Annotated in this window: 111 protein-coding genes and 1 tRNA gene (1 of these 112 running past the window's edge); 103 read left to right on the top strand and 9 right to left on the bottom strand. The window is 53.8% G+C overall.

All coding sequences use genetic code 11. The features are described from left to right. The 15 genes from E0E37_RS03080 to E0E37_RS03010 form a co-directional block, all read left to right on the top strand. Positions 1–440 carry the end of an ABC transporter substrate-binding protein gene (locus E0E37_RS03080; RefSeq protein WP_165445175.1) on the top strand. The gene continues 478 nt to the left of window position 1, outside the view, so only the last 440 of its 918 coding nucleotides appear in the window; its start codon lies beyond the left edge, outside the window; it ends in the stop codon at positions 438–440. An 87-nt stretch (positions 441–527) separates the two neighbouring features. Further along, positions 528–1,556, top strand: a complete 1,029-nt coding sequence (locus E0E37_RS03075; RefSeq protein WP_130861508.1) for a FecCD family ABC transporter permease — start codon at positions 528–530, stop codon at positions 1,554–1,556. A gap of 1 nt (position 1,557) precedes the next feature. After that, positions 1,558–2,832: a heme ABC transporter ATP-binding protein gene (locus E0E37_RS03070; RefSeq protein WP_130861634.1), complete on the top strand. Its 1,275-nt coding sequence runs from the start codon at positions 1,558–1,560 to the stop codon at positions 2,830–2,832. 98 nt (positions 2,833–2,930) lie between these two features. Then, complete coding sequence (locus E0E37_RS03065; protein WP_130861507.1) at positions 2,931–4,313, top strand: Sapep family Mn(2+)-dependent dipeptidase; 1,383 nt, start codon at positions 2,931–2,933, stop codon at positions 4,311–4,313. 35 nt (positions 4,314–4,348) lie between these two features. After that, positions 4,349–5,725, top strand: coding sequence for a Na+/H+ antiporter NhaC family protein (locus tag E0E37_RS03060; RefSeq protein ID WP_165445174.1), 1,377 nt, complete (start codon positions 4,349–4,351; stop codon positions 5,723–5,725). A 256-nt stretch (positions 5,726–5,981) separates the two neighbouring features. Then, positions 5,982–8,780, top strand: coding sequence for a PD-(D/E)XK nuclease family protein (locus E0E37_RS03055; protein WP_130861505.1), 2,799 nt, complete (start codon positions 5,982–5,984; stop codon positions 8,778–8,780). Between the two features lies 1 nt (position 8,781). Beyond that, entirely contained in the window at positions 8,782–12,372 is a 3,591-nt protein-coding gene (locus E0E37_RS03050) for a UvrD-helicase domain-containing protein (protein WP_165445173.1), read from the top strand. A gap of 208 nt (positions 12,373–12,580) precedes the next feature. Continuing rightward, complete coding sequence (locus E0E37_RS03045; protein WP_130861503.1) at positions 12,581–14,059, top strand: hypothetical protein; 1,479 nt, start codon at positions 12,581–12,583, stop codon at positions 14,057–14,059. Continuing rightward, complete coding sequence (locus tag E0E37_RS03040) at positions 14,049–15,566, top strand: ankyrin repeat domain-containing protein (RefSeq protein ID WP_130861502.1); 1,518 nt, start codon at positions 14,049–14,051, stop codon at positions 15,564–15,566. The genes E0E37_RS03045 and E0E37_RS03040 overlap by 11 nt, the downstream gene beginning before the upstream one ends. Further along, positions 15,550–16,440, top strand: a complete 891-nt coding sequence (locus tag E0E37_RS03035) for an ankyrin repeat domain-containing protein (protein WP_130861501.1) — start codon at positions 15,550–15,552, stop codon at positions 16,438–16,440. The genes E0E37_RS03040 and E0E37_RS03035 overlap by 17 nt, the downstream gene beginning before the upstream one ends. An 88-nt stretch (positions 16,441–16,528) precedes the next feature. Then, on the top strand, positions 16,529–18,088 hold the full coding sequence (locus E0E37_RS03030; RefSeq protein ID WP_130861500.1) for an AAA family ATPase: 1,560 nt from the start codon (positions 16,529–16,531) through the stop codon (positions 18,086–18,088). Between the two features lie 66 nt (positions 18,089–18,154). After that, complete coding sequence (locus E0E37_RS03025; protein WP_130861499.1) at positions 18,155–20,104, top strand: AAA family ATPase; 1,950 nt, start codon at positions 18,155–18,157, stop codon at positions 20,102–20,104. Positions 20,105–20,204: 100 nt separating this feature from the next. Next, positions 20,205–20,828, top strand: coding sequence for a ClpP family protease (locus E0E37_RS03020; protein WP_130861498.1), 624 nt, complete (start codon positions 20,205–20,207; stop codon positions 20,826–20,828). Beyond that, on the top strand, positions 20,819–21,049 hold the full coding sequence (locus E0E37_RS03015) for a hypothetical protein (protein ID WP_130861497.1): 231 nt from the start codon (positions 20,819–20,821) through the stop codon (positions 21,047–21,049). The genes E0E37_RS03020 and E0E37_RS03015 overlap by 10 nt, the downstream gene beginning before the upstream one ends. Next, complete coding sequence (locus tag E0E37_RS03010) at positions 21,042–22,391, top strand: vWA domain-containing protein (protein WP_130861496.1); 1,350 nt, start codon at positions 21,042–21,044, stop codon at positions 22,389–22,391. The genes E0E37_RS03015 and E0E37_RS03010 overlap by 8 nt, the downstream gene beginning before the upstream one ends. 6 nt (positions 22,392–22,397) lie before the next feature. On the opposite strand, the gene E0E37_RS03005 is transcribed toward E0E37_RS03010, so the two are convergent. Then, entirely contained in the window at positions 22,398–23,705 is a 1,308-nt protein-coding gene (locus E0E37_RS03005) for a helix-turn-helix transcriptional regulator (protein WP_130861495.1), read from the bottom strand. 211 nt (positions 23,706–23,916) lie between these two features. Between E0E37_RS03005 and E0E37_RS03000 the strand changes: the two genes are divergently transcribed. The 3 genes from E0E37_RS03000 to E0E37_RS02990 are packed head-to-tail and all read left to right on the top strand — an operon-like array spanning position 23,917 to position 29,621. Then, positions 23,917–24,528: a hypothetical protein gene (locus E0E37_RS03000; RefSeq protein ID WP_130861494.1), complete on the top strand. Its 612-nt coding sequence runs from the start codon at positions 23,917–23,919 to the stop codon at positions 24,526–24,528. Then, positions 24,518–26,692: a phospholipase D-like domain-containing protein gene (locus E0E37_RS02995; protein ID WP_130861493.1), complete on the top strand. Its 2,175-nt coding sequence runs from the start codon at positions 24,518–24,520 to the stop codon at positions 26,690–26,692. The genes E0E37_RS03000 and E0E37_RS02995 overlap by 11 nt, the downstream gene beginning before the upstream one ends. Next, positions 26,664–29,621: a hypothetical protein gene (locus tag E0E37_RS02990; RefSeq protein WP_130861492.1), complete on the top strand. Its 2,958-nt coding sequence runs from the start codon at positions 26,664–26,666 to the stop codon at positions 29,619–29,621. Before E0E37_RS02995 ends, E0E37_RS02990 begins: the two co-directional genes overlap by 29 nt. Positions 29,622–29,829: 208 nt before the next feature. On the opposite strand, the gene E0E37_RS02985 is transcribed toward E0E37_RS02990, so the two are convergent. Beyond that, a complete protein-coding gene (locus E0E37_RS02985) occupies positions 29,830–32,643 on the bottom strand; it encodes a cation-translocating P-type ATPase (RefSeq protein WP_165445172.1) in 2,814 nt (937 codons plus the stop codon). Positions 32,644–32,950: 307 nt separating this feature from the next. Here E0E37_RS02985 and E0E37_RS02980 point away from each other — a divergent pair, with 307 nt between their 5' ends. From E0E37_RS02980 to E0E37_RS02955, 6 genes are all read left to right on the top strand, one after another. Continuing rightward, the gene (locus E0E37_RS02980; protein WP_130861490.1) at positions 32,951–37,018 is read left to right on the top strand and encodes a nicotinate-nicotinamide nucleotide adenylyltransferase; all 4,068 of its coding nucleotides are present in this window, start codon (positions 32,951–32,953) and stop codon (positions 37,016–37,018) included. Then, complete coding sequence (locus E0E37_RS02975; RefSeq protein ID WP_130861489.1) at positions 37,015–38,088, top strand: hypothetical protein; 1,074 nt, start codon at positions 37,015–37,017, stop codon at positions 38,086–38,088. The genes E0E37_RS02980 and E0E37_RS02975 overlap by 4 nt, the downstream gene beginning before the upstream one ends. Beyond that, positions 38,081–39,436, top strand: coding sequence for a Rossmann-fold NAD(P)-binding domain-containing protein (locus tag E0E37_RS02970; protein ID WP_207302912.1), 1,356 nt, complete (start codon positions 38,081–38,083; stop codon positions 39,434–39,436). The genes E0E37_RS02975 and E0E37_RS02970 overlap by 8 nt, the downstream gene beginning before the upstream one ends. Before the next feature lie 421 nt (positions 39,437–39,857). Then, a complete protein-coding gene (locus E0E37_RS02965; protein WP_130861488.1) occupies positions 39,858–40,928 on the top strand; it encodes a flavodoxin family protein in 1,071 nt (356 codons plus the stop codon). Between the two features lie 75 nt (positions 40,929–41,003). After that, positions 41,004–42,371: an A/G-specific adenine glycosylase gene (gene mutY / locus E0E37_RS02960; protein ID WP_130861487.1), complete on the top strand. Its 1,368-nt coding sequence runs from the start codon at positions 41,004–41,006 to the stop codon at positions 42,369–42,371. Positions 42,372–42,407: 36 nt separating this feature from the next. After that, a complete protein-coding gene (locus E0E37_RS02955; protein ID WP_246019622.1) occupies positions 42,408–43,823 on the top strand; it encodes an aldehyde dehydrogenase in 1,416 nt (471 codons plus the stop codon). A 1,171-nt stretch (positions 43,824–44,994) separates the two neighbouring features. Here the strand turns inward: E0E37_RS02955 and E0E37_RS02950 are convergent. Next, complete coding sequence (locus E0E37_RS02950; protein ID WP_130861486.1) at positions 44,995–45,906, bottom strand: LysR family transcriptional regulator; 912 nt, start codon at positions 45,904–45,906, stop codon at positions 44,995–44,997. A 497-nt stretch (positions 45,907–46,403) separates the two neighbouring features. Between E0E37_RS02950 and E0E37_RS02945 the strand changes: the two genes are divergently transcribed. From E0E37_RS02945 to nagB, 9 genes are all read left to right on the top strand, one after another. Continuing rightward, on the top strand, positions 46,404–48,047 hold the full coding sequence (locus E0E37_RS02945; RefSeq protein WP_130861485.1) for an ABC transporter substrate-binding protein: 1,644 nt from the start codon (positions 46,404–46,406) through the stop codon (positions 48,045–48,047). Between the two features lie 111 nt (positions 48,048–48,158). Then, on the top strand, positions 48,159–49,133 hold the full coding sequence (locus E0E37_RS02940; protein WP_130861484.1) for an ABC transporter permease: 975 nt from the start codon (positions 48,159–48,161) through the stop codon (positions 49,131–49,133). Beyond that, positions 49,130–49,999 (top strand): ABC transporter permease, encoded by an 870-nt coding sequence (locus tag E0E37_RS02935; protein ID WP_130861483.1) that lies wholly within the window; start codon positions 49,130–49,132, stop codon positions 49,997–49,999. The genes E0E37_RS02940 and E0E37_RS02935 overlap by 4 nt, the downstream gene beginning before the upstream one ends. 95 nt (positions 50,000–50,094) lie before the next feature. After that, the gene (locus E0E37_RS02930) at positions 50,095–51,069 is read left to right on the top strand and encodes an ABC transporter ATP-binding protein (protein ID WP_246019621.1); all 975 of its coding nucleotides are present in this window, start codon (positions 50,095–50,097) and stop codon (positions 51,067–51,069) included. Further along, on the top strand, positions 51,066–52,160 hold the full coding sequence (locus tag E0E37_RS02925; RefSeq protein WP_165445171.1) for an ABC transporter ATP-binding protein: 1,095 nt from the start codon (positions 51,066–51,068) through the stop codon (positions 52,158–52,160). The genes E0E37_RS02930 and E0E37_RS02925 overlap by 4 nt, the downstream gene beginning before the upstream one ends. Next, a complete protein-coding gene (locus tag E0E37_RS02920) occupies positions 52,153–53,307 on the top strand; it encodes a M20 family metallopeptidase (protein WP_130861480.1) in 1,155 nt (384 codons plus the stop codon). Before E0E37_RS02925 ends, E0E37_RS02920 begins: the two co-directional genes overlap by 8 nt. After that, positions 53,304–55,304: a xylulokinase gene (locus E0E37_RS02915; protein WP_165445170.1), complete on the top strand. Its 2,001-nt coding sequence runs from the start codon at positions 53,304–53,306 to the stop codon at positions 55,302–55,304. The genes E0E37_RS02920 and E0E37_RS02915 overlap by 4 nt, the downstream gene beginning before the upstream one ends. A 5-nt stretch (positions 55,305–55,309) precedes the next feature. Beyond that, complete coding sequence (locus tag E0E37_RS02910; RefSeq protein ID WP_130861478.1) at positions 55,310–56,674, top strand: aspartate aminotransferase family protein; 1,365 nt, start codon at positions 55,310–55,312, stop codon at positions 56,672–56,674. 253 nt (positions 56,675–56,927) lie between these two features. Further along, positions 56,928–57,659 carry a glucosamine-6-phosphate deaminase gene (gene nagB, locus E0E37_RS02905; protein ID WP_130861477.1) on the top strand — a complete coding sequence of 244 codons (732 nt, stop codon included), beginning with the start codon at positions 56,928–56,930 and terminating at the stop codon, positions 57,657–57,659. Positions 57,660–58,526: 867 nt separating this feature from the next. On the opposite strand, the gene feoB is transcribed toward nagB, so the two are convergent. From feoB to E0E37_RS02890, 3 genes are all read right to left on the bottom strand, one after another. Next, the gene (gene feoB, locus E0E37_RS02900; RefSeq protein ID WP_130861476.1) at positions 58,527–60,566 is read right to left on the bottom strand and encodes a ferrous iron transport protein B; all 2,040 of its coding nucleotides are present in this window, start codon (positions 60,564–60,566) and stop codon (positions 58,527–58,529) included. After that, positions 60,551–60,796, bottom strand: a complete 246-nt coding sequence (locus E0E37_RS02895) for a FeoA family protein (protein ID WP_330548526.1) — start codon at positions 60,794–60,796, stop codon at positions 60,551–60,553. The genes feoB and E0E37_RS02895 overlap by 16 nt, the downstream gene beginning before the upstream one ends. 454 nt (positions 60,797–61,250) lie before the next feature. After that, a complete protein-coding gene (locus tag E0E37_RS02890; protein WP_130861475.1) occupies positions 61,251–61,856 on the bottom strand; it encodes a sugar O-acetyltransferase in 606 nt (201 codons plus the stop codon). Between the two features lie 139 nt (positions 61,857–61,995). On the opposite strand from E0E37_RS02890, the gene E0E37_RS02885 reads away from it, so the two are divergent. The 9 genes from E0E37_RS02885 to E0E37_RS18490 all read left to right on the top strand — a co-directional run bounded on the left by E0E37_RS02885 (position 61,996) and on the right by E0E37_RS18490 (position 71,485). Continuing rightward, positions 61,996–63,360, top strand: a complete 1,365-nt coding sequence (locus E0E37_RS02885) for an aminotransferase-like domain-containing protein (RefSeq protein WP_207302911.1) — start codon at positions 61,996–61,998, stop codon at positions 63,358–63,360. A gap of 281 nt (positions 63,361–63,641) precedes the next feature. Then, complete coding sequence (locus E0E37_RS02880) at positions 63,642–64,193, top strand: DUF3795 domain-containing protein (protein WP_130861474.1); 552 nt, start codon at positions 63,642–63,644, stop codon at positions 64,191–64,193. Between the two features lie 87 nt (positions 64,194–64,280). Then, positions 64,281–64,487, top strand: coding sequence for a hypothetical protein (locus E0E37_RS02875; protein WP_130861473.1), 207 nt, complete (start codon positions 64,281–64,283; stop codon positions 64,485–64,487). Positions 64,488–64,522: 35 nt separating this feature from the next. Further along, a complete protein-coding gene (locus tag E0E37_RS02870; RefSeq protein ID WP_130861472.1) occupies positions 64,523–65,116 on the top strand; it encodes a DNA-3-methyladenine glycosylase I in 594 nt (197 codons plus the stop codon). Between the two features lie 1,190 nt (positions 65,117–66,306). Next, the gene (locus E0E37_RS02865) at positions 66,307–66,702 is read left to right on the top strand and encodes an ArsR/SmtB family transcription factor (RefSeq protein WP_130861471.1); all 396 of its coding nucleotides are present in this window, start codon (positions 66,307–66,309) and stop codon (positions 66,700–66,702) included. 288 nt (positions 66,703–66,990) lie between these two features. Further along, a complete protein-coding gene (locus E0E37_RS02860) occupies positions 66,991–67,209 on the top strand; it encodes a cation transporter (protein WP_130861631.1) in 219 nt (72 codons plus the stop codon). A 114-nt stretch (positions 67,210–67,323) separates the two neighbouring features. Beyond that, positions 67,324–69,375, top strand: coding sequence for a heavy metal translocating P-type ATPase (locus E0E37_RS02855; protein ID WP_130861470.1), 2,052 nt, complete (start codon positions 67,324–67,326; stop codon positions 69,373–69,375). 433 nt (positions 69,376–69,808) lie between these two features. Next, positions 69,809–71,203 carry an L-seryl-tRNA(Sec) selenium transferase gene (gene selA / locus E0E37_RS02850; RefSeq protein ID WP_130861469.1) on the top strand — a complete coding sequence of 465 codons (1,395 nt, stop codon included), beginning with the start codon at positions 69,809–69,811 and terminating at the stop codon, positions 71,201–71,203. Positions 71,204–71,388: 185 nt separating this feature from the next. Continuing rightward, a tRNA-Sec gene (locus E0E37_RS18490) sits at positions 71,389–71,485 on the top strand. 176 nt (positions 71,486–71,661) lie between these two features. On the opposite strand, the gene E0E37_RS02845 is transcribed toward E0E37_RS18490, so the two are convergent. Both E0E37_RS02845 and E0E37_RS02840 read right to left on the bottom strand, forming a co-directional pair. After that, positions 71,662–72,726 (bottom strand): tyrosine-type recombinase/integrase, encoded by a 1,065-nt coding sequence (locus E0E37_RS02845; RefSeq protein ID WP_130861468.1) that lies wholly within the window; start codon positions 72,724–72,726, stop codon positions 71,662–71,664. A 149-nt stretch (positions 72,727–72,875) separates the two neighbouring features. Next, on the bottom strand, positions 72,876–73,421 hold the full coding sequence (locus E0E37_RS02840; protein WP_130861467.1) for a LexA family protein: 546 nt from the start codon (positions 73,419–73,421) through the stop codon (positions 72,876–72,878). Between the two features lie 148 nt (positions 73,422–73,569). Here E0E37_RS02840 and E0E37_RS02835 point away from each other — a divergent pair, with 148 nt between their 5' ends. From E0E37_RS02835 to E0E37_RS02600, 50 genes are all read left to right on the top strand, one after another. Beyond that, on the top strand, positions 73,570–73,779 hold the full coding sequence (locus E0E37_RS02835) for a toxin-antitoxin system, antitoxin component, Xre family protein (RefSeq protein ID WP_130861466.1): 210 nt from the start codon (positions 73,570–73,572) through the stop codon (positions 73,777–73,779). A gap of 34 nt (positions 73,780–73,813) precedes the next feature. After that, positions 73,814–74,053, top strand: a complete 240-nt coding sequence (locus E0E37_RS02830; protein ID WP_130861465.1) for a helix-turn-helix domain-containing protein — start codon at positions 73,814–73,816, stop codon at positions 74,051–74,053. Positions 74,054–74,104: 51 nt separating this feature from the next. Next, positions 74,105–74,308, top strand: coding sequence for a hypothetical protein (locus E0E37_RS02825; RefSeq protein ID WP_130861464.1), 204 nt, complete (start codon positions 74,105–74,107; stop codon positions 74,306–74,308). Positions 74,309–74,321: 13 nt separating this feature from the next. Continuing rightward, positions 74,322–74,543, top strand: coding sequence for a hypothetical protein (locus E0E37_RS02820; protein WP_130861463.1), 222 nt, complete (start codon positions 74,322–74,324; stop codon positions 74,541–74,543). A 14-nt stretch (positions 74,544–74,557) separates the two neighbouring features. Further along, positions 74,558–74,818: a hypothetical protein gene (locus tag E0E37_RS02815; RefSeq protein WP_130861462.1), complete on the top strand. Its 261-nt coding sequence runs from the start codon at positions 74,558–74,560 to the stop codon at positions 74,816–74,818. Beyond that, the gene (locus E0E37_RS02810; protein WP_130861461.1) at positions 74,809–75,399 is read left to right on the top strand and encodes a cell wall hydrolase; all 591 of its coding nucleotides are present in this window, start codon (positions 74,809–74,811) and stop codon (positions 75,397–75,399) included. Before E0E37_RS02815 ends, E0E37_RS02810 begins: the two co-directional genes overlap by 10 nt. A gap of 10 nt (positions 75,400–75,409) precedes the next feature. Next, positions 75,410–75,661 carry a hypothetical protein gene (locus E0E37_RS02805; RefSeq protein WP_130861460.1) on the top strand — a complete coding sequence of 84 codons (252 nt, stop codon included), beginning with the start codon at positions 75,410–75,412 and terminating at the stop codon, positions 75,659–75,661. Positions 75,662–75,675: 14 nt separating this feature from the next. Continuing rightward, complete coding sequence (locus E0E37_RS18485; RefSeq protein ID WP_165445169.1) at positions 75,676–75,822, top strand: hypothetical protein; 147 nt, start codon at positions 75,676–75,678, stop codon at positions 75,820–75,822. Beyond that, positions 75,819–76,061: a hypothetical protein gene (locus tag E0E37_RS02800; RefSeq protein ID WP_130861459.1), complete on the top strand. Its 243-nt coding sequence runs from the start codon at positions 75,819–75,821 to the stop codon at positions 76,059–76,061. The genes E0E37_RS18485 and E0E37_RS02800 overlap by 4 nt, the downstream gene beginning before the upstream one ends. Before the next feature lie 174 nt (positions 76,062–76,235). Then, positions 76,236–76,526, top strand: a complete 291-nt coding sequence (locus E0E37_RS02795) for a hypothetical protein (protein WP_130861458.1) — start codon at positions 76,236–76,238, stop codon at positions 76,524–76,526. After that, a complete protein-coding gene (locus E0E37_RS02790) occupies positions 76,519–76,983 on the top strand; it encodes a siphovirus Gp157 family protein (protein WP_130861457.1) in 465 nt (154 codons plus the stop codon). The genes E0E37_RS02795 and E0E37_RS02790 overlap by 8 nt, the downstream gene beginning before the upstream one ends. 7 nt (positions 76,984–76,990) lie before the next feature. Further along, positions 76,991–77,170: a hypothetical protein gene (locus tag E0E37_RS02785; protein ID WP_130861456.1), complete on the top strand. Its 180-nt coding sequence runs from the start codon at positions 76,991–76,993 to the stop codon at positions 77,168–77,170. After that, positions 77,170–77,814, top strand: a complete 645-nt coding sequence (locus tag E0E37_RS02780; protein ID WP_130861455.1) for an AAA family ATPase — start codon at positions 77,170–77,172, stop codon at positions 77,812–77,814. The genes E0E37_RS02785 and E0E37_RS02780 overlap by 1 nt, the downstream gene beginning before the upstream one ends. Continuing rightward, positions 77,814–78,395, top strand: a complete 582-nt coding sequence (locus E0E37_RS02775; RefSeq protein WP_130861454.1) for a hypothetical protein — start codon at positions 77,814–77,816, stop codon at positions 78,393–78,395. The genes E0E37_RS02780 and E0E37_RS02775 overlap by 1 nt, the downstream gene beginning before the upstream one ends. A 9-nt stretch (positions 78,396–78,404) precedes the next feature. After that, complete coding sequence (locus E0E37_RS02770) at positions 78,405–78,944, top strand: ERCC4 domain-containing protein (RefSeq protein ID WP_130861453.1); 540 nt, start codon at positions 78,405–78,407, stop codon at positions 78,942–78,944. Then, the gene (locus tag E0E37_RS02765) at positions 78,934–79,434 is read left to right on the top strand and encodes a CHC2 zinc finger domain-containing protein (RefSeq protein ID WP_130861452.1); all 501 of its coding nucleotides are present in this window, start codon (positions 78,934–78,936) and stop codon (positions 79,432–79,434) included. The genes E0E37_RS02770 and E0E37_RS02765 overlap by 11 nt, the downstream gene beginning before the upstream one ends. Continuing rightward, positions 79,431–81,275 (top strand): DUF927 domain-containing protein, encoded by a 1,845-nt coding sequence (locus tag E0E37_RS02760; protein WP_130861451.1) that lies wholly within the window; start codon positions 79,431–79,433, stop codon positions 81,273–81,275. Before E0E37_RS02765 ends, E0E37_RS02760 begins: the two co-directional genes overlap by 4 nt. A gap of 288 nt (positions 81,276–81,563) precedes the next feature. Beyond that, positions 81,564–81,989, top strand: coding sequence for a hypothetical protein (locus tag E0E37_RS02755; protein WP_130861450.1), 426 nt, complete (start codon positions 81,564–81,566; stop codon positions 81,987–81,989). After that, positions 81,961–82,197 carry a DUF4406 domain-containing protein gene (locus E0E37_RS02750; protein WP_130861449.1) on the top strand — a complete coding sequence of 79 codons (237 nt, stop codon included), beginning with the start codon at positions 81,961–81,963 and terminating at the stop codon, positions 82,195–82,197. The genes E0E37_RS02755 and E0E37_RS02750 overlap by 29 nt, the downstream gene beginning before the upstream one ends. Before the next feature lie 164 nt (positions 82,198–82,361). Next, positions 82,362–82,769 (top strand): hypothetical protein, encoded by a 408-nt coding sequence (locus tag E0E37_RS02745; RefSeq protein ID WP_130861448.1) that lies wholly within the window; start codon positions 82,362–82,364, stop codon positions 82,767–82,769. A gap of 324 nt (positions 82,770–83,093) precedes the next feature. Beyond that, positions 83,094–83,360: a hypothetical protein gene (locus tag E0E37_RS02740; RefSeq protein ID WP_130861447.1), complete on the top strand. Its 267-nt coding sequence runs from the start codon at positions 83,094–83,096 to the stop codon at positions 83,358–83,360. Between the two features lie 30 nt (positions 83,361–83,390). Then, complete coding sequence (locus tag E0E37_RS02735; RefSeq protein ID WP_130861446.1) at positions 83,391–83,924, top strand: terminase small subunit; 534 nt, start codon at positions 83,391–83,393, stop codon at positions 83,922–83,924. Further along, positions 83,917–85,335, top strand: a complete 1,419-nt coding sequence (gene terL, locus E0E37_RS02730) for a phage terminase large subunit (RefSeq protein WP_130861445.1) — start codon at positions 83,917–83,919, stop codon at positions 85,333–85,335. The genes E0E37_RS02735 and terL overlap by 8 nt, the downstream gene beginning before the upstream one ends. An 8-nt stretch (positions 85,336–85,343) precedes the next feature. Continuing rightward, positions 85,344–86,717, top strand: coding sequence for a phage portal protein (locus E0E37_RS02725; RefSeq protein WP_246019620.1), 1,374 nt, complete (start codon positions 85,344–85,346; stop codon positions 86,715–86,717). Beyond that, the gene (locus E0E37_RS02720; RefSeq protein ID WP_130861443.1) at positions 86,707–88,242 is read left to right on the top strand and encodes a minor capsid protein; all 1,536 of its coding nucleotides are present in this window, start codon (positions 86,707–86,709) and stop codon (positions 88,240–88,242) included. Before E0E37_RS02725 ends, E0E37_RS02720 begins: the two co-directional genes overlap by 11 nt. Then, complete coding sequence (locus tag E0E37_RS02715) at positions 88,235–88,441, top strand: hypothetical protein (RefSeq protein ID WP_130861442.1); 207 nt, start codon at positions 88,235–88,237, stop codon at positions 88,439–88,441. The genes E0E37_RS02720 and E0E37_RS02715 overlap by 8 nt, the downstream gene beginning before the upstream one ends. Positions 88,442–88,592: 151 nt before the next feature. After that, positions 88,593–89,327, top strand: a complete 735-nt coding sequence (locus tag E0E37_RS02710) for a hypothetical protein (protein WP_130861441.1) — start codon at positions 88,593–88,595, stop codon at positions 89,325–89,327. Positions 89,328–89,338: 11 nt separating this feature from the next. Beyond that, on the top strand, positions 89,339–89,719 hold the full coding sequence (locus E0E37_RS02705; protein WP_130861440.1) for a hypothetical protein: 381 nt from the start codon (positions 89,339–89,341) through the stop codon (positions 89,717–89,719). A gap of 12 nt (positions 89,720–89,731) precedes the next feature. Next, positions 89,732–90,748, top strand: coding sequence for a major capsid protein (locus E0E37_RS02700; RefSeq protein ID WP_246019619.1), 1,017 nt, complete (start codon positions 89,732–89,734; stop codon positions 90,746–90,748). After that, on the top strand, positions 90,748–91,137 hold the full coding sequence (locus tag E0E37_RS02695; protein ID WP_130861438.1) for a hypothetical protein: 390 nt from the start codon (positions 90,748–90,750) through the stop codon (positions 91,135–91,137). Before E0E37_RS02700 ends, E0E37_RS02695 begins: the two co-directional genes overlap by 1 nt. Beyond that, positions 91,134–91,511: a hypothetical protein gene (locus E0E37_RS02690; RefSeq protein WP_130861437.1), complete on the top strand. Its 378-nt coding sequence runs from the start codon at positions 91,134–91,136 to the stop codon at positions 91,509–91,511. Before E0E37_RS02695 ends, E0E37_RS02690 begins: the two co-directional genes overlap by 4 nt. Then, the gene (locus E0E37_RS02685; protein WP_130861436.1) at positions 91,511–92,068 is read left to right on the top strand and encodes an HK97 gp10 family phage protein; all 558 of its coding nucleotides are present in this window, start codon (positions 91,511–91,513) and stop codon (positions 92,066–92,068) included. The genes E0E37_RS02690 and E0E37_RS02685 overlap by 1 nt, the downstream gene beginning before the upstream one ends. Next, positions 92,052–92,483 (top strand): phage tail terminator family protein, encoded by a 432-nt coding sequence (locus E0E37_RS02680; protein WP_246019618.1) that lies wholly within the window; start codon positions 92,052–92,054, stop codon positions 92,481–92,483. The genes E0E37_RS02685 and E0E37_RS02680 overlap by 17 nt, the downstream gene beginning before the upstream one ends. Positions 92,484–92,486: 3 nt before the next feature. Then, positions 92,487–92,696, top strand: coding sequence for a hypothetical protein (locus E0E37_RS02675; protein ID WP_130861435.1), 210 nt, complete (start codon positions 92,487–92,489; stop codon positions 92,694–92,696). Continuing rightward, positions 92,697–94,007 (top strand): phage tail sheath family protein, encoded by a 1,311-nt coding sequence (locus E0E37_RS02670; protein WP_130861434.1) that lies wholly within the window; start codon positions 92,697–92,699, stop codon positions 94,005–94,007. It abuts the gene before it with no gap. Between the two features lie 13 nt (positions 94,008–94,020). Next, on the top strand, positions 94,021–94,494 hold the full coding sequence (locus tag E0E37_RS02665; RefSeq protein WP_130861433.1) for a phage tail tube protein: 474 nt from the start codon (positions 94,021–94,023) through the stop codon (positions 94,492–94,494). An 8-nt stretch (positions 94,495–94,502) separates the two neighbouring features. Then, positions 94,503–94,688: a hypothetical protein gene (locus tag E0E37_RS02660; protein WP_130861432.1), complete on the top strand. Its 186-nt coding sequence runs from the start codon at positions 94,503–94,505 to the stop codon at positions 94,686–94,688. A gap of 34 nt (positions 94,689–94,722) precedes the next feature. Beyond that, positions 94,723–95,148: a phage tail assembly chaperone gene (locus tag E0E37_RS02655; protein WP_130861431.1), complete on the top strand. Its 426-nt coding sequence runs from the start codon at positions 94,723–94,725 to the stop codon at positions 95,146–95,148. Positions 95,149–95,174: 26 nt separating this feature from the next. Beyond that, positions 95,175–95,324, top strand: coding sequence for a hypothetical protein (locus E0E37_RS18480; protein WP_165445168.1), 150 nt, complete (start codon positions 95,175–95,177; stop codon positions 95,322–95,324). Positions 95,325–95,397: 73 nt separating this feature from the next. Next, positions 95,398–96,150: a DUF4428 domain-containing protein gene (locus E0E37_RS02650; RefSeq protein ID WP_130861430.1), complete on the top strand. Its 753-nt coding sequence runs from the start codon at positions 95,398–95,400 to the stop codon at positions 96,148–96,150. Between the two features lie 138 nt (positions 96,151–96,288). After that, positions 96,289–98,388 carry a tape measure protein gene (locus E0E37_RS02645; RefSeq protein ID WP_165445167.1) on the top strand — a complete coding sequence of 700 codons (2,100 nt, stop codon included), beginning with the start codon at positions 96,289–96,291 and terminating at the stop codon, positions 98,386–98,388. Between the two features lie 3 nt (positions 98,389–98,391). After that, complete coding sequence (locus E0E37_RS02640) at positions 98,392–99,045, top strand: LysM peptidoglycan-binding domain-containing protein (RefSeq protein ID WP_130861428.1); 654 nt, start codon at positions 98,392–98,394, stop codon at positions 99,043–99,045. A gap of 67 nt (positions 99,046–99,112) precedes the next feature. Next, positions 99,113–100,006, top strand: coding sequence for an XkdQ/YqbQ family protein (locus E0E37_RS02635; RefSeq protein ID WP_246019616.1), 894 nt, complete (start codon positions 99,113–99,115; stop codon positions 100,004–100,006). A gap of 1 nt (position 100,007) precedes the next feature. Further along, positions 100,008–100,358: a DUF2577 domain-containing protein gene (locus E0E37_RS02630; protein WP_246019625.1), complete on the top strand. Its 351-nt coding sequence runs from the start codon at positions 100,008–100,010 to the stop codon at positions 100,356–100,358. After that, the gene (locus E0E37_RS02625) at positions 100,355–100,759 is read left to right on the top strand and encodes a DUF2634 domain-containing protein (protein ID WP_130861425.1); all 405 of its coding nucleotides are present in this window, start codon (positions 100,355–100,357) and stop codon (positions 100,757–100,759) included. The genes E0E37_RS02630 and E0E37_RS02625 overlap by 4 nt, the downstream gene beginning before the upstream one ends. Beyond that, a complete protein-coding gene (locus E0E37_RS02620; protein WP_130861424.1) occupies positions 100,752–101,807 on the top strand; it encodes a baseplate J/gp47 family protein in 1,056 nt (351 codons plus the stop codon). Before E0E37_RS02625 ends, E0E37_RS02620 begins: the two co-directional genes overlap by 8 nt. After that, positions 101,800–102,348: a putative phage tail protein gene (locus E0E37_RS02615; protein ID WP_130861423.1), complete on the top strand. Its 549-nt coding sequence runs from the start codon at positions 101,800–101,802 to the stop codon at positions 102,346–102,348. Before E0E37_RS02620 ends, E0E37_RS02615 begins: the two co-directional genes overlap by 8 nt. Further along, positions 102,349–105,054, top strand: a complete 2,706-nt coding sequence (locus E0E37_RS02610) for a discoidin domain-containing protein (RefSeq protein WP_130861422.1) — start codon at positions 102,349–102,351, stop codon at positions 105,052–105,054. Continuing rightward, positions 105,054–105,305 carry a hypothetical protein gene (locus E0E37_RS02605; RefSeq protein WP_130861421.1) on the top strand — a complete coding sequence of 84 codons (252 nt, stop codon included), beginning with the start codon at positions 105,054–105,056 and terminating at the stop codon, positions 105,303–105,305. Before E0E37_RS02610 ends, E0E37_RS02605 begins: the two co-directional genes overlap by 1 nt. After that, positions 105,302–105,526, top strand: a complete 225-nt coding sequence (locus E0E37_RS02600) for a hypothetical protein (RefSeq protein ID WP_130861420.1) — start codon at positions 105,302–105,304, stop codon at positions 105,524–105,526. The genes E0E37_RS02605 and E0E37_RS02600 overlap by 4 nt, the downstream gene beginning before the upstream one ends. Positions 105,527–105,758: 232 nt before the next feature. On the opposite strand, the gene E0E37_RS02595 is transcribed toward E0E37_RS02600, so the two are convergent. Beyond that, complete coding sequence (locus E0E37_RS02595; RefSeq protein WP_130861419.1) at positions 105,759–106,493, bottom strand: DUF4393 domain-containing protein; 735 nt, start codon at positions 106,491–106,493, stop codon at positions 105,759–105,761. Between the two features lie 269 nt (positions 106,494–106,762). On the opposite strand from E0E37_RS02595, the gene E0E37_RS02590 reads away from it, so the two are divergent. The 11 genes from E0E37_RS02590 to E0E37_RS02545 form a co-directional block, all read left to right on the top strand. Next, the gene (locus E0E37_RS02590) at positions 106,763–107,032 is read left to right on the top strand and encodes a hypothetical protein (RefSeq protein ID WP_130861418.1); all 270 of its coding nucleotides are present in this window, start codon (positions 106,763–106,765) and stop codon (positions 107,030–107,032) included. A gap of 46 nt (positions 107,033–107,078) precedes the next feature. After that, positions 107,079–107,735, top strand: coding sequence for a peptidoglycan recognition protein family protein (locus E0E37_RS02585; RefSeq protein ID WP_130861417.1), 657 nt, complete (start codon positions 107,079–107,081; stop codon positions 107,733–107,735). 1 nt (position 107,736) lies between these two features. Continuing rightward, positions 107,737–107,997: a phage holin family protein gene (locus tag E0E37_RS02580; protein WP_130861416.1), complete on the top strand. Its 261-nt coding sequence runs from the start codon at positions 107,737–107,739 to the stop codon at positions 107,995–107,997. Positions 107,998–108,007: 10 nt separating this feature from the next. Next, positions 108,008–108,298, top strand: coding sequence for a CTP synthase (locus tag E0E37_RS02575; RefSeq protein WP_246019615.1), 291 nt, complete (start codon positions 108,008–108,010; stop codon positions 108,296–108,298). Positions 108,299–109,370: 1,072 nt separating this feature from the next. Then, positions 109,371–110,087, top strand: a complete 717-nt coding sequence (locus E0E37_RS02570; RefSeq protein ID WP_246019614.1) for a TlpA family protein disulfide reductase — start codon at positions 109,371–109,373, stop codon at positions 110,085–110,087. Beyond that, complete coding sequence (locus E0E37_RS18475) at positions 110,084–110,245, top strand: CD1871A family CXXC motif-containing protein (protein WP_165445166.1); 162 nt, start codon at positions 110,084–110,086, stop codon at positions 110,243–110,245. The genes E0E37_RS02570 and E0E37_RS18475 overlap by 4 nt, the downstream gene beginning before the upstream one ends. Positions 110,246–110,308: 63 nt before the next feature. Beyond that, positions 110,309–111,298 carry a 4Fe-4S binding protein gene (locus E0E37_RS02565; RefSeq protein ID WP_130861627.1) on the top strand — a complete coding sequence of 330 codons (990 nt, stop codon included), beginning with the start codon at positions 110,309–110,311 and terminating at the stop codon, positions 111,296–111,298. Positions 111,299–111,675: 377 nt separating this feature from the next. Beyond that, on the top strand, positions 111,676–112,719 hold the full coding sequence (locus E0E37_RS18815; RefSeq protein ID WP_246019612.1) for a rhodanese-like domain-containing protein: 1,044 nt from the start codon (positions 111,676–111,678) through the stop codon (positions 112,717–112,719). 63 nt (positions 112,720–112,782) lie between these two features. After that, positions 112,783–114,162, top strand: a complete 1,380-nt coding sequence (locus E0E37_RS02555) for an FAD-dependent oxidoreductase (RefSeq protein ID WP_130861415.1) — start codon at positions 112,783–112,785, stop codon at positions 114,160–114,162. A 119-nt stretch (positions 114,163–114,281) separates the two neighbouring features. Further along, the gene (locus E0E37_RS02550) at positions 114,282–114,692 is read left to right on the top strand and encodes an RrF2 family transcriptional regulator (RefSeq protein WP_130861414.1); all 411 of its coding nucleotides are present in this window, start codon (positions 114,282–114,284) and stop codon (positions 114,690–114,692) included. 457 nt (positions 114,693–115,149) lie between these two features. Next, positions 115,150–115,343 (top strand): HTH domain-containing protein (locus E0E37_RS02545; protein ID WP_330548525.1); only part of this gene is annotated, 194 nt, incomplete at its 3' end.

Below are 115,343 nucleotides of genomic sequence, written 5' to 3'. Positions count from 1 at the left end.
TATGGGCCATGGAGGAAAAGCGCGCCGCCGTGTCGGCGAAGGTAAAGGCGGCGCTGAAGGAAGCTGCGTCAGAGGGGGAGCGGTCCGTTTTCATCGATATCGGCAATTTCTACAGCGCGGGAGAAGGGTCCCTTCTGGGGTCTCTGCTCTCGGAACTCGGGCTGAAAAATATCGCCGCCGATACGGGCATGCAGTGGCCCCAGCTGCCGGCGGAGTCCATCATCGCCGCAGACCCCGACGTTTACGTCTCTTTTTATACCCGGCCGGAGGAGATCAGAAAGCTGCCGGGCTTTGATACAGTCAACGCAGTAAAGAACAACAGGATCGTGTACTATGAAATGCTTTCTCCGGAAAGCGATCTGGTCCAGCGTCCCGGTCCCCGGATCGCGGACGGTCTGGAACAGCTGGCAAAGGATATCGTACCGGAAGCTTTTCAATGACGGCGCCGTCCATTCAACGGCTGAATGACGGGAGAGAAGGCCTACGGATGAAAGAAAAGAAGAGTAAAGGAACAGACAGGAGTCCGGATGAGTAAAGAAGGAAGAAAAAAAGGGATCGTGGCGCTGGCTGCGGCGGGCTGCCTTATATTGATCTATATCTGCACGATCACCGGCATCACTTCAATACCGGTTGGGGAGATCAACAGGATCCTGGCCTCAAAGCTGCTGGGCGCGGGGGCGGGCGCCGTGGATGCGGGAAGCGAAGCGATCATCTGGAAAGTGAGAATGCCCCGCGTGATCCTGGGATTTCTCGCGGGCGGAGGACTCTCCGTCTGCGGGGCGGCCTATCAGGGCATCTTCAGAAATCCCATGGCGGATCCGTACATACTGGGGGTCTCCTCCGGAGCGGCGCTGGGGGCGAGCCTGGGTATCATCATGCACGGATCCGGCGGGTTTGCGGGACTTTCCCTCACGGCGCTGCTGGCCTTCGCGGGGGCTTTCGCCACGGTCTTTGTGGTCTACCATATCTCTCGCAGAGGAAGGACCGTTCCCGTCGCCTCTCTGCTGCTCTCGGGGATCGCTGTGGGGCAGTCGCTGACCGCCCTCATGTCGCTGGTGATGATCTTCAACGTGCAGAGCATGAATCAGATCATGTTCTGGACGCTGGGAAGTCTGAACGGAAAGGGCTGGCCCCAGGTGATGCTGGCGGCGCCATGGCTGGCGGCAGGCGCCGCCGTGCTGCTTTCCATGAGACGTGAGCTGGATATTATGCTCATGGGGGAAGAGACGGCCACACAGCTGGGGGTCGATACGGAACGGCTGAAGAAAAAGGTGCTGATCTCCTCGTCGGTGATCACGGCGGTACTGGTCTCTGTGACGGGGATCATTGGATTCGTGGGTCTGGTGGTGCCCCACGTGGTGCGGTTGGCAGTGGGGCCGAAGCACAGGATCCTCCTGCCCTTTTCACTGCTCTTCGGAGGGACGTTCCTGGTGATCTGCGACACGCTGGCCAGAAGTCTGAGTCCTTCGGAGATCCCGGTGGGGATCATCACGGCGGCTTTTGGAGGACCGTTTTTTCTGTATTTGCTGAGACGGTCGGGAAAGGCGGGTGGCTGATATGGGAGGCAGGCTGGAGTTTTGCGGCGTCAGCGCGTCCTACGGGGAAACGCAGGTGCTCTCCGACTTTTCCATGACGCTGGAGCCGGGTGATCTTACAGGGCTGATCGGGGCCAACGGAGCCGGAAAATCCACGCTGATCCGCTGCGTATCAGGACTGCTGCCGCTGACTTCAGGAAGGATCCTGTTGGACGGGGAGGACAACGCGGGGTTCAGACCGGCGGCCCGGGCCAGAAAGGTGGCCGTGGTGCCGCAGAATTTTAATGTGGAATTCGATTTTACCGCGGAGGATATCGTGACTATGGGGCGGAACCCCTACGCGGGAGAAAAGGGGAAAAGCGCGTCGAGGGAGCGGCGGATCGTGAGAGAGGCCATGGAGCGCACCGGTACGGCCGGATTTGCAGGGCGGCTCTTTTCCCAGCTTTCCGGCGGAGAGAAGCAGCGGGTGATCATCGCCCGGGCGATCGCGCAGGAACCGGAGATCATTCTGCTGGACGAGCCCACCTCCGCGCTGGATCTGTCCCATCAGATCGAGGTGATGGAGCTGGTGCGGCAGCTGTCCGCAGAGGAAGGGCTGACGGTCATGGCGGTGCTTCACGACGTCAATCTGGCGGCGCGCTACTGCCGGAGACTGGTCATGATGAAGGGCGGAAAACGGATCGCCGAGGGAAGCCCCCGGGAGGTAGTGACCAGGAAAAACCTGAATCAGATCTACAATATGAAGGTGATAGTGAGGGAACATCCCGTTTTTGACTGTCCGGAGATCCTGCCGATCCGCGTACTCTCCGGAGCGGCCACGGACCGCCCGCTGCGGATCCACGTGATCTGCGGCGGAGCGGGAGCGGGCCGCGTGCTGGAGGAACTGGACGAGATGGGACACGACGTCAGCGCCGGCGTACTCAATCAGGGAAGCGACGACTGGGCGGTGTGCAGGGCCCTTGGCATTCCCATGTCGGAGGAAAGGCCCTTTACCATGATATCGGAGGAAAAACAGCGGGAGAATCTTGAGATGATGAAAGACGCCGACGTCATTCTGGTGGCGGACATTCCCTTCGGAGCAGCCAATATCAATAATCTGCAGGGGCTTGAAGAGCTGGGCGTCCCTGTGGTGTTCCACTCCCACTGCCAGGATTTTACCGGAGGGGGACTGGCGGAGCGGATCTCGGCCATACGGCGGGCCGGGCTGCTGGCGGAGATCGGGGATCACGACGAGTTTCTCGCCATGGTACGGGGAGACGGGCCTGAGATCCGAAAAAAAGATGGAAAAAGTGAATAGACAAAAAAATCTGAAAAAAATCTTGACCTCGGACCTGCTCCGGGGTCTATTCTTTTTTGTAAGAAAAGACCGGAGTCAGGAAAGGAGGATGATGGAGTATGGAGGAAAAACAGGTGAAGAGCTGGCTGGGGGAAAACCGCAGCCGAATGCTGGACGACCTCTGCCGTTTTGTGGAGATCCCCAGCGTGTCCAACGATCGGGAAAACGTGCGCAGAGCTCTGGACTTTATTCTGGAGCTGGGGGCGTCCATGGGATTTCACGCCGAAGCGCTGCTGGACGGACAGGCAGGCGTTATCGAAGCCGGCGGCGGCGACGAGGTCCTGGGGATCCTGGCCCACGTGGATGTGGTGGACGCCGGAGACCGGTCGGTGTGGAGGACAGAGCCCTTTCAGGCCGTCGTCCGGGACGGCTCCGTGTACGGCAGAGGAACGCTGGACGATAAGGGAGCCATCATCGCTTCGCTCTATGCCATGAAAGCGGCGGCGGAGTGCGGCGGGCCTTTCCGCAAAAAGGTCCAGCTGATCCTTGGGACGCAGGAGGAGGTGGACTGGACAGACATGCGGGCTTATGTAAAAAAGTACCCGCTGCCGGATTACGGCTTTACGCCGGACGGCGAATTCCCGATCTGCAATATTGAAAAGGGCGGCGTGGACGTGGATCTGATGTTTCCGCTGGGGGAAGAGGACGCGGCGTGCGAACAGACCGGACGGGGGTTCCGGCTGATCTCGCTGGAAGCCGGCACGGCTCAGAACATCGTACCGGGGAGCTGCACCGCGGTGCTGGAAGAAATGGAAACGAAGATTCGCCGGGAGGTCCGGACCGTTGGGAAAGCGGTCCATTCCTGCCAGCCGGAAAAAGGAGAGAACGCCATCTTTCTCATGGCGCGTGAGCTGCGAAAAAGGGAGCGGGACGGCCTGGCGCCGGAGGACAGCCAGCTGCTGCGGCTGCTGTACATGGTGGATGAAAAATTCGGAGATCTGTACGGAAAAGCCCTGGGCATGGAGAGCGGCAGCGAGTACTACAACGGTGAGTTCGTCCACAGAAATGTCTTTTCTCCCACCATATTCCGCACGGAAGGAGGGGAAGCGCGGGTGCACATCAACGTTAGATTCCCCTACGGAACAGACCCCAGGGAGATACTGGAGGGGCTGCGGCGGACAGCGGAGAGCTGCGGAGGGCGGCTGGAAAACCAGTCGGTCCTGCCTGCTGTCTATGTGAGCAGGGAGAGGCCTTTTCTCAAGGCCTGCGCTCAGGCGTACGAGGAAGTCACCGGCACAGAAAACGAATTCGTGCTGGCCTATGGCGGCTCCTACGCCAAGGCCATGCCCAACGTGGTGTCCTGGGGACCCATCTTTCCCGGCGAGGAGGACACCTGTCACCAGGAAAACGAGTATATTTCCATTGAGAGCCTGATGGCCAACGCCCAGATATTCGCTTTGACCATTGAGAAGATCGCCTGTTCGGAAGAGTCGTTCCGATAAAAAATATCTGAGAAGTATGATAAAGGAGGATGATCATGGATACATTCGGAGTTTTTAGTCTTATTCCTGTTCTCGTAATTATCGTGTTCGCCGTCATCACCAGAGATACGTTCATATCGCTGGTGGTAGGCGTGGCCGTGGGCTTTCTCATGGTGAGCTCCGGCAATCCCGTCGACGCGTTCAACGGACTGCTGGACGGCCTTTACACTGTCATGGCGGAGAGCAATACGGCCTGGGTGCTGATGCTGTGCGGACTGTTCGGCTCGCTGATCATGCTCATGCGGGAGTCCGGCGGCGTGCTTGGATTCTCCCGTCTGGCGCAGAAGTATCTGAAGACGCGGAAATCATCTGTGGTGGGAGCGTGGATACTGGGGATCATCGTGTTTGTGGACGATTACCTGAACTGCCTGGCCGTGGGCGCCGCCGTCCGCGACATTACGGACAAGCACCGCGTTTCCAGAGAAATGCTGGCTTACATTATCAATTCAACAGGCGTGACCGTCTGCGCCATCATTCCCTTTTCCACCTGGTCCGCCTTCATGGGAGCGCAGATGGAGACGGCGGACATGACCGGGGGGCTGTCCGTGACGTCGGCCTATATCCACACAGTGCCCTTCGTGATCTACGGCTGGCTGGCGGTACTGCTGGTGCCGTTCTTCGCCACCGGGATACTGCCGGTCTTCGGCCCTATGAAGAAGGCGGAGCAGCGCGCGCTGGAAACCGGGAAGGTCCTGTCGGAAGAGTCCAGCGCCGCCCTGGTGGATCTGCCGGATGAGGAAAAAAAGTTTGAGGGGAAGAAGTGCAGGGCGCTGAACTTCCTGCTTCCCATTCTGCTTGTCTGCATTCTGACCATATCGGCCGACGATATTCTCGTGGGCCTGTTCGCCGCCATCGCCCTCTGCTTTGTAATGTATATCCCTCAGCGTCTGATGTCCGTGAAGAGATTTTTCGGATGCATCATGGACGGTCTGGTGGATATGTTCCCCACGCTGGTCATCATCATCCTGTCCTACACGCTGATCGAGGTGAACGGTCAGCTGGGGCTCATCGACTTCGTGGTGGGCGTGGCGCTGAAGACGGTGAGTCCCGCGCTGCTGCCTGTGACCGTATTCGTGGTGATCGGACTGCTGTCCTTCGCTTCCGGAAGTTTCTGGGGACTGGCCGCCATCGCGTTTCCCATCGTGGGACCGCTGGCCGCGGCGCTGGACGCCAACCTGTTTCTGTGCGCAGGAGCGCTGATCTCAGCGGTCTGCTTCGGCGGACACATCTGCATGTACTCGGACACCGTCATTTTGACGTCGGCTTCCACGCAGTCCACCAATGCGGAATACTTCAGGACCGCCGCGCCGCTGGTGGCCGTGCCGTTTGCCGCTTCCATCGTCATCTTCCTGGCGCTGGGCATCCTGATGTGATCAAATATGGAACGCTTTGAAAGCCATGCCCGTTCCGGCGGCTGAAAAGCGCTGAAAAGGTCCGGACCTGCGCTGGGATAAAATGCGCCGGTCCGGATCTTTTTTGGAAGCGGCTGGAAGGGGGAGGGCCTTTTGTTTGGCGCGCGGCGAAATATGATGTATAATGGCCGGAGAGTGTTCAATTGATCCGACGCTTTGAAAGGCTGGCCGCGGTTTATAAAACTGTCGGGCGGGACGGCGTCATCTGGGAGGTTTCATGGATCGGAAAAAGCGATATATCATAGCAAAAGGACTGCCGGGACAGGCGCTGCTGAAGTGCCGCGCCATGGCGGGGGAGATATTTGTGAACTTACATATTATGGATCCTGTGCGGCTGGCTGAGGAAATGCTTCAGTCAAGAGGGATCTCTTCATGCAAAGCGGCGGTCACAGACGATGAAGGTATTTTTATCATGCGCTCGATATTGCGTGAGAACCGCAGGTCCGCGCAGAGACCCTATTTTGACAGCGCGGGCATAGCCGACGCGGAAATGTTGTATCGGGCGCTGACAGATCTGCGACTGCAGCTCTCCGGCGCGGAGGAGAACGAGCTGGATGGGCTGTACCGACTGCTCTGCGCTGAGGGTGCTGAGGGCGCAGGGGGCGCTGTGGGCGAAAAACAGGCGGACGCTGATCCGGACTTTCAGACGGGATCAGGGACGGGACGCAGACCGGTCATGGCGGAGAAGAACGCCGCGATCATCACAGAGCTGGCCGCCCCTTATTTCCAACGGCTTGCGGAACGGGAATGCTGTGATAATATCATGCTGTTCCGGCGCATTATTCTCTGCGGAGAACAGACAGGCGGACCGCTGCTGGATGGGGAGGGCTTCACGGCGGAGGGGTTCGAGATAAGCCCGCTGGAGAGAAGGCTTGCGGAGACGGCTTTCGGAACTCTCGGCCGGCTTGAGTGGGACGAACTGATGGGGGCGGACGTCTTGAAGGGAGAAGCGGACGATCCCGTGTATTTTACAGCTTATGGAGCGTCCAACGAAACAGCCCGCATCCTGCAGGAGATCGCGGCTTCCGGAGAGGCTGCGGACCGGTTTGCAGTGGCCGCGGCCTCCCCGGAGGATTACGTCCATCTGTTTCTGGAAGAAGGGAATCTGCCCGTCACACTGGGAGCGGGGATCAAAGGCGTCCATTCCCGGATCTGCATACTGGCGGAAAGGATCGTGGCCTGGAGCCGCAGCGCGTTCGCCAGGGACGACTACGACGCCATGACTGAACTCTTCGACGGGAGCGCGATCCTGGACTACATGGAGAAAAAGGGCGTGGAGGCGGAGGATCGCGGGCGTCTGTGGAAAACAGCGCTGGATCTTGGACGGAGACTGAGTTTTACCCTGAATACGCAGGAGAACGCCGATCGCCTGCGCGCCTATGAGACGCTGCTTGACCGGGACCGGCTCAGGGCCGCGCCCCGGGAGCGGGCGGCCCTGGACTGGGAGTGGAGAGCGCTGCCTTACGCTTACCGGATGGCAGAGCTGTTCACAGCGGAGGGGATCCTGCGCAGTTTTACCTTCCGAAGAGAAAACGATCCGGCGGACAGCGACGGCTGCGACGGGTTTCTGCAGCTGTTCAGCGCGGCGCTTAAGGAAAAGAACGGCGGTGGGGAAAGCGGCGCTCCCGCCATGGCCGGTGAAAGGATAGACCAGGGGGAGATCCTGGCCGATGTGATCGACCTGTTTCGCAGACGGGCTGTGGGCGGACGGCCGGAGAAAGCAGGCGCGGTGCATTTCTGCACGCTGCAGCAGGCAGCTTTTTTGAACCGTCCTTACATCTATCTGTGCGGTCTGCAGCATCTGACGGGCAGCGAGGCTGAAAACGCGGTGATCCTGGACGGCGATATCCAGCAGATCCGAAGCAGGACGAAGGGCTGTACGCTTCTGACCTCGGAGGAGAGAACGGCTGCACGGAAAAGGGATCTTCTACGTCTGCCGGAGCTTCTGGGGAAGAGAGGAAGCGCTGTGACGCTTTCCTGGTCGGACTTCAGTCTGAGCGAGCTGAAGCAGACGGCGGTTCCGGCATTTCTCAGCCAACTGTCCATGAGACCCGCAGGGCGGGCAAATTTTGCTTCCGTATATGGGAATGGGGTCGGCTCTGAAAGAGGAGCCCGGGCCTGGACGGAGAAAAAACCTGCCGGGAGCGGATTGGGAACGCTTCCGATGCTCACTGTCACGCCCTCCGCGGCGGAGCTGCTGCTGACCTGTCCTTATCGTTTCGCTCTGACCAGACTGCTTAAGATCCGGGAGCCGGAGGACAGGGAAAGTCTGACTGCCTGGCTGACGGCGGCAGAAAAAGGGACGCTGTGTCACAGCGCTTTTGAGGAGTATAACCGACGGGAGTACGAGGATGGTCTCAACGGCCTGACACAGCCGGAACGCAGAGAGAGAAAGCACGCATTAATGCGGGAGATCGGGGAGCGGCTGCTGCGGGAATACGAGATCCGCAAGCCTTGCCGCTCTGACGGCCGGCGCAGCGCGGAGGAGGTGCGGGAGATACTGAAGGGTTATGTGGAACTGTGGGACAGCGGCCGCATCGGTACGCTGGAGATGGCGGAACAGGAGATCGGGGACAGGGTGATCCTTCCTGGAAGGCTCCTGTGTCACGGGGTCCCGGATCTGGTCATGAACTTCGGCGGGGAACCGCCGCGTATCGGCGTTCTGGATTATAAGACGGGGAAACAGGTCCATCACAGAGAAAATCACACGGCCAGCTGTATCCAGACTCTGCTTTACTGTATGATGCTGGAGCAGCAGGAATACGCAGGCTGCGAGCTGTTCACAGAATATCTCTATCCGCTGGCGGGGATCAGGGTGACCTGCACATATGACAGGAAAAGAAAAGAGGAGATCGCAGAGGCCGTCGGCAGGGCGCTGGACGCCATAGAGACCGGAGTAAACTGGAAAGCCACCGACGCAGCCTCAGGACGCGGGTCAGACGCAGACTTCAACCCGGCCTGCCGGTGGTGCGGCGTGAAAGAATTCTGCCACCGCGATGAAAGGAGGGGAGGCTGATATGGCGGACGACAGAGAAGTCAGAGCGTGGATAGAGACACGGGATTCGCTGGAGCGAAATGTATTTCTGAATGCCGGCGCAGGCTCGGGGAAGACGGAAAGTCTGGTAAGGCGGATCCTGGCCCTGATTAAGAGCGGCAGACCGGTGGGTTCCATTGTAGCCATCACCTTTACAAAGGAAGCGGCGCGCATGTTTTACAGCAGGATCGGCGGAGAATTGGAGAAGGCGCTGGCGGAGTGCGCCCCCCGGAAACATGAACTGCCGAAGGAGGCCTGGGGGCCGGGGGAATACTATCTGCTGACGCGGGCGATGGAAGATCTGGATCAGGCGTTTTTCGGAACCATAGACAGCTTCTGCAGGAGACTGCTGACAGAACATCCCCAGGAAGCGGGGCTTCGCTCCGATTTTGCTCCAATGGAGAAAAAGCAGGAGCAGGAGGCTTTCTGTCTGGAACGGTTCACACATCTGATCCGCAGCAGGGAACCGCAGGAACTGTGGCTGCGCTATGAGGAACTGCGGGAGCTGGGCATGGGAACCGGAGACTTTCTGGCGCTGATCCGTACGATATGGGGGTTCGGAGGTTTCACGGTGGAAGCGGGCGAACCTCCCGTGGAGCCGGAGACGGACGATACCTTTATGGCCAGGGCCGGCAGGGATCTGAGCGTATTCTCGGAGCTGCTTGACCGATATTTTGCCGATCCGGCCACTGCCCGGGAGCCTCTGGCCAAAACGCAGCTGGACAGGCTGCTGCGCATAGAACGAATGGCCCGATTCAAAGACAGAACGGCGGTACTTCGCGCGGTGCAGGCGCTGGCTGATTTCTGGGACAGTCTGCCGGACAAGTACGTGAAAAAAGCGCTCAGGGAGAAGTTCACTGCGGAGGAACGGGAGATCATCACGAAAAGCTACGGCGCGCTGAAAGAGACGGCCGAAAAGTGCGGCCCGCTTTTGGAGGCTTTTGAGCGTGAGAAATACTATAAGAGCGCAGCCTTTGGCAGGGATTTCTGCCGGTGGGCCAGGGATGAGATGGAACGAAGGGGCGTCGTCACTTTTGAAAGCAGTCTGGCTGCAGCAGTGGACATGCTGCGCAGAGACGCCGTCTCGGGAGGAGCGCTGACGCGTTATATCCAGAGCCGTTACCGGTATTATCTGGTGGATGAATATCAGGATACCAACCTGCTGCAGTCAGAGCTGTTTTTCCGACTGGCGGCTCAGGAACCGCAGGGTGACTGGCGGGCGGCGCGGCTGCTGCCGGGGGCTCTCTTTCTGGTGGGGGACGAGAAACAGGCGATCTACCGGTTCCGCGGCGGAGACGTGGACAACTACCGAAGGGTGCGCAGAGTATTTGAAGAATCGGAAGGGTGTGAGGTCCTTCAGCTGTCCTGCAATTTCCGATCATCGGCGCCCCTGACCCGGTGGTTTGACGAAGTGTTTTCCAGTTCTGTATTTTTTGGAGATTCTTTTCCCCGGATAGAACCGTCGGATCGTCAACGTCTGTTTTCACGGCGGCCCAGCGGAAGGGAAGGGAAGCGGCCTGAGTGGGCGGAGAGTCAAAATGAAAGGGCGGATGCGGCGGCCGAACCTGCGGCAGACGGAGTTTATCTCTACGAGGTCGTCGGAAACAGACCGGGGCGTTTCGGCCGTTCCGGTCTGCCGGGAAACGAGGAGCGGCAGATCGTCAGATTGATCCGGGACCTTCTGGGAAGGCAGGTCTTTGCGTACGATCATCGCACGGGAAGGGCGGGACTGCGGCCGGTGAGTTATGAAGATATTATGGTGATGACGGCGGAAAAGGATCGCCTGTCTCCCTACATGGAAGCGTTTGAGAAAGCCGGGATCCCTTACAGTGTGGCGGGCAGCAGCCGTTTTGCCGCAAGCGGGGCGCTGCCTGCCATGAAGCGCCTGTTGGAGGCGGCGCTCTCTGAGGGAGACCGCTATCTCAGCTGTCTCTGTCTCATGGAACCGCCCTTCTGTTTGTCGGAGGGAGAGCTCTATCGTCTGCAGGCGGAGGAAGAGCAGGCGGGAGCAGGGGGGACGGGCCGAGGGTTCGCGGAGCTCTCTGGGTTTGCTGAAGAGATCAGCGGACTGGATCCTCCCGCCATGTATCGCCGGGCTATGGAACTGCTGGCTGGAAAAATGGATGTGGACAGGGAGGCGGATACTCTCTGCTACGGTCTGGAGCTGCTGCGGGCGGAGACGGCCCAGGGCCGGGTGCGAAACGGCGGGGAGCTGGTCCGCTTCATCCAGGAAGAACTGATCTGCGGAGATCATGAATATGAGATGTCGAGAGAAGAACGGACCAGAGGCGTCAAGCTGCTGAACCTGCACAAGGCGAAAGGGCTTGAGGCCCCTGTAGTCATTCTGGCCGACGCGGCGGCCCCGGCGGAACGAAAAGCGCAGATATGCAGAGATTTTTCCGGGCGAAAGGTCTACATCAAAACGATCAAAAAAGATTATAACGAACTGATCCGCACAGCGCAGTTCGACGCGCTGATGGAGGAAGAGGAAGGGAGACTGGCGGAAGAACAGACGCGGCTGCGCTATGTGGCGGCCACCAGAGCGGCCTCCGTCCTTCTGATCCCGCGATTGTATGAAAACGTCGGGGAAAAGGGCGCGGCGGCCAGGGGAGAGGAGAAGGCCGGTCGTTGGGAAGAATTGATCGCGTCCTCCAAAAGACCGATCCCATTCTGGCCGTTCAGAGAGCAGGGACATGCAGAGGAAGGGAAGACTTCGATCCCGGTCCCGCCCGCGCCTTCGGCCCGTCCCGTCCTGCAGGCGGTCTCCGGGCCGGCGCTGCGTTTCTCCTCCGCTCCTTCTTACGACTCGATCAATCCCAGCGGCGTCAAAATGAAGACCCATTGCGGAGAGCTTCTTTCGCACGGAAATGACCATGCGGAAGGGGGGAGCCGGCCGCCGGAAAGTGAAGGATCGTTCAGCGCGGCGGTGGGCACGGCGGTCCACCGGCTGATGCAGACGCTGGCCGACCGCCGGGAAGAGCGTCTGGGATCAGATGAACTGACCCTGATCATCCGTTGGATCCTGCGGTCCGTGGGATTGTCTGACAGCCATGGACAGAACGGCCGTGACCAGAATATCCATGGACAGAGCTCCCGGGGCGGCGGAGATCCGGAGCAGATGCTGCTCTCCATTGCAGAGCGCATGGGCAGAGGGGGATACCCGCAGACGGCGTCGCCGGAGGAACGCCGGCTTTTTCCGTGGATCCCGGAAGAGGTACCGGCGGATCTGACGGCGGTCCTTCGCGCCGCCGACGAGGTATATACGGAACTGCCTTTTACACTTTATCTGACGGCGGGGGACAGCTGGCTGCGCGCGCTGGCGGACGCTCTGGAAATAGATCGGCGTAAGGGCGGGTTTTTAAATGGCGTCATGGACCTGGTCTACCGCAGGGGGAGTCAGTGGTTCATATGCGACTATAAGACAAATTTACGTCGGGATGGCCTCTACGGACATTATGAGGGGCAGCTCACGCTGTATCGGGAAGTTTTAAAGAAGTTGTTTGAACCGGAACGAGAACCGCAGGCGTATCTGTACCATATCCCCTGCAGAACAGGAGCCGGGGAGGAAGGTTGAAGTACGGTTCAGAATGTTGGAAAATCACGCGTCCGCCGCGTGATTTTTTTATGTGCAGGAAATATCGCGAAGCGATATGGACGTTATAACAAAAAAGTTTACTTTCAGAAAACCTCCGAAAAGCTCCGCAGCGGCAGCTGGTATAGTAAGCAGGAGAAAAGGAAAAGAACAGAAATCTACACGGAGACAAAAGGGAGGAATGACGAACATGTACAGTCGTTTGGAAGATGTGCTCTGTTCCGTGCGAAAAGAACCGCCGGACAGCGTTCAGGAAGTCGTCGACGCATTTCTGGAGATACGGCGCGCTTTTTGTTCGCTGGGCGAAGAACCTGCGGAGGATTACGCTATTTTGGAGGAGGCGCTGCGCCGGGGGAATCGGCAGATAACGGAGCTCCTGCTGCGTGCGGGGATATCCCCGGCCGGCCAGAAGGACGGAGTGGGCGAATCTATCTTTGGAAAATTGATCGCCGACGACGATGAGGAAAATTTTCTTTTAGCGCTGTCTTACATGGAGGACCCCGGCAGACCGATCATGCACGTTACAAACATAGAGTTCAGGATGGACGGCGCCGAATGTGTAGGCGAATACAGTCTGACAGCTTCGCCTATGGCGCTGTGCGCGTTTTATGGCAGACGCCGGTTGGCGGAACTGCTGCTGACGATGGATCTGTTTCAGCCCTGGCGGGATGAGGAACTGAACTTTGACACGGACGCCTTCGGCAGAATAGCCGGTATGCAGAGCATAAATTATACTATGTGGAAAAAGGCTGAACCAGACGGTCTAAGTCGGCGCAGTGATTTTGTCGGGATCCCCTCGTGGAGTTTTGTCGTGGCAGGCGGGCCCGCGGAGGAGGCCGTATTTTTTCTCAGGCTGGAACAAGCAGCGCATAAAGCGAATAGGGAAGTGAGCCGCCTGATCTGCAATTTTGCAAAGGGGCCTATGCTGGATCTGCTGTGGCAGAATAAACCGGAGCTGATGGCGTCCATCCCTGCAGAATATCCCCTGAGAGCCTGCAATGAGCGGCTGCTGCGGGATTTTATCAGCCGGGGAAAACTGCCCAAGCGTCCCTTCCGACTGCTGGGAGATGATGACGCCTGTGATGTGAACGTTCTGAGCAGGCTCGAATTATATGAAGAACAGGAATTGTTCGCATGCCTGGATGTTCTCGACGAACAGGGCGCTGAGCCGGATACGGAGGAACTGGGACATCTGACAGAGATGGCTCTGGGGAGCAGAAGCGAAAGGATGATAGAGCGCATTGCTGAATACAGGCAGACGGAACCTGTGGACGCGACGAAATTGTTCAACCTTCTGCCCATAGGACCGGGCCAGCGGAAATTTGCCAGGGCGGTCCGGGACAGCGGCCTGCGCCTGAAATTGAGATTGCCGCTGGAAGAAACTGAAATCTGGTGGGCCCCCGAGTTCAACTGCGCCGATTTGACGGCTCTGCTGGAATTGACCGAGCAGGAGATAAAGCACGACGGCAGGCTGGACTGGCTGTCGAAGTCGATCCTGCTGGGGCAGACTCAGCGCGGGCTGAAGCTGCTGGTGAGCAGCGGGCTGCTCTGTTCTCAGAATATGAGGGCGGCCGTTGAGTTTATTATTGAGAACAAACTTCATAAACTTTACGAGCCGGTAGTGAAACTGGCGGCACAGATGGAAGGGGGTTACCGATATGGGCTTTAAGAATCCCTTTGACATGGGGGAGGGACAGGTGGAGTTCAGCACCGTACTTTACGCGGTGCAAAACGGCGGACCTTCGCTGGTACGGGAGCTGTATCGCTTTTATTGCAGAGATGATGTGGAAATAAGATCGGAGTTTCAGGAAGCAATCCTGCTGGATGCGGCTATGGACAGGCCCGAACATCCGGAGCTGCTGGAAACTCTGTTGGGGGAAGGTATATCCCCTGCCGTATCGGCTGGCTATGGAAATGCCTGTCCGCTGTGGCGGGCGGTGGAGGAAAACAGAGAGGATGTTTTTTTACGGCTTCTGTCGCGTCTGAAAGATCTGGAAACGCCTATCGTCTGCAGTGCCAATAGAACGCTGGAGATCGGCGGCCGAAACTATATGGTCGAATATAACTTTTCTGCTACGATTTTTGGACTCTGCGCGTTTTGCGGAAGGAAGGAGATGGCGGAACGTCTGATAAAATTGGGTGCAAGACCTGATGGTCCTACGTTTCTGCAGCAGGCGGCCCAGGCGAGAAGGATGTGGGATGGAGACGGATATGACGGAAAGCGCGTGGGATTTACAGCATGGGCCCCGAAAAAAAGGGGAGCAGACCGTATGGTAACATCAGACATCTTCATGGGGGTCCCGCCATGGGCGATGACTATTTTGGGCGGAGATGCGGAAGCCGCGGAATATTTTCTGCAGTTTGGCGAAGACAGGAAAAATGATCGGATAGCGCTTCTGATCGGCCAGGTGAGAGATCCGCAGATGATCGCGATGCTGTGGCGGAGGAAACCAAAACTGATGAGGGACGTGGCTCCCGTATTTGCGCTGCGTCAGGTGAACGCCGATCTGCTGCAGAGCCTTCTGGCGGAGGGAGCGGAACTTCCGTCCGAGCCTTTTGCAAAGCTGGGAACGGAATTTTTTTCCGAGAGCTTATTACATCAGCGGCTGACAGGAGCGCCGAGGGAATTTCGTTTGAACGGCGATCTGATGCGATGCCTGCGGATCCTGGAAAAAGCGGGGCGGCGGCCCGCTGGGGCGGAGCTTGAATTTCTGACGGAGATCATGCTAAAAACCGCCGATCAGCGTCTGATGCGCTATGTGGCAAAGCGGGCGGGACGCCGGCCCGTGGATATAACAAAATATGTGTGGGAGCTGAAGCCGGACAGAAAGGAGTTCGAGCGCCGCCTGAAGGAGAGCGGCATCCGTCTGATCTTCCGGCCCGCGGCAGAATCGTGCCGCTTTGGACTAGGCCGCCGCGGGCTGCGAAAGATCCTCAGACTGGCGGAGATAGAGACCCCGGAGAAGGGGAAGCTGGATGAGGTGACAAAAGAGATACTGCGGGAACAGACAGAAGACGGGATCCGCCTGCTGATAAAATGCGGTCTTCTGCGGAAGGACAACATCAGCCTGGGGATCTCATACGCGGCGGAGAACGGACTGGAACGGATCTATGGACCCATGGTGGAGACGGCCGCCGGGGTGGGAGGTGAAAAATCGTATGACTTCGAAACATGAGGGGAAGAGGGAAGAAGATGAAAGGGAGAATGACAAAGGCCTCCGTATCTGGATGCTTATGAGCAGGGTCGAAATGCTTGCTCAGGCAGGCGAGTTTGATGAAATAGTGAACGAGGCGGAAAAGACGCCGCTGGTTCTGGCTCTGCAGCGAAGATTCTATAATCCTTTTTATACGGGTCTTCTACAGGCGGGTCTCACGGGCGGTCACTGGCAGACAGGCGCTGGGAATTGGAATACGATGGGAAACAGCGGAAATTTTACACAGCTGCTCTGGGAGCAGGACAGGGCGGCGTGGAAGAGGGCGGCCCGTATCCTGTGCAGCGTGCCGGAGGTCGGGTGTACGATCGAACTGTCAGTGGACTATCGGGTGGGAGAGATGGAATACCAGATGCATGGCGGATTGCTGGGCGCGGCAGTCATTGAGGGGGATGCGGAGCTGGTGCGGCTGCTTTTAAAATCCGGATTTAAGCCGGATGGCTGGGAGGATGGTTTCTACTATGTGGACTTTGCGGGGCTGATTTTACAGCGGAGCTACACTATGGACCGCTTCTCCTGCAGCGTACCGGTCGGCTGGACGACCAGGTGTGTGTCTGCTGACGGCGTTGATCAGGGCTGGTGCGGCAGGACCTTTACGCTGAAGACCGGCAGTCCGCTGATGGCGGCTGTGACCAGAGGAGATCAGGACTGCGCCCGGCTCCTGCTGGAAGCCGGCGCTTCGTACGATCCGGACAATCTCATGTGTTCGCTGTTTATAGGAAATTGTCCTTCGGCGGCGATGGCCGCCGATCTTTCCCGGACCGCCGCCGCCAGAAAACGCAGAGAGACTCTGAGGCGGTGGATCTCACGGTTCTGCAAAAAAAGTGACCGGATCTGAAACCTCCGGCGGAGGGCGGAGGGGACTGTGATAGGGTAAAGATGCGGGAAGACAGAAGACCGGCAAAAATGTAAGGAGGAGGATACAGATGAACATAAAAGAAGCAAAACAGACAGTGAAGGATGCGATCCACGTGTATCTGGCAAAGGATGGCGGCGGGAGGTACCGCATTCCGGTCAATCGCCAGAGACCGCTGGCGCTCATCGGACCGGCGGGGGTGGGAAAGACCGATATCGTGCGTCAGGCCGCTGCGGAGATGGACGTGGCGTTTCTCTCCTATACGATCACTCACCACACCCGTCAGAGCATCATGGGATTACCGCGGCTGGAGCAGAGGGAGTACGGGGGGACGCTCTGCCATGTGACCGGCTACACGATGAGCGAGATCATATCAGAGATCTACGAGACCATGGAACGTACGGGAAAAAAAGAGGGCGTGCTGTTTCTGGACGAGTTCAACTGCGCTTCGGAGACGATTGCGCCGCTGATGCTGCAGTTCCTGCAAAACAAAACCTTTGGATGCCACAGTGTACCGGAGGGCTGGGTGGTGGTGCTGGCGGGAAATCCCGGGGAATACAACCGATCCGCCAGAGAGACGGATGTGGTGACGAGGGACCGGATACGGGAGATCCATATCGAGCCCTCCTTCGATGCATGGCGGGAGTACGCGGTGGGGAAGAGCGTCCATCCGACCATTCTGGCGTACCTGTCGCAGAACCGATCGCATTTCTATTACTTCGCCAACGAAAAAGGGGAACTTCATCTGGCCACAGCCAGAGGGTGGGAAGAGCTGTCGCAGATGATCAGGATCTGCGAGGAGGAAAACCTGCCGGTAGACGCAGGGCTTGCGGAGCAATATCTTCCCTGCCCGAAGATCGCGGGCGGATTCATCAATTATTATAAGATATTTAATGAGATCGTCAGACCCGAGGAGGTAGAAACGATCCTGAAAGGGAAGGCCTCAGGAGAACTGCGGGTGCGGTTTCGAAATAAGCCTTTCGATGTGAGATGCGCTCTGATCTGGCTGCTGTCAGACCGCCTGTTGACCGGATCAGCGGATTATGCCGCAAAGACGGCGGTCTGCGACAGACTTTACGCTGTTCTGACCGCCGCGGATACGGAGCAGCCGCTGTCCGGGCAGCTCCGGGAACCTAAGCCGGCGGATGAAAATAACGGTGGTCTGCAGTTGTTTTCCAGACTGGGACAATTGCCCGCGGCAGGACTGAACGCCGGCGGGAGCGCAGGGGAAAAAGAGGGTAATTCGGAGGGTCAGCGTCCGGCGGTAACGGCGGAAGTAGAGCGCATTCTAGGGAAGTACCGGGAGCTGGCGGAAGAGACTGAACCGGCGTCAGGCTTTGAAAAGATCCGCGGAGAATTTTCCGCTCTGGTGAGGAAGCGGGAACAGGCGCGGGATCTGGCGGACGAAGCCGTTACGAATACGCTGAACTTTGTAAGTCAGGTTTTTGGAGAGGGAAGCGAGATGGAGATCCTGCTGAACAATCTGGACGCGGCGGAGGATGTTGTGCGTTTGCTGGCGGAGACGGGAAACAGCCGCTATATAGAGGAACGGAGAGCGGTATTTGCGCCCATATCAAAAGGCAGCGTGAATAAAAGAGTGAAAGAGGCGCTGAACAAAAATGAGGCGTGACCGGCAGAAACGCCGCGGAGATAGAACGATGTGCGGCTGCAGGGACTGTAGAAAGGAAGGGAAATAATGCAGACAGAAAAATTTTGCGCCGACCGGATGCCCACGGCGGTGGAGCGGATCAGGATTAAAACGGAAGCGGGCGGTATTCCGCTGCGCTATATTCAGGGCAGAGGACGGACCGGCGCGCAGCTGACCTTGTCGCTGTCGGAGCGTCCGCACATGAGAGACTGCATGACGCTGCTTTCCGACGGCGCGGGAGACAGGGTGATCCTGCTCTGCGATACCATGGCGGGAGGGCTGTCGGCCGCAGGTTTTCTGGCGGACGCGCTCCTGCTGCAGAAACGGCAGGAGAAGGATCCGCCCTGGGAAAGGAAAGAGCGGTTTTTCGGGGAGTTTGACACAGGGGTTTTTGAGATCGACGAAAGCGAGGAAGGGGATGCGGACGGGTATTTCACAGACGGCGGCCTGCTGGAAGGGCAGCTGCTGACAGGGATGCGGGCGGCTGTGACCGGCGGATGCTGCGGGGAAGGGGATATGGAGTCGATCCTGCGGGAAGACCGATTCGTGCTGTTTTCAGAGCGCGAGCTGGACGGTGGAAGCTGTGATGACGCGGGGGACGTTCAGGGACCCGTCCAACTGTCGATGAGACCCCGTCTGGAACCCGACGCGGCCGCGGCGATCATTGTGCTGTGCGATGGGATGACGGCTCTGTCGGAACAGACGGCGGAATTCCTGCTGGGCTGGAAAAAGCCGGTTCTCATCGTTCTGCCGCGGGAGAAGGCCAACAAGGCGCAGATCGACCGCCTGCTTTTTGAGGGGGGATTCGTGCTGGCGGGGACGGAGGAACCGTCCTGCGTCTTTCTGGCCGGGCTCCTCAGGGATCTGGTGGCGGAGCAGGGCTGTCAGATCGCTGAGGAAGTAGATCGGGAGGCTGTGATCCAGGACCTGAAAAAGGCGAGACGGCAGCTTTTCTGTGAAAACGACGTGGCCCGTCTGGCTGCGCTGGCTGTCCGGCGGGCCCAAACAGGCGAAAACGGCTTTCAGAACAGGGTCGTCAGGGATTTTTCGGTGGAACATTACGAGGGAGACCAGAGGGGCGGAGCGCAGCTTTTTGCAGATATCGTGGGACTGGAACGGGTAAAGAAGATCGTGGAGACGGAGGCCAATCGTCTGGCTTACAGAAAGAAGATGGCGGAGCGGGAAAAGGATCGGGGCGCCGCCCGCGGCGGGTACGAAGCAGAGCAGCCGGCGGGGAGCATGGCCTTCGTCGGAAGGCCCGGAACCTGCAAGACAACCATGGCCAGAGCGATGGCGGTCCGGCTGGCAGAGCTTGGCGTGACCAACGGCGTGTTTCTGGAAGCCGGCCGGGAAGATCTGGTGGGCCGTTATATGGGCGAGACCTCGCACAAGGTAGCCGCGATGTTTCGGAAGGCCCGGGGCGGAGTTCTGTTCATCGACGAGGCGGGGTCTCTGATCGGGGGAGATCACGATCAGTACGGCGTAGAGGCGCTGTCGGCAGTGGTCCGCCATATGGAAAACGAGAGAGAGACCGTGGTCATCTTCGCCACCTATGGGGGGGAGATGGAAAAACTGTTTTCCGCCAATGAGGGACTGCGGTCCAGGATCGCCAGAGTGGTGGAATTTCCCGATTACAGCGTCGAGGAGCTGATCAGAATTTTCCGCGGGATGGCCGGCAGGAGAGGCTACCGGCTGGGAGAGGACTGTCTGCAGGTACTGGAACTCTATTTCCGCAGAGCGGCGAAAAAGAAGGACTTCGGCGGCGGCCGGGAGGCCCGGCGGCTTCTGGAAACGGCGGAGGGCGTCCTGGCCAACTCCGTCGTGGCAGGATGGAATGGGGGAACGGAAGCCTTTGACAGCGAAAGCCCGGGCGCTGAAATGGATCTGCTCACCGGCGAGATCCTCAGAAAGGCGGCAGGGGAGCTGCTGCGCGAACAGAGCGGAAAAGGCGGCGTTCAGATCATCGGGTTTCAGCCCTGTGGGGCCGCGGGAGTCTGATGGCCGGCGCCTGCGCTTTTGGAGAGCGGAGAAACCATACGAAACAGGAAGAGAATACGGAAAGGAGGAGGCGCCGCCGGCCGGCGGCGCCGCAGAAAATATGATTATACCCATCATCAGAGAAGGAGGGGCCGGAGGGGCGGAGCAGTCTGATCTTTATTCCCGCCTTCTCAAAGACCGCATTGTGTTGTTGGGAGGAGAAATATCAGAGGAACTGTCCTGCCTGATCACGGCGCAGCTGCTGTACCTGGAAGCGGCCGACGATTCGCTGGATATACGCATGTATATCCAGTCCCCCGGAGGCAGCGTGACGGCGGGGCTGGCCATCTACGACACCATGCGCGCGCTGAGATGTCCCGTATCCACCATCGCCATGGGACAGGCAGCCTCGATGGGAGCTTTTCTTCTGGCGGGAGGAACGCGGGGAAAGCGGTTTGCGCTTCCCCACGCCGGTATTATGATCCATCAGCCCCTGGGAGGCTGCAGCGGACCGGCGGACGATATGCTCATCCGCACGGAAGAAATTCTACGTTACCGGCGGCTGCTCAACGGAGAACTGGCCCGGAATTCAAATCTCAGTGCGGAAGAGATCGAAAAGCTGACTGTGCGCGACTGCTACATGGAGGCGGAGACCGCTCTGCGCTACGGTCTCATCGACGGGATCTGCGGCCGGGAACAGAAACTTGTTTTGGACGGTGAAAGGAGGGAGACTGAATGTATCTGATGGATGAAGGATTCTGGGTGCTGCGGCGGATCATTGAGACGGTGGTGCTGGCCGGCGGCGCGGCGGGGACTGTACTCATCCTGCTTCTTCTGGCGGATCTGCGCGTTTTTCTCAGAAGAGTTGGGGAAAGCCTGATCCGTTACCTGGATGCGGTGGACGACCCGGTACAGGAGGAGGAAGAAAAGCTGAGAGCTGCCTTGGAGGAACGGAGGAATGGATAAGAATAAACTGGCTCTGGATATTCTGCGGTACAGCAGAAAGGAGCTGCGGAATGCGTACCCGTACCTGGGGCCGGTACTGTATGTGCTGCAGATGATACGGTCTGAGGATACGCCCTGGATGGGAACGGACGGTTTTGGGATCTATTACAATCCGGACGCTGTAGTCAAGGTGTATCAGAAAGCGCCGGAGGAGATCCCGCTGACGATCATGCACCTGATCGTTCACTGCATTCTGGGCCATACGGAAAAAAGGACGGGGCGGGAGCATCTGCTGTACGACAGCTGCTGCGATGTGGCAGCGCTTCAGATCACATCCGCCCTGAAGGGGGTATGCGGCAGAGATCCGAGGAAAAGTCTTTCTGAGATCAAAGCTGCGGCGAAGTTCTTTCGCGGACGCTCGGCGGAGCAGTGCTATGAGATGATCAGGCAGGAGCGGATCGAAGGGTGTGGAGAAGAAGGGGCGGAGGCGGTTCTTGCCGCAGCCGGTCCCCATGCGGTCTGTGACGATCACCGGTTTTGGGGGATGGATCCGCAAAAAGAGGGACGAGGGGTGCGAGGGGGACGCGGGACGGAATCACTGAGGGCAGCCTGGCGCCGGGCGCTTACGAAGTCTGCGGAATTGTATGGGAAAGCTTTGAAAAGAGGGGAGATAAAAGCGGGACGGGGGATGGGCATGCTCTTCTCTCAGAGCAGCGTGACAGAGGTGTCCCCTGTTTCCTACAGGGAGATATTGAAACGGTTTGCCGCGCCTGCGGAAGTTATGAAAGTGGATATGGACACCATGGACCTGGCCTGGTATGTGACCGGACTGGACCTTTACGGGGATCTTCCGATCATCGAGTACAACGAGTACAGGGACGTCAACGTGGTGGAGGAATTCATCATCGCCATCGATACGTCAGGATCCTGCTGCGGCGAGACGCTAAACGATTTCCTGAAGCAGACTGCGGCGGTGGTGCGGGACATGGAGGTGACAGGGCGAAAATTCCGGCTGCGCATCATTCAGTGCGACTGGAACATTCAGGCGGAGAAAGAGATACGGACGGAGAAGGAGTTCGATCAATATATGGGAGACATCCAGTTAAGAGGCGGAGGAGGCACCTCTTTTAAGCCGGTGTTTCAGCGGATCGAAGAACTGATGGAAAACGGAGAATACCGCAGACTCCGCGGGCTGATATTCTTCTCCGACGGATTCGGAGATTTTCCTGAAAAGCCCACGTCTTATGAAACGGTATTCGTCATCCCCGGGGACCTGTGGTGCGACTGTGAGACAATGGGCTGGATCCCCGACTGGGTGACGGTAGCCTTGCTGGGGGAGGGAGTGACGGAGCCCGCCTTATGACGCGGATCAGTCAGTCGTTGTCTCATAGAGCGCCAGGCCGCGCTTCAGATTATCCTTCACCGCTTCGATCAGACTGTCCGGCTTCAGGACGCGGCAGTCCGTGCAGTGCTGCGTGGCCCAGAGAGCCACGCCCTTGGGATTGGCCACAAACCGCAGCTCCAGCCAGCGGTCGGCCCGGCCTGCGGAAAGCGGTCCGGCGGTCTGTTCCTGAGCGGGTACGATAAAGAAATTCTTTCCAAAGGCGTCCACAGCGTTGTTGAGCCGTTCGCTGCGGACACGCAGCACGATCTCCTCCGTCTGGCCGCCGTACATGACCGGATTTTCATCCCGGTATTTCGCAGGATTGATATGGAATTCCAGGGCCCGCACGCTGTCCAGGATATTCATGGAACGGATGCGGTCCACGCGGAAGACGCTGAAGTTGGAGTTTTCATATCCCACCGACTTGCCGATCAGGTAGTAATAGCCGTTGGACCAGACGAAAAAGGCAGGGTGAAGCCTGTGCTCGCTGCGCTTTTCAAAGGCCAGGCGGTAGTTTTCAGGCGAGGTGCGCTGCGCGGTATAATGGTAATAATCAAAAGATACGCAGCGGTGTCTGCGGAGAGCTTTTGTGACGGTGTCGATGCTGTTCATAATGTCGGCGGCTCTCTGGCCGTCTGTAAGCTTGTAGGGATAACCGTCGTCGCTGACGTTGGTGATCAGATGCTGCCGGGGGTCGTTGCACAGGCGGTTCAGATCCCGCAGCAGGATGTTGGTCTGCTCCATGGTCAGCAGGGTGAAGGAGCTGATGGCGTCCGCCAGCATTTTGACTTCCGCCCGCGTTATGTCAGGAAGGACGCGGTAATAATAACTTGCGCCGGGTCTGCTGCAGACATCCCCGTCCTGGCCGGAATGCTCGGACGCGCTTTCCAGCTCGTCCATATAATCGTCGAACAGCACGTATTTTTTGTCCCGGAGAATGTATTTTTCCAGCACAAAATCGAAGATGGAGTATTCTTTGGAAGTCTCGCTTTCCAGCAGGGAAAGCGCCTTGGAAAGGGTGTCCCGGGACAGGACGCCCTTTCCGTACAGGTTTTCCATACGTTTCATCAGCTCAGAGACCTTGAAGTATTCATCCTCGGCAAAGCCCTTCAGACAGGCCGTGATCCGGGACAGCGTGAGCATGGGATCGGCCGGAAAGGCGGCCGTATCCCCTGCGGCGTCTTCCGGTCTCCTGTGGCTACCGGCCTGCGCTGAAGGGTTTTTATTTTTCTGCGCGGATTCTCTTTTTTTTGCGGTGGTTCCGGCGAAACTGCGGCTGGATGAATTTGACATGTAAGATGACCTCCCGATGTGCTGAAATAATGTCTGTCTGTATTTTAACGGATCTGAGGAAAATTTACAATAGCCGCTGAGATAGATAGGGGGCGGGCAGCGACTTGGCTCGGAGACCTGGCTCGGAGTTCTGCGGGTCCTTTTCAACGGGAGAAATATCTGGTATATTGAAGAGGAATGTATTTCTGCAGCTGAGGAGAAGGGGAGAAGGATGAGTTATCTATACCGGATCGAAGAAGGCAGTTCTCTGTTTTACGGCAGATCGGCGCTGCCTATGGACAGGGAAAAACTGCGCCGCACGCTGTGCAAGATCTACGCTGCGGAGTGGGCGAGGCCCCGGGGAGGCAGGAAGGTGGAAGCGGAGCTGGAACGGAACAATATGGCCTGCCTCCGGTACGTGGGCGGGGATGGAAAAACCCTGAGCAGCCAGCGGATCAAATACTATACCTGCAGGCAGACCGAGCGGTCCGGCCTGCCCTGGTACAGCTGCCCGGCGGCGATGGCTGACGCGGATCTTTCCGGCGCGGGCCTTCCCGGCGTGGCCCGGGCGGAACTCATATGCCTGATCTTCTGGGAAAGGCAGGAGAGCGGAAACAGTTCTCCTACCTGGTACTGCATTTTTCATCCCGAAGATGTGGGGAGCGGATGGAACGCGGAGATGAACAGAGAGAAACAGGAGGTCAGGCGTTATCGGATCAATTTCAGCCGGAAGACCGCGCCTGGCGCCGAAGGATATGTGGGAGACGACAAGGACCGGACGGAAATGAAAAAGCTGAGCACGGGGACCGCCCATGTGGCGAAGGAGATATTCAATGACGATTGATACTGACGGGCGGCTCGAATACGGAAGCGTGAAAAGCGCTCTGGCCAGGCTGTTTGCGCCGAAGAAAGGATGCGAGGTCCGCCGGGCGTTTATGACGACTTTCACGCTGAACAGCCGCATGATCGCCGACGCGCTTTTGCATATGGGGGCGTCGGCGGATGGGATCACAGGCGGCGGAAACTCTCCGGAGGCAGGCGGCGGCCTGTCTGATCTGTCCGAGCTGCAGAAACGCCTGATGCTTGAGAGATATTATCAGAGATACGTCGGAAGAAGAGATCCGGAACGGCAGCTGCACGTATTTGCCCACGATTTTGACGACGTTCTGAAGAAAACATATAACTGTTCGTCGCGAAAAAACGCGGGCGTCGATCTGTTTTGCAGCGGGATCGTGGAAAAAGAGCTGGTCACTTTTGTCCGTCCTCCCTCGGCCGGAGCTTTTTTTCATCCGAAGATCATGCTGGCAGAATTTGCGCCTGAAGGGGGAGAGGAAAGGACCCGGCGGTTTTACCGGCTCATCGTTTCCAGCAAAAATATGGTCTACGACCGTTTTTTTCAGCTGGGCATGGTACTGGAAGGATGGAGCGGCAGACAGACGGCCAACGGCAAGGCCGTCGCCGATTTTCTGCTGTTGCTTTCGCAGCAGAGACAGGGTGAAAAAAGGGATGGAAAAGAGGAAGACGTCCGTAGGCTTCTCACCGCTCTGGCGGAGGGAACGGCGGGGACTGAGTTTGCGCCCGCAGAGCCCGGGAGCTGCGGGAAAGTGAGTTTTCATTTCAACGTTCCGCCGGCGCTCAGGCCGGACAGCCAAGGCCTAGATAGCCAAAGACCGGAAAAGACGAACTTCCACCTGAAGAACCAGTTGGAACGGGATTTCAGCCCGGAGGAGGATCGGGCGCGGAGGGAACTGGCGGGGCCGGACGGGGCCTATCGCTATCTGTTTCTATGCGATTCGCTGAACGCTGATTTTCCGCGCCTGCTGCTGGGCGATGAGACGGAGTCGGAGAGGATCCTCTTCGTGAGCAATCCGTCTTCGTGGGAGAGAGCCTTTGAGAACGGGGGCAGGTCCGCCATACCTTCCTATGCGTATCTTCTGAAAGAGGGCGTGGGACAGGGACTGACGGACGACGAATGCTGCGGCGAGGGGCGTCCTTATATCCACGCAAAGCTTTACGCCCGCTTTGGAGGCGGCCGCACTGTGGTGTGGGCAGGGTCTGCCAACGGAACGCGAAATGCGGTCAGCGAAAACTTTGAATGTATGGCGCGGTACGAATACGAAACGGACCCTACGGAGACCGGGGGAGACAGGTTTGAGGAAATTCGCCGTTGGCTGGAACCGGTGACGCCGGAGCGTCTGGAAGAATACAGATGTTCCCGGTCCGGAGAAAGGGAACGATTGCTGGAGCTCCTTCGGGAGCTGCTTCAGGAACAGACGGTGTTTTCCTGCAGCGTTCTCAGGTCGGGCAGGCTATCCGTATCCGTATCTCCGGCCGAAGGCCGGCGGGCAGCGGAGGAGGATCCCGGAGAAGACGATCCTTGGGGACTGCCGGAGCCGTTTCAATTTTATTTTACGCTGCCGGGGAAATGCGGCATGTGTGAATTTTCACTGCCAAAGAGCGAAAACAGCCAGTTTGAGATCCATTTTACGCAGGAGCAGTTTCCTGCGGACCGGGCGGGTCTGGTCCGGGTAGCCAGGAAGATGGAGGATGTGGCCCTGATCCCCGTACGTCTGCGCTTTGAAGAGGACGGGGATCCGGATGCAGGCGCGGAATTGGGAAGGGCCTCGGGAGCGAAAAATTCCGTGGACGCAGAAGCTTACATCAGGCTGTTGTATAAAAATATGCTTCCGAAGCTGAGGGACTTTGTGCCTCCGCTCTCTGGAGAAGCTCCGTTTCCTTACGACAGCGCGGATACCGCCGAAATGCGGCTGTGTAAATACGCCGTCGACAGAGGCTGGGACAGGGATGGATGGCGCTGCGGGAAGATCGCGGCGGAGATCCAAGGGTTTCTGGAAAAAGTCGGGATAGACGAGGACGAGGACGACCTTGGAGCGTACGATTATGCAGCCCTTCGCGGCGAACTTGCCAGATTCAGACACAAGGCGGAGGAGTTCAGAAGCTATTTAAAGGAGTGGGAAGATGGAGCAGACGACGGCAGGCGGCGCTAGCGGGTGTTTCCTGGTGGCCGACGAGGTGGGCCTTGGAAAAACCAGGATCGCCCGCACGGTGGCGTTCGAGATGGCCAGGATGAACGGCCGGGCGGCGGTGTTTTATCTGGCCTCCAACGCCCGCATCGCACGAAATAATATAAAGGATTTTGACGGGACGAACAGAGAGATCTCTCACATAAGGGAGGAAAACTTCAGGGATCTGACGGGCTGCCAGAGAGCAGCGGCGGAGAGAGCGCTGGCCGCCTTCGGTTACGGCGACGGATATGTGGGCAGCGCGGAGAGGGCCATGGAGATCCGGCGGGCGCCGGAGACGTTTCGGCTCAGCATGGCGGCGGTGGACAGAGACGTGCTGGCGTCGGTCCGGCCTTCCGGAAACCAGGGCCGCGGCTTCTGCATCACATTTCCCATAACGCCCAGGACCAGTTTCAACACAGACGCCGGATTGCAGTACACGGGCTCGCAGGATGAGCGGAGCTGCATGGAAGCGGCGCTCCGGCAGGCGGCGAGGTTCTGCGAAAAAAGACAGGAAGCGGAGGAAAACGGCGAGGTGATCCGGCAGGAGCCGGTCTCGGAGGCCGTTTTGCTGGCGGCGGCGTACCAGAAATTTGGACGCCGTCCGGGACCGGGAGAATGGAGCGGAGAGACGGCGTGCCGGGAATTGCAGGATCATCTGACGTATCTTTTGGATCTGAGAGAGAATAAAGAGTATGCCCAGATGGAAAACAGCCGGTTCCGCCGGCTCCGCCAGATCATGAGCAACGCCGCCGCGTGTCTTTTGAAGCCGGATCTGATCGTAGCCGATGAGTTTCAGCGCTACCGCGGATTTCTTGAGAATACCGGCAACGGTTACAGCGTGTTGACTATGCTTCGGTTTATGCGGGCGTTTCCGGAGATCTTCACGCGGCTGCCGAAGATCCTGCTGCTGTCGGCCACTCCCTACGATTACGATCACAATGCGTTTGCAGAGATGGAGCCGGAGGGGGGCAAGGAGCCGCCGTGGCTGTCCGGCGACAGCGCCGGACGGACGGAAAAACGAACGGGATCCGAGGGGCCGTATTCCGATTTCAACGAATTGAAAGCGGCTATGATAGAACTGGGCGGCCGCACAGAACGGACGGCGGACTTCATGAGCCGGACGGAGAGGAATATGTTTTTCCAGGAAGAGGACCGGAAACTGTATGAGGATTTCCGGGTGCCTGAGCTGCAGCCGGAGCAGTACAAAAAACATCTGAATTATATCCAGAGCGTCCTGCGCGGCTTGTGCGGCGTCCCGTCCGGCTCTGAGGAAGAGGACGGCGCGGCGGCCGCAGGGGGCCGGACAGGAGCGGGAGAGGCGGCGGATATGGACGGCCGGACAGGAGCGGGAGACGCGGCAGATATGGACGGCCGGACAGGAGGGGACGGCGCGCCGGGCGCAGAGGGTCCGGAGGCGGCGGCCGTTGTGGGCAGCTGTATTTCCCACACCCCTCATTTCTGGAAATTCAGCGGCGATTACAAGAAGATGGGGAGACTGTTTGGCGGCGGCAGCGGGACCGGCGGGCCGGATCAGCTGACAAAACAGGCGCATGCAGCGCTGGAGGAGCTTGACCGGACCTCCGACCCATACGATCACATTCTGCTGCAGACGCTGATCCGGGAATGTATGCCGGAAGGCGCTGAAAATCTGCTCTGGGTGCCGCCCAGCCGGGGCGGCGGGGCAAACAGCGGTTTTGGGGCGCTTTCCGCCTACGGAAAAACGCTGGTCTTCGCCAGATACCGGATGTCCTCCCGCAGCGCGGCTTATTATGTGAGCAGGGAGGCCAACGCCAGACTGGAGCGCCGTCTGACGGAGCAGTGGGAAGACGGGTCGGAAGATCTTTGCTGCGGTCAGGCGGGGGAACTGAGGACGTTTCTGGCGGAGACCCCCTGCGGGGATCTGTGCGATGAGGAAACGACGGCAGCTCTGCTGGCCTTCTTCAATCAGACGTACTGCAAAAAGGTGGTCTGCTCCCTCTATGGAAGCTATACGGAGAAAACGGTGATACGGTACTGCAGGGAGTATTGTCTGAAGGAGGTACTGGCGGAGTATTACGAGGTGTGCGGGGCCGGCGGCAGCGAGGATTTTCACAGAAAGCTGCGGGAGACGCTGGCTGGAGACGCCGGGGGCAAAGGGATGTGGATGGGACAGGTAAACGGGTATGCGCTGACCTTTTCCGCGCAGTATACGGACGATCCTGATGAAAACGGGGGTCACAGGGATGACTTTCAGATGCAGATGCAGGAACGCTTTAATTCTCCCTTTTATCCCATGGTGCTGGCCGCCACGGGAACGGCCCAGGAAGGTCTGGACCTGCACAAGTACGCGGACAAACTCATGCACTGGCACACCGCCGCCAACGCCAACGCCTTTATGCAGAGGGAGGGCCGGCTGGACCGTCCCAATTCTCTTATCATCCGAAGGCGGCTGGCGGAGCTCTGCAGCCGGCTGGAGCAGGACGGCTCAGATCAGGCGGAAGCCCTCCGAAGGCGGATGACAGACCGTCTGCGGGAAGCGGATTTGAAGGGCCGTCCGGCGTTTTTCGGGATCGTGCAGGAACACGCTCTGCGCATCATTGAGGAGATAAGGCCCCGGGGGATCGACCTGAAGCAGCTGGCTCTGGCGGCAGCGGCAGGCATTTTTCCCAAGTGGTATATTCCCGCCCTGACGGAGGAATCGCCCCGGATCAGGCGTATCGCAGCGCCCACGCTGCTCAGTGGTCAGAAGGAACTGGCGGAGAAGATCCACAGCGCAGCGAAAAACTATCCGGAGTTTCTCGGCGGCGCGGAGGAATGGGATCGAGAGCAGAGCGGCGGCAGGGAGGAGACCCGCTCCCAGTGGACGGAACTGCGAAAAAGGACCCTGTGCGCTTTTTTTGATTATGCAGGAAATATCGCGAAGCGATATTGACGGAATAACAAAAAAGTTTACCTTGTGAAAGTGAGCCCGCAGGGCGGTCATGTTTCCAAAGGGTTTGCGCAGAGGGCGGAGGATCGGCGCAGCTGTTTTTTTACGGCGGGAAATAAACGATCCGGCCCTGTTTTCATGAGAGAACAGGGCCGGATCATTTCGCTTCAGGCCAGTTTGTACTCCGCAGACCGCGGATAGGGGATCGTACCTACAGCGCACCGTCCCGCCCGTGCATCCGCAGCCAGACCTTGCGGATCAGATCCGCGGGGATGACCAGAGCGGAGAGGGCCAGGGTGACGATCAGTTCGCCGGCGGTCAGACCGCAGGTGCGGAAGAGGGAGCCGCCGTGGTAGATGAGAACGATCTGGACCAGAGCCACTAAGGTCATAATACCGATAAAGGCCGGATTTTTCCGCAGGTGGGAAAGCAGGTTGAGACGGTGGGTCCGGGCGTTGAAGCTGTTGGCGATGCCGCTGAAAATGAACAGGGCGAAAAAGGCCGTCATGAAGCACATGGGCGTATAGGAGTAATGATAAAACTCCCGGATGAGCCCGGAGGTCATGAAGAACAGGCACAACAGGATGGTAAAGCAGCCCATGAACAGGATCTGTTCGACCATATCGCGGGTAAGGACCGGTTCGTCGCGCCGCTTCGGCATCTCTTTCATATATTCTTTCAGCGGCGGTTCGCCGGCGAAGGCCAGGCCCGCCAGGGTGTCCATGATGATGTTGACCCAGAGCATCTGGATGATGGTGATAGGGGTGTCCATGCCGATAAAGGGTCCGATGAGGGAGACGCCCACCGCGCAGAGATTCATGGTCAGCTGAAAGACGATGAATTTGCGGATGCTCTTGAAAATGGTCCGCCCGTAGAGGATGGCCTTGGCGATGGAAGCGATATTGTTGTCCAGGATGACGATGTCGCCGGCTTCCTTGGCCACCTCCGTGCCGTCGCCCATGGCAAATCCCACGTCGGCGCGTTTCAGGGCCGGCGCGTCGTTGATGCCGTCGCCGGTCATGCCCACCACCATGCCCCGTTCCTGGGCCAGCCGGACCAGACGGCTTTTGTCCGTTGGAAGGGCCCTGGCCACCACGCCGATGGAGGGCAGCATGCGGGAGAGCTGATCGTCTGAGAAATTCGCCATCTCGGCGCTGGTGATGACCTGACCCGGCAGCTTGCAGCTCTCTGCGATGGCGGCGGCAGTGTCCCGGTTGTCTCCGGTGACCATGACCACCTGAACGCCGGCGCCTTCCACTTCACGGACCGCGTCGGCGGCTTCCGGGCGCAGCTGGTCGTTGATGCCGCACAGGCCGATGAGGGTGAGTCCGCCGAAGCCGGAACGGGCGCGTACGCCGTCGCCCCCTTTGCCTGCCGCTGCCGCATAGCCCCGTCCGTCCGGATGAGCGGCGGCAGCTGAAGCGCTGTTTTCCAGCTCTTTAGCGGTGGCGGAAGCCGTGGCGGCCAGAGCGATAACGCGGACGGCGTTTTCCGTCATATCTTTCCAGCAGCGTTCCACAGCGCGGCGGTTGGCGGTGGTGAAGGTCCGGCGGGCGCCGGTCTCGTCGTAATAATGGGTGCAGCCTGCCAGAATGCGTTCCGGCGCGCCCTTCACAAGAGTCAGCTGCTTCGCTCCGCTGTCGGGATCGGGGCGTCCGGAAGCCGTGTCCGGCGGAGGGGTCACCGCCGGCGCTTTTACGGTCACGGCGCTGAATTTTTTTGCGCTGCTGAAGGGCATAGAGGACGTGATGGTGTAACCTTTCAGAATGCGGAAATCTTCATCGGTCATAAAGGGAAGTACATATTCCATCATGGCCCGGTCCGTGGCGTTTCCGCCCAGGGCCTTTCCCTCGGAGAGAACGCTTGCGGTATTCAGAAAGCCGGAGAGCCGCAGAAGCGTTTTCAGGGAGCCCTCCGGAAAGCTCTGAGAACGTCCGTCTCCGCGGACGAAGGAGGCCACGGAGAGCTTGCCCGCGGTCAGCGTGCCGGTCTTATCGGTGAAGAGAATGGAGAGACTGCCCGCCGTCTCGATGCCCACCAGCTTGCGGACCATCACATGGTCGGAAAGCATGCGCAGCATGTTGGAGGAGAGCACTACGGTGATCATCATGGGCAGACCTTCCGGCACGGCCACCACCACGATGGTGATCGCCAGGGTCAGCGCGTGAAGAATGTATTCTGTAAGAGAATACAGGTCGGGGATCACTACTGTCATGATGGGGAACTGGACCACGCCTCCCGGAAAACAGATGGAGTGAAAGAGATCGGTGAAGGCGATGAGAGCCGCCGCCAGATAGCCCAGACGGCTGATGGTCCTGGCCAGGCCCGCCAGCTTGACCTTCAGGGGGCTGTCCCGGGTCTCGTCCTGCATCTCCTTTGCCATGTGGCCGTAGAAGGTGGTGTCGCCCACGTTGACCACCCGCATGATGCCTTCGCCGGAGTCCACGACGCTGCCGCGGAACAGGTGGTGATCAGACATGAGATCCCATTCCTGGGGAGCGGGCTCGCGGAAGGAAGCGGGAGCGGTGATCTTGCTCACCTCGGAGCTCTCGCCGTTGAGGGCGGACTGATCGACTTTCAGCTTGCCCTGTATGAGATAACCGTCCGCCGGGATTTTTTCACCGGCCTGCAGCAGGATCAGGTCGCCGGATACCACCTGATTGATGGGCAGGGAGCGGATCCCTTCCTTTCTCTTGACGCGGCAGGAAATCGCGTCGGCCTCGGTGAGCAGTTTCGAGAACGCCGCTTCGCTGCCATATTCGGACAGGGTGGAAACAAAGGTGGCCAGAAATACCGCCACCGCGATCCCAGCGGCCTCCATCCAGTCCGCGTTCCGGAACAGAAAGAGGACGTTCAGCACCAGAGCGCCCAGCAGTATCTGAATGATCGGGTCGCCGAAACTGGACAGATACTGAAGCAAAAAGCTCTTTCGCTTTTTCTGCGTGAGCTCATTTGCGCCGTGCTGTTTTCTGGACTGCTCCACCTGTTCTGCGGACAGCCCTTCGAAGGAATTAACGTTTGCCATCTCATTTCTCCTTTTCTTCTGCGCGTCATCAGCGCCCGGCCCACCGGCGGCCGATCTCCGGAGGGGGTCCCGGAGCGGCGTGCCTGGCGGTCCTGCGGCTGACGGCGCATCGGTATTTTGCATTTTTGATCTTGTCCTAATATCTATTCGCAGTGTGGGACATGTATGCCTGTTTGTCCAAAATTACGTTGAGTTTTCCCACGGGAAAGGGCATAATATAACTATATGCGGCTGGGGATAAAGCGATGAAATACAGCGCCTGCAGGCGGATCCGCCTTGTCTTCGGCAGAACGGGAGAAAGATAGGAATGTCAAAGAAGCTGATACAGAATCTATATAAGGAGCTGACTGAGAGCCTGACGGACCGGAGGTTTCTGCGGGAGGCGGGCGTAAAGAAAAAAAACGTGGCGGATCTTCTGAAGGAAGAAAACTGGAAGGAGCGCATCGGAGAGATCTGCGCGGCGGGCAGGGTGACCTGCGCGTCTGTTCTGGCATGCTGCGAAAAGACCATGGAGCGTCTGTCGGCTGAGAAGCCGGAGGAAGGCTGGCTGCTCTACAGCTATCATTACATAATGGTGGGACTGTTCCCCGAATGTATGGAGCTCGACCGCCGGCCTGAGTTTCAGCGGGCGGTGCTGTTTTATCTGGCGGTGCTGAAACTGTTTCTGAAATACGAGGAACAGATCACGGGCCGGGAGCCGAAGTATTCTTTCCGCTTTCTCAGCGCCAGAGAGGCGGGGGAATCGGAGTACAGAGAGGAATACCTGCATTTCAGAGAGTGCTTTGAGGAGCAGTATGTCTGCGAGCTCATGCGGATCGGCGGAGAGGTGACCAGCTTCGACGCGCTGGGGCATGTCTCCGGCGTGCACAATATCGCCATGCATGTGGCGCGGCAGCTTTACGCGGCGGGCGTTCCCATCGATCTGGGACTGACTTCGGCTGCCGCCGCGGCCCACGACATCGGAAAATACGGATGCCGAGCCCACGAGGCCGGCCGCATACCGTATCTGCACTATTACTATACCGACCAGTGGCTGAAGAAGAACGATATGCCGGCCACGGCCCACATCGCGTCCAATCATTCAACCTGGGATCTGGAACTGGAAAATCTGCCCGTAGAATCTCTGGTGCTGATCTACGCGGACTTCCGGGTAAAGAGCAGCGGCCGGGACGAGAACGGGAAGGAACAGATCGCGATCTTTACGCTGCAGGAGGCATTTTCCGTCATTCTGAACAAGCTGGACAATGTGGATCAGGCCAAGGAAAACCGCTACCGCCACGTTTACGCCAAGCTGGCTGATTTTGAGGATTACATGGTGAGCCTGGGCGTCAACGTGGATCTGACGAAAGAAGAACTGACGCCAGCAGAAGAAAAGGACGCGGCGCTGCTCACCGTTGCGGAGTCCGTAGACCGGCTGAAATACATGGCGATCTCCCACAACATACGGCTGATGAACAAGCTGTCGGGAGAGACTTCCTTCGGAAACGTTCTGGAAGCGGCCCGCAGCGAAAAGAACTGGAAAAACAGCCGGGCCTATATCAATCTGTTTGAAGAATATTTTACCTATATGACCCAGAGACAGAAGATGATGACGCTGAAGTTTCTCTACGAGCTGCTCATGCACCGGGAGGGCGACATCCGGAGGCAGGCCGCAAATCTGATGGGAAATATCATCGTCCATTTCGATGAAGAATACCGCAAAGAGCTGCCGGAGGACGCGGTGCGGGCTTCCGGAGAAATGACGGGACTGCTGCTCTGGGAGCGCTATCTGAACATGATCGTCTACCCGGATCACAAGGTGACGGACCAGCACCGGCGCTGGATCGGCTACGCGCTGAAGATCGCCGTGGAGTCCGTGCTGTCCCGCTGCAAGATCTCCGAGCGCAGCGCCTATCTGGAGCTGCTTTTAAGCCATTATAGAAGAAAGGATATACCCGACAGCACGGTGTTCACGCTGATCGACACGGCGCTGATCATCCCTCTGGATCTGCTTCTGGAGTGCGATCTGAATTTTCTCATACGCTTTACGGAAGATGCGCTGTGCCGGGATTCGCTGGAGATCCGCACGGCGGCTCTTCGGTTCCTGAAATATTTTACGGCGAAGATCGAGGCGCAGGCCCCCTGGGATCAGGCGGTGGAACGGATGGCCTGCGGGCCTGCGGCTGAGGAAAACGTGAGCCTGCGCTACCTTTGCGCCTGCGTCAGCAGAAACTGGGAGCTGCCGGGAGCGGACCGAACCGACGATGATTACCGGCGGATCGTGTACGGTAACCCGGAGATCGTGTCGGATATTTTCCTGGAAAATCTGAAAACAGGCACGCCCTGGGTCATCAAGGCGGTGAATATCGAACTGCTGCTGGAATATATTCAGAAAAACCGCAAGACCCACGTGCTCCACATCGCCACCCATTTTTCCAATCTGCTGAAGGTCAGCGAGCGGATCACCGTGCGCCACAGCGCCGGGCAGGCTCTTGTCCGGATCGCGCCGCTCATGTCCAGGGATCAGAGAAACGAGGTGGCCATCGAGCTCATGAAGGGGCTGGAAACGGGAGAATACGAGTTTTCCAAGTACATTCCCGAATATCTGGGCGAATTCGTCCTTTACCTGTATCCCACGGAACTGGACGAATTTATCAACGATCTGTCCCGTCTGCTCATCAGCGCCAACGACCGGGTGGTCTGCGTGGCGCTGGACACGCTGGGCGTCATCCTGCAGCACTACAAGGTATACAGAGAACGTTTCCTGCGCGGGGAGGAAGAGTTCTGCGCCCGGCGCAAAAAGATACTGGGCCGGCTGCTCTCCGGCCTGGCCAATTATACGCCGGCCATCAATCAGGAGGCGTTTCTCGTCATCAGCCAGTACCTGTTTGCCGGCGGCAAGCTGACGCTGGAGGACCGTATGGAGCTGTTTTCCGTCATCTACAAAAAGCTGGTGACGCTGGTGCCGGAGCAGGAGACGGGAGAACTGAGCTTTTTCAACAGCGCGGCGTCGCTGAACCACATTTATCGTTTTATCGGAGACTGGCTGTTTACCTACGGCAGCTTCGACATTGAGGAAAAGGAAAAGGTGGCCTTTTTCCCCGGCACCTTCGACCCCTTCTCTCTCAGCCACAAGGAGATCGCCAGAGAGATCCGGGATCTGGGATTTACGGTGTACCTGGCGCTGGACGAGTTTTCCTGGTCGAAAAAGACTCAGCCCCGCATGATACGCCGCCAGATCATAACTATGTCCGTGGCCAATGAGGACGACATTTACCTGTTCCCCGACGACATACCCGTGAACATCGCAAATCCTGCGGATCTGAAGCGGCTGCGCGAGCTGTTTCCCGATCAGGAACTTTACATCGTGGTGGGCAGCGACGTGGTGAGCAACGCTTCATCGTACAAAAAGCCGCCGGAGCCCTGGTCCATCCATTCCCTGAACCATATCATCTTTCTGCGGGACACCATGGAGGGAAGCGGTTCTGCGGAAGGCGGTGAACATCTGATCACAGGCCGGGTGGTGCGTTTGAAGCTGCCCCTGCAGCTGGAAGATATCAGTTCCACGCGGATCAGGGAAAACGTGGACTATAACAGGGATATTTCCAACCTCATCGATCCGGTGGCTCAGAACTATATCTATGAGAACAGCCTCTATCTGCGGGAGCCGCAGTATAAGCCCATCCTCCAGGCCAGGGCGATCCATCTCTCAGTGGAAGAGACGAATCACAGGCTGAGCCGGGAGATCCTCAGCGCTTTCGCGCCGGATTTTGAAATGCTTGAGGCGGTTCGCCGGGAACTGTCCCGGCCCGGAGGCCGGGCGGCGGTGCTGCGCGACGGACACAGGGAGGACGTCATAGTGGGCGTTCTGCTGTTCTGCCAGATCAGCACCATGGAGCTTTACGGAGAATTCCGCAATACAAACGTGGTCAATTACATCCGGGAACATACCTCCGGGAAGATGATGCTCATCAACGGTATCTTCCTGTTTGGAAAAACGGAGATCGACGAAGACAGGAGCCAGCTGCTGCTGACGGAGGCCATCGCCGCCTGTCTGCAGGAAGACTTTACTTACTGTATATACAGTTCAAATATCCTGCCGCCGCCCACGCCCCTGCGTGAACTGCTGCGGCGTCAGGGATTTCTTCAGATCCCCGGCGGGCCCGCCTCAGAGACCGCCGGCAGAGGGGGAAGCCCGGTCAGAGAGGAAGAACTTCCGGAGGACGCTTTGCGGGAAAGCGGCCGGACTGCTGATGGGCGGAGCGCCGCAGATCGGGGGGCCCTGCAGGACGGTCCGCAGAAGTCCGGTCCGCAGAAGTCCGCGCGGCCGTGGATCGGTCCGCAGGGGCTCGGTCCATTGCGGGCCGGAACGCGGGAAGCAGGAGCGCGGCTGTGAGAGCGGCGGGAGCGGAGAACGGCCGGCCGGTCTACGTGGTAGATATGAAATCGCCGGTGACGGTGTTCAAAAATATTGAGACAGCCATCAAAGAGCCCTTCAATCACAGCCCCCGGGTGCTGGCGGTCATCGACGCGGCCCACAGGCGGCTGCAGGAGAGCCTGACAGAGCTGTATCCGGGAAATCTGGTGCTCTCTGTAAACGCATCCGTGATGCATCACAAACTGGTGAAACTGATCACCGCGGCCAACGGCGTTCCTGAGGAACCGCTTCCGGTGCGCACGCTGGGCAAAGCCATGTGCGTTCCCTTTGGAAAGATCCTGCGCGGCGTGGCGGTGCCAAACACCGTCACGAAGGCCCTCCATACGGAGAAGACGTTCGATCCCTCCGTGGAATCTTTCCGCATTACAGAATATCCCAACTACTCGCCTCTGGAAAACCAGATCCGGACGATCAAATCCTTCGGGAGGGACGTGATACTGGTGGACGATCTGCTGCACAAGGGATACCGTATCCGGGAACTGAATCCGCTGTTTGAGCAGGAAGGCGTGAACGTGGACAGGATCATCGTAGGCATTCTGTCCGGCAGGGGAAAGGACCTGATGGCCATTCAGAATCGGAAGGTCGAGAGCGTTTACTTCCTGCCTAACATGCGCGTGTGGTTCGTGGAATCCACCATGTATCCCTTTATCGGCGGTGACCGGGTGGGAAGGCCCGAGAAGATGAAGGCCAATCTCCTGAATTCCGTAAATATGATCCTGCCCTACGCCATTCCCACGTTCCTGGACGGCACGTCGAGGAGGGCGATACGCCGCTTTTCCATGACCTGTCTGGAAAACGCCAGGGATATTCTGAAAGCCCTGGAGGAAGAATATCAGGAGTGCTTTGAACGGAAGCTGACCCTGAACCGGCTCAGCGAGGTGGTCATTTCGCCCAGCTGCCCGGACCGTGGAAATTGTCTCTCCTACGACTATCATCTGGCGGCCTCGGTCTACGTGGAAAACGATATCGAGATGCTGGGGCGTCTGGAAAGAATGGAAACAGATAAGATGGAGAATTTGAATGAGTGAATTGAGTGATAAGAAACAGGAACAGGGAAATAAACTGCGTTTTTGGGAGGTAGAGCAGGATCCGCTGCGCGGGCGGGGGATCTGTGCCGTGACCCACATGGGCATGCTGGGGGGAGAGGGGATCAGCTGGCTGGATTCCTCCCGTCTGGGACCTGTTCTTCCGGAACCGGCGCCCTGTCTGAACACGGCCTGGGGCAGCGCGGAGACCCTGCTTGAGGATGTGAGACCGGCGTTTTTTGCCCTGGGCGCGTCCGGGACCGGCGTTGCGGACGGAGCAGACCGAGCAGACGGACACGGGGCTGGCGGAGCAGACGTTGCGGATGGAGCAGACCGGGTTGACGGAGCAGGCAGGGCTGACATAGCGGAAGGATCACGCGGGGCGGGAGAAAAGCCCCGGAAAAAAGCCAGAGTCAACCTTCTGGCTCTGGGGGATGTGGGAGGCACGGTCCTCATCGGACTGAAGCTGCTGGGCGGCGATGTGATCTCCCAGATCGGGATCTGCGATCTGGACCCGCAGATGTGCCGCCGCTGGGAATACGAGATGAATCAGACCGCCTATCCGTGGGATTATGACGCGCTGCCGGAGGTCAGGATCGTGGAGAGCGGGGACCTGTTCGACTGCGACGCGTTTGTATTCTGCGCGTCAAAGGCAGTGCCTGCGCTGGGGCAGGAAGGGACCGACGTGCGCATGGCCCAGTTTGACGCCAACAGGAAAATCGTCGGAACCTACGCCAGAATGGCGCGTGAAGCGAATTTTAAAGGATTGTTCGCCGTGGTCTCCGACCCGGTGGAGCCCCTTTGCCGGGAGGCGTTCCGGGAGAGCAACAGGCCCGAAAGCGTGGACGGCTGCGGCGCGGCGGCTGATCTGGACGGCCGGATGTTTGACGGAAAAGGTCTGCGCCCGGAGCAGATCCAGGGTTACGGTCTTGGCGTCATGAACGGAAGAGCGGCATACTATGCCAAGAAAGACGAACGGTTCGCTTCCTTTCTCACAGAGGGACGCGCTTATGGGCCCCACGGAAAGGATCTGGTCATCGCCAACAGCATTGAACACTATGACGACCAGATCTCCCGGGAGCTGACGAAGCTGGCGGCGGAGGCTAATCTGCGCACCAGAGAGACAGGCTTCAAGCCCTATGTGGCCCCGGCGCTGTCCTCCGCGGCGATCTCCATTATCCTCACGCTGCGGGAGGAATGGCATTACAGTTCGGTCTTTCTGGGCGGCGTGTATATGGGCTGTAAGAATCGCTTTTCTCCCGCCGGACTTGAGACAGAGGCGCTGCCGCTGCCGGAGAAACTGTTTGACAGGCTGAAGTACGCCTATGAACAGCTGGAGCGGATCGAGTAGCGCAGCAGCCTGCGTAAGGCGCTTCGCCGCCGGGGCAGCAAGGCCTCGTGGGAACTTTGGAGAATTGCCGGGGGGCTGGCGGATCGTCGGGGGGCGAGCTGCTGGGAAATTGGTGAGTTTCGGGGACCGCAGACAGCGTCAGGATTTTGGCGAGCTGCTAGGGAGTTGGCGAGCCGTCGGGACACAGACTGTGTAGAGATTTTGGCGAGCCGCTGGGGTCTGGTGAGCTGCGGGGACTGCGGGCAGCGTCGAGATCCGGCGGCTGCCGGATCCCAAGGATATGCCAGGGGATTCTTGTGCCTGATGGAAAAGGCCGCGGACCGGACTGGTATACCGAGTTCAAAACAGTCCGCGCCGCGCAGAACGCGGCGCATTTGAGAACGGAAAACAGGTATGTTTATTATAGGATGGAGGGATCGGGTTGCAGGAGTCTGAACTTGTTCTGGTGCGCCCTGCCTGTGCTGAAAAGCGTAAAGAGAAACGGCTTTCCGATGTGCTTTCCTACGCGCTGTTTGGGAGAGGGTACCGGGAGATCAGTACTTTGGAGGAATTTAAAGATCTGGAGGGCAGACGGCTGCTCTTTGCCATAGAACAGGGAGAATCGGGGATCAATCTGGAATATTACCGATTTCTGAAGGCGTTGAGATTGAACACCGACATGCTGGAAGGCGCGGTGGGCGGGATCATCGTGGACGGAAACAGCGAACTGTTTACAAAATCTCTGGCCAGAGATTTTGTCTTTACCGCCAACAGGGCGGGATGTACTTTTCCGGGCCGTCCGCTTGTGGAAGGAACGGCCACCCTGCAGAACTTCAATATCCAGGCCCGGAATCTGGAGACCGACAATTTAGGAGCTTATGTTTCGGCGGCCCGGACGCTGGTGGGACAGATCGTGGAGTTCAGAGAAAGAAAGAAAAAACGGCCCAGGCTGCTGGTGCTTCACGCCAGCAACGCCAACACTTCTAATACGAGCACGCTGTGGGGGATGGTCAAGCAGGAGCTGAGCGGGATCGATATTGTGGAAATATCCCTGAGAAACGGCGCGGTTCAGGACTGCGCCGGCTGTCCATATACCACCTGCCTTCACTTTGCACAGAAGGAGAGGTGCTATTACGGCGGAGTTATCGTAGAACAGGTCTATCCGGCTATTCGGGACTGCGACGGACTTTTGATGCTCTGTCCCAATTACAACGACGCGCTCAGCGCCAATCTCAGCGCGTTCATCAACCGCCTGACGGCGCTGTTCCGCAAGATGCAGTTTTACGACAAGTATCTGTTTGGGATCGTCGTGTCGGGATACAGCGGCGGCGATCTGGTGGCGGAACAGCTGATCAGCGCGCTGAACATGAACAAGACCTTCATTCTGCCGTCACGTTTCTGCATGCTGGAAACGGCCAACAATCCGGGAAGTATCCTGCAGGTACAGGGGATCAGAGAAAAGGCGGCGCAGTTCGCCGCACACATCGCAGATACGATGATAGAAAAGGCGTAACGAACGAATACGATAACAGTGTCATAAGCAGAATGCAGCGACATACGCTGTGTAAAAGGCTGTAAAAGGGGGACTATGGCAGAAGGAAAGAGAGAGAAAGCCGCGGAAAAGAGCTGCGCGGCGGATGAGAAAAAGGGATCGCCGCAGGGCGGCGGCGCGGCGGATCAGGAGCATCTGAAAAAGATCCCGGATCCTCTGCTGAACTGGTATACAGGAAACAGGCGGATACTGCCCTGGAGGGAAGATCCCGCGCCGTATCGCGTCTGGATCTCGGAGATCATGCTCCAGCAGACCAGAGTGGAGGCGGGCAAAGCGTATTTTCAGCGTTTTGTAAAAGAGCTTCCGGATGTGGAGGCATTGGCAAACGCGGACGATGAACTGCTGATGAAGCTGTGGGAGGGTCTTGGCTATTATAACCGCGCCAGAAATCTGAAAAAAGCCGCCGGCGTAATGATGGAACGATACGGCGGAAGACTGCCCGCATCCTATGAGGAACTGCTGGAACTGCCGGGGATCGGTCCGTACACAGCCGGGGCTATCGGCTCCATCGCCTTCGGCATCGTGCGGCCGGCGGTGGACGGCAACGTTCTGCGGGTGGTATCGCGGATCTTGGCCCGTAAGGACGACATAGCAAAGGCATCTGTAAAGAAAAAGATCGAGGCTGAGCTGCAGGCCGTGATGCCGCAGGATCGGCCGGGGGACTTCAATCAGGCGCTGATGGAACTGGGAGCTATCGTCTGCCTGCCAAACGGCGCTCCGAAGTGTGAAGAATGCCCGGTGGCGGAACTGTGTCGGGCGAGACAGGCGGGCATACAGGAAGAACTGCCAGTGAAAAAGCCGAAGAAAGAACGGCGGACAGAAGAAAAGACAGTGTTGATCCTGATGGATGAGAGGGGCCGCATGGCGCTCAGCCGCCGTCATTCCAGGGGACTGCTGTCCGGACTCTGGGAGCTTCCTTCTTTTGAAGGCCGGCTCAGCGAAATAGAAGTGAGACAGCGTCTGGAAGGAAAGGGAATTCCCTGCGGCGAGATCCGCCCGGCGGGCCAGGCGAAGCATATATTCAGCCATGTGGAATGGCATATGATCGGATATCAGGTACGGACGGAGACGGGATCCGGATCGCAGAGCGAGGGCTGCTGCGGAGGCCGGGATGAAGGCCAGAATCAAGGCCGCGGGGGAGACCGGGATGCGGGCTGTAGCGATGACCCCGTGGGAAGCTGGGATGCAGGCCGGGGCGGAGCGCTGCACATCGCAGAAGAGCCGGCGGTCTACTTGAGAGATGTGGAAGAACGCAGACGCCGGGAAGCCGAGGCGCGGGAAGATTCTGCAGAGTTTTCCGCAGAGACTCTGATCTTTGCCGGCGAGAGAGAGCTGGCGGACGTCTATGCGGTTCCGTCGGCGTTTCGGGGCTTCAGAGAGTTTTTTCCCGGCGGCGGCAGATGAGACGGTAATAGGATAAATCAGAAAGCAGGTGGTGAAATGGCGACGGAAAATGACGTGAAAGAGACCATGGATGTGATGGAAAAAAGCAGGATCCAGAGGATCGTAGAGAGTCAGCGCGCCCGTTTTTCAACGGGACGGACCCTTTCCGCAGGCTTCAGAAGAGAGAAGCTGAAGGTCCTTGCAGAAGCGCTTTCGGCGTACGAGGGCCGGCTGATCCAGGCTCTGGAGGAGGATCTGGGGAAGTCGTCTTTTGAGAGCTACGAGACAGAACTGGGAATGGTAAAGGAAGAACTGCGCTTTACGCAGGCGAGATTCGGAAGCTGGATGCGCAGGACCAGGGTAAAAACGCCGCTGGCGCAGTTCCCGTCCAAATCAGCGGTGTACAGGGAGCCTTTGGGGGTGGCGCTGATCCTGTCTCCCTGGAATTACCCGGTAAATCTGGCTCTGACACCGCTGATCTCCGCCATTGCCGCCGGAAACTGCGCGGTAGTGAAACCCTCGCGCAATGCTCCGGCGACGGCCGCAGCGCTGGCCGAGATGATCGGCAGCTATTTTGATCCATCTTATATTGCCTTGGTCGAGAGCGGGGAAAACACCAACAGAGATCTGCTGGAACAGCGTTTCGACCACATATTTTTCACGGGGAGCCCTGAGGTAGGAAAGACGGTGATGGAAGCCGCAGCCAGGAATCTGACGCCGGTGACCCTCGAACTGGGAGGTAAGAGTCCCTGCATCGTGGACCGCAGCGCAAAGATCGACCTGGCGGCCCGCAGGATCGTCTGGGGAAAATGCGTCAACGCGGGGCAGACATGCGTGGCGCCCGATTATGTACTTGTGGACGAGGCGGTGAAAGAACCGCTGATCAGCGCCATCCAGCGGTACCTGATCGCCTTTTTCGGCAGCGAGCCCCTGACCAATAAGGACCTTCCGCGCATTGTAAATGAAAGACATTTCCAGCGGCTCGTGGGTCTGATGGAGGGGCAGCAGATCCGTTTCGGAGGCCAGAGCGACGCAAATACCCGCAAGATCGCCCCGGCAGTTTTAGTGGATGTGGATCCGGACAGTCCGGTGATGCAGGAAGAGATCTTTGGACCGATCCTTCCGATATTATCCTATCAGAGATTTGAAGACGCAGTGGGATTTATAAAGGAACGGGAGAAGCCGCTGGCGCTCTATCTGTTCACTTCCGACCGGGCCAGAGAGCGCAGAGTCATCAGGACACTGTCCTTCGGCGGCGGCTGTGTCAACGACACGCTGGTCCATCTGTCAAATCCTCACATGCCCTTCGGCGGTGTGGGCGGCAGCGGTATGGGCGCTTATCACGGAAAAAGGGGGTTCGACACCTTCACCCACGAAAAGAGCGTGCTGCGCAAATCCAGTCTGATCGATATACCGCTGCGCTATCCTCCCTATGAGGGAAAGGAAGGCTGGCTTCGTCTGTTTCTCAGATAGAGACGGCGTTGCCGCCCACAGCGTACCGTATATGCCGGCGTGCCGTGGGTAACTGCATATATAGGTAACTGTATATAAATGTATGTGACCGCATGCTAACGTATGTAATGGGAATACGGGGGGACGCGGCAAACAGATCTGTGGCAGTAATCTGCAATCTACATGAACAGCGTCTTTTCCAGCTAGCAACAGCAGGAGGAGACGCTGATTTTTTTATTGCTCTGTTTTTCTACGGGTGGCGGCGCGCCGGTTGTTTTTTCCCGGACTACGGCGCATCAGTTGGCTTTTCGGTTGACTGCGGAGTAGCGGTTGTTTTCACAGTGAGCTGCGGCGCGCCCGTTGTTTTTCCCTCCGGACTGCGGCGCACCCGGGCGTATCCACTGTTTTACGGTACTGTACCTGCGCCGGTCCAGTCCGTGATCCCCGGCTGACCGCAGACTTTTGGCGGAGCGTTGGATCCCGGCGATCTGTCGGCGGCTGGCAGGCTGTAAGACCTTGGCGAAGCGTTGGACTTGGCCGGGTGTTTGTTTCCGACGAGCTTGTCGGTGGCTGGCGGCAGTTATGGTCTGGCCGGAGGCGGACTGTCTGCTGTCGGCGGCAGTTATGGCTTGGACGGCGGCGGACTTTGAGGGGAAATAGGCGAAATGTTGATTTTTTTCTCGATTTTGCAGATAAAGCGTTGTCAAATAGGCGATAATTTATTTTTTTCTGCGATTTCACATATTTGCCTGTAAATATATAGAAAATAATGCTTGTTTCGACGCTATTTTAGGTGATTTTCAATTTTTTTTGATGTTTTCACCTATTGGTCCTCGGCCAGAGCACTCCCCCCGAGCAAAACGGTCCCCCGGGCAGAGCGCTCCCCCCGAGCAAAACGGTCCCTCGGCAGAACGCTCCCCTGGGCAGAGCGCTCCCCCCGAGCAAAACGGTCCCCCGGCAGAACAGTCCCTCGGCCAGAGCTGCCCCGCAGCTTCGCAGTTCGGGCGGCCGGACTGATCCCTCGGTTCACCGGACTCATCCCCCAGCCCCAAAGGAGTGGAAGGCCAAGCCCGACGATATCACGGCAGAAGGGTACTGACAGAGCGGTACCTATCCTGTCTGATGATATCTCATTGGGATATGGCCTTAATGCTAAGGAAAAAGAACACAATGGACTGGACGTCCTCTGATTTTACAGCGAACTTATGTCCTCGTGACAGAAGATGAATTCTGCCAGCAATCCGGAGAAAATCTGCAGGCTGTTGAGACGGTTCTCCCTGGGGACCCGGTGGGTGATCTTGTAATAGACCCGCTTCGGAGGGTTTTCAGCCAGGGGATAAGCACGTATCAGGGGATTTCGCTGAACGAAGACACGAGCCACGGAGTCAGGCACGATGGCCCACAGCTCCGGGGAATCCAGATAATCTATGATCAGATATTCGGAATCGAGCGTGACAAAGGGCGAGGCATAGTTCCAGTAGTTTTGATGCCACATCTGAAAGTCGCCGGACCAGTTGGTATAGATCTCGTATTTTGTGTCAAGTTCGGAGGGATGGTACTGCTCCCGTTCGGCTCCGGCGCCGCTCTCGTCGAGACGCAGAACGAACATCTGCTCAGCGAACAGCGGCGTGATGAGGATGTTGGTATTGGGGTGCAGACTGTAGACAAAACCAACGTCCAAGTCGCGGTTTTCGATCATCCGGTGGATCTCTGTGGAACGCTCCGTGCGGATCATGAGGTCGAAAGCGTGACCTCGCTGACCCCGCTGCAGTTCCTTGTAAAAGGGAGCGAAGACGTGAATGTTCATGCTTTCTGTGCATCCGATGGCCAGTGGGAGTTTGTACTGGGAATTCATTTGGTACTGCAGATCCTTCCACAGATCAGACCACTTATATGCAACGGGGATGAATTTTTCACCGAAAGGAGTCAGCCGTATCTTGCGGACGCCCTTGCCACGCTCGATCAGGGGGAATCCCAGTTCCTCTTCCAGCGTATTCAGCCGGTGACTGGCTGTAGGCTGGGAGATGAAGAGTCGGCGCGATGCTTCACTGATACTTTTGGTGTTTACGATTTCCAGAAAGGTTTCAAGCTGAAGAATGTCCATTTTGCAGCTCCTTGTGTAAGTTCAAAAACTTGTGGGAGACCCAGTCGCCCAGTCGCCGGCCCCGCTGCGTGGACACCCATTTGGAGTCGGCCAGCGACCGGGGCTGTCCGGCCAGCCGATTGCGTCGGCCGGTGACCAGGGCTGTCCGGCTAGCCGATTGCGTCTCCAGGAGTTTCCGCAAAGAATTTCAGTGGACCGCGCTGCAGGTGTCATTTACTGCCCGGATTTTTTCACCCAAGTGGTAAGGACGGCGGCTGCTCAAATATGCGTTTCGTTGATATTGTTTTTATAATATCACAGATAAACGCGCCTTAATATAGAAGATGTAAATATTTAATATAAGAATTATGAACTTCTGTTTTGCTGATGAGTCTGATAAAATATTTCTAAACAACGGACTTGTCTGAAAATTTTGCGAATGGAGGACGGTCACCGGTCAATGAAAAGAAAATAGAGGAGAACAGCAGTAAAACGACTGAAACAAGGAGGGAAAGAATATGTTGAAGTACAAAAAAGCCCTGGGATTGTTACTGGCGCTTTTGGTGACGGCGGCACTGTTCGCCGGGTGCGGCGCTCCGGGAAACGTCACTGTGGGCGGAGAAGGAGGTCACATTCTGAAGGTGGGCTGGTGCACGGAACCGGACACTTTGAACCCGATCACGTCTTACAGTACGGAATCTCTGCAGCTGACGAGTCTGATCTACGAGACGCTGCTGGGATATGACGCCAATATGAACACTACATATCAGCTGGCGGAAAGCTATGAGTACAGCAACGACAACAAGACCGTCACCTACCATCTGGTGCATGACGCCAAATGGCATGACGGGGAACCGTTTACTTCCGCCGACGTGGTGGACACCTACATGAGGATCAAGGTGGATAAGCTCAGCGAGGCGGTGCAGTTCGCGGAACATCTGGAGAGCGTAACCGCTCCTGATGAGTATACGGTAGTCATGGAATTCAGCGAGCCGCAGGCTTTCAACATGGCATTCGTAGTGCCTATCCTTCCCAAGCACATCTGGGGCGAGATGAGCGCCGAAGAGATCGAGGCGTTTCCCAACAACGAACCCATCGGAACAGGGCCTTACAAATTTGTAGAATGGAAGCAGGGCACCGTGGCCTCCGTGGCGCGCAATGAAGACTATCATGGAACGCAGCCGGGGCCCGACGGCGTGACCTGGGTGCTCTACGGGAACGAGGAAGTGGCCACTCAGGCTTTGAAGGCCGGTGAAGTGGATGTCCTCACCGAGGTTTCCGCCACTCTGTTCGACAGCCTGAAGGATGCGGAGAATATCGTGGCGGTGAACCTGCCCTCCTATTCCTTCCATTATGTAGGGATCAACTGTTATCAGGATCCTGTGTCTCAGGGCAACAAGCTGCTGCTGGACAAAACGGTGCGTCAGGCTCTGGCACACTGCATGAACAAGGCGCAGATGGTGGAGATCTGTCTGTCCGGTTACGGACAGGTGGGAACATCGATTCTGCCCAGTGCCTTTGACGAATGGAAACACCAGTTTACCGATGAGGAGCTGATCGGTTACGACATCGAGAAGGCTAAATCCATGCTGGAAGCGGCGGGGTATGTGGACTCTGACGGCGACGGTATCCGCGAGAAGAACGGGGAGAAACTGGACTTCCGGATCTTCACGGTGGAGACCACGGCCAGCGACGTGCGCGCGGCTCAGCTGCTGCGCGACTCTGCGGAGCTGGCGGGCATCAAGCTGACGCTGACTACCATGGATGAAAACACTATGGGCGGCGTGGTCTACGACACGGAATCCGCCGATTTCGACCTGTTTGTCTGGGCGTGGGATTCCGATTATCCCGATCCGGGCTACCTGCTGGGCATGCCGCTGACCGAACAGATCGGAAACAACAACGAAGTTTATTACTCCAATCCCGCATATGATCAGCTTTACAGCAAGCAGTCCACACAGGTGGACGCCGCGGAGAGGAAGGCCACCATCAACGAGATGGAGAAGATGCTCTACGACGACTGCGCGGCCAATATACTGTGGTACCAGGATAAGCTGCAGGCTTACAGAACAGACCGGTTCACGGGCTGGCAGGAGTGTGACGGAGGTATTATCTACTGTCCGACTTACGTAAATTACAAAGAGATTCAGCCGGTCGAATAGGCCCGGATCCCGATGCACAGCATCCGCCCCGGAGCGTTCGCTTCCGGGGCGCTGTTTTCGGGGACGGAGGCCGGATAAAATAGCTGAAATAGCAAAGGAGATAGACGCCTGATGTCCAAGCTAAAATATATCGGCAAAAAATTGATGCAGCTGATTCTCACTTTGTATGCGATCATTACGTTTAATTTCATTTTGTTCCGCATCATGCCGGGCGATCCCATCCGCCTGCTGGCCCGATCGGGAGCGATCTCGGCTGAATCGATTGCGAGGATCAAGGAGCTGTTTGGGCTGGATCAGCCCATGTGGATGCAATACTTTATCTATTTGAAAAATATCGTGACAGGCCAGTTCGGCATTTCCATGACGTACCGGCAGCCGGTGAGCAGCATCATCGCCGAGCGCATGGCAAATACCGTTACGCTGCTGGCCGTGGCCACAGTGATGATCATCATTATCGGCATCGGCACAGGGATCGTGGCCGCTATGCGCAGGGGCAGCCGCCTGGACAAAACTTTTGTGGTGGCGTCCATGGTGGGCTGGAGTCTGCCCACCTTCTGGACCGGACTTCTGATGATCGTGGTCTTCGGCGTGTTTCTCAAGATATTCCCGATCTCTGGGATCCTGACGCCGGGCATGCAGTACGCCACCTACAGTCAGGTGATCATGGACTATGCCAAACATCTGGTCATGCCGACCATCGCGCTCATTATAGTGGATATGGCGCAGTTTTTCCTCATCACCAGAAGTACGCTGGTGGACGTGCTGACGGAGGATTACATGCTGACGGCCAAGGGCAAGGGACTGTCTCCGAAAAAGGCTCTCTGGCGGCACGCCATGCCAAACGCCATGCTTCCCATCATCACCACCCTGGCGCTGTACGTCAGTCTGGTCATCGGCGGGGCGATCCAGGTGGAAACGGTGTTTTCCTTCCCGGGGATGGGCAAGCTCATGTATGACGCGGTCTTGAAGCGGGATTATCCGATCCTGGAGGCCAGCTTCTTCCTGATGGCGGCCGTCACAGTCACCGCCAACTTCATATCGGACATCTTCTATACGATCATAGATCCAAGGGTAAAAGACATATGAGCAAAATGAAAGAAAAAAAGAGAAATGAAGTCTGGGAACAGATGTGGGGCGACGGCCTGGGCCGGGCGGGGATCATACTGCTGGCTCTCATTCTGGTCATCAGCATCATCGGGCCGATTCTTTTTCCCTTTGACGCAAAAGACGTGGGAACGTCGGCCGCACAGATCATGGAAGCGCCCTCGGCTGAGCACATTCTGGGAACGGACGAGATGGGGCGGGATGTGTTCCGCGAGCTGCTGCTGGGAGCTAGAGTCTCCCTGTTTGTGGGCCTGACGGCCACGGCCATCTCCATTTTGGTAGGAGCGCTGGTGGGTCTGATCTCCGGGTTTTATTCAGGGTTTATGAGCAATATGCTCATGCGGATCACGGATTTCTTCATCGCCCTGCCGGTCCTGCCCATGATCATCGTTCTTGCCGCCGTCTTCGGACAGAGCATCACCATCACCATCGCAGTCATTGGACTGACCAGCTGGCCGTCTACAGCCAGGATCATCCGCTCTCAGGTAGTGAGCATACGGGAACGTCAGTACATCGAGCGGATCAGAGCGCTGGGAGCAAAAGACTCCCGGATCATCATGATCCACATCCTGCCCAACGTGCTGCCGCTGATCTACGCCAATACCGTTCTGGTCATCGCCGGTTCTATCCTGTCGGAGGCCACTCTGGCATTTCTGGGCCTTGGCGACCCGGTGAGCGTGTCCTGGGGGACGATGCTGCACTACGCGTTTGTGACAGGCGCGGCCGGGCGCGGCGCCTGGTGGTATCTGGTGCCGCCGGGGATCGGGATCGTGCTGGTAGTGCTGGCTTTCACGCTGATCGGTCACACGCTGGACAAAATCATGAATCCGCGGCTGCGGGAATATTGACGGACAGGATATCGGCTGCGGGCCGGCGGAGACCGGCGCGTTCCGAACCGATTTAAAACCACGAATACAAAGAAACCGGGATCGAGGAAATGCTGATGAATATGCTGGAAATAAAGGACCTGTCGGTGCATTTCAAAAGCCGGGCAGGCACGGTCCACGCTGTAGAAGGCGTGAACCTCTGGTTGGAAAAAGGAGAGCTGCTGGGAGTGGCCGGCGAGTCAGGCTGCGGTAAAACCACCACGACGCTGGCCATACCGGGTCTGCTCCCGCAGAACGCGTTCATCCCCAAAGGCCAGATCCTCTTCAACGGGGAAGATCTGGTGAAAAAGACGGAAAAGGAAATGGAAAAGGTCCGCTGGAAACAGATCTCCGTCATTTTTCAGGGCGCCATGAACGCGCTGAACCCACTGCAGACAGTGGGAAAACAGATGATGGAACCCATATTGCTCCATGAACCTCACGTCTCGAAAAAAGAGGCGGAGGAGCGGGTCAAGGAACTGCTGGAGCAGGTGGGCATTGAAAAAAACCGCTTTACGAACTATCCTCACGAGTTCTCCGGAGGCATGCGCCAGCGGGTCATGATCGCCATGTCGCTGGTGTGCGATCCGGAACTGGTCATCGCAGACGAGCCGGTCACGGCGCTGGACGTCATGATCCAGGCGCAGATACTGGAATTGCTGAAGAAGCTGGTGAAGAAGTACTCACTCTCCATGATCATGATCTCCCACGACCTGTCGGTCCTGTGCGAGCTCTGCGATAAAATTGCCATCATGTACGCGGGACGGGTGGTGGAATACGGCTATGCCAGGGAGGTCTTCACTCATCCGAAGCATCCCTATACGGTGAAATTGCTCCATTCGCTTCCTGATATCTACGGGGAGAAAGTGTTTATCAACGGGATCCCCGGATATCCGCCCAGCCTGATCACGCCTCCCGCCGGGTGTCCGTTCTGCGAACGGTGCACGGAAAAGATACCGGAGTGCGGGAGCCGCGTTCCGGAACTGGTGGATCTGGGCGGAGGGCATTACGCCGCATGCTGCAGGCAGACAGAAGGGCGGGCGGTAGTATGAATCTGGAAAAAAAGACAATGGAAGAAAAAGTGCAGGAACAGCGGAACGCGGACAGAGGCAAGACCATTGAGGTCAATGATCTGTACGTGACCTACAACGTCCGCAAGAAGCGCAAGAAAGCGAAGAATCAGGCGGGAGACGACGAATGCGTTCACGCTGTCAACGGAGTTACCATGGACATCCGGACCGGAGAGATCCTGGCGGTGGTAGGCGAATCCGGCTGCGGGAAGACTACGCTGGGAAAGGCCATTTTGAACATCATCCGTTCATCCTCCGGAACCATCAAATATCACGGACAGGACCTTTCAAAGCTGTCGGGAAGTCAGCTTCAGAGCCTCCGTCAGAAAATGCAGCTGATCTTTCAGGATCCCTATGAGTCCCTGGATCCAAGGCAGAGCGTGTACAAAGCCCTGGAGGAACCGCTGGACATTCACAGGAAGGACATGAGCCCGGAACAAAAAAAGGAACGGATCTACAAGTACCTGGAGGCCGTGGGCCTTCACCCGGCGGAAACCATGGCCCAGCGGTATCCGCACCACCTGTCCGGCGGTCAGCGCCAGCGGCTTTCCATCGCCGCCACAATGATCCTGGAACCGGATTTCGTGGTGGCCGACGAGCCTGTCTCCATGCTGGATGTATCCATTCGGGCGGAGATCCTCAAGCTCATGCTGGACCTGCAGAAGGGCACGGATCTGACATATATGTTCATCACACATGATCTGTCGCTGGCCTGGCTCATCGCCGACCGCATCGCTGTGTTCTATCTGGGAAAGCTGGTGGAGATCGGTCAGGCGGACGATGTGGTCCACCGCTGTATGCATCCTTATTCCCAGGCTCTGGTATCGGTCATTCCCAAGATCAGAGAGGAGGCGGACGAGGACAAGGGCCACGTGCTGAGGGGCGAGACGCCGTCGCCTATGAGCATTCCTTCCGGATGCTGCTTTCACACGCGCTGCTGGCTGTATCAGGAGAAGGGTTGTCCGGAGGTCTGCCGCCAGAAGGAGCCTGCTCTGGTGACAGTGGGCGGGGACCATCAGGCGGCCTGCCATTTTGCCGGGCCGGAGGAAAAAGGGGGAGATTTGCATGGCTGATAAAAAAGAAATAGTGGAACTGATCTCAGAGCTGGTAAAAATAGAATCCATAAATTCATGGCTCATTCCCGAGGGAAGCGGCGAGAAGAACGCCCAGGTTTTCATGCAGGAATATCTGAGCCGTCTGGGGATCGAGTCCCACTTTGAGGAGGTCAGCGACGGGCATTACAATCTGGCGGGCTGTCTGCCGGGGAGCGGAGGCGGCAAAGGGCTCACGCTTTACGCCCACGCGGACACGGTAGGCTGCGAGCTCTGGAGGGACAGAGCATTTGTGCCGGAGCTGAGGGGCGACAAACTTTACGGGCTGGGCGCGGCGGATGATAAGGGCCACTGCGCCGCCATTATGCTGGCTCTGGCGGAGATCAAAAAGAATGGGATCCCCCACAGCGGAGACATTCATTTCTGCTTTGTCGCCGACGAGGAAGGGGAGACTTCAGGGACCATGGCTTACGTGAAGAAGCACGAGCCGGAGGCCGCGCTGATCCTGGAGGCCGCGCCCCTATCCAGCATCAACTACACCCATCAGGGTTTCGGGTGGCTGAATATCATCACCAGGGGGAAGGCGGGACACGGTTCCGCCGGAGCCGTATCCGCAGACGCCATCTATCACATGGCGGAGGTCATCGTGCGGCTGCAGAGGAATCAGAGGGAGATTTTCGCGCCCAACGCGGACCCGCAGAACGGAGAAACGGTGTATCATACCAGCACCATTCGAGGTGGAACGGATTTTGCGTCTTATCCGGAGGAATGCGTCCTGGGGATCGAGATCGGCACTCAGGCCGGGGAGACCATCCAAAACCGGGTAGACGAGATCGAGGCCATATTCCGGGAGGTAAAGGAGATCTGTCCGAACTTCGACGGACGGGTGGAAGTCGTGCTGGCCAGGGATCCATTCGTGGCCAGAGGGCACGAGGAACTTTACGAGATCCTGGCGGACTCCATCGAAAAAATTCACGGCGTACCGGCCCGGGCCGTGGGCGATAACTCCTGGGGCGACGCTCAGCTCTTCCAGGACGCGGGATTTCCCACGCTGGGAGTAGGAGCCGACGGCGGAAATCTCCACGCGCCTGAAGAATGGGTCTCCATCTCTCAGATGGAACAGCTCATAGCGGTGACTGTGGACGTGATCGGGAGGTATTGCCGATGAAGACCGGCCCGGATGACACAGACAGATATCCCTCCACAGCGGCGGCTTCAGAGGAAAGCGGAACATATTTAGGACTGGATCTGGGCACGTCTTCCGTCAAGCTGCTCCTGACGGACAGCAGGGGACGGGTGCTGGGCCAGGCGTCAGCGGATTATCCGATGCACGGGCGATCACAGGGGTTTTACGAACAGAGACCGGAGGAATGGCTGGACGCGATCCGGCATGCCGCCGCGAAGCTCCGGGCCGGCGGTACGCGGGAGGGATCGGACTTCCCGGAGGCTGCCGCAGCCGGAACCCCGCGGGGCTCTGAAGATGGGGATCTTGCTGCGGCCAAAGGGGACTTTCCGTCTGCAGATATGGAATCTGCCTGGCGAAATATACGCCGGATCGGTCTTTCTGCACAGATGCCCACGCTGGTGCTTCTGAGCCGGGAAGCCCGGCGGGAAGGACAGAAGGAAGGACAGAAGGAGGAGCGGAACAGCAGCGGACAGGGCGGTGACGGCGCACGGAGAGCAGGAGACAGCCGGCCCGGCGGAGTCGCACAGGTCTGCGCCGACGGCCAGTCCAGTGACGGCGCATGGATCAGCAATTGCAGCCGGCCCGGCGACAGCGCGCAGTTCAGCGGCGGCAGTCAGTTCGGCGCCGGCGCCGGGGTCCTGGGTAATGCCATCGTCTGGTGCGACAACCGGGCGGCGGAGGAAGGCAGGCGGCTGCTTGAGCTCTGGGGAGACAGACGCCACTATGCGGTCACCGGCGTTTTTCTGGACGGACGTTATCTTGCGCCCATGTATCTGTGGATCAGGCGGCACAGACCCGAATTAGTGGAGAAACCTCACTGGATCTTGTCCGCCAAGGACTATCTGTATTTCTGGCTCAGCGGGCAGATCTGCACAGATCCTTCCACGGCTTCGGGATACGGTCTTTACGATCTGCGCGGAAACTGCTGGAACGAGGAATTGTGCCGTGAGGCGGACATCAATATGGAACTGCTCCCCTGTCTGAGAGACTCCTTCGACAGTTCAGCGCTCATCCGCCGGGAGACCGCGGAGGCGCTGGGACTTTCATGGGATGTGAAGATCGTCTGCGGTGGGGCAGATTCCGTGGCAGGCGTTTACGGTATGGGCGGCACAGAGCAGGGTACGATCTGCCAGATTTGCGGTTCCAGCACTGCCATCGTGGCGGTGGGCTCCGCAGACGCGGCCGGAACGGCGGTTGGCTCCGCAGACGCGGCCGGCATAGGCGGCAGTACAGACGAAGACCGCAGGGATGGATGCGAGACAGGCGGCGGGGCAGGCGGAAGTAAGGCAGACAGCGGGGCTGGCGGCGATGAGGACGCGACGGCGGCAGATCAGGGCGCCGGACAGTTCTTCTTCACACCGCTTCTGAACAGCGGCGCCGTGGGAATGGAGGCCGACATACTCTCCACGGGAAATACTATGGGCTGGCTGCTGGACCTGCTGAACGAGATGCGAGGGAGAAAAGACCTGACTTATCAGGATCTGTCCCGGCTTGCAGGGGAAGCTCCTGCGGGATCGGATGGATTATATTTCATGCCCTACCTGGCGGGCGGAGAGCAGGGCGTTCTGTGGGACGACAGGCTGACGGGGGGCTTTGCCGGGCTGAAGCTGTCTCACAGATTGTGCCACATGGCGAGAGCCTGCTACGAGGGGATCGTATTTGAGGGAAGGCGCTGTGTGGAAGCCTTCTGCGCCGGTGGACTTCAGCCGCGTAAGGTGATCATGACCGGACCTGTCACCGGAGATCCTGTGTTCATGCAGATGACGGCGGACGTGCTCGGACTGCCCTGCACAGCTTCGGAGGTGAACAACGCTTCCGCATACGGCGCCGCTCTGCTGGCCCTGGGAGCGCCCGGCAAAGCAGCGTCAGGGGCAGACGGCAGAGTGTATATTCCAGATCCCAAGATTCAAGAAGTTTATAACCAGTGTTACAGTTCCTATATAAAGGTATCCAAATCAGTTTTAAAAGAAAGAAGGTAATTCAAATGTCTCAGGAAATCAAACGCAATATTGCCGAATATGAGCGGCGTTTTCCCACCAGCAGGAAGCTGTTCGAGGAGGCGAGGCAGTATATTCCCGCAGGCGTAAACAGCACGGCCCGCGCGGTCTGGTCGGGATGGGATCCGTTTCCTCTTTACGTTGAGCAGGGAAAGGGGTCTAAGGTAACAGATATTGACGGAAACGAGTTCATAGATTATCTTCTGGGCCTGGGACCTGCGCTGCTTGGGCACCGGCCGGACAACATCACGGAAGCGGTGGTCAATCACATCCGCAGCATCGGAACGGTTTTTGCGCTGGCCTCGCAGGCGGACACGGATGTGGCCCGCAAGATGGTCGAGTGTGTGCCCAGTCTGGAGAGAGTCCGTCTGAACAACTCCGGAACGGAAGCCGTCACCTATGCTCTGCGTCTGGCTAGGGCTTACACCGGAAAAAGAAAGGTCATTCGTTTCGAGGGCATGTACCACGGGTTCGCGGACACGATCTACTGGAGCAAGCATCCCTCCGAAGCGGCGCTGGTGGACGGCATGCCTGTTCCTGAGCCTCAGGGTCCCGGAGTTCCGGAAGAGCTGGCGGACACGCTCATCATCCTGCCCTGGAATGATCTGGACCTTTTGAAAAAGACCATCGAGGAAAACTACGAGGATATTGCAGCGGTGATCAGCGAACCCGTTATGTGCAATACGGGCTGTATTTTGCCCAAACCTGGTTATCTGGAAGGCATGCGGGAACTGACCAAAAAATATGGGATCGTCATGATCATCGACGAGGTCATCACGGGATTCAGGATCTCTCTGGCAGGCGCTCAGGGGTATTATGGGATCGATCCGGATCTGTCCATCTTTGCCAAAGGCATGGGCGGCGGATTTCCGGTGGCGGCGCTGGGCGGCAAGGCGGAGATCATGAGTCTGGTGGACAAGGGGACCGTGTCCGTGGCGGGGACCTACAGCGGCAACGGGATCGCGCTCTCCGCGGCTTCGGCTACGCTGGATTATCTGCGGACGCCGGGATTGTACGAGGAGCTCTACCGCAAGTGCGATAAGCTGAGAGAAGGTCTGGATCGAATCTGGAGAAATTCCAAAGTGGACGCTTACTGCGTGGGACTGGGACCTGTATTCCAGGTATGGTTTGCGGATCATCCCATCGAAAACTACAGAGATGCGCAAAAGTATGCCAGAGGCGACATTTTTACGCTCTGGTGGGAGGAAATGCTGTTCCGCGGCGTGTTGTTCCACCCGCACTATTACGAAAACCTCTTCGTGTCCATGGCGCACACCGACAAGGACATCGACGACACGCTGGCGAAGGCGGAGGAAGCGGCCGCAGCTGTTGAAAAACGATTGGGCATGTAGATAAAAAATTTTCGGACAGAGTCGGAGATCAATAAATAGGATGGAAAAGACGGGGACCGCAAGGCGCTTAACGGGGCCTGCGGCCCCCGTTTTACAGCGTTCCGTTTTGCGGGGGCTCCGCGGGGCCCTCGGTCCAGCTTTTGCAGAGCTCCGCGCTGACTGCGGCCCAGCTGGGCGCCGGAGCCGGCCTGAGTTGACGGCCGCAGCGGATCCTGGATGGAACATAAAATATTTGAACAGGGATGGAAACGACATGAAAATTATCAGGGCAACGGATTACAGAGATATGAGCAGAAAGGCGGCGAATTTTCTGTCCGCTCAGGTCATTCTGAAGGAAAACTGCGTTCTGGGACTGGCCACGGGCAGCACGGTCCTTGGGATCTACGAACAGCTGATCCAATGGTATAACAAGGGAGACATCGACTTTTCAGCGGTGTCCACAGTAAATCTGGACGAGTATGCCGGACTTTCGTCTGAGGACCCCAACAGCTATGGCTATTATATGAACACAAATTTGTTCCGGCATATCAATATCGACCCGCGGAGATGCCATCTGCCGGACGGGACGGCCGCAGACCTGACGGCGGAGTGCCTGCATTACGAAGAACTGATCCAGCAGTTGGGAGGTATCGACATGCAGCTTTTGGGACTGGGGGAAAACGGACATATCGGTTTCAACGAGCCCCATCAGTCCTTCGCCCAGATGACCCATGTGGTGGAGCTCAGCGAGAGCACGCGGGCGGCCAACGCCAGATTCTTCTCCTCTGAGGAAGATGTGCCGAAGCAGGCCGTCACGATGGGTGTTAAGCGCATTATGCAGGCGAGACGGATCCTGCTTTGCGTCAGCGGGCAGAGAAAGGCCCGCATACTGAAGGAAGTGCTGTTTGGACCAGTGATCCCAGCCATACCGGGATCGATCCTGCAGATGCATCCGCGCCTGACGGTAGTGGCGGATGCGGATGCGCTGGCGGAGATCCGCGGATAGGGGGCCGCGGGGCAGAGCTCCGGCCGTAAGGGAAGTGCGGCAGCCCGATGAAAGGTTAAGCACGACGGGTAAGTCTCTGACGGGCAGTGCGGAAGGTGCGGCGGGGTGATGGGCGGTGCGGCGCGCAATGCCACGGGCAGTGCTTCGGGCAGCCCAAAGGGGCGTTTAAAGGCCAGTACGAAAGCTGGTCTGAAGGCCAGTTTGAATGCCAGTTTGAAGGAACGATGGAATATGGCCGGGCCGTCAGCGCCGACTGTGAAACCATGTATTGGAAATAGGTGATAATCATGATTTTTTTCACATTTCCCCGATATCAGGAGATCTTTTCGGCGAAATGCAGGAAAAAACTTGAGATTCCCCTATATTTGAAGAAAATCAGCTGCTAAAACAGCTGAAAAAGCGGGAATATAGGCGAAAACGTTAATTTTTTTCTGTTTTCGCCTATTTTATTTTGCGGGCAGCATTGCGAAGCGGATCGAAAAGGATTCATTGTTAAATTAAGCAAGAACGGTGAACGTCATCGGAAAGGCGGGGCGGCGGGTTTTCCGGTCATTGCAGTGCAGGCTGCCGCACTGTTTTGTGCACATTTTATAGCATCTGCATCGCAGTGGCGGCAGACTGGCGGAGCGCTGGCGGTCTGCCCGGCTTTGGCGGCAATTCTACCGGAGAGGACCGGCTGACCTGACGGCAGCACCGGTTTGGGCGCCGGAGGCGGACAGGAACCTGCCGGCGGCATGTGGGGGACATACAGGCGTCGTCAGTTTTTCACGGTAAGCGCGGGATCAGAAAAGGAGCAGGGAAACGGTGGGGTTTCTCTGCTCCTTCTCTATCTTTGATTTTATCAACTTATTACGCCGTCGTTGCCCGCTACATTCCCAGGATAAGCGACGCCGTCTGGTACACGGTGAAGGTGACGACCCAGGCGGTTGCCAGCTGGAAAAGGGCTACCTGAAACATACTTCTCACGCTGTTCGTTTCCTTTTTAAAGGTGGCCAGGGTGGCCGCGCAGGGGATGTACAGCAGGCAGAACAGCATCATACAGAAAGCGTTCAACGGCCCGAAACCGATGCCTGCCAGGGAGGCGTGCAGCGCGGACAGGTCTCCGGCACTTCCAACGGTCTGCATGCCAAACAGCACGATGAAGCTGGATACCACGACTTCTTTGGCAGAGATCCCTGCGATCAGAGCGACTACCACCTGCCAGAAACCCAGCCCCACCGGGGCCAGCACAGGGATCAAAAGCGTACCGAGTTTTGCGCCGAAGCTGGCGGTCATGTCGTCGGTGTAGCCCTGGAAGCCGAAGTTCAGCAGAAACCAGATGATGACGGAGGCTACGAAAATAGTCGTGCCGGCTTTCGTCAGATAATCGCGCACCTTTTCCCACACGTAAATGAATACGGTGCGGGCGCTGGGCATTTTATATTCCGGCAGTTCGATCAGCAGCATGTCTTTCGACCGCTGTTTGTCCCGCCAGTTCAGTACCAGAGCTACGATCATGGCCACGGCGATGCCGATCAGGTACATGGAGTAGGCGGCGATCATGGCGTGTTCTGCGAAGAACAGGTCGGAGAACAAAATGTAGATCGGAAGCCGGGCGCTGCATGACATGAACGGGGTGATCAGCATGACGCGCCGCCGGTCTTTGGGATTCTCCAGTACCCGGGAGGCCATCAGCGCGGGGACGGTGCAGCCGAAACCCAGGATCATGGGGATGAACGCCCGGCCGGAAAGTCCCATTTTTCCCATGACGCTGTTCATCACATAGGCTACCCGGGCCATGTAGCCGCTGTCCTCCAGAAAGGCCAGAGCCAGAAACAGGATGGCAATATTGGGGAGGAAGGACAGGATCCCGCCCACTCCGGCGATAATGCCGTCCGTTGTCAGCGCTGTCAGCATGGGGCCCGCGTGTACGGCGCTGAGCCCGGCCGCCGTGCCGTCGGAGATCCAGCCGATCAGTATTTCAAAATATCCTTTGATCCAGTCGCCCAGAGTGAAGGTGAGTACGAACACCATGGCCATGATCGCCAGAAAGAGGGGGATCCCCAGCCAATTGTTCAGAAGCAGATCGTCGGCCTTGTCTGTGAGCGCCGCCTGCTTTTCTTTGTTTACCAGAGTCTCGCCGATGATCTCCTCGATAAAATCGTATTTCTCATTGATGATATCGCTCTCGTAGCTGCGGTCCAGCACCTGCGGGAGATCGACGGGATAGCTTTCCATGATCTCGTGATCCTGCTCCAGCAGCTTTATGGCGTGCCAGCGGGGATTTTTGATACCGGGATATTTTTTGTTCAGCTCCTCGGAAACGATGTCGATCTTGTCTTCCAGCCCATCGCTGTAGACCATGGCGTGCTGTTCGTGTTTTTTTGAATGGTCGGAAGAATGATGGTGGATCAGCCGGTCCGCCTGACTGGTGTCGCGGTGATGTGCGATGGTGTGGAGCAGTATGTCAAGACCCTTGCGCTTCTGGGCGGAAACCGGGATCACCGGAACGCCCAGCATTTCCGGCAGCCGGTGCAGGTCGATCTCCATGCCTCTTTTTGCCACTACGTCCATCATATTCAGCGCTACGACCACGGGCTTTCCAAGCTCCAGCAGCTGAAGGGTCAGGTAGAGGTTGCGCTCCAGAGAAGAAGCGTCTGCCACATCCACGATCACGTCCACATCGTCGCTGAGGATATACTGCCGGGACACCTGTTCCTCCATGGTGTAAGAGGTCAGGCTGTAGGTGCCGGGTAGGTCCACCAGCTTGAAGATGTTGTCGTGATATTTCATTGCGCCTTCCACCTTCTCCACCGTGACGCCCGGCCAGTTGGCGACTTTCAGATTGGCGCCTGTGAAGGCGTTGAACAATGTCGTTTTTCCGCAGTTGGGGTTACCGATAAACCCTACCGTCATTTCGTTTTCCATTCCGACGCCTCCTTGACCTGAATATTAGACGTGAGTCCTCTGCCTACGGCGAACCGGGTGCCGCGCAGCAAAATTACGAGAGTGCCGCTGTTTTTTTTGTGCAGCACCCTGAGCTGTGAGCCCCGGGTCATGCCCAAAGCTTCCATTCTTTTTTCCACCTGCTGCGGAAGCGCCGAGTTCAGTACCGTATATACCTGTCCCACATTTCCTTCTGCCAATGTCACACTCATCCCTCATTTCTTTGTATAATGATCTGCCTTCGGCTCTCCAGAGCTCACGGTTTCCAGACGGCGGGTCTGCCTCTGGCCGTTGATGTGTGTCAACGCTGAAATTTGAGCTGTTCAGGGATGTGCATCCCCGTCCGCCGAAGATAGGTTTATATTTGAATCGATTCCGCCGGAGGAAGACATTTTCGCATCTGCTCCGCGGAGAAATTTTGAGTTAGTCAGACCTAACTTCGCGTTTCTATTATAAATTGAGAAAGAGTATTTGTACACTCTATTTAGAAAAAAGACAAAGAAAAACCGCAGAGCACAGTGAAAATGTGTTCTGCGGTACGATGGGCCGCTGGAACTCTTAACACATCTCCTGGAGATCCGCAGTGGACCGGCAAGCCTTTCATTTACGCGGCGGTCTGCGTCTGCTGCTGGATTCCCAGACCTGGAGCGCAGGCGATGATATCGCTTACAGAAGATGCATTTTTGAATCTTTTTCAGTGATGGGCCGCACCGGGCGGCACGGATTTCCATAGGCGAGATAGTTGGCGGGAATATCCTTCACCACAACGCTGCCTGCTCCGATCACCGCGCCCTTTCCGATCCGGACGCCGCCGCATACCACTACGTTGCAGGCGATCCAGACGTAATCCTCTATAATGATCTCAGGGGCATATTCGGAAACGGACACATGGCCGTCGGGATATTTCATGGCGCACCGTTCCAGGGCCAGCAGCGGATGAGAAGTGGCCATCAGAGAGACATTGGGTCCCAGCATGACGTGATCGCCGATGGTGATCTTTCCGTCGTCCATGATAGTCAGGTTGAAATTGGCGAAAAAGTGATCGCCCACGGTCGTATGGCAGCCGTAGTTTACCTGGATCGGTCCCTGCAGATAGAAACCGGTTCCGATCTCTCCCATCAGGTCTCTGATGATCAGAGACCGCCGGCCGTCGTATTCGTCAAGACTGTTGTATTCCTGACACAGGATGTGAGCCTTATGCTTGAGATTTTTCAGTTCCGGTCTCTGTGCGTCAAACAATTTTCCCGCAAAGATTCTGTCCTCTTCACTCATTTTATGTTTTCCTTTCATAAGCTGGCTTCTCGCGCCGGCGAAACAATACATACAATGCGTACAATATTACGTTAACATTGACTTTGTGTGGTTTCAACAGTAGAATTGTATGCAAGACAATTTCTAGGGGGGAAAAATTTTGCCGATCAATTCCTTTGAGAATTATCCCATGTCGTGGAGACCGGAGAGATCGAAGCTCAGATCGCCTGTCTATCGTTCCCTTGCGGAAAATTTGGAGCGGGATATTGCGGAGGGCAGGCTTCGCCCGGGCACAAAGCTGCCTCCCCAGAGAGAACTGGCGGACTATCTCGACGTGAATTTAAGCACGATCACCCGGGCGTTCAGACTTTGCGAGCGAAAAGGCCTGATCTATGCGATCGTGGGCCGGGGAACCTTCGTTTCGCCCAGGGCTACGCTGCCTGAGCCTTCGGCAGGATCGGACGAATACATCGAGCTGGGAGTCATAAGACCGTATTATTGCTGCAATCAGATCGTGGCCGACGCAGCCGGGGAGATGCTCAGGTCCCACAATTCCGACAAATTGTTTGAATTCGATCTCACGCTGGGAAACGCATACCACAGAAGCGTTGCTGAGAAGTGGCTGGCCGGTTTTGGCATGAACGCCAGGACTGACGATATCGTTCTTACCGCCGGCACGCAGAACGCGCTGGCTATTTCGCTGATGACGCTGTTTGAGGCGGGAGATAAGGTGATCACGGACGAGTTTACATATCCTAACTTCATCAGTCTGGCCAGACAGCTGCGTATACAGCTTGTCTCCGTGGGGGCGGACATCGGCGGCATGCGGCCGGATCTGCTGGAACGACAGTGCAGGCAGTGCGATGCAAAGGGGATATTCCTCATGCCTTCCTGCTGTAATCCCACAGGAATCGCCATGAGTCCGAAACGGCGGAAAGAAATCGCGGGAGTAATCCGAGAACGGAAACTGATCCTGATCGAGGACGATACTTACGGTTTTTTATCAGATGACAGTACCGCACCTCTCGCATCGCTGCTGCCGGAGCGCGCCGTGTACGTTCACGGCTTGTCGAAATCCCTTTCCGCAGGGCTGCGAATCGCCTACGTGGTGATCCCCAGCAGTTACCGTAAGGCGTTTCTGAATACGGCCAACAATATCAATCTGAAAATTCCGCTGCTGAACGCAGAATTGGCCAGCCGGCTGATCAGCTGCGGCGCGGCGTGGGAGATCATCCGCAGAAAGAGGGAAATGTCGGAAGAGCGGAACCGGATCTTTCACAGGTTCTTTCCGATGAACGCTGCCGGCGGCCCAACGGGCGCTGAAGTCAGCGGCCGCAGCTTTTTTCAGTGGCTTCCGCTGCCCCGAGACTGCGGCGGATATCCCCTTGAGGCGCAGGCGAAACTTCAGGGGGTGCGCATTTTGTGTTCGGACCGATTTGCCGCCGGAAATACGACGCAGACGCCGTGCGGATCGCCACCTGTTCGCCCGTATCCACGGATGAACTGGAGCGCGGTCTTGGCATAGTGAAAGCGTTGATCGCAGAAAATCAGAAAAGCCCGGATAGCAGCGCCTTTATCATCTGAATATGGAACCGGGCCGATTGCCGCCGTTTACCTTTTCGGTGGGATCGCCGACACCATATCGGGACCGGAGCAATACGGTCGTGGGCGAGGGAAGACCCGGCAGGGTGACTGCAGGGTCGCCGTGGGGGCGCTGGTACGGGGGGACGGAGAAATCTGCCGAGACTCAGTGAGCCGCGGAATGAGGTCTTCGGATTCAACGGATCAAAAATGGGAGATATACAGATGAAAGATTTTTCGAGAAAGGACCTGAACTTTTCCCTCTGCGGGCTGAACTGCGCCCTGTGTCCCATGAAGCTGGGCGGTTACTGTCCCGGCTGCGGCGGCGGAGAGGGCAATCAGTCCTGCTCCATCGCCAGGTGCAGCATGAAGAGGGCTGGGATCGCGTACTGTTTTCAGTGCGGCGAACACCCTTGCGAAAAATACGTTGGGATCGACCAATTCGATTCTTTCCTGCCTCACAACCAGCTGAAAAACTTTGCACGGGCTGAGAAGATCGGTCTGGAGGGCTATCTGGCTGAACTGGAGGAAAAATCGGTCATACTGCGGCATCTGCTGGAACGCTGCAACGACGGGCGGCGAAAGAGCTTTTACTGCACGGCTGTAAATCTTCTGGAGATCCAGGAGCTTCGGGCCGCTGTGGAGAGGATGGAGTCCCTGGCGCCGGAGGGGACCACGGTAAAAGAAATGGCCGCGGCGGCGGTCCAGGCGCTGCAGGATGCGGCGGCAGTCCGGGGAATTGAACTGAAGCTGAAAAAGAAACCGAAGAAAAAGTGATGACGGGCGCAGGCGGCCGAACATGGTCAGTCGTGCGCAGGCGGCAAGGTATGGTCAGTCGTGCGCAGGCGGCAAAGGAGGAGAACGATGGAATACCGCAGAGCAGGTCAGGAAGATACAGCGTCCTTTGTGGAAAACCGGATAGAATCTGTATCGTCAATACGCGATGTTGAGGGCCTGGAAGGATTCCGGGCCGCCACCCGCAGATATATAGAAGAGCACATCGAGCAGGATGATCTGATCGTGTACATCGCTGGCCGCCTGATGGATCGGATAGGGATAATCGCCGGATGAGACAGAAAGACGAGAGAAAGAGAGGCTGAGAAGAAATGGAACGCTGCAGTTGGTGTCTTTGCAATGAAAAAATGACGCGCTATCACGACCAGGAGTGGGGCGTGCCCCTTCACGACGACCGAAAGCAATTCGAGTTTCTGATGATGGAAGTGATGCAGTGCGGGCTGAACTGGAATATGATGATCCAGAAACGGGAGATCTTTCGCCGGTGTTTTGACGATTTTGACTATGACAGGATCGCGGAATACGGTGAAGAGGAGATCGCCCGCATCCTGAATGAGGAGGGGATGATCAGATCCCGCCGCAAGGTGGAGGCTGTGATCAGCAACGCCAGGTGCTTTCAGGCGGTCCGGCGGGAATACGGATCCTTCAGCGAATACATATGGAAGTTTTCCGGCGGAAAGACGATATTATACGCCGGTCATCAGAAGGGAAAGATAGTGGCGAAAAACGCGCTTTCTGACCAGGTGAGCAGGGATCTGAAAAAACGAGGGTTCAAATATCTGGGGTCTATTACCGTGTACTCTCATCTGCAGGCCTGCGGGATCATCAACGATCATCTGGAAGATTGTTTTCGATACAGGGAAATCGTGGACAACTATCCCACTGTGCGCAGGAGAAAGGAATAGTTCAGGTCGAGCATCGGAAGGGAAATCCTGGATCTGAACGAAAGGCATGGGACAGCTGGGGACTATTTTGGCGCGGCGGGTCACCTGGGAGCCGCGCGCATCGGCGGAGGTAATATTTTGGCCGCCGGGACGGGTGCCTGCAGCGGCCGAATGGTATGGCGGCCGGGGCGGCGCTTTGGCTGAAAGGCATGGCGGCCGGCGTAGCGCTTTGGGCGAATGGGCGTCGCGGCCGGGGCGGGGCTTTGACTGAGGGGACTTCTTGGCCGGAGCGGCGCCTTGGACGAATGGCATGGCGGCCGGCGCGCCACTTTGAGCGAATGGAACGTCTTGGCCGGCGTAGCGCTTTGACAGGACAGGGCAGATAGGCGAAACGGCGAAGAAAAGCCAATTTTCACCGAAATGGCGGACTGAAATAGGCGAAATGCGATTTTTTTTTCAGATATCACCTATTTGAGTGGAAAAATATATAAAATCTGCCGGAAAAACGTGCTGTTTTAGGTGAAACAGCGAATTTTTAGCTATTCTCGCCCATTGTCATGGATCTTCAGCAGTACAAGAGTATGAACTCGATCGGCGTTCCCTGCTTTGCGGCCGTCTGATCGGAGCTCCCCACTTGGAGCTTATGATCCTCTGCCGCAACTCGTCCGGAACCCTTTGCGGATTCCTATTATCCATAGAGTGAGACACGTTTCCTTTTGATCTATCTGAGAGCAACGGTCTGTATTACCGCCTGGATTTTCCAGGCGATTTTTAATAACATAGAAAATATCGTCCGTTGATATTTCCGTATATTTTAGAAAAGTTTACCTTGTAAAAGTGAGCCCGTAGGGCGCATAAGTTTTCGAAGAAAACTTTTTTATTTGGAGACAGATCAAAGACCGTTCTGACCGGCGAACACGGTTCTTCATATTAATAGAAGATGCGTGGGATCAGAAACTTCGGATAGAACTAAATCAATATTAATTTATTTTTTAAAAGCTATTGACATTTTTCGGCGTATGCATATAATGAACGTATGAACAGTTATTCATATGTTAATTCGTTCATGATATACACTGGCCGAAGGGCCAAATGACGCTGGACGAAAATAGCGGACCGGTGGAACTGAAATGACAGGCAGGTCTCTGGATGCGGGAGAACCGCAGCAATAATGCGGAGCAGCGGCGGCTATGTGGGAAAGGAGAAACGAAATGGCAGAGAAGAAAACGAGGAACGCGTGGAACCGGGATGCCGGGTGCGAGATCGAGAACTGCGAGGTGACACAGGTTCACGGCGAAGTGGTGAAATCGGTGACTGATCAGATGCCGGAGGATGAGATCCTGTATGATCTGGCGGAGTTGTATAAGGTGTTCGGAGACAGCACGCGGATCAAGATCCTGTATGTTCTCTTTGAATCAGACCTGTGTGTCTGCGATATCGCGGAAGCGCTTTCCATGGGACAGTCGGCTATCTCACATCAGCTCCGTGTGCTGAAACAGGCGCAGCTGGTAAAGTTTCGCAGAGAAGGCAAGCAGGTGATCTACTCTCTGGCAGATGATCACGTGAGAACGATCATCGATCAGGGGATGGAGCATATCATGGAGTAGCCCGGGCGGCCAGTCGGGGATCCGCTCTATGCGGCGGAATGCGACCGTGGAACAAGATCGCAGAACATGACCGTCAACGTGGCGGCAGAAGGTGCCCCGGTTAAAGCAACGACAGCAGGCTGCCCCGTGGCGGGAAGCTGGAAAGTGACGTCTGCAGGTGGCGGCAGGCGAGCGCGGCAGGTGAATGACGCGTCAGAGGATAAGAGATGAAAACAGCGGCGAGGCAGCCGTTGAAATAAGCAAGAAGCATACATCAACGCAGGCAGAGGAAAGGAAAGAGTGATCAAAATGAAAAAGGTATTTAAAATGAAAGATCTGGATTGTGCGAACTGTGCGGCTAAGATGGAGAACGCCGTGAAAAAAATCGATGGGGTAAACAGCGCCACTATCAGTTTTATGACCCAGAAGCTCACTATAGACGCGGTAGACGATCGTTTTGACGCGATCATGCAGGAGGTAGTGAAGGCCTGCAGGAAGGTAGAGCCGGACTGCACGATCCTGATCTAAGGGAAGCTGAGGCGTTTTGTTTTGTGAAATAGGGGTGATCGGGACGGCAGGACCGTAACGGGGCGGCTGGTGCGCCGCTGCGGCCCGGACCCAGAATAGCAGGGAGTAGAGATTATGAGCAAAAGACAGAAAAAAGATTTGGCAAAGATTATAGCAGGCGGCGTGCTTCTTGTGATCGCGGCACTTGCCCCTGCGGAAGGGTATCTGCGGCTGGCGCTGTTTCTCATACCGTATCTTCTGGTAGGCGGACCGGTATTGTTGTCGGCCGTCAGGAATATTTTCAGGGGGCAGGTGTTTGATGAGAATTTCCTGATGGCGCTGGCCACCGTGGGAGCGTTTTTGATCGGAGAATATCCGGAAGGCGTAGCGGTCATGTTGTTTTATCAGGTAGGAGAGTTGTTCCAGAGTTACGCGGTCAACCGGTCCCGTCAGTCCATCACAGAGCTGATGAATATCCGGCCGGATTACGCCAACATCGAGCGGGACGGAGAGCTGGTCCAGGTCGACCCGGAGGAAGTGCGGATCGACGACCTGATCACGGTAAAGGCCGGCGAAAAAATCCCTCTGGACGGTCTGGTGGTATCGGGGAATTCTATGGTGGATACCTCGGCGCTGACAGGAGAATCCGTGCCCCGCAGTGTTTCAGCCGGCACGGAGGTGCTGTCCGGCTGTGTCAATCAGAACGGACTGCTGGTCATCCGCGTGACGAAAGAGTTTGGGGAATCCACCGTATCTAAGATCCTGGATATGGTGGAAAACGCCAGCAGCAAGAAGGCAAAAGCGGAGAACTTTATCACCAGATTTGCGCGGTATTATACGCCGGCGGTAGTTATCGCCGCGGCGGCTCTGGCTTTGATCCCTCCGCTGGTGGTGCCGGGCGCTGCCTGGGCGGACTGGATCCAGCGGGCGCTGATCTTTCTGGTCATCTCCTGTCCCTGTGCGCTGGTCATCTCTATTCCTCTGGGATTTTTCGGGGGGATCGGAGGAGCATCGAAAAGCGGCGTGCTGGTGAAGGGAAGCAATTATCTGGAGGCGATGGCTTCCGCAGAGATCGTCGTCTTCGACAAGACAGGCACACTGACAAAAGGGGTATTCCGCGTGACGGAGATCAACCCGTCCAGAAAGCTGTCCGAGATAGTCACGCCGGGCGCCAGTGGCGCCGATACGGCGGAGGGAGGCCGGATAGTCAGCGAGAACGCGCTGCTGGAGATGGCGGCGCTGGCGGAGAGCTATTCCGACCATCCCATTTCCCTGTCGCTGAAACAGGCTTGGATGGAGCGAAATACACCGCAGGAGGCGGCGCAGTCTGAAGCAGTTCAGGTCAAACAGGCTGGGAACAGAGGGGAAGCAGCGCTGCCCGGGACAGATCAGCCAGAGACAGTGCGGTCTGAGACGGAGCGCACAGATGGAGCGTCAGGGCCTGTGAAAGAAAAGCGCGTCACGGACGTGGAGGAGATCGCAGGACACGGTGTGAAGGCGCTGGTGGACGGCCGGACGGTGCTGGCCGGAAACCTCAGACTGATGCAGAAATTCGGCGTCGAGTGCGCGCCGGAGGATAAGGCGGGCACGGTGGTATATGTGGCCCGGGACGGCAGTTTCTGCGGCACGGTGCTCATATCGGACGAGATCAAGCAGGATTCCGCGAAAGCGGTGGCAGGGCTGCGCAGGCTGGGTGTGAAAAAGACCGTTATGCTTTCGGGCGACGCCAGGAATGTGGCTGAACGCACGGCAGAACAGATCGGTCTGGACGCTGCCTATGCAGAGCTGCTGCCGGGGGATAAAGTTGAGAAGATGGAAGCGCTTATGAAGCAGAAATCGCCGAAAGGAAAGCTGCTTTTCGTGGGCGACGGCATCAACGACGCGCCTGTACTGGCACAGGCTGATGTGGGCGTGGCCATGGGAGGGCTGGGATCGGACGCGGCTATCGAAGCTGCGGACGTGGTGCTCATGGACGATCAGCCTTCCAAACTTCTGACCGCTATCGGGATCGCCAGAAAGACCCTTCGCATCGTCAAGCAGAATATCGTGTTTGCACTTGGCGTTAAGGGATTGATCCTGATTCTGGGAGCTTTCGGCATGGCGAACATGTGGGAGGCAGTTTTCGCCGACGTAGGCGTTTCGGTCATCGCGATCTTAAACGCCATGCGGGCGCTGAAAGCGGATTAAAGTCGGAGCAAAGGGAGTATACAAAAGATAATAATCGCACAGCGATGAGGAACAGAACGCCGGAGGCGCGCACACGACCGCGCCCCGGCGTTTTGCGCAGTGCGGCGCCGCTCCATATTGTGCCGGTGCTTCACGGTGTGCCGGGTTCCACACTGAACCGGAGTTCCACGGTGTGCCGGTGCTCCGCGCTGAACCGGTGCTGTACAGGAGGATCTTGTGCCGGGCCCGTACAGCGCCGCCTCGCCCGGCCGCATCGAATCTTGCCCCACGCTGGGGCGCTGGGCTGCACGGTTCTGTCTGAATGTGAGGGGGGCAAAAAGCGAAAAACTGTTGCATTAACTCTTTCGGTGAAATAGAATAAATTCAGGACAGCCGCGGTGTGCAGCGGCAAACAGGCGTAATATGCTAATTTACAGGGAGAGCGGTATCCAAAATGAGCGGAATCAACGATAAATTAAGAAATCTACCAAAGACTGACGAGATCATACAGAGAGAAGAATTGGCTTCAGAGATAGCGGGATCTTCCAGAGAGATCGTGCTGGAAGCGGTGCGCGGAGCAGTGGACGAGCTGCGCCAGTCGATCCTGGCCGGAGAGGACGCGGAGATCGAGATGGAGTCTATCCTGCAGGCGGTAAAGAGCCGTATCAGGAGACTGGAACGCAGAAACCTGCGCCGGGTGATCAACGGCACCGGTATTATCCTGCACACGAATCTGGGACGGGCCAGGCTGAATCCGCGGATCGCGGCAGCCATAGCCGAGGCGGCTGAAAATTTTTCCAACCTTGAGTACGATCTGGACAGGGGACAGCGGGGATCGAGACATCAGCATATTTCGGCGCTGGCGGCCAGGATCACGGGAGCCGAGGACGCCATGGTGGTAAACAATAACGCCGCGGCGGTGGCGCTCTGCCTGTCCGCGCTGGCGCAGGACCGCGAGGTGGTGGTATCCCGGGGAGAGCTGGTGGAGATCGGAGGAGCCTTCCGCGTACCGGAGATCATGGAGCAGAGCGGCGCGTTCCTGAAAGAAGTGGGGACCACCAACAAGACGAAGCTCTCCGATTACGAAAATGCCATAGGCGAGAACACGGGTGCGCTGCTCAAGGTGCACACCAGTAATTACAGGATCATCGGTTTTACGGAGGAGGCGGCGCTGAGCGATATGGCTGAGCTGGGCCACCGGAGAGGTCTGCCGGTCCTGTACGATATGGGAAGCGGCCTGCTTTTGAATCTGCGGGAATACGGCGTGGACGAGCCTACGGTGCAGGAGGGACTGGCCGCGGGAGCGGACGTCGTCATGTTCAGCGGCGATAAGCTGCTGGGCGGGCCTCAGGCAGGCATCGTCGTGGGAAAAAAAGAGTATATCGAGCGCATGAAAAAACATCCAATGGCAAGGATGGTGAGAAGCGATAAACTGACGCTGGCCGGACTGGAGGAGACGTTCCGAATCTATCTGGACCGGGAAAAAGCGATGAAGGAGATCCCCGTATTGGAGATGATCTCGGCGGACAGAAAGGAACTGAAGGAAAAGGCCCTGCGTCTGCTGGCGTTGATCGAGGGCCGCATGGGGGGCTGTCGTGCGGAACTTGTGGAAGAGTGCTCGCAGATCGGCGGAGGGTCTGCGCCTATGCTGGATCTGCCCACTTTTGCTTTGGCTTTTTCGCCGGAGGTAATGACGGTGGATCAGCTGGAGAAAAGACTTAGAGACCATGAAATTCCAATTATTGCCCGCATATCCCGGGACAGGCTTCTGCTGGATGTGCGGACGATCGGGGAGAAAGAATTTTCTGTGATCGCGAAAGCAATGCTTGCTATTTTTCCTCAAATTTAGTACAATCATAGAGCGGCAGACGTTCGGTTCGTGAGAACGATCCGGCGGCCGTGTGCAGAAGAGATTCTGAGACAAGGGCCGGCGGTTGCTGCAGAGAATACCCTCAGCCGGCAGGGGCATACAGCTGAAAAAGCGTGGTGCACGCCCTGTCGACCGGTGTATGAATGGCGGAAATAGAACGATTTGGGAGTAGATGGGTGCTGGTGTGCCTTCTGGTCTTCAAAACCAGTTCGGGGGGTTAGGAGCCTCCTGGGTGGGTTCGATTCCCACATACTTCCGCCAGAATGGAGCCATTGGAAACAGTGGCTCCTATTTATTTTTCAACGTTTTGTGCATGTTGCTATTTTAAAAATTTACAACACATTGTTGCATGAAATAGACTGTATGTTGCATAGTTTTTTATCAAATGCAACATAAAATGCAACACAAAATCATGTTGTGTTGCATTCCAATAAATGTTATTCGTTTGGTTTGTTTTTATCTTCAATAAGGGATTCAAAATAATTTTCTATCAGCAATTCTGCTTGACTTGCGCCCTCGTATAAGGTATGTTGATAGACATTCTTCATAACGTCTTTACTGCTCCATCCGCCACGCTCCATTAAATATTTATCTCCAATATTTAACATAAGCCCAACACTTGCCATTATGTGGCGCAGATCATGCAGTCTCAACCGTGGTATACCGGCAAGGTCGCAGCATTTTTTCAAATGCGCCAGAATAGTTTCTGGATTCACTTTAAAGATATGTCCGTTGGCTTCCTCTGGAATAATCGCTTCAAGCTCATCAAGAATAAACTTCGGAATATGTATGGTCCGGGTTGACTGCTCTGTTTTCGTTGTATCTTTAATGACGAGATTTTCATTCTCATCCCTGACCATAGCTCGCTTAACTGTCAGCGTTTGAAGATTAAAATTAATGTCTTCCCAATACAGCGCGATTATCTCAGACCTTCTCAGGCCCAGTACAATTGCGAGTAAAAGGGCAGCGCTTAAACTATCCTTTTGTATTTCCAGCATCAGCTTTCTTATATCTTCTGCGGTGATCCGCTGAGGGATGAATTTTTTTCTCTGCGGCAGCAGGATATCCGGCTTAAACCCTTTTCTGTATACATTCAGTACGGTGGCTACAAAACCGTATGCATTAATTACTGTTTTCGGAGCGTATTTTTTAGATTCTCGATTAACCGCCTTCTGTATAGTTTCTTCTGTTAAGTCATTCAGCCTAACGCCAATAAGCTCTTTAAAACGTTCCTGCTGAATTTTCCTATATCCCCTTATGGTTGATGGGGATAAAATGTTAGATCTGGCTTCTATAAACGAATCCATAGCTTCATTCAATGTCATATTTCCACTATCCTTAGACAGCGCCTTTTTATGCTCTTTGAATAATTCTGCCTTTTTATTCGCTTCTCGTTCCGTTGCTTCCGTGAAGGCCCGGTAATGGCGCTTACCGTTCTCGTCTGTGTAGTCGTACACCTTCACGTGCCAATTACCAGACGGTAACTGCCTTGCTTTTGCCATAATAAAAAAACCTCCTTGTGCGCATTGCAAAATTGAGGTTCGTTGTGTTATACTTACTTTGTCAAGAGAGGTTCCACAACGAGCCTCATATATAACTTCCGCTCACCTGCGCCAACAGGTGGGCGGTTGTTTTTTATTCATTCAGTGCTCTAATTGTTCCATCCATCTACATTTCCGCGGACTTCAACAACTTTTCCGATGATCCGGACTTGATCATACGGATAAAACTTAGGCGAAAAAGCGGCTGCGTTAAGACCAACAATCATGATCCCAGAATCTTGTTTTATCACCTTTCTGGCCACGACTTTTCCCTCGATCTCAACGATCGCAATTTCACCACTTTCTACGTCGTCCTGTTTTTTGACTATGACTGTGTCACCGTCAAACATGCGGGGTTCCATGCTATGGCCCTTTATTTCAAATGCAAATACGTTTCCGCTTGGTTTTGCAGGATTATATTCAGATTCAAACTCGTCGGTCCATCCCATAAGGAAGGCTGGTGTAGTTTGTAATGCATTTGCAATTTTTACGATCATAGATTGAACAATATCCGTTTTCCCAAGTTCGATTTTATTGATAGATGTTCTTGATTTGTATCCAACTTCAAAGGCAAGGGCTTCTTGCGATATGCCTAAAGCGATACGCCTTTCTTTTATTCTATTTCCTATGGCGAGAAGCCGGTCTTGCTTTTCCATTATTATCACCTCAACGTAATCATAACATATTGAAGAATTTAAATCAACAAAAAAATAGATTTTCGCAAAAATATGTTGACTTTAGTTCTACTCAGTGCTATTATGAAATTGTAGATTTTAAATCTACAAAAGAAAGGGGGTGATGGTGTTGACGGATAGCAAAGCTTTAAGGGATTGGATAGATGCAAAAGGGTTAAAAATGAAAAAAATAGCTTCTGAATTGCACATAACTCCATATTCCTTACAAAAAAAAATTGACAATATGACTGAGTTTAAAGCCAGCGAGATAGCAGTATTTGTAACTGAGTTCGGCATGAGCAAATCTAAACGAGACGAAATTTTTTTTAACAAAGTGTAGATTTTAAATCTACAAACTAATAAGGAGAACATAAATGCCAAAGTTGAAAGAACGGCAAGATGAGAAGCAAGACCGGCTTTTTGCCGCATTCCTGGCCAAGAATATGGCATTGCGTCAAATCAGTAGCCAGGATGAAATTGCTAAGATGTTGGGGATTAATCGTTCAACTTTGAATTATAAGTTGAAGAATCCCGACAGGTTCACGCGTAAGGAACTCCGCTCCTTATTTAAGATGTTGGGGTTTACGGATGAAGAAAAGAGCCAAGTAGTATAGTCGGGTAGGCCGGTAGCATAATGCTGACGGCGTAAGAAGGAGGACACAGAAATGAAAGAACAGCTGTTTGTAGTCGGAATACGGCACAGAAAGACCAACGAAAAAATTAAACTGCAAGTTTGGGCCGATTGTGTAGACAACGCCACTCATGGACTAAGGGGCCTGATTAGCTATGATACTGAATACCTTTGGACAGGTAGCGGGCCCGTGTACGACGAACACGGCCAGATTATCACAAGAGACTCAGACAGGTAGGAGGAGGGTTGATATGAATTACACAAACACCAAAGAAGCCGCTACCGCGATCCGCGAAAACGGCATAATCGACCAGATCAATAAGGCTCTGGACGAGCTGGGCGTCCACGAGCCAGATGTGCGGGTCATACCGGTCGAGCTGGGTCATCACGAGACGACTGACCGCTACAAGGTGTATCTGGGCAACAAGTTTTTCGGCATCTGGGACAGCGTCCGGAAGACCTTTGTAGATTAATTAGGAGGAAGAGCATGAACAGAGACAAATTTGAGGAAGCGCTGAAGGTCCATACGAGGATCGGAGCCCTGAAGGAACAGCGGAAAACGATTGCCAAGGTAAGCACGCCCTTCCTTGTAACCATAGAGGACGGCTGGGGCGGGTATGCAGGCGCAAAGCCTCCGAACGATGTTGCGGCAAATGTGCAGGATGTCTTGGTGGACTGGTTGGACAGCGAGATCGCGAAGGAGGAGCAGGAGCTGGACATGATGCTGGAGGACAAGCCATGTACATAAGAGAGGACGCGGACAAGCTCCACCGACGCAGGGTGATCGCAAGTGCATTTGCCGCAGTGCTGTTGATCGTGATGCTGGTCTGCCTGTATCGGATCGACACGGTGTGCATGACGCAGGAGGACACACTGGATCAAGTGATGGAGCTGCGACGGGGGGGCGACGAGTTAGCGGACGCGGTAGATATCATACCGGTGGCAACGGTGTTGCTGGATGAGACGTCTCCGGATCCTGCGGTTGATCTGACAGCTGAGGATTACGAGCTGATCTGCAGAGTGGTAGCCGCCGAAGCCCGCGGAGAGAGCTATGGGGGCCAGCTGGCAGTGGCGCAGTGCATCAGAGACCGGGCGCGGCTCTGGGGCTTAACGCCGGCGGAGGTCGTAACGGCACCCGGGCAATTTGCAGAGCCGTACCAGGGCGAGATCGGGCCGGAGACCATGGCGGCCGTCAACGATTGCCTGATCGACGGGGCCAGTGCGCTGGATCGGCCGGTGACACACTTTGCGGAGGTATCGATCTCACCCTACTGGGCGGCGAATAAAGAGGTTGCTGGGGTGATCGGCAATCACAAGTTTTATAAGTAAGGAGGAGAAAATGGAAAAGAAAATTGTAATCGCAGAGGGGGATTTTAAGTCTGCTGCAGCACAGATACTTGGTGAGGTAGCTTTCGATTTATTGGTTCGAAAGGAAATAGCATTAAAAGCTGCAGAAAAAATTGGTCTTCCCCGCGCACGGGCAGAAACAGAGATTACCGAGGTACTGGACTATTCGGCGAGGGTGTTTGAAGAAAGTGGATGCGCACAGCGTATTCGTGCCAATATCACAATTCAGCGTGAGGGGAAGTAAAGGAGAAGAATAAAATGAATAAATGCACGGATTGCGAAGCAGAAATTGGGTCGTGGAAAGAAAAAGCGCCTGCCGGACGGCCATCCGAGCAAGGCGCACTTGTAAAAGATCATCTTCAGGATACCGCGGTGGACGGGAAAAGTCAAGGAGGAAGAAAATGACGGAAGAAAAAATGATAGTTGGTATGGCAAATAGAAAAAGGAAGAGCGGGCTGATAAATAGTGAGAACGAGCTGGGGCGAGTGGATCAGATCAGGATGATTCGTATAAACGGCGGCAATCAAATCGACCTTGCTGTAATTGACCCAACGGGGGAGCTTGGGAGGATAGTTAAAATACTCGTTGCGTCCAAAATACAGGAAGCGATTAAAACATGTGACGATGATTTTGCCGCTTTATAACAAAAGGAGACAATCTAATGTGGTGTAAATGGCGGGGCACGATCTGCCAGTCGGTGGACCCAGAGACCGGCTGCTGTGGTCTCCGGGAGTGCTGGCGAGACGCCGGGGAGGACCCGGATGACCGGACAGAGTACATACCAATAAGATGAACTCTATTAAACAGGAGAAAAAAATATGAAAGCAACAGGAATTGCGACTGAAACGTTGATCGAAAAACTTTCCGACTATCTGGAGCATACCAGAGAACTTAGAGCCGAGGGCATGGAGGATGCCGACCCTAATGCGGATTCCGTGCGCGTGGATAACGATCTGTACCGCAGATTGTTTGGGGAAACTCCGGTTAAGCCATACACTCGGAATTACGATCAGATGTACAGCTGTATTGGACGGCTGAAAATATGGACTATGATCAAGAAAAAAGAGCGTCCAGGAAACGTCAAGGAAGGAGTTTTCAGAAATGAATAAACTGTATGAAATTGATGAGGCAATCATGGAATGCCTGGATCTTGAGACGGGAGAAATTTTAGATGAGGAACGACTGAACGCTTTGCAGATGGAGCGGGATAAGAAAATAGAAAACGTTGCGCTGTGGATCAAGAATCTGAAAGCGGATGCTGAAGCCTACAAGGCGGAAAAGGACAGCTTTGCAGAGCGGCAGAGGGCAGCGGAGAACAAAGTAGAATCGCTGAAGGACTGGCTTGTGTATGCTCTGAACGGAAACAAATTCAGTACTACTAAGGTAGCAGTATCTTATAGGAAATCGGAATCTGTGTCGGTAGTCAATGCTGCGGTAGTACCGGAAGATTTTCTCACTTATGCAGAACCGACGGTGAACAAAACACTGGTGAAAGCTGCAATCAAAGCGGGAAATGAAATTCCGGGCTGCGAGCTGATCGAGAAGCAGAATGTGCAGATAAAGTAGGCGCGTTATGGAAATGGAAAAGCGGAGAAATGTTCCAATAAATCAGTTAAATCTAATGGGGAAAATGGCTTCAAAGATCATTGATATGCTGGCGGGATCGCCAAGTTACATAAAGAGCTACGAGGATATGAAGACTGTACTTGATATGGTTGGAAACATGATTGAGGCCGGAAAGGAAGAGACGTAATGGGGATTCCAGTTTTAATAATTGGAGAAAGTGGTTCGGGTAAATCTGCTTCTATGAGAAATTTTAAAAAAGGAGAAGTCGGCATTATCAACGTGGCAAACAAGCCGCTTCCGTTCAAGGGCAATCTTGGGAGCTTTGCAACTGACAATTATGACCGCATAAAGGAAATCATGCATAAGGCAAAAACAAAATCTCTGGTTGTTGATGATGCGCAGTACCTTATGGCAAACGAGTTTATGCGGCGGTCCAAGGAGACCGGATATCAGAAGTTTACGGATATCGGGAAAAATTTCTGGGACCTGATTATGACTGTAATCAATGAACTCCCAGGAGATATCATTGTCTATTTTCTCGGGCATCTGGAAAGAGACGCGGACGGGCACGAAAAATTTAAAACGGTTGGAAAAATGCTGGATGAAAAAATCACGACAGAAGGACTGTTTTCCATTGTGCTGAAAACGTCTGTGCAGGACGGGAAATATTCGTTTTCGACGCAGACAAACGGAATGGACACGGTAAAGTCACCGATCGGGCTGTTTGAAGAAACATCAATCGACAATGACCTGAAAATGGTCGATCAGAAAATCAGAGAATATTATGAGCTGGACAAAACGCCGGCAGTGAAGAAAACGGAGGTACAGTAATGAAAAAATTAGCAGGATTCGAGAAGGCGGCCCCTTATGCAGATCAGGCTCCGCTGCCTGTGGGTGGATATATTTTAAAGATTCTCGATGCAAGGGAAACTGAAAATTCGTGGGGAGGATCTTCGCTGGTAATCAGTTTTGACATTGAAGAAGGAGATTATAAGGGATTTTTCTCGAAGAATTATAAGGCGCAAACTCAGGAAGACAAGAAATGGAAGGGAACCGCCCGCTGGAATGTCCCGAACGATGATGGGAGCGAGAAGGATGCAAAGGCTATGCGGGCGTTCAAAACGATGATCACTGCCATTGAGGACAGCAACGAAGGTTATCACTGGGACTGGGACGAAATAAAGCTCAAAGGGAAGATTGTCGGGGGAGTTTTCGGGCGTAAAGAGTACGACTTCGACGGACGGCATGGATTCTACACCACCTGCAGGAACTTCAAAGCGGTTCACGCGATTCGGGAAGGAAGTTTTAAGGTGCCCGCTGACTGGTTGCTCAACAGAGAGCAAGGCACTTCTATACCCTCCGAGATCCCAGAAGGATTTGAGCCTTTGTCGGATGAAGATATGCCGTTTTAAGGGTGGATTATGAAATACACACCTTTTGAGCTTGAGAAGATGTTGGAATCCATGATCATTCTTGTGGATACGAGGGAACAGCCAGGAAAAAAGTTTAAGAGGCGCACGGAGACATTTGGATATCCCTTCGAACGCCGAAAACTGGAATTTGGTGACTATTCCTGTGCTTATAAAGACTTGGATGGACGAGAACGATCATTGGCCGGGAAAGTAGCCGTGGAGCGCAAAATGGATGCCAACGAACTGGCTATGTGTTTCACAAAGGAGCGGGAACGGTTTGAGCGGGAATTTCAGCGGAGTATGGAGGTCGGCGCCAGAATCTATCTCATCGTGGAAAATGAGAACTGGGAGAAGATCCTTTCGGGGAAATACGGTTCCAGCGCAAAGTATCGGAGCAGGCTCAACCCGCAGGCAATGAAAGCAAGCATGCTGGCGTGGGCCTGCCGGTACGATATCCATACACATTTCTGCAAAGAAGAAACGACCGGCGCTCTTATTGCGGATATTCTGCATTATGAGTTGAAGGAGTTGTTGCAGAATGAAGAATAGAACGGCAGAAGAAATCGTGGAGAGGGTGACAATACCGCAGGCGTTGAGCTATTACGGTTACGATCTCGGGAGACATGGCCGTATTCCATGTCCGTTACACGCTGGAAAGGACCCTAATTTCTCTTATAACGAACGAGTTTATCATTGTTGGACATGTGGGGCGAAGGGAAATGTTATCAGCCTTGTGATGGGTTTATTCGGTCTGAAATTTCCGCAAGCTGTAGTGAAAATGAACTGTGACTTTAATTTGAATCTGCCCGTTGGTAAATCTTCCATGCGTCAGCGGGCAGATGCACAGAAGCGGAGGAAGGTATTTCGGGAAGAACAGACAGAGCACGAGCGGATACGCCAAATATATCTGATGGCATGCAAGCTGCACGCAGTGTTGTATCGTTCGTTGCTCAAGAATCCGGATATAGAGGGTCTTGCGGAATACGTGGACTCTCTTGACCTGTGGCTGGATGAGCATTGCGAGGAGGTCAGAACTTGAACGAAATAACTACTACATTTACAAAAGAAGACTTTCTCGGTAGTACGGCCCCATTCGAGGAAGTCTATAGATACAAAGATAATCAATTTGAGCTGACAAGAGCTATTGAGCAAATGTCGGAGGCCGCAAGGGCTGTCAAGGTAACAAATTTCAAGAAAATGTTTAGGGAATACTGTGCCATGCAGAAACAGGTCAGCGGCGCGGCATACGCGGAGAATACCACCAATTTTGACGGCCAGGAAATGACGTTGGATACCGGTACATGGACAGCAGATGATTACGGCATTACAAGGGAGGGAGTCATGGGTGAGGTAGTCGCCTGTGTCCATCCGCTGATGCCGGTGCAACGTCTGGTGAACATCGATTCAGGAATCGAGAAATTAAAAATTGCCTACCGAAAAGGTAAAGGGTGGCGATCCATCATTTGTGATCGGAAACAGCTTGCCAGTGCGAACAAAATTGTCGAGCTGTCTGACTACGGCGTTGCGGTGACCAGTGAAAATGCAAAGCATCTGGTCCAGTATATCCATGATGTGGAGAACCTGAACTATGAGCGCATACCGGAGAACAATTCCGTAGGGCGGCTCGGATGGATCGGAAACTATGGATTTTCGCCTTACGTGGACGATCTGATCTTTGATGGAGATTTATCCTTCAAACACTTTTTCGAGGCTGTGAGCGAACGTGGACGCCTTGAGCGGTGGCTGGAGATAGCCAGAGAGATTCGGGCCGGAAGCATTTATGCACGGATTGTTCTCGCAGCCTCTTTTGCCAGCGTGTTGGTGGAGCCCTGCGGCGCCCTTCCGTTTTTCGTCCACCTGTGGGGAGGCACGGAGACTGGAAAGACCGTGGCTCTCATGCTGGCCGCCAGCGTGTGGGCTAACCCTGAAATGGGGCGATACATACACACCTTCAACTCGACTGCCGTGGCGCAGGAACTCTCTGCGGCATTTGTCAATTCTCTTCCACTGATCATGGATGAGCTTCAGATCGTAAAAGACCGGAAAGACTTTGACAATACAATTTACCAACTCTCAGAGGGAGTGGGAAAAAATCGCGGTCAAAAGACTGGAGGGCTCCAGAAAACAGGTACGTGGAACAACTGCATCATCACTACGGGAGAGCAGCCCATTTCGGGAGGTTCTTCCGGCGGTGGAGCGGTGAACCGGATCATTGAAATCAACTGCGAGGACTTGAAACTGTTTGACGATCCGGCCCGGGTGGCGGATGCAGTAAAAAAGAATTATGGTCATGCGGGAAAACTCTGGATTTCAGAGCTCCAGAAGCCGGAAGTCATGCAGCAGGTCAAAGACATACAGAAGGCCATCTATAAGAATCTTTCCGCAGGTGATACGACGGAAAAACAGTCACTTTCCGCCAGTCTGATTCTGGCGGCGGATACGATGACAACCCTCCTGATTTTCAAGGATGACAGATATCTTTCAGAGAAGGATATTGCCCCGTTTCTGTCTACAAAGGCGGAAGTATCCCAGAACGGCAGGGCCTATGCCTGGCTGTGTGAATGGGTGGCGCAATATCGGAACAAGTTTGACACGACCAGCGCGGTCGCACAAGACTTCTGGGGAAGATTCGAGGATGAGGATACGGTCTGTATTATCCGCAACATATTTGATAAAGCCTGCGGTGAGAATGGGTTCAACCCAAAAAGTTTTCTAACATGGCTTAGAAGCAATAACCTGATAGAAATACCAGTAAAAGGATTCACTAAAACTAAAAAAGTAAATGGGGTTCCGTGCAATTGTGTCGTTCTTCGCCTGTGCGGTTTTGAGGAAATGCATGATGAAAATGTAAACGAAATACAAAATCTGCTTGGTTTCTAGGAAGTGGTTACACTTTGTTACACCGAACGAAAGCGTTGCGGAAACTGCGTTTCAGAGATTTTTTCCTGGCTCGTGTAACTTGGACAAAAATATATACAACTATATAGGATATATATATTGAATAAAAAAAGGTAGAATATGTAAACTAAAAAAACCTCGCGCGTATGGGAACCTCTAAAAAAGTTACACAGTTACACCAATCTATGAAAGCGTTGAAAACACTTGCTTGTAGAGTGTAACCATGAGTAACACCGAGTTACACAAGTTACACTGGAAGGATGTGAAATAATGAATTTTAAAGAGATAACAGATCTTGTCTTTCAGGGGTGCGATCTTCCAAATACAGCATCAATGGCTGACGAGTACGCCTATCACATACTAACTTGTATCAACTATGAATATAAAAACAAGCTGATTTCTCGTGAAAATGCAACGAGAAAAAAGGAGCGGCTGATTAGCGAGTACGAAGAACTGAAACAGAAAGAAGAGACCTTAGAAACGGTTCTTGCATATCAAGCTGGAAACATTGGAACGAGCGAACAAATTAGGATCAGAATCAACCATGCAGTAAATAAAGGAGAGATGTCTAAAGAGCTGTTTCTTGAAGCGGTGAAATGCATCGGCCTGATGTGTGGGACGCTTTCACAGTACAAGACGTGTGAGAAGTTGTTGAAAGAGGTGGAGTATGAAGAACAAGAAACAATGCCCATCTGAAGCGGTTTCGGGGCAACTCACCTTTGAAGGGGCGGCGTATGAGGAGTGTATGAAGATCGCCATGTGCATGATGGATATGTGCGATACGGTGTATATGCTTGCGGGCTGGCGGAACAGCAGAGGAGCAAACAGAGAATACGGATATGCGCTGGGAAGGGACATGACGGTTTTGATGGAGGAGACGGAAGACCATGGTCAATCGATATAATCGGAAGGTGCCATGTCTGCGTTGCATGGATTTGGATTCGAGGTGATAAGGGTGCTCAGTAAATACATGAACTTCAACCGGATCGCAAAGCACTTGCATGAATAGGTAATATAAGATAGAATATTTACAAGCAATATAAACACTGAAAGGTATAAGGTGGGAGATTGACAAAAGGGGAATTAGAGCAGCTGAGATCGTTGATCAACGAAGCCCGACACCTGCAAGAAGAACTGCACAGCCTGCCCTTTACCTCAGACAGCGTAAGGGGATCCATGATCGAGCATCCGTACATAGAGCGCACAATACTGATTGACGGCGTTGATGAGTCTCGATGTGTTCGGTTACGAAAACGGCTGGAAAGAAAACTTGCGGACATACAGGACGAGATCGAGAGAATGGAGGACTGGCTGGACGGCGTTGACGATCCAGAGATGCGGGACATTCTGAGGATGCGATACCGCAATGGTCTCAGTTGGCGGCGAGTGGCGGGCGAATTGGGCTATGCAGACGAGAGCGTGGTTCGAAAAAGATATGATAGATTTTTGAAAATGACCGAAAAATCCGAAATGTAGTGTGCTATTATGATATTGGGTGAAAGTGACTAATAGGTATCTACCCACCCACAGAAGCCTTCCGGAGACGGAGGGCTCTCTGATATAACAAACGAACCGTAGGTGATCAGCCTGCGGTTTTGTTGTTTCTCCTCCTTATTTGGCCCCGGCGGAGGTCGGGGCTTTTAGCTTGCCTTTTCTGGTTGGATTTGGTAGAATAATGGCGGAAAGAGGGTGGAAATTACATGTTTGATTTAAAAGAAATTATTCGTGTATCACGAGAAAAAGGAACGGAAAGATTTGAGTTTGAAGCGGAATACACAAACAGTAATGAAGGCAAAAAAAATGATTAGTTTTATGACTATTACGAGAAATGTCAGGAAGGTAAATGATTGGGGAAGAGAGGAGGACGCGGACGAATTTGTAGGTTTAAATGAAGATGGGTGGATTCTATATTCACATGATATAGAATACGGAGCAGGCGAACCTAAAATAAAAAATGAGAAAACTCAACCACTAAGCGATGAAAATGTATATGATTTGCTAATGGGTGATACATTTGGCACGAAGCAGTTTCTACAATTTATGGCTACTGCTTATAAATTTTATTAAATAACACCGAAAGGGAAGGAGGTGGCATTGATGTTTACTGGAAAGAAACAAAAATTTGCAGAAGAATATCTCATTGATCTCAATGCCACCCAGGCGGCGATCAGGGCGGGGTACAGCCCTAAAACGGCCCACAGCCAGGGGCAACGACTGTTGAAGGATGTTGATGTCGCAAACTACATAAAACAGCGGCAAAAACAATTACAGAAGAAAACAGAGATAACCCAGGAGCGAGTATTAGCGGAGTACGCCAAGCTCGCTTTTTTCGACCCCAGAAACCTGTTTGAGACGGACGGCAGCCCGAAGTCGATCACCGAGCTGGACGACGAGACGGCGGCTGCTCTGGCCGGTCTGGATGTGCAGGAGGTCTTCGAGGGCGTCGGGTCTAACCGAGTCTTCGCTGGCTACATCAAAAAATACAAACTGGCAGACAAACGAGGAGCACTGGACAGCTTGGCGCGGCATCTGGGTATGTTCACGGATAAGGTAGAGATTAAGGGAGAAGTCAATAACCCTTATGCTGCGCTCTCCACCGAGGATTTGAAGAAGCTGATCGGCGATGGATAAAGAACTCATAACGTTGGGAGCAAAGATCGAACTTGCGAGACGTGAGTTCTTTTTTTATTGCCAGCTTAAGGCTCCTGGCTTCTATCAGAGCAACCGGAAGTATCTTGTGGAACTTTGTAACGATTTTCAGCAATTCCTTGAATCTGATGACGAGGTAATGATTCTTAATCTTCCACCGCGCCACGGAAAGAGCCGGACTGCGGGCCTGTTTGTCGAGTGGGTACTGGGTCGGGATCATACTGCAAAGATCATGACCGGATCATATAACGAGACACTATCAACCATGTTTTCGAAAAACGTTCGCGATGATATTCAGGAGACCAAGGCGGATCAGTATAAGCCAGTGTTTTCCGATGTCTTCGCCGGCGTCCGAATCAAACAGGGTGACGGTGCGATGAATCTATGGAGCTTAGAGGGCGGATACAATAACTATCTCGCCACGTCTCCCACGGGCACAGCCACAGGGTTCGGCTGTTCCTTGATGATTATCGATGACCTGATCAAAAACGCTCAGGAGGCCTATAACGCCGATGTGCTGGAAAAACAATGGGACTGGTTTACCAATACGATGTTTTCCCGTCTGGAGGAGGGTGGAAAGATAATTATCATCATGACCAGATGGGCCACCGGTGATCTGGCCGGCCGGGCGCTGGATCATTTCAAAGAGGCGGGGACCAAAATCCGGCACATCAGTATGAAGGCGTTACAGGATGATGGGACGATGCTCTGTCCTGAGATTCTTTCGAGAAGATCATACGAGACAAAGAAAAAAGCAATGGGGGCGGATATCGCCTCAGCGAACTACCAGCAGGAACCGATTGACCTCAAAGGACGGTTGTACAGCAGTTTCAAGACCTATACGGATATTCCGAGGGACGAGAACGGAAACCCGCTGTTTACCCGAATCTGCAACTATACGGATACGGCTGACACGGGAGAAGATTATCTGTGCTCCATCAACTACGGCATTTACAACAATGAGGCGTATATTCTCGATGTCCTTTACACCAAAGAGCCGATGGAGGTTACGGAGCCGGCCACGGCGCAGATGCTTCATGACGGCGGTGTCAATACAGCGGACATTGAGAGCAACAACGGCGGTCGAGGGTTTGCCCGGTCTGTCGAACGAATACTGGCGGAGCGGTACGGGAGCAATCGCTGTTCCGTTCGATGGTTCCACCAGTCGAAAAACAAGCAGGCGCGAATACTGTCAAACGCAACGTGGGTCATGAATCACGTTTATTATCCCGTTAACTGGCGGGATTGCTGGCCAGAATATTATGATGCGATGATCAAGTATCAGCGGGAGGGAAAAAACGCCCACGATGACGCGCCTGACGCCACAACGGGAATTGCAGAGAAGATGGAGAAAAAGGGTGGCGTGTCCGTCCTGAAGCCGAAAGGAAGGTGAGCATAGTAATGGAAATAGAAGCGGTCAAAGAGCTGCTGAAGACCTCTGCGATTGCGCACGGAAAGTTTGTGCGCGACGCGGAGGAAGCAGAACGCTATTACCGAAATGAAACAGATATCCTAAAGCGCGGCGCAGTGGTTCGTAAGGAATGCGATGATCCGCTCAGAAACGCAGATAACCGCATTCCCAGCAATTTTCATGGGTTACTCGTAAATCAGGAGGCCGCATATGGTTTTTCGGACCCTCCTATGTTTGATCTGGGAAATGACGCGGCGAACAAACGTCTGAGGGAAATTCTGGGCGACCGATATGCAAAGTTCTGCAAGGACATGTGCATCAATGCAAGCAACTGCAAGGTCGCCTGGGCTCACGTCTGGAAGGATGATGACAATCATCCGCAGTATGCGGCCATCGATCCGAAACAGATCATTCCGTTTTGGACAAACGATCTCAATCGCAAACTGTCCGCGGTGATTCGCTCCTACGTGGAACTGCTGGACGACGGGAAACGGTACGAGATCATAGAGGTGTGGACGGACACGGAATGCGCGGTATATCGGAAGCTGGTAACGGCAGGAACGTACCGTACCATACAACCGCACTTTGTATTTGGCAGAGAAGAGCCGACGAATGTATATCGGCACGAATTCGGTCTCGTCCCCTTTATCCCGTTTTTCAACAACAACGTTCCGTCAAACGATCTCAAAAATATTAAAAGCCTGATTGACGCTTATGACAAGGTGTACAGCGGCTTTCTCAATGACCTTGAAGATATCCAGGAGGTCATTTTTATTTTGTCGGGATACAGCGGCACCGACCTGGACGAGTTTACCGGCGCTCTAAAAAAGTACAAAACCGTAAAGCTGGATGATGCGGGGGACAGTTCCGGCGGCCTGACTACGCTGACCATTGACATTCCGGTTGAGGCACGGGAGAAAATGCTCAATATGACGCGCAAAGCAATCTTTGAACAGGGGCAGGGAATTGACCCGGATCCGGCTAACTTTGGAAATTCGTCAGGTGTGGCGCTGGGGTACCTTTATTCTCTCTTGGAACTCAAGATGGGGTTAAAAGAGACAGAATTCCGCCTGGGATTCGGAGAACTGATCCGCGTGCTCGGGAAGTTTGGAGGATTTGAGGTTGGAGAAATCCGCCAGACGTGGACGCGGACTAGGGTGACCAACGACACGGAGCTGGCAGACATCGCACAGAAAAGCGTCGGGATTATCTCGGACAAGACAATCATCGAGCGTCATCCGTGGGTAGAGGATGTGGAGGAGGAAAAGAAACGGCTGGAGAACCAGAAGGCAAAGGAGGATACCGTTTATAAAGATGCTTTTCCGCCGGCTGATCCGATAGAGGGTGATGGTGATGAAGAATAGTGCCTATTGGAGGAAACGTTTCGCAAAGTTGGAAGAGTCGCTGCTGAACAAGGGCGAAGCTTACATGGTGGATTTAGACCGGGAGTTTAAAAAGGCCACAGCTTCCATCGAAAAGGATCTTGCAATCTGGTATCAGCGTATGGCGGACAATAACGGCATCAGTCTTCAGGAGGCAAAGCGGCTGCTGGACGCCAAGGAGCTCGAAGAATTCAAATGGACAGTCGAGGAATACATAAGAGCGGGGCGGGAAAATGCGATTGATCAGCGCTGGCTGAAGGAGTTGGAAAACGCTTCTGCAAGAATTCATATTTCTCGGCTGGAAGCGGTCAAGCTGCAGCTTCAGCAGCAGGCGGAGGCACTTTATGGGAACCATCTGGACGATACCGATGCCCTTTTGCGAAATATCTATACAGAGGGGTACTATCGCACTGCGTTCGAGATTCAGCGCGCAGCGGGTGTCGGGTGGACTATGGCGGCTATTGATGTAAACCGGATAGACAAAGTCCTCTCAAAGCCTTGGGCGGCTGACGGATCGAATTTCAGCGCGAGAATCTGGAAAGATCGGACAAAGCTGGTTGACGAACTACACACACAGCTTACGCAGATGATTATCCGGGGCGAAGCGCCGGATCGGGCGATCAAGGCAATCGCGAAACGGTTCGGGGTCGGTAAAATGAGGGCCGGGACGTTGGTTATGACAGAGTCTGCATTCTTTGCGTCGGCATCACAACGGGATTGCTTTAATGATCTCGGGGTAGAACGTTATGAGCTGGTAGAGACACTGGACAGCCAGACGTGCGGCGTATGCGGCGATCTCGACGGTAAGGTATTCAAAATGTCAGATTTCAAAGTAGGCGTAACCGCGCCGCCTTTTCATCCGCGTTGCCGTGGGACGACGTGTCCGTATTTTAACGACGAGTTTACCGAGGGCGAGGTTCGGGCAGCCAGGGGCAAGGACGGAAAGACGACGATGGTTCCGAATATGACGTATAAAGAGTGGCGGAAGCAATATGTTTCCGAAGGTGGACTAGGCGCAGGTGGAGGCGCAATCACCTCGATAGCACCACCCAAATTCGTCGAACGAATTGACAGAGATAATACAGCGCTGGTAGAATCAAAGCTAAGAGAGTATGAAGCGCTCATACGTGATTCTAACGAAGAACATGCTTATGTAATCCTCAAGAATGGAAAGGTATATCATTTTGTAGGAGACAAAAACGGTGTGAATCCATTAGCGTTGGGTGAAGTATTAAACGGATCTATTATGACTCACAATCATCCGGCTGGGTCGAACAACGAGTACTCTTTTAGCAATCAAGATATTGGATTATTTAGAGATTGCAAGCTAGCGAAACTTCGTGGCATTGATGAAAAGTACATATACGAGCTATCGAGGGAATCGAAATCAGTGGAGCCATCCGCAAGATCGGTCTTTGAAATTGCCGAAGGTGACGGCCGCCACGAAAAAGTGAAACAAATTGCGAAGGATATAAAGGTGGGGTATTGGAGGAAAAAGCGTGACTAGGGAAGAGAAGAATGAGCTCGCCCAAGAAGAGTGGGAACAAGCACTTAGAGAGAACATCGAAGAGTCCGAAGCGATGGAAAAGAAATTGAAAGCGGAAGGGAAGTACGTAGGCGGGCTGGACACGAATCAAGAATATTTCCGCCCGATTGATGAGAAATTAAACCGCAGGCTAAAAGAGATACAGGAAAAATATAGATAGAATCAGTTTGGCAGCAGGAGACCTTTCGGGGTCTCTTTTATTATGCGCTCCGAAGAGCTTAAACTACGGGGAGACACCCCGGAACAACTGGCAAGGGAGACACCCATAAAAACTGAAATCGTGAGACACACGGAAAACTGGAGGTAAGGAAATGTTAAAGGGAAGATTATTCGGAAGATTTTTGCCGTTGCTGGAGGCAGATGGGACTGGTGGCGGAGCCGCTGGAGCAGGCGACCAGGGAGCCACTGGAGGTCAGGCCGGAGCTGGCGCTCAGGCAGGAGCGGGCGCAGGCACCGGAGTAGCCGCTGGAGGACAACCCGGAGGCCAGGGCGCACCCACTTTTGACCTTGAGAAGGTAATGGAGCTTGTTGCAGGAGCACAGAACGTCAAAGAGGACGCTGTCTTAAAAAACTACTTCAAACAGCAGGGTTTGAGTCAGGATGAGATTCAGCAGGCAATCGCCACTTTTAAGAGCGAAAAAGCAAAGAACCAACCCGACCCCATTGCGTTAAAAAAGGAGGTGGAAACGGCAAAAGAGACGGCACAGAAGGCTATTGTAGAAAGCAAGGCTGTTCTGATGGCAGTGGAACTGGGCGTTGAAGCAAAATCTATTCCTTATGTGCTCAAGCTGGCTGATATGAGCAAAGCGGTCAAGGACGACGGCACGACGGACGATGAGGCAATCAAGGCGGCGATCAACAAGGTGCTTGAGGACGTACCCGCATTCAAGGGCTCTGGGGCCCTGGCGGGACCAGGAAAACCCGGCTACATTCCAAAGGCTGGCGGAGACCCCGCAAAGACCAGCAGGGCAGCGGCAATCGCTGCTGCACGTAAAGAGGCGGCGAAAACGGATAACCCCTACGCTTCGGCGTGGGCACAAAAGTAAGGAGGCAAATCATGTATTACAAAAACATCCCGGCGCAGAGTTCGCCGGAATTTCTTGCAAGCGAAAAATTCGTGTCGTTTACAGCGACGGCGGTTTCCGAGGGCGTAACAGCCGACGAAAACGGCGACAAGTACGTCAAGGCCGGTACCCTGATCGGGGCGAGCGGTAAGGCGGTAAAGATTACCCGCAGCGGGTCGTCCGGCAGTTACACCTATACGCTGTCCGAGGACCCCGCTGGCATTACAATGAGCACGGTCAACGTCAGATACGGAGATCAGCCGGTTGGTGTGCTGGTGGAGGGATACGTTATCCCTGAGCGTCTTCAGGGCGACTACATCGTGGAGGCAGCCGAGCAGATCAAGGCGAAGCTCCCCGAAGTTAAATTTAGATAGGAGGGAAATATCATGACAATCGAAGAATTACTGTCTGCACAGGAACTGATAAATTACATCAAAGAGCGCCCGACGATTCCTATGTTGGGTCCGACGCTCTTCCCGGAGCGTAAAATCGAAGGCTTAAAAGCAGAGTTGATAAAGGGCGCCGGAGGTCTGCCGATATCCGCGAGCATCCACGGATTCGACACAGAAGCAGAGATAGGCGGACGAGATGGTGTGAACTATGACCTTGCAGAGTTGGCATTTATAAAAAGAAAGAAGCGTTTAACGGAAGAACAGATCATCCAGTTGGAAAGCCCAAGAAACAGCATGGAAGAGCAGCAGATTATTGACAAGATATTCAACGACGTCGAGGAGTTGGCGGAAAACATTGAAACCAGAGTAGAAGCCCTGCGCATGGAAGCGCTGTCAACTGGGAAGTTGGCGATCAACGAAAACGGGGTCAAGCTCGCCATCGACTACGGTGCTCCGACAGATCACAAGAAATCATTTACATGGGGGAGCGGAACGCCGGATATTTTACAGGACATTTACGACGCCTGCGACAAGATCGTTGATGACACCGGGTTTACGCCGACGCGAGCCCTGACCAGTAAGAGAAATCTGAACATCATTTTAAGAGATGAGAAGATTCGGAAGGGCACACTTGGAGTGAACAGCGATAAACTTTTGTCCCAGGCTGAGCTGAACGCCTTCCTGAGTTCGCAGGGTCTTCCGACCATCGCGATCTACGACAAGAAATTCCGCAAAGACAACAAAAAGGGAGGATACACCGTAAATAGATTCTTCCCGGAGGCAGGTTTTATCTTGATGCCTGATGGCATGATGGGCGAGACCCTGTACGGCCTCACTGCGGAGGAGCTGGAATTACGCAAAAATCCCGCTGTTGACATGGAAACAATCGGGAATATCACCGTTGTGCAGTATGCCACCATCGATCCAGTCGCTAAGTGGACTAAGGCCGTTGCTACCGCGCTTCCGTCCTTCCCGTATGCTGATCAGGTCTTTATGGCCACGATCGCATAATGGTGGCGGCCATGAATGAGGACATAAAAAAGCGGCTGGAATCCCTTGGGTATGCCGTCCAAGATGGAGATTCATGGCCGATTCAATTTATCTGGGAGAAAACGGAAAAAGAAATTTTGATCAAAACAAATCAAAAGAAAGTGCCGGACGATCTGTATAACGCTATGGTGGATGCAGTCTGCGGCGCTTTTCTTTTGCAGAAAAAGCAGATGGGGCTGCTTGGCGAGGCGGAAACGGCGTTGATCGTATCGAAGATCAAAGAAGGTGACACCGACGTGAGCTTTCAGGAGGGCGTGAACCCTGACTCCCAGTTCCTTTCTGCTGTGTCGAGCTTATCAGTGATCGACAAACGCCTGATACTTAAATACAGAAAGTTGGTGTTTCGGTGAATCTGGATAGCGCTTATAAGGCAGTCAGGAAAGCGATCGAAAGCCAGTATGATGATATTTGCACCATCATAGCCTATATGGACATTAAGAACCCTGAAACAAAGCGTACCACGCAAAGAGAGGTTGTTGTAGTCGCGAATCAACCATGCAAGATATCCTTTGAGTCGATCCCTGCGGCAACGGGCACGGAGACGGGAGCGGCTCTGAAACAGACAATTCGGTTATTTATTGCACCGGAGATCACCATTCATCCCGGCAGCAAAATAAAAGTAACCCACCACGCAGCCACTGCTGAGTATGGTTTCAGCGGTGATCCAGCGGTTTATCGGACGCATCAGGAAATCGAATTGGTGAATTGGAAGGAGTGGGCGTAATGGCTACAGGGATTCGGGTCGATGTTCGGCAGCTCCAACGGTTAAACAGTAAATTGAAACAGTTTGCAGATTCCGGAGTGGAGCAACTATGCGAAGAATGTGCAAAAGAACTTGCGGCACGGCTGCTCAGAAAAGTAACAAAGCGCACACCCGTAGGACAATATAATAAGCCTGTCAATTTCAAAACAGCAGATGGGCGTACCGTGTCATTTACCCCACGATCTGCCAAAACCGGCGGAACATTGCGGCGCGGATGGACGGCGGCAACACATGCGGAAGCTGCTTCTGGAAGCGGAAACGGTAAAAATGCAAAGGATTATGTGAGTTCATCCCGTATATACCGCACTGGGGGGTTATATTGTATCAGGGTGTCCAATCCTGTACAATATGCCCCCTATGTGGAGTACGGGCATCGCACCGCAAATCATAACGGATGGGTACCGGGGAGATTCATGTTAACCATGTCAGTGCAGGAGCTTCAGGGTCAGGCACAGGGGATCGTAGAAAAGAAGTTAATGCGGTTTTTAGGGGGTGTTTTCAATGGGTCTGGGCAGTGATGTGATAGACGGCATTTCCGTTTGCCTGAGTGAAGAATTTGGGGATGAATACACCATATACAGTGAAGAAATCAAGCAGGGTTTAAAAGAACCCTGCTTTTTCATCTTCCCGCTGAATCCATCTCAAACACCGATGCCTGCAGCAAGATATGAGCGGAAGAATCCGTTTGATATCCACTATTTCCCCAAAAGTCGTTACGAGCGAAATAGTGAAATAGAAAATGTGGCGGATCGGCTTTACACGGCGCTGGAATATATCACAGTAAACGGAGACATGGTGCGGGGAACCAATTTTCATTATGAGGTCGTTGACGGCGTTTTACATTTTTTTGTATCGTATAACCTGTTTGTGATTCGGCAGGTACAGAAAACGCCGATGGAGCAGATGCAGGAAGACACTAAAATGAAAGGATGAACTATGACAGAGAAAAAGAAGAAGCTGGATCCCGAAATGGAATCTGCGATGGAATCAGAGCAGGCCCAGTATACAAAAGCGCAGATATTATCAAGTCGGCGCTATAAGGGCAAGCTCGATCTGGTTGGCGTGCTGCTGAAAGACGGAGAGACATACGGTATCGGTCAGGTAGATGGCATGATCGACAATTTTTTGAAAGGGGATGTAAGATAAATGGCATTAGGTGGAGGAACCTTCCTCACTCAGAATAAAGTGTTGCCGGGGGCATATATCAATTTTGTTTCTGCGTCAAAAGCATCGGCGGCCCTCTCTGACAGGGGTGTAGCGGCAATGGCGCTGGAACTGGACTGGGGTGTAGACGGTGAAGTTTTTCCAGTAACGCAGGTGGATTTAGAGAAAGAGTCCATGAAGATCTTTGGTTATGCGTTTACGGATGAAAAATTGAAAGGGATTAGAGATCTCTTTAAAAACGGGTTAAGAACAGCTTATTTGTACCGTCTTAACAGTGGGGAGAAAGCAACAAACGATTTTGCAACGGCGCGTTATAGTGGCGTAAAGGGCAACGATATCACAATCGTTATTTCGCCCAATGTGGACGATTCTACAGCCTTCGACGTGAAGACCGTGTTCGGCGCGAGGGAGGTGGACGCGCAGACAGTGAAGGTCATGGTGGATCTGAAGGACAACGATTATGTGACATGGAAGACCGGGGCGACACTGGCCGCCACAGCAGGGACTAAACTGACCGGAGGGACGAATAAGTCATCTGTTACTGGTGACGATTACCAGACGTTTCTTGACAAAATGGAAAGCTACAGCTTCAACGCTTTGGGGTGCTTATCTACAGACGAAGCTGTCTGCGCGCTCTTCACACAGTTCACAAAGCGTATGAGAAATGATGTGGGTGTAAAGTTCCAGGCGGTACTTTACCGGACTGCGGCAGATTTTGAGGGCGTGATCTCTGTGGAGAATCAGACGACGGATGAAGGGTGGCCGGAATCTTCGGCGGTATACTGGATGACCGGAGCTGAGGCGGGGTGCGCCGTGAATAAGTCCATGACCAACACAAAATACAACGGAGAATTTGCAGTAAACACAGATTTCAAGCAGAGCGATCTCGAAACCGGGATCAAAGCCGGAAAACTCATGCTTCACAAGGTAGGGGAAGACATACGGGTTCTTTCTGATATCAATACCTTTGTGACATTCACCGATGAGAAGAGCGCCGATTTTTCTGAGAATCAGACGATAAGAGTACTGGATCAGATTGGAAACGACGACGCACTGTTGTTCAATACGAAGTATCTGGGACAGGTTCCGAACGATGATGCGGGGAGAATCTCGCTGTGGAATGATATCGTCAAATTGCGTCAGGAGTTACAGACAATCCGTGCGATTGAGGGCTTTCAGTCAGATCATGTAACGGTTTCAGCCGGAGATACGAAGAAGGCTGTTGTGGTGCAGAATACCGTTCAGCCTGTTAATGCAATGACGCAACTGTATATGACAGTGATGATACAGTAAAGGAGTGATTAAAATGAATGAACCTTTGATGAACGCTACAGACGCAGTATATGGGGCACTGGCAGAATGTTACGTGACGCTGGACGGCAATCGTTACAAAATGATGCAGCTTCATGAGTTCGAATCCAAATACGAAGTTAATCTGATCGACGTTCCCATCTTGGGCAGGGTGACCGCTGGTAAAAAGCCCGGCGGCGGATCAGGCACATGGTCAGGAACCGCCCACTACAATCAGTCCGTATTTCGTAAATGGCTGTTGACTTACAAAAACACCGGAGTGCTGACTCCCTTTGACATTCAGGTGACGAACGAAGATAAGGGATCAAAATCAGGGAAACAGACGATCACGCATCGCGGCTGCTTGATCGACAGTATGATTCTTTCGAAGTTCTCCGCCGGGGACGAAATTTTAGACGAGGAACTCTCTGGAACGTTCGATGACTGGGATATGCCGCAGGAGTTCGACCTGCTGGATGGCATGCAGTAAATAAGAGATTGGGAACAACAAACATAATAAAACAAAAAGAAAGCCTTAGAGACTATCTGACAAGTGAGCAGTTAAAAGAAGTAGAACAGCTGGAAATGCTGGTCGGAAGCCTGATTGGGGTCGGAATGGGTTACAAAGAAATTAAGGATTTTATAGAAACAAAATACAAGTCGTCACTGCTGCTTGCATCGTAAGCGGCATTTTTTTAATCAGAAAGGAATCGAGAATATGAGCTTAAAATCTTTTTTAAAACAGTCTGCGATACTGCCGGAGAACCAGAAAGTGGTTGTATCAAATAGATTCGTCGACGAAGACGGCAAGCCGGAAGAATGGGAGATCCAGCCCATAACGGCCACAGAAAACGATAAGTTGATGGAAGAATGCATGAAACGGGTTGCAGTCGCTGGAAAGCGGGGCCAGTTTACAGAAACGATGGATCGTGGGAAGTATATGCGCTATCTGGCAGCGGCCTGCGTCGTATATCCGAATCTGAACGATCCTGAGATTCAGAATTCGTATGGAGCTATGAGCGCGGAAGAACTGATCGGAAAAATGTTGTTCCCCGGCGAACTTACCGCCTTGCTTGCTGCGGTAAACGAAATGACAGGATTCGACGCTCCAATAGAAGATAAGGTTGACGAAGCAAAAAACTAATCACGGGGGGCGATCTTGAAGCAAACATGGCCTATTACGCCCTCCACAAACTTCGGATTCTGCCAGGTGAGCTGATGGAGCTGCCGCGGGAGGAGCGGGCGTTTATCTATGCTGCAATTGACCTGCGGATCAAGGCGGAAAAAGAGGAAGAAAAAAAGATGAAGCGGAAAAAATAATGGTAATGACCTCCCTGTTACGGTATAATGATGGAAAAGATTGTCGCCTTTAGTAATGGGGAGGTAAAAGGGGATGGCTATATGTAATATTTGCGGGAACAAGGCGGGTCTCACTAGATTTAAGACCGTGGATGGGTGGATTTGCGCAAAGTGTTTTAAAAAGTGTGGATTTACGCTCACGACTCCTATTATGCAGTATGACACAAATAGGATAAAAGAGCTCCTCTATCAAAAAGAGCACAATCAAGCGGTTTCGGATAGTTTCGTACCCACTAAAAGCATAGGTAGTTTTATTGCGTTTGACGAAAATGATAAAAGAATAAAATTTTTAAATACAATGCAGGGACAGAAACCTCAGTATGTAGTGGTTAATTATGCAGACATTCTGGACTGTGACATAATCGAAGATTCTATGAGCAAAACTAACGGTGGTCTTGCAAACGCGATTGCGGGAGGTTTGATTGCCGGTGGAGTAGGTGCGGTAGTCGGGGCTTCGACAGCTTCCAGAACTTCAGGCAAATCGTATGTCAACGAACTTAAAGTCAAACTAACTATTAACAATCTTTCATCACCGACTGCCTATATTCAACTTATATCTTTTAAAGTAAAGACATCATCTGAAATATACAAGAACGCGAACATGTTTGCTAATGATATTCTTTCTTCAATTTCCGTTATCATGGCGGAGGGTAGACGAGAATGTGATGAATCAAGGCAGACGATTGATGCTGCTGAGGAGATAAGAAAATATAAATCGCTACTAGATGATTGCATAATTACAGAAGCTGAATTCAACGAAAAGAAAAAACAATTATTAAGACTGTAATAACAGGTGATTGATGGCACGATCAACGCGCTGTCTAGTCGCTCTCTATACAAGGATGGGTGATGACCAATACTATCAAGATGCATAGGCGCGTCAGAAATGACGCGCTTTTGTAATGCTAAAAAGAAAGGAGATACAATGCCAACAATATCGGCGATGATCGCATTAAGAGACGGGATGACAGGCCCGCTAAAGTCAATTATTCATGCGAATGATACGTTAATTAATTCGATGTTATCCGCACAAAATGCATCGCGGCAAATGATTGATACCTCTGGTCTGCGGGCGGCTCGAACGGAACTGGCAAGCGCAGAAGCAGCAATAAATAGTATCGAAGAATCTATTTGTCAGAGCACGCGACAGCAAGAACAGTTAAACAACAGAATGCGGGATGGGACCACTGCGGCAAATAGCATGATGAACAGCGTGAAGCGGCTGGCGGCTGCTTATATGAGTTTTCAGTCGGTGCATGGTGTTTTGGGGTTATCTGATCGGATGTCCGGGGCACAGGCCCGGTTAAATCTGCTCGTTGATGACAATGGATCTGTCGCGGCGCTTGAAAAAAGAATTTTTGATTCTGCGCAACGCTCAAGGGCTGGATATCTGGATGTGATGCAAAGTGTATCGAAATTCGGATTACTTGCTGGTAATGCGTTTTCGAACAATAATGAAATTATTCGTTTCGCGGAATTAATGAACAAAAATTTTGTAATCGCCGGAGCATCCGCGCAAGAATCAAGCGCGGCGATGTATCAGCTTAATCAGGCGTTAGGATCTGGCAGGCTGCAAGGTGACGAATACCGCTCAATCATAGAAAATGCGCCGCTCCTTTCGAAGTCAATCGAGGACTACATGAGGAATGTTCTGAAAGTAGAAGGGACGATGAAGGAATGGTCATCAAAAGGAATGCTGACTGCAGAGGTCATAAAAAATGCGCTATTTGCTTCTGCAGACGAGATTGAGGCGCGGTTCGAAGCTATGCCAATGAAATTCGGGCAGATATGGACTGAAATTGGGAATAAAGTCATACAAAAATTTAGCCCTATTTTGCAACAATTAAGCGATATGGCAAACGGCAACAATTTTCAACGGGTGGTTTCGGGAGCGATCAACGCCCTTTCGATGCTGGCAGGAGCGGCGGTGAAGGTCTTCGGTGTTATGGGCCGTCTGGCAAACGGCATAATACAAAATTGGTCAATGTTAAGGCCTGTGATTTTAGGGGTGACGAGTGCGCTGATTGCATATAAAGTTGCAACTTTAGCGGCAGCCGGTGCAGAGGCAATTGCAAATATTCAAAGAGTGTTGGCAAGTATCTTAATACCAGGAGTAACTTTGAGAGTTGCAATGGCTAACGCGGCTCAGGCTCAAGCTGCGGTTGCAAATTCTGCGGCGGCGGCTTCCATGTGGGCGTTCAATGCGGCCCTTTTGGCGTGTCCGCTCACGTGGATAGTATTGGCAATTATCGCATTAGTTGCGGTTATTTATCTTGCTGTGGCGGCGATCAATAAATTTGCAGGTAAATCAATCAGCGCGACCGGAATCATCGCCGGGGCGTTTTCGGCACTAGGAGCCGGAATCGTGAATAATTTTGTTGCACCGCTCTGGAATACCTTTGCCGCGTTTATCAACTTCCTGGGCAATGTTTTTAATCATCCGATAGCGGCCATCCAGGTTTTATTCCTCGATCTGGCGAAAAATGTAATCGGATATATCCTTAATATCGCCAACGCTATTGAAGGATTAGTGAACAAAATTCCGGGCGTGAACATTGACATTACAAGCGGAATTGACAGATTTTATAATCAGATACAGAAGTCTACGCAAGACATTAAAGACAGATCCGGATGGGAAGAAAAACTGAAGACGTTAGATTACTTTGACTACGGCGCGGCATTCAACACCGGGTATAACTGGGGATCGAATCTATTCGCCGTTGACCACGGCGGAAAGATGGGAAATCGTGATCCGTGGGCACATTCTGACGTTTACGATAACATGGCCGCGATTGCCGAAAATACTGGAAAAACGGCGAGTAACACAAGTATCAGTAGTGAAGATTTGAAATATCTCCGGGATATCGCGGAACGTGATGTGATCAACCGGTTCACGACCGCGCAACTCTCCATAACCATGAATACAGACGCGCACATAAATAGCGATTTGGATATTGATGGAGTGATAGCACAGTTGGAAGATAAGACGTATGAAAGACTGCTGGCCGTAGCGGAAGGGGTGTAAAAGATGTACGAATTCCTTTTTGATTCCTTGCAGTTCCCTGTAGCCCCGGAATCCCTCGGAATTAAGACAAAAAACCAGAACAAAACAATTAATCTGATTTCTGGGCAGGAGATCAATATTCCAGAGGTTCCAGGCCTGTCAGATATCAGCTTTACCGTCCTGCTTCCTGTAACTCGATATCCATTCGCTGTCTATCCGGATGGCTTCCATGATCCAGCATATTACCTCAGAGCGCTAAAGATGCTTAAGGTTGGTAAAACGCCGTTCCGGTTTATCGTCAACCGACGTTTTGAGGGAGGGCAGCGAAGTTTTGACAATGACATTATGGTGTTGTTGGAAGATTATACGATCAACGAGGATTCCGGAAATGGGTTCGATGTGGAGGTCGATATTAAGTTGAGACAGTATGTTTCGTATGGGGCAAAAATCGTCGGGGTGATCGAGAATACCACAAGCGGAGAACCGGCGGTTTCGGTCACAAAGGAACGTCCGGCAAAGCAGCCCGAAAAAACTTATACCGTAAAGTCCGGGGATAACCTCTGGATGATCTGCAAAACAGAACTGGGTGACGGATCCAAGTATAAAGAGATTGCGAAACTCAACAATATAGCAAATGCAAATTTAATCCATCCGGGGCAGGTGATCCGATTTGCCTGAACTACAATTAAGAATCGGTAATAAGGAAAATGGAAAGATCTATAACCCAGTCGTAAGAGACGATATCGTGTGGGAGACAGAGCGGAGGGGAGCACCCGGCAAGCTGACCTTCACAGTCGTTAAGGATGGCGTTCTCAATTTTCAGGAGGGGGACAGCGTATTGTTTCGCGTAGGCGAAACCGATGTGTTTTGGGGCTATGTCTTCACAAAAAGCAGGAACAAGGATGGAACGATCAAAGTAACGGCATATGATCAGCTTAGGTACCTGAAAAACAAAGATACCATTCAATACGAGGATATGACGGCCAGTACGTTTATAAAGACGCTTGCCAACGATTTCAAACTGACGTGCGGCGAAATCGAAGATACAAAGTATGTGATTCCGTACCGGCTGGAAGAAGATCAGACATTGTTCGACATGATCCAAAGTGCGCTCAACGAAACACTGCAGGCCACTAACGAAATGTATGTTCTTTACGATTTGTGCGGGAAGCTGACACTTAAGAATATTGGATCAATGCGTGTGAATCTGTTGATCGACAAGGACGCGGCGGAAAATTTTGATTACTCTACAAGCATTGACAGTGAAACGTATAATCAGGTTCGACTCATGTACGAAAATGATGATGCGGGAGAGCGACAATTTTTTCAGGCAATGGATTCCTACACAATTGGCCTGTGGGGTGTTCTGCAGTATTTCGAGAAGATTGACAACGACGCAAACGCAGTGAAGAAAGCCAATGCGCTGCTGAAATACTACAACCGAAAATCGCGTAATTTAAGCATCAAAAATGCGTTTGGCGACATATCTGTCAGGGGCGGTTCTTCTGTTCCTGTAACGCTCGATTTAGGCGATCTGATTGCGAATACTTACATGATCGTGGAGAAAGTGAAGCATACATTAAGCGGTAAATCTCACTTCATGGATCTTACATTGATCGGGGGCGATTTTATTGCCTGATATGGTACAGATAATAAAGCTGGCCGCAATCGAAGCGCTAGACGCGAAAAAGCCCGTTAATATTGTGTACGGCACGGTAAAAAGCGCGTCGCCGCTCTCCATACAAATCAGCCAGAAGATCACCTTAAAAGGTGAAGCACTGGTGCTGACGCGGAATGTTACGGATTATACGGGGGATGTTACCGTTTCACACGCAACGGAGAAGGACGGATCACCGCCGCACATACATGGGATTTCTGGAAAGAAAACGGTTACCTTTCACAACGCACTGAAGAGTGGGGAAAAAGTTGTGATGATGCGCGTACAGGGCGGACAAAAATACCTAGTATTAGATAGGGTGGGGGGACAATGATACCACAGAGAACTGACGATGTGATCTTGTTTTCGGAGGAAGAGCGGCAGACAGGGAGAACCTATCGGCTTGATATCGAAAACGAAAAGGTAATGGACTACACAGACGAGATGGAAGCTGTGAAACAAGCTATATATAAAATACTTAACACAGAACGATATCGCTATCCGATTTATAGTTGGAATTATGGGGTAGAACTGTCAGACTTGATCGGGCAGCCGATGGCGTATACGATGCCAACGGTACAGAGACGGATTGAAGAAGCATTGACGCAGGATGATCGAATTCAAAGCGTTGATGCTTTTTCTTTTGAACAAGGGCGCGGCACTCTTCACGTGACCTTTACCGTCCATAGTATTTATGGCGACGTTGAAGGGGAAAGGATGATTATAAATGTATGAAGACATAACTTACGAAATCATTATGCGCCGAATGTTGGATCGGGTGCCGAACACAGTTGACAAACGCGAAGGATCCATGATCTATGATGCGTTGGCACCTGCGGCGGTAGAACTGATACAAATGTATATCGAAATCGACAGTATACTGAATGAATCCTTTGCTGATACGGCAAGCCGTGATTATTTGATTCGGCGGGCTGCTGAACGTGGGATAATCCCCGAAAAAGCCACATGCGCCGTATTGAAAGGCGAATTTAATACTGACGTGCCAATCGGAGCACGGTTTTCTCTGGGTGAACTGAATTACGTCGCATTTGAAAAAATCAGTGATGGAGTGTTTCGCATGCGTTGCGAGACGGAAGGCCGGATTGGAAACAGCCAGACAGGAACGCTTGTGCCAATTGATTACGTTACAGGACTCACTAGCGCGGAGCTTACAGAATTGCTTATACCCGGAGAAGATGAAGAAGACACCGAACATTTACGGCAAAGATATTACAATAGTCTCGATTCGCAGTCGTTCGGTGGTAATATTCAGGACTACAAGGAGAAAATCAATGGAATTGCGGGCGTGGGCGGCGTTAAAATTTACCCGACTTGGAACGGTGGCGGAACAGTAAAGGCAGTCGTTATCAACTCTGAATATCAGGTCCCCAGCGTCGAATTAGTAGCGGAGGTACAGGGTAAAGTCGATCCGGAGCAAAATCATGGTGAGGGGTTGGGATATGCGCCGATTGGGCATGTTGTAACAGTAGATGGCGTGACGAATACGATGGTCGACATACAAACGAACATCACTTATCAAGAAGGATGGACGTGGGAGGACGTGAAACCCTATGCGGAATCAGAGATCGACCGATATTTTTCAGAACTGGCACGGTCGTGGGCAGATACAGACTCGTTAATTGTTCGAATCAGCCAGATTGAAACAAGGCTTCTGAATGTGTCAGGCGTGGTCGATATCAGTGGAACCAAAATAGGCGGCTTAGAACAGAATCTTGTTCTTGGCACCGACAGCATACCGAAACGGGGTGAACTGATTGGATAGAGAAATCAATCTGATTCGGTATCTTCCGGAAATTATGAAAGTGGTGCGAGATTTTAAGATGGTGACAGACGCAGAAAACCCTGAGATACGGAAATTATGGGTTGCTCTTGAAACCGCCTTAAATGACGAGTTTGTTAAAAGCGCTACTCCAAACGGGGTTGGGCGGTGGGAAACCATTCTGAACATTGTTCCGAAGGGCACTGACAAGCTCGACGAACGGAAATTCCGTATTCTGACCCGGCTGAATGAGCAGCTGCCGTATTCATGGCGTATGCTGGCGCAACAACTATCAACACTCTGCGGGCAGGATGGGTACACGATGCAGCTGAAAAACGAAGAGTATACCCTGACTGTAAAAGTGGCGTTGATAGCGAAAGCAAATTTTTCAGATGTAGATGATCTGCTTCATCGTATCGTTCCGGCTAATATGATCATTGATCTGAGCTTACTTTATAATCAATTCGATACGCTGACTAAGTTTGTACATGATTATTTGTCCGCCTATACATTTGATCAGTTAAGAGATGAGGTGATTACCTAAATGCCAGACAAAACTACAAATTACGGGCTTACAAAGCCCTACGGAAATGAATTTTATGACATAGGAATATTCAATGGAAATTCGGATTTAGTTGATGCAGCGTTGAAAGAACAAGCCGACGCACTTAGCGAAAAGGCGGACGACGACTTTACGCACATCCCTTATGCGGTGTGCGAAACGGCGGTCACCGAAGCAATAAAAGAGGTTACGATATCCGGATATAACCCTGAAAAACACCCAATTATAGCGGTGATGTTTAGGGACGGTATAAATTATACGGAAGGTAGTGCTCTTAAATTAGCAGTCAATGGCGGTACCGCGAGAGCGATTTATTCAAGCTTTGCCGCAAACATGTCAGCAGGAAACAAAGGGATGAGCTTGATGTCCGGTGCCACACTCCTGTTAAGTACTGTGTCGGACACTGCTACATGGCGCGTTGTCGGTATGCCGGGAAGAGCGACAACAACTCTTCACGGGATTACAACACTTGCCAACGTACCGGGAAACGAATTTTCCACGTCGTTATCAGCAACCACTCCGAACTACGTCAAGGCCCTTGCCCTCTGCTCTTACGAATCCGGTCGTACCTACGCTGCAAACGCTCTCGTCACGCAGGACGGATCCATCTACAAAAGCCTTCAGGACAACAATATCGGCCATGCGGTCACCGAACCCGAGTGGTGGGAGCAGTACGGCGGGACAGTAACGCCAGAACCGGATCCCGAACAGGTCATCAATTATACCATGCTCTATGATCAGGGGGATGAGTGTGCGGCGGTGACGGGGGGGTGGGAATCGGCAAATTCGGGAAGCGGGGCTGCATTTGACCGAACAATAACTAATTCATCCAATTGCTTAAAGATTATGGCGGCGGGATCACAAGGAGTTGGTATTGGACTTAGAACGTCAAACTTGATCGATCTTACAAATTTTAATAAATTCTTTGTGTGCGCTGACGGAGAACGAATAAAGTATAGTACCTATATTGGATATATTACGACCGCTACTAATACGGTGCTTAGTGGTACAAATGGGTGGGAAAGTGGATCGACTCGTGGAAGTTCAATCGAATTCTCTGATACAGATACGGCAAGCTTATACGGAACAATTACAGAACTTGATGTTTCGCAGATAGCAAACGGATATCTAGGCGGATTTATTTTTGCACCGCGCAGTGGTACATATATCATGCGTGCCGCATCCATCCTCAAATCCGATGACCCCGCCCGTCTGATCTCCACCGCCGGTATCACCACACCTTACACCACCCCAGATGCCTTTGCCGCGGATGCATCAAACCGGTCCGCGATCCTCTCAAACCCCAAGGCAGTCAAGATCATGACTCTAACCTGCACCGGGGATCTGATGTATGCCATCCTCAACAACGCTGACTGGATCACTGCGATCAAGGCAAATGACGAGGCATATCGGATCATCATGAGCAATCCTCATTGGAGCAAATTCGCGGGGATTATTCCTGCCGCGAAAGATCTGCTTGGTTATACGATGCTGTATGATCAGGGGGACGAATGCGAAGCGGTGACGGGGGGATGGAACGGAATATATAAAGAGCCTGGGAATTACACAACAAGCCAGCTTACGCTAGGCCAGTCTGATATGTTCGGCGCTGTTCCATCAGGGGCGTTGACGTGGAAATATAGGGCATGCACGAACAGTATTGATCTATCTGAACATGAAAAAATATTATGTTGCTTTAGTTTTTCTTCGACAGTTAAAGAAAACGGAAACTCCATGAGCTTTCGGATTGCAAAAGATACGACATGGCCGTCTGACGCGGTGCAAGCTCTTGCGTTAAATTCTGATCAAACAGTAGTTAACAAAGGATATGTTGCAAAGATATTTGATGTTCCAACGGTTAGAAGGATAGGGTATATCATCATTGATTTAATTGGGACTGGAGCCACGGCTGTAGCTGCGAGCGGGTCATACAAATTGCTCTGTGCCCTCCGCTCCGACCCTTGGCAAACCTGGGCCACAAAAGGCGGTCTGACAGCATCCTACGCCACTCTTGATGCCCTGCTGTCCGACAGCTCAGCAATGGCTATCCTCATGAGCAACCGGGATGCGATCAGTTATATGATCTCCTGCACCGGAACGCTCATGGCGGCGATCTGCAACAGTGAGACTGCCATGTCGGCGTTAGTCAACAGCCCAGTGGCCTACGATGCGGCGTTTACCAATTCACACTGGCGGAAGTTTATGCTGATGTGCCCGGTGAGTCTGGCGGCGATGGACAGCGTGGCTAAGACGGTGCCGCTGATGACGAGCAATACAACGCCGGAGGGAGTTGCAAGCGCAAGCAATGTTGTAAATGCATCCTATGATGCATATAAGGCATTTGACAGAATACGTAATAATGCTGGATGGGTAACCGCTTCTGGCTACAATACAAACCAGTGGATAGAATATGAATTCTCACAAAATGTCTCCGTGTATCGGGTTGAAATAATGCCGAGGACTACATATGCGGAACAAAACATAAAAAATTTTAAAATCCAACATTACTGTTCTGGGGTGTGGATAGACGCACTGTCTGCCGTTCTGCTCAATAATAGCACGCTCCAAAACTTTACTATTAATAGTAACGCCAAGTCCGCAAGATGGAGAGTGTATTGCCTTGATAATTACGGCAACGCCCAGCTATCGATTGACGAAATACAATTCTACGGCAAGGAGGTGATCTGATGCAGAAAATCAACACACAGGCCGCACTGCTCATGGACGACGAAACTTTCCGCCGGGTAATGGTACGGAGCCTGAACCAGATCATGGACGCGCTGGCCGTGGGAGTCGTCCACGAAAACAAAGTCACCGCAGACCGTGCAGTGGATCAGGTATACAATGACCTTCCTGTCTCAGTCATAGCGGAAATGATCGATGAAGAATATCAAACAGTAGTAGCCCAGTTGGGGCTGGAAACGGAGAAAGCAGAATGAACAGAACAGTAAACAATATGAAGAAGCTCATCGGTATTAAATTTTATCCTACAGCAGAAGCGGCGTATGAAATCTTGGACGCGTTTCTCATGGCGAACAGGATTAATCCGGATGAGTATACAGACCTGTCCATTATGATAGAGGAAAAGTATAATCCGGTTCCGGTTGAACCGCCTGTGGAGCCTGCCGTTTCGGAAGAACCGGAAACCCCAGCAGTATAACGCCGAGGGATGTCGTTATATATCAAACCATTGTACTACGGTAAACCCGTGGTTGACCATAGTACAGGAAGGGAGTGATCTAAAATGTTAGGAACAATAATAATAGCAGTAACAACGAGTATTGTTACTGCTTGTATAACATCTTGTATAACATCGAGAATCTGCATTAAAATGTTTGTAAAAAAAATTGAATCATCAGATGAAAAATTTCTATACGGAATAGCAAATATTGTTATGCAAACGGGATGGCTGCCAGAAAAAATTCACGGCCATAAGGAGTAACTTCTAAAATACCCTTATCACAAGTAATATTTGAGCTGCAAGCGTGTGATTTCTGTAGACGTTCATATTTAGATTCATCAAGCAATTGCACTGAAAAATCTAAGGCTATGATACCAAGACGAACTAAATTACTTACAGAAAATGAATTTTCATGCAACAAAAAGTCAGTCATCACTTGGTCATCCCTAACGAACGCGACAGAAATAAGAGGAGTTGAGCCACCAGATGGAAGAATTCCGTTAAATCTACAAATTGGACAACGGCGATGATCTCTAAGATATTTAAGATTTTTAGCGTCGTTTGTAGATAATTGCTTTATTACATCGATAAATGATGGGTGTGTATGATAACTCAAAGTATCATTCATATTTCTAGAGATGATGGTGGCAAACATTTCTCTTAATTCACTATTATCAAAATAATATTTTGATGATTCAATTGCAGGTCCAATTATAGAAAGGTCAGGCTCTTTAAGATTACCAGGAGGAATTTCTGCGACTTTTGATTCAAGGAGCAGCTTAAACTCTTCCAAATCCCGTAGCCGCTTTAAATCAAGTTTTTCGCTCTCGGCATCAATCCAGCCAAAAGTAATACTCCAAATGGAACGAATTGTATTTCCAATTGCTTGAGCTAAGGGGTTGAAAGCTTCATTTACTAATTGTGGAAGCTCAAATTTTAAATCCATATGCTCACATCCTTTCGTCAAAATAATATCATTTTTGCAGGAGTGAGTAAAGCAAATAAGGATGAATATGGGATTAACTGTAGTACCTAAACAGAGGATACAGTATAAAGAAAGACTGCCCGGTCTTTTTCTAAGAAACACATCTAAGTTTTTGCCAAAAATCTTGGCGAGCTATACGACATCAGAATAACCAGCAAAAGACACGCAATCAAGCGTGTTTTTTTATACCGTTTTTAAGGCTGGAAATACCAGCAGAAAGAGAGGAACAAATGAAAAATATCACAATCACGAAAAGCGCCGGCGCTACCAAGAACTACGAGATCAACGAGGACAATCCGTACATCAAAGCAGCGGTACGGATCAGGGAGCTGGGAAAGGAAAACAAGGTGGACACATTTGTCGCCTGCAAGATGTGGGAGTTGGAGAGCGGCATCAGGGACGAGGATCAGCGGGTGGAATTCCTGCATTTGATCAACGACGCTATCAGCGCCGGCGATCCGGAGCTCATGACACTTGATAGACTGGTTGAGTTGATGTAAGAGCGGGCGGCCTTCGGGCCGCCTATCTCTTTGGGAGGGAGGTACTATGATTGAAATAATCGAAATGCTTGCACCAGCGGGGCACAAGTGCCGGTCAGGGCGGAAGCTGACCGGCTTTCGCGGCGTGACGATCCACAACACAGGAAACACCGGCAAGGGCGCTGACGCTCTCTCACACGCACGATATCTGCGTGGAGGGGGCAAGGATGCCGCCGCAAGCTGGCATTACTGCGTGGACGAACACAGGGCCACAAGATCCATACCGGAGACAGAGGTGGCCTGGCACGCGGGGGACGGCAGCGGTCCGGGAAATATGCAGACTGTGGCAATCGAGATCTGCATGAACACAGACGGGGATCTGCGGAATGCCACGGAAAACGCCGCGGTGCTGGCGGCCGATATTCTGGCCCGTCACGGGATCAGAAACGCGGAAGGACACCTGTATCAGCATCACGTCTGGAGTGGGAAAAATTGCCCGCAGATGATCCGGGCCGGGCGGCCCTACGACTGGCAGACGTTCTGCGGAAAGGTCCAGGGATATCTGGACGGGAAGGAGAAGGATATGACAGAAGCAGAAGCGAAGAAAATCATACAGGAGACGTGCGGCTTTGAGGATCAGACGATCCGATTCCTGGAAGCTTATCGCTATCATGAAGCGCTGCTGACAAAGCTGGCAGCGGCGATCCAGAAAGGTGGCAAGTAATATGGACATTGGAATTGTAGGAGTAGGTGCCATCACCGTGATCTGCTATGTGGTGGCGGAGATCTGCAAGGCGACAGCCATTGACAACAAGTGGCTGCCGGTGATCTGCGGCGTGGCTGGCGGCGCTCTGGGCGTGGCGGCAATGTACATCATGCCGGACTACCCGGCACAGGATTACATAACCGCTGTTGCCGTGGGCATCGTGTCAGGGCTGGCTGCGACCGGTGTCGATCAGATCGGTAAGCAGCTTGGCGGCAAGTAAGGGGGCAATGATGGAGTTTATGCAGACGATCCTCGCTATCTGCGGCGGGATAAGTATCGTGGGCGGAGCGGGGGCGGTGATCTACAAGGTCATCCGCCCAGCAGCTGATGTCAATAAGCGGGTCAGGATCCTTGAGCAAAAGGCAGATAACGATTATCGTCATCTCAACGAGCTGGGAGAAGCGGACAGGGCGATCTGCCGGGCGCTGCTGGCTCTATTGGACCACGCCGTCACCGGAAACGGGATTGACAATCTCAAGCGATGCAGGACAGACCTGCAGCAGTATTTGATCGATAAGTAATAGACCGGCTGGGGAGAGATCCCTGGCCGGCTTTTTTTACTTGCGCAAGCCTTACTGCGATAACATGAAAAATGTAAAGTCCACAGAAAGGGGAAAAACTATTGAATTTGTCCACGGAAAAGAAAAACCACTTAGTTTAGCAAGCGGGAAAACCGTCCTTTCCTACGCGGACCCACCGAGCCGTTTTACTTGATGACATAAAACGTGTTGTTTATTACATAAACTGCAATTTTTCTTGACCGCTGCAAAGCGGCCAGGGTATAGTAAATGTATCCTCTCACTTACCTATCAGGCAAGCAGGAGACGATAACCCGCGTTGTGGGAGCGCGGGTTATTTTTGTGCCTTGAAAACGCATATATAAATATGAAGGAACACAAAAAAAATACCAAGAATTGGAGCGCGAAATTTGCGCGATAGCAGTGCCCAAAAAGCATCTTATATTATGTAGAATACATCATAGCATCTGCGAGAGACTACGAAAGGGGAGCGTATATAATGGCATATCTATTGTGACAATATACTTCCTGGTTATATGCTATAATCAAAAATTTATGGCTTCAAGTGATTTACAATTAAGTAAAAATTACAGGGTGTAAAATCAGGATTAACGGTTGATCGAGAACGTATGTTCGCGCTATAATGTTTTCAGGGAAATTTCGCGCGGTGTGTTTTTGGTCAGCAAGCATCGAGGAGAAAGAAGGATTGACATGGTATACATAGGACTATATGATGATATTGAGTACGGAATTTTAGAACGTTTCGTAGGGGACGATTTTGACGATAAGGAAGAAACGGACGGTGATGCAACACAAAATTCAACACAACAACGCTGAAGGCTAGTGTTTTCAACGAGTTTGTTTGTTTTTAGTTGGGTTCGATTCCCACATACTTCCGCCAGAGATCGACGCCCCGGACGGACGTTATAAACGTTGTCCGGGGCGTTTTGTTTTAATAATTCAGGGATATACGCCGCGGTCTGTGTACGGAGATAATTTATATAGGAAGAAAAGAGCCATCATATTCAGCAAGAAAATTTCAGACGACTCTGCAGAGTGGACACGGGGAAAGGTAATGAGAATGAGAGAAAAGAAATGCAGACTTCTGCCGCGGACAGCAGCGCTGCTTTTAATGGTCAGTTTGCTGGTCGTGCTGGGCGCCTGTGGCGGCGGGGAAGCCCTGGGGGAGAACGGGATCAGCGGGGCAGGAGAACAAGCTGCCGCGGGAGCCGGCGGCGCGCTTTCAGGGAATGACGGAGCCGGGGGGACGGCCGATGGAACAGACGGAGAGACGGGAGCGGAGGGAGAAGAGGGCGCGGGAGACGGCGTCGGGACGCCCAGCTTTTCCAGTTTCAAGGCAGTGGACATAGACGGCAACGACGTGGATCAGAGCATTTTCGCGGACTACGATCTCACCATGGTGAATGTGTGGGGAACTTTCTGCACGTATTGCCTGCAGGAAATGCCCGAGCTGGGAGAGATCAGCGAAGAGTATGCCGACGAGGGCGTGCAGGTAGTGGGGATCGTGATCGACGTGCTGAACGAGGATCTGAGCGTGAACACGGAGCAGATCCAGCTGGCCAGAGAGGTAGTGGAAAAGACAGAGGCAAATTATCCGCATCTGGTCCCCTCCATCGACCTGCTCTACGCCGGGATCGCGTCCATCCGCAGCTATCCTACGACCTTTTTTGTGGATAAGAACGGAAATTTAGTGGGCGACGTCTACAGCGGAGCCAGGAGCAAGGACAAATGGGAGCGGATCATCAGAGATACGCTGGAGGAGGTACGATGAAGGAGCGAAGCGGTGGAATCGGAAAGCGCCGGACAGCGGGTGTGCTGCTGTTAGCGGCGGGCGCGGTGTTTATGGCGGTTGGAATTTACAGAGGCGAAATGGCAACGGTTTTTATTAAGGCAGTCAATATATGCCTGGAATGCATCGGCATCGGATAGAAGAGTGTTTCAATGGGGGAAAATATGAGAACATCAGATCAGGGCCGTCAGGGGCCGGCAGCCATGCAGAACGGCGCAGGCCGGCGGCAGACGGAAAATAACCGGAGCGCCGGGCGCGGCGGGAAGAAAAAAGGAAACCGGCTCAGATTGTTTGTGCAGCTGTGCTTCACAGCGCTGACAAACGGATACGCGGCGGGTTTTGCGAATACAACCATATATGCAGGAGATCTGAAGCATTTCTGCGTGCCCGGTCTCTCCTGTTATTCTTGTCCAGGGGCGTTCGGCGCCTGTCCGCTGGGGTCGCTGCAGGCGGTGCTGGGCAGTCGAAATTTTAATTTTTCTTTTTATATCGTGGGATTTCTCATGGCGGTGGGCGCGCTGATGGGGCGGTTTGTCTGCGGCTGGCTGTGTCCTTTCGGCCTGGTACAGGATCTATTGTACCGGATCCCCTTTGTGAAAAAGTTCCGCAGACTGCCGGGAGATCGTTGGCTTCGTTATCTGAAATATGTCATTCTGGTGGGCTTCGTTATCGTGCTCCCTATGACAGTGGTGGATATCATCGGGCAGGGATCGCCCTGGTTTTGTAAGTATATCTGTCCCAGCGGCACGCTGATGGCGGGGATTCCTCTGGTAGCGGGCGATCCCGGCCTGCAGGAGGCTGCGGGAGGGTTGTTTTTGTGGAAAGTGGCAGTGCTGGCGGTGCTGGTGCTTTTGTCCGTGGTCGTGTATCGGCCGTTTTGCCGGTATCTCTGTCCGCTGGGGGCCATGTACGGCGTATTCAATCCAGTCTCGCTCTGCCGGCTGCAGGTGGACCGGGATATCTGTACGAAGTGCGGCGTCTGTCAGAAGACCTGCGGCATGGACATTCCGGTGTGGGAAAAGCCGGCCAGCGTGGAATGCATCCGCTGCGGCGACTGTGTGAAAGCCTGCCCCCACGGGGCGATCCGGCTCACGGGGCCTGCGGACCTGATCCGAAGGGGCGGAGCCGTGGGAAATGCAGGGACCAGCGGCGCGGTGGAAAGCAGTGCGGACAGCGTTGAGGACAGACATTGATCGTTCTATCTGATTTTTTAAGAACAGGCGATCCGGAGAGGTAAGAGACCACCGGATCGTCTGTTTTTTTATAACAGGGGAAATATGGTCGGTTACATTTCTGCATGTTACAAAAAAGTTACGTTGTGAAAGTGAGCCTGCAGGGCGAATATGTTTCCGAAGGGAATTTTTAATAAAACATTTTTCTGCTCTGGAAATGAAAAAGAATACGAATGAGTACTTGACAAACATAACTGTAATTGATATTATTACAGTACAAACTGAAACTTATGGAATTACAGTTTCGGAGAAGAATCGTAGATCAGCGCCGGAGCGGACGACGCAGGGGAAAATCAGAGTAGTGAGAAATAAGACCATGAGTCTGGAGAGGTGAAAGAATGAAAAAAATGAAGTTATGGGCCGGAGCTGCCGTATTGTTACTGCTGATCGGCGTTCTGGCGGCCTGCGGAGGCGCAGGCGAAGATGACGGCGGCAGCGCTGACGGATCGTACAATAAGCTGACGGCGGAGGAAGCATACGACCGCATCAACAGCGAAGACCACGTCGCCGTGGTTGATGTGCGGACAAAGGAAGAATACGAAGAAAGTCATATTGAAGGGGCGCTGATGATCCCCAGCGAGACCATTGGGGAAGAACCGCCCGCCCAGCTGCCGGATAAGGACGCGGAGATCCTGATCTACTCCAAAAGCGGAGAAGACAGCCAGCAGGCGGCGGAAAAGCTGATCGGTCTTGGTTACACCAACGTTTTTGATTTCGGAGGAATCAAAGATTGGCCTTATGAGACTGTTTCTGGTCCGGCGGCTGACGACAGCAGTGCAGAGGCTGGAGCAGGGCAGGCAGAAGGGTCACAGGGCGGAGAAGGACAGACGGGGGACGCTGCAGGTACGGCAGACGGCAGCGGTCAGGCGGGAACCGCGTCTCCCAACACGCAGGATCCTGAAGAATCAGCGGATCCCTCTTTCTCCAATTTTAAGGCGGAGGATGTGAATGGGAACGCGGTGGATGAAAGTATATTCGCGGATTACGATCTGACGATGGTCAACATCTGGGGGACATTCTGCGGACCTTGTATCAGAGAGATGCCCGAGCTTGGAGAGATCAACAGAGAATACGAAGGAAAGGGATTTCAGATCGTGGGCATCGTCACAGACGTGCTGAATCAGGATCTGTCCGTTTCAAAGGAACAGCTGGAGACGGCTCAGGAGATCATCGAAAAGACCGGAGCGGATTATCTGCACCTGATCCCGTCGGAGGACTTGCTCTACGCGGGAGTAGCTTCCGTCAGGACGATCCCCTTTACGTTTTTCGTGGATAAGGACGGAAACCTCACCGGTGACGTCTACAGCGGCTCAAAGACCAAGGACAAGTGGGAAAAGATCATCCGGGAAACGCTGGAAGAGGTCCGGAAGGCGGCTAACTGACGGTCCGTACCGGGGACAGAACAAAATAGTGGATCAGGGCAATAAAGTGGGGGAGGCTTCTATATGGAACGATACGATGCGGTCATAATTGGATTTGGAAAAGGCGGGAAGACACTGGCAGGAAAGCTGGCGGCTGCGGGAAAGACCGTGGCGGTCATCGAGAGATCAGACAGGATGTACGGCGGCACCTGCATCAATGTGGGCTGCATTCCTTCAAAATCTCTGGTAAAGAACGCGAAGCAGGCGGCGCACAATCCGGAATGGTCCTTTGAGGAAAAGGCCGCGTTTTACGCAGCCGCTATAGAGGAAAAGCGCGGGTTGACCACCGCGCTGCGCAAGAAGAATTTCGATAAGCTGAACGATATGAATAACGTGGACATTTACAACGGTCAGGCCAGATTTCTTTCCGCCGATACCGTGGAAGTGAGCACGGCGGAGGAAACGCTGGTCCTGGAGGGGGATAAGATCTTCATCAACACAGGAGCGGAGCCGGTGATCCCGCCTATCGAGGGGCTGAAAGACAATTCGCGGGTCTATTTCAGTGAGACCATGCTGGATCTGGAGACGCTGCCGCGGCGTATGGCCATCATAGGAGGCGGTTACATCGGAATGGAGTTTGCTTCTATTTATTCCGGATTCGGTTCTCAGGTCACGGTGTTTCAGGACGGCGGGGTCTTCCTGCCGAAAGAGGACGAGGATATGGCGGCGGAGATCCGCGGAGTCCTGGAAGAAAAAGGCGTGAACTTCCGGCTCGGCGCGGAAGTGGAAAAGTTTGAGGATGGTCCGGAGGTCTCCCGGATCGTGTACCGGTGGAAAGGCGAAAGTCTGGAACTGGAGGCAGACGCTATTTTGGTGGCCACAGGGCGCAGACCGAATACAGAGGGATTGAACGCAGAGGCTGCAGGAGTAGAACTGACGCCGCGGGGCGCCGTAAAAGTAGATGACAACAGAAAAACTACGGCGGAAAATATCTGGGCCATGGGAGATGTGGCCGGCGGCCTGCAGTTTACTTACGTTTCGCTGGACGATTTCCGCATCGTGTGGTCGCAGCTCTGCGAGGGATGCAGCAGCGGGAAGCCGAATTACACGGCTGATCAGCGCCGCAATGTGCCCTACAGCGTGTTTTTGGAGCCCTCCTTCTCACGGGTGGGTCTGAACGAGAGAGAAGCCCGAGCCGCAGGTTATCATGTGAGGATCGCAAAACTTCCGGCGGCGGCCATTCCAAAGGCGCAGGTGCTGAAACAGCCACGGGGCCTGCTGAAGGCGGTCATCGACCAGGAGACCGGCCGGATCCTGGGCGCTATGTTGTTCTGTGAGGAATCCCACGAAATGATCAATATCGTCAAGCTGGCGATGGATCTGGATGTGCACTACACTGTGCTGCGGGACCAGATCTTTACTCACCCCACGATGAGTGAAGCTCTGAACGATCTGTTTTCCTGAGAATAGATGTTCTTGTCAACTGTGCGGATGATCTGATATGATAAATAACAGGAACGGATGCATTGAACAGGGTTTACAGGTTTATCTGTGATGCCCAACGCGTCGGAAAGGAGGAACTCATGACAGGAGAATTTACCATAGCAGTTCATGCGCTGGTCTATCTGAATCACAAACAGACCACGCTGTCCAGCGAACTTCTGGCGCAGAACGTCTGTACCAATCCGGCCCGGATCCGGAAGGTGATGGCAAAGCTGAAAAAAGCGGGGCTGGTAGTGACGAAAGAAGGAGCCGAGGGAGGTTACCTCTTCGACAGAGATCCGAAGAGCGTGGATCTGAGACAGATATCCGACGCGGTGGAGGCCAAACTGGTCTCCGCATCCTGGCGATCGGGAAATAAAGATATGATATGTCTGGTGGCTTCGGGTATGGCGGACATCATGGACGGCATCTGCGCGCAGTTGGATACGCTGTGCAGGGAAAAGCTGGAGCATATCACAATAGCGGACATCGACCGGAAGATCTTCGGCTGACCGGTCAGTTCCACAGAAGTTGGAATGATCGGGCGGCAGTGAGAAAGCGGGATCGATGGCCGGCGGGGTGTTGGTCTCCCGGCGGATCGATGGCCGGCGTCGGGGTGTTGGGCCTTCCGGCGGATCGTTAGCCGGCGGCGGGATGTCGATACTGGACAGGTTCTAGGTTGGCGGCGAACAATTGGCGGTCCCCGGCAGCTGTCAGTACCTGATCGGTGGAGGCATCTTAGGGTAAATAGGTGAAATGCAGATTTTTTTTTCGATCTCACCGAAAAAGAGCTGTATAATAGGTGAGATCCCATTATTTATTGAGTTCTATACTGTACCCATAAGTGTGGACACGACCAGATTTTAGATACCCCAATTATGGACACACAGCCCGCTAGGGTTTTGGTGTATCCTGCAAAATAGACATTCGCTTTTGTGTATGGTACGCTAGGGACATCAGGAGGTCGTCATGAGCAAAATACCGTTCACAGAAGAGCAGATAAAACTGCTGCAAGAGAACCCATATACCTACAACATTACACCCAACACCCTCTATCTCACGAAAGAATTCAAGGAACTCTTTTATCAAGAATATAGAAAGGGGAAGCTGCCCCGGCAGATCCTTGAGGAGCATGGATTTCCGATGAGCATTCTGGGCGAGAG

The sequence above is a fragment of the Bacilliculturomica massiliensis genome (assembly GCF_900605495.1).
Classification (GTDB): Bacteria; Bacillota; Clostridia; order Peptostreptococcales; family Anaerovoracaceae; genus Bacilliculturomica; species Bacilliculturomica massiliensis.
This window is presented reverse-complemented; position numbering and strand designations above follow the sequence as displayed.

What these genes read in the sequence shown, in the direction of transcription:
- E0E37_RS02875 (WP_130861473.1), top strand. Translation starts at nt 64,281, where the DNA reads ATGGAATACCGCAGAGCAGGTCAGGAAGATACAGCGTCCTTTGTGGAA.
- E0E37_RS02915 (WP_165445170.1), top strand. Translation starts at nt 53,304, where the DNA reads ATGAAGACCGGCCCGGATGACACAGACAGATATCCCTCCACAGCGGCG.
- E0E37_RS03025 (WP_130861499.1), top strand. Translation starts at nt 18,155, where the DNA reads ATGCAGACAGAAAAATTTTGCGCCGACCGGATGCCCACGGCGGTGGAG.
- E0E37_RS02685 (WP_130861436.1), top strand. Translation starts at nt 91,511, where the DNA reads ATGGCTACAGGGATTCGGGTCGATGTTCGGCAGCTCCAACGGTTAAAC.
- E0E37_RS02645 (WP_165445167.1), top strand. Translation starts at nt 96,289, where the DNA reads ATGCCAACAATATCGGCGATGATCGCATTAAGAGACGGGATGACAGGC.
- E0E37_RS02705 (WP_130861440.1), top strand. Translation starts at nt 89,339, where the DNA reads ATGTATTACAAAAACATCCCGGCGCAGAGTTCGCCGGAATTTCTTGCA.
- E0E37_RS02955 (WP_246019622.1), top strand. Translation starts at nt 42,408, where the DNA reads ATGGCGACGGAAAATGACGTGAAAGAGACCATGGATGTGATGGAAAAA.
- E0E37_RS02855 (WP_130861470.1), top strand. Translation starts at nt 67,324, where the DNA reads ATGAGCAAAAGACAGAAAAAAGATTTGGCAAAGATTATAGCAGGCGGC.
- E0E37_RS03055 (WP_130861505.1), top strand. Translation starts at nt 5,982, where the DNA reads ATGGATCGGAAAAAGCGATATATCATAGCAAAAGGACTGCCGGGACAG.
- E0E37_RS02795 (WP_130861458.1), top strand. Translation starts at nt 76,236, where the DNA reads ATGAAAGCAACAGGAATTGCGACTGAAACGTTGATCGAAAAACTTTCC.
- E0E37_RS02550 (WP_130861414.1), top strand. Translation starts at nt 114,282, where the DNA reads ATGACAGGAGAATTTACCATAGCAGTTCATGCGCTGGTCTATCTGAAT.
- E0E37_RS02590 (WP_130861418.1), top strand. Translation starts at nt 106,763, where the DNA reads ATGAAAAATATCACAATCACGAAAAGCGCCGGCGCTACCAAGAACTAC.
- E0E37_RS02770 (WP_130861453.1), top strand. Translation starts at nt 78,405, where the DNA reads ATGAAATACACACCTTTTGAGCTTGAGAAGATGTTGGAATCCATGATC.
- E0E37_RS02825 (WP_130861464.1), top strand. Translation starts at nt 74,105, where the DNA reads ATGAAAGAACAGCTGTTTGTAGTCGGAATACGGCACAGAAAGACCAAC.
- E0E37_RS03000 (WP_130861494.1), top strand. Translation starts at nt 23,917, where the DNA reads ATGAGTTATCTATACCGGATCGAAGAAGGCAGTTCTCTGTTTTACGGC.
- E0E37_RS18485 (WP_165445169.1), top strand. Translation starts at nt 75,676, where the DNA reads ATGAATAAATGCACGGATTGCGAAGCAGAAATTGGGTCGTGGAAAGAA.
- E0E37_RS02585 (WP_130861417.1), top strand. Translation starts at nt 107,079, where the DNA reads ATGATTGAAATAATCGAAATGCTTGCACCAGCGGGGCACAAGTGCCGG.
- E0E37_RS02890 (WP_130861475.1), bottom strand. Translation starts at nt 61,856, where the DNA reads ATGAGTGAAGAGGACAGAATCTTTGCGGGAAAATTGTTTGACGCACAG.
- E0E37_RS03070 (WP_130861634.1), top strand. Translation starts at nt 1,558, where the DNA reads ATGGGAGGCAGGCTGGAGTTTTGCGGCGTCAGCGCGTCCTACGGGGAA.
- E0E37_RS02820 (WP_130861463.1), top strand. Translation starts at nt 74,322, where the DNA reads ATGAATTACACAAACACCAAAGAAGCCGCTACCGCGATCCGCGAAAAC.
- terL (WP_130861445.1), top strand. Translation starts at nt 83,917, where the DNA reads ATGGATAAAGAACTCATAACGTTGGGAGCAAAGATCGAACTTGCGAGA.
- E0E37_RS02665 (WP_130861433.1), top strand. Translation starts at nt 94,021, where the DNA reads ATGAATGAACCTTTGATGAACGCTACAGACGCAGTATATGGGGCACTG.
- E0E37_RS02735 (WP_130861446.1), top strand. Translation starts at nt 83,391, where the DNA reads ATGTTTACTGGAAAGAAACAAAAATTTGCAGAAGAATATCTCATTGAT.
- E0E37_RS02675 (WP_130861435.1), top strand. Translation starts at nt 92,487, where the DNA reads ATGACAGAGAAAAAGAAGAAGCTGGATCCCGAAATGGAATCTGCGATG.
- selA (WP_130861469.1), top strand. Translation starts at nt 69,809, where the DNA reads ATGAGCGGAATCAACGATAAATTAAGAAATCTACCAAAGACTGACGAG.
- E0E37_RS02595 (WP_130861419.1), bottom strand. Translation starts at nt 106,493, where the DNA reads ATGGATTTAAAATTTGAGCTTCCACAATTAGTAAATGAAGCTTTCAAC.
- E0E37_RS18480 (WP_165445168.1), top strand. Translation starts at nt 95,175, where the DNA reads ATGGCCTATTACGCCCTCCACAAACTTCGGATTCTGCCAGGTGAGCTG.
- E0E37_RS02625 (WP_130861425.1), top strand. Translation starts at nt 100,355, where the DNA reads ATGATACCACAGAGAACTGACGATGTGATCTTGTTTTCGGAGGAAGAG.
- E0E37_RS02695 (WP_130861438.1), top strand. Translation starts at nt 90,748, where the DNA reads ATGGTGGCGGCCATGAATGAGGACATAAAAAAGCGGCTGGAATCCCTT.
- mutY (WP_130861487.1), top strand. Translation starts at nt 41,004, where the DNA reads ATGGCAGAAGGAAAGAGAGAGAAAGCCGCGGAAAAGAGCTGCGCGGCG.
- E0E37_RS03030 (WP_130861500.1), top strand. Translation starts at nt 16,529, where the DNA reads ATGAACATAAAAGAAGCAAAACAGACAGTGAAGGATGCGATCCACGTG.
- E0E37_RS03045 (WP_130861503.1), top strand. Translation starts at nt 12,581, where the DNA reads ATGTACAGTCGTTTGGAAGATGTGCTCTGTTCCGTGCGAAAAGAACCG.
- E0E37_RS02750 (WP_130861449.1), top strand. Translation starts at nt 81,961, where the DNA reads ATGAAGAACAAGAAACAATGCCCATCTGAAGCGGTTTCGGGGCAACTC.
- E0E37_RS02650 (WP_130861430.1), top strand. Translation starts at nt 95,398, where the DNA reads ATGGCTATATGTAATATTTGCGGGAACAAGGCGGGTCTCACTAGATTT.
- E0E37_RS02775 (WP_130861454.1), top strand. Translation starts at nt 77,814, where the DNA reads ATGAAAAAATTAGCAGGATTCGAGAAGGCGGCCCCTTATGCAGATCAG.
- E0E37_RS02640 (WP_130861428.1), top strand. Translation starts at nt 98,392, where the DNA reads ATGTACGAATTCCTTTTTGATTCCTTGCAGTTCCCTGTAGCCCCGGAA.
- E0E37_RS02710 (WP_130861441.1), top strand. Translation starts at nt 88,593, where the DNA reads ATGTTAAAGGGAAGATTATTCGGAAGATTTTTGCCGTTGCTGGAGGCA.
- E0E37_RS02930 (WP_246019621.1), top strand. Translation starts at nt 50,095, where the DNA reads ATGAATATGCTGGAAATAAAGGACCTGTCGGTGCATTTCAAAAGCCGG.
- E0E37_RS02880 (WP_130861474.1), top strand. Translation starts at nt 63,642, where the DNA reads ATGAAAGATTTTTCGAGAAAGGACCTGAACTTTTCCCTCTGCGGGCTG.
- E0E37_RS02935 (WP_130861483.1), top strand. Translation starts at nt 49,130, where the DNA reads ATGAGCAAAATGAAAGAAAAAAAGAGAAATGAAGTCTGGGAACAGATG.
- E0E37_RS02940 (WP_130861484.1), top strand. Translation starts at nt 48,159, where the DNA reads ATGTCCAAGCTAAAATATATCGGCAAAAAATTGATGCAGCTGATTCTC.
- E0E37_RS03050 (WP_165445173.1), top strand. Translation starts at nt 8,782, where the DNA reads ATGGCGGACGACAGAGAAGTCAGAGCGTGGATAGAGACACGGGATTCG.
- E0E37_RS02840 (WP_130861467.1), bottom strand. Translation starts at nt 73,421, where the DNA reads ATGGAAAAGCAAGACCGGCTTCTCGCCATAGGAAATAGAATAAAAGAA.
- E0E37_RS03005 (WP_130861495.1), bottom strand. Translation starts at nt 23,705, where the DNA reads ATGTCAAATTCATCCAGCCGCAGTTTCGCCGGAACCACCGCAAAAAAA.
- E0E37_RS02790 (WP_130861457.1), top strand. Translation starts at nt 76,519, where the DNA reads ATGAATAAACTGTATGAAATTGATGAGGCAATCATGGAATGCCTGGAT.
- E0E37_RS02780 (WP_130861455.1), top strand. Translation starts at nt 77,170, where the DNA reads ATGGGGATTCCAGTTTTAATAATTGGAGAAAGTGGTTCGGGTAAATCT.
- E0E37_RS02925 (WP_165445171.1), top strand. Translation starts at nt 51,066, where the DNA reads ATGAATCTGGAAAAAAAGACAATGGAAGAAAAAGTGCAGGAACAGCGG.
- E0E37_RS02920 (WP_130861480.1), top strand. Translation starts at nt 52,153, where the DNA reads ATGGCTGATAAAAAAGAAATAGTGGAACTGATCTCAGAGCTGGTAAAA.
- E0E37_RS03035 (WP_130861501.1), top strand. Translation starts at nt 15,550, where the DNA reads ATGACTTCGAAACATGAGGGGAAGAGGGAAGAAGATGAAAGGGAGAAT.
- E0E37_RS03060 (WP_165445174.1), top strand. Translation starts at nt 4,349, where the DNA reads ATGGATACATTCGGAGTTTTTAGTCTTATTCCTGTTCTCGTAATTATC.
- E0E37_RS18475 (WP_165445166.1), top strand. Translation starts at nt 110,084, where the DNA reads ATGAAGGAGCGAAGCGGTGGAATCGGAAAGCGCCGGACAGCGGGTGTG.
- E0E37_RS02620 (WP_130861424.1), top strand. Translation starts at nt 100,752, where the DNA reads ATGTATGAAGACATAACTTACGAAATCATTATGCGCCGAATGTTGGAT.
- E0E37_RS02765 (WP_130861452.1), top strand. Translation starts at nt 78,934, where the DNA reads ATGAAGAATAGAACGGCAGAAGAAATCGTGGAGAGGGTGACAATACCG.
- E0E37_RS02630 (WP_246019625.1), top strand. Translation starts at nt 100,008, where the DNA reads ATGGTACAGATAATAAAGCTGGCCGCAATCGAAGCGCTAGACGCGAAA.
- feoB (WP_130861476.1), bottom strand. Translation starts at nt 60,566, where the DNA reads ATGGAAAACGAAATGACGGTAGGGTTTATCGGTAACCCCAACTGCGGA.
- E0E37_RS02725 (WP_246019620.1), top strand. Translation starts at nt 85,344, where the DNA reads ATGGAAATAGAAGCGGTCAAAGAGCTGCTGAAGACCTCTGCGATTGCG.
- E0E37_RS02865 (WP_130861471.1), top strand. Translation starts at nt 66,307, where the DNA reads ATGGCAGAGAAGAAAACGAGGAACGCGTGGAACCGGGATGCCGGGTGC.
- E0E37_RS02580 (WP_130861416.1), top strand. Translation starts at nt 107,737, where the DNA reads ATGGACATTGGAATTGTAGGAGTAGGTGCCATCACCGTGATCTGCTAT.
- E0E37_RS02740 (WP_130861447.1), top strand. Translation starts at nt 83,094, where the DNA reads ATGATTAGTTTTATGACTATTACGAGAAATGTCAGGAAGGTAAATGAT.
- E0E37_RS02810 (WP_130861461.1), top strand. Translation starts at nt 74,809, where the DNA reads ATGTACATAAGAGAGGACGCGGACAAGCTCCACCGACGCAGGGTGATC.
- E0E37_RS02600 (WP_130861420.1), top strand. Translation starts at nt 105,302, where the DNA reads ATGAACAGAACAGTAAACAATATGAAGAAGCTCATCGGTATTAAATTT.
- E0E37_RS02950 (WP_130861486.1), bottom strand. Translation starts at nt 45,906, where the DNA reads ATGGACATTCTTCAGCTTGAAACCTTTCTGGAAATCGTAAACACCAAA.
- E0E37_RS02980 (WP_130861490.1), top strand. Translation starts at nt 32,951, where the DNA reads ATGTCAAAGAAGCTGATACAGAATCTATATAAGGAGCTGACTGAGAGC.
- E0E37_RS02565 (WP_130861627.1), top strand. Translation starts at nt 110,309, where the DNA reads ATGCAGAACGGCGCAGGCCGGCGGCAGACGGAAAATAACCGGAGCGCC.
- E0E37_RS02995 (WP_130861493.1), top strand. Translation starts at nt 24,518, where the DNA reads ATGACGATTGATACTGACGGGCGGCTCGAATACGGAAGCGTGAAAAGC.
- E0E37_RS02670 (WP_130861434.1), top strand. Translation starts at nt 92,697, where the DNA reads ATGGCATTAGGTGGAGGAACCTTCCTCACTCAGAATAAAGTGTTGCCG.
- E0E37_RS02990 (WP_130861492.1), top strand. Translation starts at nt 26,664, where the DNA reads ATGGAGCAGACGACGGCAGGCGGCGCTAGCGGGTGTTTCCTGGTGGCC.
- E0E37_RS02970 (WP_207302912.1), top strand. Translation starts at nt 38,081, where the DNA reads ATGAGTGAATTGAGTGATAAGAAACAGGAACAGGGAAATAAACTGCGT.
- E0E37_RS02830 (WP_130861465.1), top strand. Translation starts at nt 73,814, where the DNA reads ATGCCAAAGTTGAAAGAACGGCAAGATGAGAAGCAAGACCGGCTTTTT.
- E0E37_RS02700 (WP_246019619.1), top strand. Translation starts at nt 89,732, where the DNA reads ATGACAATCGAAGAATTACTGTCTGCACAGGAACTGATAAATTACATC.
- E0E37_RS02860 (WP_130861631.1), top strand. Translation starts at nt 66,991, where the DNA reads ATGAAAAAGGTATTTAAAATGAAAGATCTGGATTGTGCGAACTGTGCG.
- E0E37_RS02815 (WP_130861462.1), top strand. Translation starts at nt 74,558, where the DNA reads ATGAACAGAGACAAATTTGAGGAAGCGCTGAAGGTCCATACGAGGATC.
- E0E37_RS02570 (WP_246019614.1), top strand. Translation starts at nt 109,371, where the DNA reads ATGAGAATGAGAGAAAAGAAATGCAGACTTCTGCCGCGGACAGCAGCG.
- E0E37_RS03065 (WP_130861507.1), top strand. Translation starts at nt 2,931, where the DNA reads ATGGAGGAAAAACAGGTGAAGAGCTGGCTGGGGGAAAACCGCAGCCGA.
- E0E37_RS03075 (WP_130861508.1), top strand. Translation starts at nt 528, where the DNA reads ATGAGTAAAGAAGGAAGAAAAAAAGGGATCGTGGCGCTGGCTGCGGCG.
- E0E37_RS02655 (WP_130861431.1), top strand. Translation starts at nt 94,723, where the DNA reads ATGAGCTTAAAATCTTTTTTAAAACAGTCTGCGATACTGCCGGAGAAC.
- E0E37_RS02945 (WP_130861485.1), top strand. Translation starts at nt 46,404, where the DNA reads ATGTTGAAGTACAAAAAAGCCCTGGGATTGTTACTGGCGCTTTTGGTG.
- E0E37_RS02785 (WP_130861456.1), top strand. Translation starts at nt 76,991, where the DNA reads ATGGAAATGGAAAAGCGGAGAAATGTTCCAATAAATCAGTTAAATCTA.
- E0E37_RS02605 (WP_130861421.1), top strand. Translation starts at nt 105,054, where the DNA reads ATGCAGAAAATCAACACACAGGCCGCACTGCTCATGGACGACGAAACT.
- E0E37_RS03015 (WP_130861497.1), top strand. Translation starts at nt 20,819, where the DNA reads ATGTATCTGATGGATGAAGGATTCTGGGTGCTGCGGCGGATCATTGAG.
- E0E37_RS02575 (WP_246019615.1), top strand. Translation starts at nt 108,008, where the DNA reads ATGGAGTTTATGCAGACGATCCTCGCTATCTGCGGCGGGATAAGTATC.
- E0E37_RS03020 (WP_130861498.1), top strand. Translation starts at nt 20,205, where the DNA reads ATGATTATACCCATCATCAGAGAAGGAGGGGCCGGAGGGGCGGAGCAG.
- E0E37_RS03010 (WP_130861496.1), top strand. Translation starts at nt 21,042, where the DNA reads ATGGATAAGAATAAACTGGCTCTGGATATTCTGCGGTACAGCAGAAAG.
- E0E37_RS02870 (WP_130861472.1), top strand. Translation starts at nt 64,523, where the DNA reads ATGGAACGCTGCAGTTGGTGTCTTTGCAATGAAAAAATGACGCGCTAT.
- E0E37_RS02555 (WP_130861415.1), top strand. Translation starts at nt 112,783, where the DNA reads ATGGAACGATACGATGCGGTCATAATTGGATTTGGAAAAGGCGGGAAG.
- E0E37_RS02985 (WP_165445172.1), bottom strand. Translation starts at nt 32,643, where the DNA reads ATGGCAAACGTTAATTCCTTCGAAGGGCTGTCCGCAGAACAGGTGGAG.
- E0E37_RS02800 (WP_130861459.1), top strand. Translation starts at nt 75,819, where the DNA reads ATGACGGAAGAAAAAATGATAGTTGGTATGGCAAATAGAAAAAGGAAG.
- E0E37_RS02805 (WP_130861460.1), top strand. Translation starts at nt 75,410, where the DNA reads ATGGAAAAGAAAATTGTAATCGCAGAGGGGGATTTTAAGTCTGCTGCA.
- E0E37_RS02680 (WP_246019618.1), top strand. Translation starts at nt 92,052, where the DNA reads ATGGGTCTGGGCAGTGATGTGATAGACGGCATTTCCGTTTGCCTGAGT.
- E0E37_RS18815 (WP_246019612.1), top strand. Translation starts at nt 111,676, where the DNA reads ATGAAAAAAATGAAGTTATGGGCCGGAGCTGCCGTATTGTTACTGCTG.
- nagB (WP_130861477.1), top strand. Translation starts at nt 56,928, where the DNA reads ATGAAAATTATCAGGGCAACGGATTACAGAGATATGAGCAGAAAGGCG.
- E0E37_RS03040 (WP_130861502.1), top strand. Translation starts at nt 14,049, where the DNA reads ATGGGCTTTAAGAATCCCTTTGACATGGGGGAGGGACAGGTGGAGTTC.
- E0E37_RS02720 (WP_130861443.1), top strand. Translation starts at nt 86,707, where the DNA reads ATGAAGAATAGTGCCTATTGGAGGAAACGTTTCGCAAAGTTGGAAGAG.
- E0E37_RS02755 (WP_130861450.1), top strand. Translation starts at nt 81,564, where the DNA reads ATGAATTTTAAAGAGATAACAGATCTTGTCTTTCAGGGGTGCGATCTT.
- E0E37_RS02895 (WP_330548526.1), bottom strand. Translation starts at nt 60,796, where the DNA reads ATGAGTGTGACATTGGCAGAAGGAAATGTGGGACAGGTATATACGGTA.
- E0E37_RS02845 (WP_130861468.1), bottom strand. Translation starts at nt 72,726, where the DNA reads ATGGCAAAAGCAAGGCAGTTACCGTCTGGTAATTGGCACGTGAAGGTG.
- E0E37_RS02910 (WP_130861478.1), top strand. Translation starts at nt 55,310, where the DNA reads ATGTCTCAGGAAATCAAACGCAATATTGCCGAATATGAGCGGCGTTTT.
- E0E37_RS02610 (WP_130861422.1), top strand. Translation starts at nt 102,349, where the DNA reads ATGCCAGACAAAACTACAAATTACGGGCTTACAAAGCCCTACGGAAAT.